The 113,673-nt window shown below is 72.6% G+C and carries 101 protein-coding genes, 1 tRNA gene and 1 pseudogene (2 of these 103 cut by a window edge); 60 read left to right on the top strand and 43 right to left on the bottom strand.

From position 1 onward, the window contains the following. Positions 1-1,235: the 3' portion of an alpha/beta hydrolase-fold protein gene (locus AB0H81_RS01225; protein WP_358367488.1), read on the top strand. Its footprint begins 892 nt before the window's first position; the window shows 1,235 of its 2,127 coding nt (coding positions 893-2,127); its start codon lies beyond the left edge, outside the window; the stop codon is at positions 1,233-1,235. An 11-nt stretch (positions 1,236-1,246) separates the two neighbouring features. Here AB0H81_RS01225 and AB0H81_RS01230 read toward each other — a convergent pair whose 3' ends face one another. Beyond that, entirely contained in the window at positions 1,247-2,452 is a 1,206-nt protein-coding gene (locus tag AB0H81_RS01230; protein WP_358367491.1) for an alpha/beta hydrolase, read from the bottom strand. A 244-nt stretch (positions 2,453-2,696) separates the two neighbouring features. After that, positions 2,697-2,978: pseudogene (locus tag AB0H81_RS01235) on the bottom strand (glycosyltransferase); the annotation flags it as partial. A 144-nt stretch (positions 2,979-3,122) separates the two neighbouring features. Between AB0H81_RS01235 and AB0H81_RS01240 the strand changes: the two are divergent. Continuing rightward, positions 3,123-3,962 carry a hypothetical protein gene (locus AB0H81_RS01240; RefSeq protein WP_358367494.1) on the top strand — a complete coding sequence of 280 codons (840 nt, stop codon included), beginning with the start codon at positions 3,123-3,125 and terminating at the stop codon, positions 3,960-3,962. Between the two features lie 146 nt (positions 3,963-4,108). On the opposite strand, the gene AB0H81_RS01245 is transcribed toward AB0H81_RS01240, so the two are convergent. The 3 genes from AB0H81_RS01245 to AB0H81_RS01255 all read right to left on the bottom strand — a co-directional run bounded on the left by AB0H81_RS01245 (position 4,109) and on the right by AB0H81_RS01255 (position 6,882). Further along, positions 4,109-4,903 carry an SDR family oxidoreductase gene (locus AB0H81_RS01245; protein ID WP_358367496.1) on the bottom strand — a complete coding sequence of 265 codons (795 nt, stop codon included), beginning with the start codon at positions 4,901-4,903 and terminating at the stop codon, positions 4,109-4,111. 412 nt (positions 4,904-5,315) lie between these two features. After that, on the bottom strand, positions 5,316-5,897 hold the full coding sequence (locus AB0H81_RS01250) for an HAD-IA family hydrolase (RefSeq protein WP_358367499.1): 582 nt from the start codon (positions 5,895-5,897) through the stop codon (positions 5,316-5,318). A gap of 427 nt (positions 5,898-6,324) precedes the next feature. Then, a complete protein-coding gene (locus AB0H81_RS01255) occupies positions 6,325-6,882 on the bottom strand; it encodes a dihydrofolate reductase family protein (RefSeq protein WP_358367501.1) in 558 nt (185 codons plus the stop codon). Between the two features lie 221 nt (positions 6,883-7,103). Here AB0H81_RS01255 and AB0H81_RS01260 point away from each other — a divergent pair, with 221 nt between their 5' ends. The 5 genes from AB0H81_RS01260 to AB0H81_RS01280 all read left to right on the top strand — a co-directional run bounded on the left by AB0H81_RS01260 (position 7,104) and on the right by AB0H81_RS01280 (position 10,859). After that, positions 7,104-7,955 carry a hypothetical protein gene (locus tag AB0H81_RS01260; RefSeq protein ID WP_358367504.1) on the top strand — a complete coding sequence of 284 codons (852 nt, stop codon included), beginning with the start codon at positions 7,104-7,106 and terminating at the stop codon, positions 7,953-7,955. After that, the gene (locus AB0H81_RS01265; protein ID WP_358367505.1) at positions 7,952-8,326 is read left to right on the top strand and encodes a GntR family transcriptional regulator; all 375 of its coding nucleotides are present in this window, start codon (positions 7,952-7,954) and stop codon (positions 8,324-8,326) included. The genes AB0H81_RS01260 and AB0H81_RS01265 overlap by 4 nt, the downstream gene beginning before the upstream one ends. Before the next feature lie 199 nt (positions 8,327-8,525). Beyond that, positions 8,526-9,005: an Rrf2 family transcriptional regulator gene (locus AB0H81_RS01270; protein ID WP_358367508.1), complete on the top strand. Its 480-nt coding sequence runs from the start codon at positions 8,526-8,528 to the stop codon at positions 9,003-9,005. A gap of 80 nt (positions 9,006-9,085) precedes the next feature. After that, entirely contained in the window at positions 9,086-9,541 is a 456-nt protein-coding gene (locus tag AB0H81_RS01275; protein WP_358367510.1) for a carboxymuconolactone decarboxylase family protein, read from the top strand. Between the two features lie 472 nt (positions 9,542-10,013). Beyond that, positions 10,014-10,859, top strand: a complete 846-nt coding sequence (locus AB0H81_RS01280) for an NAD(P)H-binding protein (protein WP_358367512.1) — start codon at positions 10,014-10,016, stop codon at positions 10,857-10,859. Positions 10,860-10,937: 78 nt separating this feature from the next. On the opposite strand, the gene AB0H81_RS01285 is transcribed toward AB0H81_RS01280, so the two are convergent. Both AB0H81_RS01285 and AB0H81_RS01290 read right to left on the bottom strand, forming a co-directional pair. Next, complete coding sequence (locus AB0H81_RS01285; RefSeq protein WP_358367513.1) at positions 10,938-11,900, bottom strand: ankyrin repeat domain-containing protein; 963 nt, start codon at positions 11,898-11,900, stop codon at positions 10,938-10,940. A 73-nt stretch (positions 11,901-11,973) separates the two neighbouring features. Beyond that, a complete protein-coding gene (locus tag AB0H81_RS01290; protein WP_358367516.1) occupies positions 11,974-13,089 on the bottom strand; it encodes a winged helix DNA-binding domain-containing protein in 1,116 nt (371 codons plus the stop codon). Between the two features lie 132 nt (positions 13,090-13,221). Between AB0H81_RS01290 and AB0H81_RS01295 the strand changes: the two genes are divergently transcribed. After that, entirely contained in the window at positions 13,222-14,397 is a 1,176-nt protein-coding gene (locus AB0H81_RS01295; RefSeq protein WP_358367518.1) for an MFS transporter, read from the top strand. Positions 14,398-14,516: 119 nt separating this feature from the next. Here AB0H81_RS01295 and AB0H81_RS01300 read toward each other — a convergent pair whose 3' ends face one another. Both AB0H81_RS01300 and AB0H81_RS01305 read right to left on the bottom strand, forming a co-directional pair. Beyond that, positions 14,517-15,722, bottom strand: coding sequence for an MFS transporter (locus tag AB0H81_RS01300; RefSeq protein WP_358367520.1), 1,206 nt, complete (start codon positions 15,720-15,722; stop codon positions 14,517-14,519). A 53-nt stretch (positions 15,723-15,775) separates the two neighbouring features. Beyond that, the gene (locus tag AB0H81_RS01305) at positions 15,776-17,443 is read right to left on the bottom strand and encodes an aldehyde dehydrogenase family protein (RefSeq protein ID WP_358367523.1); all 1,668 of its coding nucleotides are present in this window, start codon (positions 17,441-17,443) and stop codon (positions 15,776-15,778) included. A 270-nt stretch (positions 17,444-17,713) separates the two neighbouring features. On the opposite strand from AB0H81_RS01305, the gene AB0H81_RS01310 reads away from it, so the two are divergent. Further along, the gene (locus AB0H81_RS01310) at positions 17,714-18,457 is read left to right on the top strand and encodes a substrate-binding domain-containing protein (protein ID WP_358367526.1); all 744 of its coding nucleotides are present in this window, start codon (positions 17,714-17,716) and stop codon (positions 18,455-18,457) included. A gap of 48 nt (positions 18,458-18,505) precedes the next feature. Here AB0H81_RS01310 and AB0H81_RS01315 read toward each other — a convergent pair whose 3' ends face one another. From AB0H81_RS01315 to AB0H81_RS01325, 3 genes are all read right to left on the bottom strand, one after another. Further along, positions 18,506-19,255 (bottom strand): MBL fold metallo-hydrolase, encoded by a 750-nt coding sequence (locus AB0H81_RS01315; protein ID WP_358367529.1) that lies wholly within the window; start codon positions 19,253-19,255, stop codon positions 18,506-18,508. 77 nt (positions 19,256-19,332) lie between these two features. Next, positions 19,333-19,923 carry a DinB family protein gene (locus tag AB0H81_RS01320; RefSeq protein ID WP_358367530.1) on the bottom strand — a complete coding sequence of 197 codons (591 nt, stop codon included), beginning with the start codon at positions 19,921-19,923 and terminating at the stop codon, positions 19,333-19,335. Positions 19,924-19,936: 13 nt separating this feature from the next. Further along, a complete protein-coding gene (locus tag AB0H81_RS01325) occupies positions 19,937-21,019 on the bottom strand; it encodes a hypothetical protein (protein ID WP_358367533.1) in 1,083 nt (360 codons plus the stop codon). Between the two features lie 130 nt (positions 21,020-21,149). Here AB0H81_RS01325 and AB0H81_RS01330 point away from each other — a divergent pair, with 130 nt between their 5' ends. Further along, entirely contained in the window at positions 21,150-22,328 is a 1,179-nt protein-coding gene (locus AB0H81_RS01330) for a histidine kinase (protein WP_358367535.1), read from the top strand. A 5-nt stretch (positions 22,329-22,333) separates the two neighbouring features. Beyond that, positions 22,334-22,987 (top strand): response regulator transcription factor, encoded by a 654-nt coding sequence (locus tag AB0H81_RS01335; protein ID WP_358367538.1) that lies wholly within the window; start codon positions 22,334-22,336, stop codon positions 22,985-22,987. Positions 22,988-23,000: 13 nt separating this feature from the next. Here AB0H81_RS01335 and AB0H81_RS01340 read toward each other — a convergent pair whose 3' ends face one another. Then, a complete protein-coding gene (locus AB0H81_RS01340) occupies positions 23,001-23,711 on the bottom strand; it encodes a 2OG-Fe(II) oxygenase (RefSeq protein WP_358367541.1) in 711 nt (236 codons plus the stop codon). Positions 23,712-23,823: 112 nt separating this feature from the next. On the opposite strand from AB0H81_RS01340, the gene AB0H81_RS01345 reads away from it, so the two are divergent. Continuing rightward, the gene (locus tag AB0H81_RS01345; protein WP_358367544.1) at positions 23,824-24,024 is read left to right on the top strand and encodes a hypothetical protein; all 201 of its coding nucleotides are present in this window, start codon (positions 23,824-23,826) and stop codon (positions 24,022-24,024) included. 106 nt (positions 24,025-24,130) lie between these two features. On the opposite strand, the gene AB0H81_RS01350 is transcribed toward AB0H81_RS01345, so the two are convergent. From AB0H81_RS01350 to AB0H81_RS01365, 4 genes are read right to left on the bottom strand one after another with little or no spacing between them, the layout of a single operon-like run. Beyond that, positions 24,131-24,565 carry a hypothetical protein gene (locus AB0H81_RS01350; RefSeq protein ID WP_358367547.1) on the bottom strand — a complete coding sequence of 145 codons (435 nt, stop codon included), beginning with the start codon at positions 24,563-24,565 and terminating at the stop codon, positions 24,131-24,133. Between the two features lie 50 nt (positions 24,566-24,615). Continuing rightward, the gene (locus tag AB0H81_RS01355; RefSeq protein WP_358367549.1) at positions 24,616-26,307 is read right to left on the bottom strand and encodes an FAD-dependent oxidoreductase; all 1,692 of its coding nucleotides are present in this window, start codon (positions 26,305-26,307) and stop codon (positions 24,616-24,618) included. Continuing rightward, the gene (locus tag AB0H81_RS01360; protein ID WP_358367551.1) at positions 26,304-26,657 is read right to left on the bottom strand and encodes an EthD domain-containing protein; all 354 of its coding nucleotides are present in this window, start codon (positions 26,655-26,657) and stop codon (positions 26,304-26,306) included. Before AB0H81_RS01360 ends, AB0H81_RS01355 begins: the two co-directional genes overlap by 4 nt. A 16-nt stretch (positions 26,658-26,673) precedes the next feature. Then, a complete protein-coding gene (locus AB0H81_RS01365; RefSeq protein WP_358367554.1) occupies positions 26,674-27,396 on the bottom strand; it encodes an SDR family NAD(P)-dependent oxidoreductase in 723 nt (240 codons plus the stop codon). 93 nt (positions 27,397-27,489) lie between these two features. Here AB0H81_RS01365 and AB0H81_RS01370 point away from each other — a divergent pair, with 93 nt between their 5' ends. The 3 genes from AB0H81_RS01370 to AB0H81_RS01380 all read left to right on the top strand — a co-directional run bounded on the left by AB0H81_RS01370 (position 27,490) and on the right by AB0H81_RS01380 (position 29,989). Beyond that, entirely contained in the window at positions 27,490-28,194 is a 705-nt protein-coding gene (locus tag AB0H81_RS01370) for a GntR family transcriptional regulator (RefSeq protein ID WP_358367557.1), read from the top strand. Between the two features lie 14 nt (positions 28,195-28,208). Beyond that, positions 28,209-28,532, top strand: a complete 324-nt coding sequence (gene trxA, locus AB0H81_RS01375; protein ID WP_358367560.1) for a thioredoxin — start codon at positions 28,209-28,211, stop codon at positions 28,530-28,532. A gap of 182 nt (positions 28,533-28,714) precedes the next feature. After that, a complete protein-coding gene (locus tag AB0H81_RS01380) occupies positions 28,715-29,989 on the top strand; it encodes a hypothetical protein (RefSeq protein WP_358367563.1) in 1,275 nt (424 codons plus the stop codon). Between the two features lie 85 nt (positions 29,990-30,074). On the opposite strand, the gene AB0H81_RS01385 is transcribed toward AB0H81_RS01380, so the two are convergent. Continuing rightward, the gene (locus AB0H81_RS01385; RefSeq protein WP_358367566.1) at positions 30,075-30,776 is read right to left on the bottom strand and encodes an FCD domain-containing protein; all 702 of its coding nucleotides are present in this window, start codon (positions 30,774-30,776) and stop codon (positions 30,075-30,077) included. Between the two features lie 277 nt (positions 30,777-31,053). Here AB0H81_RS01385 and leuA point away from each other — a divergent pair, with 277 nt between their 5' ends. Continuing rightward, a complete protein-coding gene (leuA, locus tag AB0H81_RS01390; protein WP_358367772.1) occupies positions 31,054-32,775 on the top strand; it encodes a 2-isopropylmalate synthase in 1,722 nt (573 codons plus the stop codon). Positions 32,776-32,821: 46 nt separating this feature from the next. Here the strand turns inward: leuA and AB0H81_RS01395 are convergent, their stop codons facing one another. Further along, positions 32,822-33,775, bottom strand: coding sequence for an oxidoreductase (locus AB0H81_RS01395; protein ID WP_358367568.1), 954 nt, complete (start codon positions 33,773-33,775; stop codon positions 32,822-32,824). A gap of 64 nt (positions 33,776-33,839) precedes the next feature. Between AB0H81_RS01395 and AB0H81_RS01400 the strand changes: the two genes are divergently transcribed. After that, positions 33,840-34,250: a MerR family transcriptional regulator gene (locus AB0H81_RS01400; RefSeq protein ID WP_358367571.1), complete on the top strand. Its 411-nt coding sequence runs from the start codon at positions 33,840-33,842 to the stop codon at positions 34,248-34,250. A gap of 3 nt (positions 34,251-34,253) precedes the next feature. On the opposite strand, the gene AB0H81_RS01405 is transcribed toward AB0H81_RS01400, so the two are convergent. Continuing rightward, positions 34,254-34,844, bottom strand: a complete 591-nt coding sequence (locus AB0H81_RS01405; RefSeq protein ID WP_358367573.1) for a maleylpyruvate isomerase N-terminal domain-containing protein — start codon at positions 34,842-34,844, stop codon at positions 34,254-34,256. A gap of 116 nt (positions 34,845-34,960) precedes the next feature. Between AB0H81_RS01405 and AB0H81_RS01410 the strand changes: the two genes are divergently transcribed. After that, positions 34,961-36,088 carry a helix-turn-helix domain-containing protein gene (locus tag AB0H81_RS01410; protein ID WP_358367575.1) on the top strand — a complete coding sequence of 376 codons (1,128 nt, stop codon included), beginning with the start codon at positions 34,961-34,963 and terminating at the stop codon, positions 36,086-36,088. Here AB0H81_RS01410 and AB0H81_RS01415 read toward each other — a convergent pair. Continuing rightward, complete coding sequence (locus AB0H81_RS01415) at positions 35,969-38,254, bottom strand: polysaccharide lyase 8 family protein (protein WP_358367578.1); 2,286 nt, start codon at positions 38,252-38,254, stop codon at positions 35,969-35,971. The two genes, AB0H81_RS01410 and AB0H81_RS01415, sit on opposite strands and share 120 nt — an antisense overlap. A 285-nt stretch (positions 38,255-38,539) precedes the next feature. Then, complete coding sequence (locus tag AB0H81_RS01420) at positions 38,540-39,073, bottom strand: ATP-binding protein (RefSeq protein ID WP_358367581.1); 534 nt, start codon at positions 39,071-39,073, stop codon at positions 38,540-38,542. Positions 39,074-39,619: 546 nt separating this feature from the next. On the opposite strand from AB0H81_RS01420, the gene AB0H81_RS01425 reads away from it, so the two are divergent. The 5 genes from AB0H81_RS01425 to AB0H81_RS01445 all read left to right on the top strand — a co-directional run bounded on the left by AB0H81_RS01425 (position 39,620) and on the right by AB0H81_RS01445 (position 46,515). Continuing rightward, on the top strand, positions 39,620-41,677 hold the full coding sequence (locus tag AB0H81_RS01425) for a sensor histidine kinase (RefSeq protein WP_358367584.1): 2,058 nt from the start codon (positions 39,620-39,622) through the stop codon (positions 41,675-41,677). Positions 41,678-41,884: 207 nt separating this feature from the next. Further along, positions 41,885-42,721: an SAM-dependent methyltransferase gene (locus AB0H81_RS01430; protein ID WP_358367586.1), complete on the top strand. Its 837-nt coding sequence runs from the start codon at positions 41,885-41,887 to the stop codon at positions 42,719-42,721. A gap of 19 nt (positions 42,722-42,740) precedes the next feature. Continuing rightward, a complete protein-coding gene (locus AB0H81_RS01435; RefSeq protein ID WP_358367589.1) occupies positions 42,741-43,547 on the top strand; it encodes an SAM-dependent methyltransferase in 807 nt (268 codons plus the stop codon). Between the two features lie 106 nt (positions 43,548-43,653). After that, positions 43,654-43,857, top strand: coding sequence for a hypothetical protein (locus AB0H81_RS01440; RefSeq protein ID WP_358367591.1), 204 nt, complete (start codon positions 43,654-43,656; stop codon positions 43,855-43,857). A gap of 42 nt (positions 43,858-43,899) precedes the next feature. Then, positions 43,900-46,515, top strand: coding sequence for a DUF6493 family protein (locus AB0H81_RS01445; protein ID WP_358367594.1), 2,616 nt, complete (start codon positions 43,900-43,902; stop codon positions 46,513-46,515). On the opposite strand, the gene AB0H81_RS01450 is transcribed toward AB0H81_RS01445, so the two are convergent. Beyond that, complete coding sequence (locus AB0H81_RS01450; protein WP_358367596.1) at positions 46,505-47,302, bottom strand: MBL fold metallo-hydrolase; 798 nt, start codon at positions 47,300-47,302, stop codon at positions 46,505-46,507. The genes AB0H81_RS01445 and AB0H81_RS01450 overlap by 11 nt on opposite strands. A 56-nt stretch (positions 47,303-47,358) precedes the next feature. On the opposite strand from AB0H81_RS01450, the gene AB0H81_RS01455 reads away from it, so the two are divergent. After that, positions 47,359-47,769 carry a MerR family transcriptional regulator gene (locus AB0H81_RS01455; protein WP_358367599.1) on the top strand — a complete coding sequence of 137 codons (411 nt, stop codon included), beginning with the start codon at positions 47,359-47,361 and terminating at the stop codon, positions 47,767-47,769. On the opposite strand, the gene AB0H81_RS01460 is transcribed toward AB0H81_RS01455, so the two are convergent. After that, positions 47,756-48,943 (bottom strand): hypothetical protein, encoded by a 1,188-nt coding sequence (locus tag AB0H81_RS01460; RefSeq protein ID WP_358367602.1) that lies wholly within the window; start codon positions 48,941-48,943, stop codon positions 47,756-47,758. The two genes, AB0H81_RS01455 and AB0H81_RS01460, sit on opposite strands and share 14 nt — an antisense overlap. Before the next feature lie 110 nt (positions 48,944-49,053). Beyond that, positions 49,054-50,685, bottom strand: coding sequence for a phospholipid carrier-dependent glycosyltransferase (locus AB0H81_RS01465; protein ID WP_358367605.1), 1,632 nt, complete (start codon positions 50,683-50,685; stop codon positions 49,054-49,056). A gap of 77 nt (positions 50,686-50,762) precedes the next feature. Here AB0H81_RS01465 and rsmI point away from each other — a divergent pair, with 77 nt between their 5' ends. Further along, a complete protein-coding gene (gene rsmI, locus AB0H81_RS01470; RefSeq protein ID WP_358367608.1) occupies positions 50,763-51,596 on the top strand; it encodes a 16S rRNA (cytidine(1402)-2'-O)-methyltransferase in 834 nt (277 codons plus the stop codon). Positions 51,597-51,621: 25 nt separating this feature from the next. Further along, complete coding sequence (locus AB0H81_RS01475) at positions 51,622-53,202, top strand: phospholipid carrier-dependent glycosyltransferase (protein ID WP_358367611.1); 1,581 nt, start codon at positions 51,622-51,624, stop codon at positions 53,200-53,202. Here AB0H81_RS01475 and AB0H81_RS01480 read toward each other — a convergent pair. Further along, positions 53,138-54,583, bottom strand: coding sequence for a hypothetical protein (locus AB0H81_RS01480; protein WP_358367613.1), 1,446 nt, complete (start codon positions 54,581-54,583; stop codon positions 53,138-53,140). The genes AB0H81_RS01475 and AB0H81_RS01480 overlap by 65 nt on opposite strands. 195 nt (positions 54,584-54,778) lie before the next feature. On the opposite strand from AB0H81_RS01480, the gene AB0H81_RS01485 reads away from it, so the two are divergent. From AB0H81_RS01485 to AB0H81_RS01495, 3 genes are read left to right on the top strand one after another with little or no spacing between them, the layout of a single operon-like run. After that, positions 54,779-56,026, top strand: coding sequence for a glycosyltransferase family 2 protein (locus AB0H81_RS01485; RefSeq protein WP_358367616.1), 1,248 nt, complete (start codon positions 54,779-54,781; stop codon positions 56,024-56,026). 57 nt (positions 56,027-56,083) lie between these two features. Further along, a complete protein-coding gene (gene metG / locus AB0H81_RS01490; RefSeq protein ID WP_358367619.1) occupies positions 56,084-57,865 on the top strand; it encodes a methionine--tRNA ligase in 1,782 nt (593 codons plus the stop codon). Between the two features lie 2 nt (positions 57,866-57,867). Then, positions 57,868-58,734: a TatD family hydrolase gene (locus AB0H81_RS01495; protein ID WP_358367620.1), complete on the top strand. Its 867-nt coding sequence runs from the start codon at positions 57,868-57,870 to the stop codon at positions 58,732-58,734. Positions 58,735-58,741: 7 nt separating this feature from the next. Here the strand turns inward: AB0H81_RS01495 and AB0H81_RS01500 are convergent, their stop codons facing one another. Continuing rightward, entirely contained in the window at positions 58,742-59,947 is a 1,206-nt protein-coding gene (locus tag AB0H81_RS01500; RefSeq protein WP_358367623.1) for a hypothetical protein, read from the bottom strand. Beyond that, positions 59,947-61,917: a serine/threonine-protein kinase gene (locus tag AB0H81_RS01505; RefSeq protein WP_358367626.1), complete on the bottom strand. Its 1,971-nt coding sequence runs from the start codon at positions 61,915-61,917 to the stop codon at positions 59,947-59,949. The genes AB0H81_RS01500 and AB0H81_RS01505 overlap by 1 nt, the downstream gene beginning before the upstream one ends. Before the next feature lie 70 nt (positions 61,918-61,987). Here AB0H81_RS01505 and rsmA point away from each other — a divergent pair, with 70 nt between their 5' ends. The 3 genes from rsmA to AB0H81_RS01520 all read left to right on the top strand — a co-directional run bounded on the left by rsmA (position 61,988) and on the right by AB0H81_RS01520 (position 65,287). Then, positions 61,988-62,854 carry a 16S rRNA (adenine(1518)-N(6)/adenine(1519)-N(6))-dimethyltransferase RsmA gene (gene rsmA / locus AB0H81_RS01510; RefSeq protein ID WP_358367628.1) on the top strand — a complete coding sequence of 289 codons (867 nt, stop codon included), beginning with the start codon at positions 61,988-61,990 and terminating at the stop codon, positions 62,852-62,854. Between the two features lie 1,100 nt (positions 62,855-63,954). After that, the gene (locus tag AB0H81_RS01515; RefSeq protein WP_358367631.1) at positions 63,955-64,503 is read left to right on the top strand and encodes an NlpC/P60 family protein; all 549 of its coding nucleotides are present in this window, start codon (positions 63,955-63,957) and stop codon (positions 64,501-64,503) included. 211 nt (positions 64,504-64,714) lie between these two features. Then, positions 64,715-65,287 (top strand): GNAT family N-acetyltransferase, encoded by a 573-nt coding sequence (locus tag AB0H81_RS01520; RefSeq protein ID WP_358367634.1) that lies wholly within the window; start codon positions 64,715-64,717, stop codon positions 65,285-65,287. Positions 65,288-65,457: 170 nt separating this feature from the next. Here the strand turns inward: AB0H81_RS01520 and AB0H81_RS01525 are convergent, their stop codons facing one another. Continuing rightward, positions 65,458-66,630 carry an arginase family protein gene (locus AB0H81_RS01525; protein WP_358367637.1) on the bottom strand — a complete coding sequence of 391 codons (1,173 nt, stop codon included), beginning with the start codon at positions 66,628-66,630 and terminating at the stop codon, positions 65,458-65,460. Between the two features lie 425 nt (positions 66,631-67,055). On the opposite strand from AB0H81_RS01525, the gene AB0H81_RS01530 reads away from it, so the two are divergent. Continuing rightward, positions 67,056-67,958 carry a 4-(cytidine 5'-diphospho)-2-C-methyl-D-erythritol kinase gene (locus AB0H81_RS01530; protein WP_358367639.1) on the top strand — a complete coding sequence of 301 codons (903 nt, stop codon included), beginning with the start codon at positions 67,056-67,058 and terminating at the stop codon, positions 67,956-67,958. 230 nt (positions 67,959-68,188) lie between these two features. Beyond that, positions 68,189-70,036, top strand: a complete 1,848-nt coding sequence (locus AB0H81_RS01535) for an ABC-F family ATP-binding cassette domain-containing protein (RefSeq protein WP_358367642.1) — start codon at positions 68,189-68,191, stop codon at positions 70,034-70,036. A gap of 80 nt (positions 70,037-70,116) precedes the next feature. Here AB0H81_RS01535 and AB0H81_RS01540 read toward each other — a convergent pair whose 3' ends face one another. Then, positions 70,117-70,617, bottom strand: a complete 501-nt coding sequence (locus AB0H81_RS01540) for a MarR family transcriptional regulator (RefSeq protein ID WP_358367644.1) — start codon at positions 70,615-70,617, stop codon at positions 70,117-70,119. Positions 70,618-70,673: 56 nt separating this feature from the next. Between AB0H81_RS01540 and AB0H81_RS01545 the strand changes: the two genes are divergently transcribed. After that, the gene (locus tag AB0H81_RS01545) at positions 70,674-71,450 is read left to right on the top strand and encodes a trans-aconitate 2-methyltransferase (RefSeq protein WP_358367647.1); all 777 of its coding nucleotides are present in this window, start codon (positions 70,674-70,676) and stop codon (positions 71,448-71,450) included. Between the two features lie 58 nt (positions 71,451-71,508). Next, positions 71,509-72,999 (top strand): CYTH and CHAD domain-containing protein, encoded by a 1,491-nt coding sequence (locus AB0H81_RS01550; RefSeq protein WP_358367650.1) that lies wholly within the window; start codon positions 71,509-71,511, stop codon positions 72,997-72,999. Between the two features lie 9 nt (positions 73,000-73,008). Here AB0H81_RS01550 and AB0H81_RS01555 read toward each other — a convergent pair whose 3' ends face one another. The 4 genes from AB0H81_RS01555 to AB0H81_RS01570 all read right to left on the bottom strand — a co-directional run bounded on the left by AB0H81_RS01555 (position 73,009) and on the right by AB0H81_RS01570 (position 77,893). After that, positions 73,009-73,845: an NUDIX hydrolase gene (locus tag AB0H81_RS01555; protein ID WP_358367653.1), complete on the bottom strand. Its 837-nt coding sequence runs from the start codon at positions 73,843-73,845 to the stop codon at positions 73,009-73,011. Next, positions 73,835-75,895 carry an RNA degradosome polyphosphate kinase gene (locus AB0H81_RS01560; RefSeq protein ID WP_358367656.1) on the bottom strand — a complete coding sequence of 687 codons (2,061 nt, stop codon included), beginning with the start codon at positions 75,893-75,895 and terminating at the stop codon, positions 73,835-73,837. The genes AB0H81_RS01555 and AB0H81_RS01560 overlap by 11 nt, the downstream gene beginning before the upstream one ends. Before the next feature lie 53 nt (positions 75,896-75,948). Further along, positions 75,949-76,875, bottom strand: a complete 927-nt coding sequence (locus AB0H81_RS01565) for a TetR family transcriptional regulator (RefSeq protein WP_358367659.1) — start codon at positions 76,873-76,875, stop codon at positions 75,949-75,951. A 79-nt stretch (positions 76,876-76,954) separates the two neighbouring features. Next, positions 76,955-77,893: an acyl-CoA desaturase gene (locus AB0H81_RS01570; RefSeq protein ID WP_358367662.1), complete on the bottom strand. Its 939-nt coding sequence runs from the start codon at positions 77,891-77,893 to the stop codon at positions 76,955-76,957. Positions 77,894-78,186: 293 nt separating this feature from the next. Between AB0H81_RS01570 and AB0H81_RS01575 the strand changes: the two genes are divergently transcribed. The 12 genes from AB0H81_RS01575 to AB0H81_RS01630 all read left to right on the top strand — a co-directional run bounded on the left by AB0H81_RS01575 (position 78,187) and on the right by AB0H81_RS01630 (position 89,786). Then, a tRNA-Gln gene (locus AB0H81_RS01575) sits at positions 78,187-78,258 on the top strand. Between the two features lie 124 nt (positions 78,259-78,382). After that, entirely contained in the window at positions 78,383-79,867 is a 1,485-nt protein-coding gene (gene glmU, locus AB0H81_RS01580) for a bifunctional UDP-N-acetylglucosamine diphosphorylase/glucosamine-1-phosphate N-acetyltransferase GlmU (protein ID WP_358367664.1), read from the top strand. After that, positions 79,864-80,841, top strand: a complete 978-nt coding sequence (locus AB0H81_RS01585; RefSeq protein WP_358367667.1) for a ribose-phosphate diphosphokinase — start codon at positions 79,864-79,866, stop codon at positions 80,839-80,841. Before glmU ends, AB0H81_RS01585 begins: the two co-directional genes overlap by 4 nt. Positions 80,842-80,942: 101 nt before the next feature. Continuing rightward, complete coding sequence (locus AB0H81_RS01590; protein ID WP_358367669.1) at positions 80,943-81,560, top strand: 50S ribosomal protein L25/general stress protein Ctc; 618 nt, start codon at positions 80,943-80,945, stop codon at positions 81,558-81,560. A 144-nt stretch (positions 81,561-81,704) separates the two neighbouring features. After that, positions 81,705-82,289 (top strand): aminoacyl-tRNA hydrolase, encoded by a 585-nt coding sequence (gene pth / locus AB0H81_RS01595; RefSeq protein WP_358367672.1) that lies wholly within the window; start codon positions 81,705-81,707, stop codon positions 82,287-82,289. Positions 82,290-82,492: 203 nt separating this feature from the next. Continuing rightward, the gene (locus tag AB0H81_RS01600) at positions 82,493-83,842 is read left to right on the top strand and encodes a sugar transferase (RefSeq protein ID WP_358367775.1); all 1,350 of its coding nucleotides are present in this window, start codon (positions 82,493-82,495) and stop codon (positions 83,840-83,842) included. Then, a complete protein-coding gene (locus tag AB0H81_RS01605) occupies positions 83,842-84,606 on the top strand; it encodes a 3'(2'),5'-bisphosphate nucleotidase CysQ (protein ID WP_358367675.1) in 765 nt (254 codons plus the stop codon). The genes AB0H81_RS01600 and AB0H81_RS01605 overlap by 1 nt, the downstream gene beginning before the upstream one ends. A gap of 18 nt (positions 84,607-84,624) precedes the next feature. Then, the gene (gene cysD, locus AB0H81_RS01610; protein WP_175602983.1) at positions 84,625-85,539 is read left to right on the top strand and encodes a sulfate adenylyltransferase subunit CysD; all 915 of its coding nucleotides are present in this window, start codon (positions 84,625-84,627) and stop codon (positions 85,537-85,539) included. Between the two features lie 5 nt (positions 85,540-85,544). Next, complete coding sequence (gene cysN / locus AB0H81_RS01615) at positions 85,545-86,807, top strand: sulfate adenylyltransferase subunit CysN (protein WP_358367679.1); 1,263 nt, start codon at positions 85,545-85,547, stop codon at positions 86,805-86,807. Positions 86,808-86,963: 156 nt separating this feature from the next. After that, entirely contained in the window at positions 86,964-87,881 is a 918-nt protein-coding gene (locus AB0H81_RS01620; protein ID WP_358367681.1) for a sulfotransferase, read from the top strand. Then, positions 87,878-88,807: a glycosyltransferase family 2 protein gene (locus tag AB0H81_RS01625; protein WP_358367684.1), complete on the top strand. Its 930-nt coding sequence runs from the start codon at positions 87,878-87,880 to the stop codon at positions 88,805-88,807. The genes AB0H81_RS01620 and AB0H81_RS01625 overlap by 4 nt, the downstream gene beginning before the upstream one ends. Before the next feature lie 214 nt (positions 88,808-89,021). Then, entirely contained in the window at positions 89,022-89,786 is a 765-nt protein-coding gene (locus AB0H81_RS01630) for a WecB/TagA/CpsF family glycosyltransferase (protein ID WP_358367685.1), read from the top strand. 12 nt (positions 89,787-89,798) lie between these two features. On the opposite strand, the gene AB0H81_RS01635 is transcribed toward AB0H81_RS01630, so the two are convergent. From AB0H81_RS01635 to AB0H81_RS01660, 6 genes are all read right to left on the bottom strand, one after another. Further along, positions 89,799-90,704, bottom strand: coding sequence for a sulfotransferase (locus AB0H81_RS01635; RefSeq protein WP_358367688.1), 906 nt, complete (start codon positions 90,702-90,704; stop codon positions 89,799-89,801). A 61-nt stretch (positions 90,705-90,765) separates the two neighbouring features. Next, positions 90,766-92,070, bottom strand: coding sequence for a lipopolysaccharide biosynthesis protein (locus AB0H81_RS01640; RefSeq protein ID WP_358367691.1), 1,305 nt, complete (start codon positions 92,068-92,070; stop codon positions 90,766-90,768). Beyond that, positions 92,058-92,912, bottom strand: coding sequence for a sulfotransferase (locus tag AB0H81_RS01645; protein WP_358367693.1), 855 nt, complete (start codon positions 92,910-92,912; stop codon positions 92,058-92,060). Before AB0H81_RS01645 ends, AB0H81_RS01640 begins: the two co-directional genes overlap by 13 nt. Then, the gene (locus AB0H81_RS01650) at positions 92,909-93,832 is read right to left on the bottom strand and encodes a hypothetical protein (RefSeq protein WP_358367695.1); all 924 of its coding nucleotides are present in this window, start codon (positions 93,830-93,832) and stop codon (positions 92,909-92,911) included. The genes AB0H81_RS01645 and AB0H81_RS01650 overlap by 4 nt, the downstream gene beginning before the upstream one ends. After that, on the bottom strand, positions 93,829-95,097 hold the full coding sequence (locus AB0H81_RS01655) for a hypothetical protein (protein WP_358367698.1): 1,269 nt from the start codon (positions 95,095-95,097) through the stop codon (positions 93,829-93,831). Before AB0H81_RS01655 ends, AB0H81_RS01650 begins: the two co-directional genes overlap by 4 nt. Further along, the gene (locus tag AB0H81_RS01660) at positions 95,094-97,574 is read right to left on the bottom strand and encodes a Wzz/FepE/Etk N-terminal domain-containing protein (protein WP_358367701.1); all 2,481 of its coding nucleotides are present in this window, start codon (positions 97,572-97,574) and stop codon (positions 95,094-95,096) included. The genes AB0H81_RS01655 and AB0H81_RS01660 overlap by 4 nt, the downstream gene beginning before the upstream one ends. A 327-nt stretch (positions 97,575-97,901) precedes the next feature. On the opposite strand from AB0H81_RS01660, the gene AB0H81_RS01665 reads away from it, so the two are divergent. Continuing rightward, positions 97,902-99,041 carry a hypothetical protein gene (locus AB0H81_RS01665; protein ID WP_358367704.1) on the top strand — a complete coding sequence of 380 codons (1,140 nt, stop codon included), beginning with the start codon at positions 97,902-97,904 and terminating at the stop codon, positions 99,039-99,041. Here AB0H81_RS01665 and AB0H81_RS01670 read toward each other — a convergent pair. The 3 genes from AB0H81_RS01670 to AB0H81_RS01680 all read right to left on the bottom strand — a co-directional run bounded on the left by AB0H81_RS01670 (position 98,986) and on the right by AB0H81_RS01680 (position 101,868). Beyond that, positions 98,986-99,867: a sulfite exporter TauE/SafE family protein gene (locus tag AB0H81_RS01670; protein WP_358367707.1), complete on the bottom strand. Its 882-nt coding sequence runs from the start codon at positions 99,865-99,867 to the stop codon at positions 98,986-98,988. The two genes, AB0H81_RS01665 and AB0H81_RS01670, sit on opposite strands and share 56 nt — an antisense overlap. Then, positions 99,864-101,084 carry an adenylyl-sulfate kinase gene (gene cysC / locus AB0H81_RS01675; protein ID WP_358367710.1) on the bottom strand — a complete coding sequence of 407 codons (1,221 nt, stop codon included), beginning with the start codon at positions 101,082-101,084 and terminating at the stop codon, positions 99,864-99,866. Before cysC ends, AB0H81_RS01670 begins: the two co-directional genes overlap by 4 nt. A gap of 70 nt (positions 101,085-101,154) precedes the next feature. Next, positions 101,155-101,868: a methyltransferase domain-containing protein gene (locus AB0H81_RS01680; protein WP_358367712.1), complete on the bottom strand. Its 714-nt coding sequence runs from the start codon at positions 101,866-101,868 to the stop codon at positions 101,155-101,157. A gap of 75 nt (positions 101,869-101,943) precedes the next feature. On the opposite strand from AB0H81_RS01680, the gene AB0H81_RS01685 reads away from it, so the two are divergent. From AB0H81_RS01685 to AB0H81_RS01735, 11 genes are all read left to right on the top strand, one after another. After that, positions 101,944-102,336: a signal peptidase I gene (locus AB0H81_RS01685; protein WP_358367714.1), complete on the top strand. Its 393-nt coding sequence runs from the start codon at positions 101,944-101,946 to the stop codon at positions 102,334-102,336. Positions 102,337-102,401: 65 nt separating this feature from the next. Continuing rightward, positions 102,402-105,890 (top strand): transcription-repair coupling factor, encoded by a 3,489-nt coding sequence (gene mfd / locus AB0H81_RS01690; RefSeq protein ID WP_358367716.1) that lies wholly within the window; start codon positions 102,402-102,404, stop codon positions 105,888-105,890. Positions 105,891-105,919: 29 nt separating this feature from the next. After that, on the top strand, positions 105,920-106,558 hold the full coding sequence (locus tag AB0H81_RS01695; protein WP_358367718.1) for a SurA N-terminal domain-containing protein: 639 nt from the start codon (positions 105,920-105,922) through the stop codon (positions 106,556-106,558). Between the two features lie 3 nt (positions 106,559-106,561). Continuing rightward, entirely contained in the window at positions 106,562-107,506 is a 945-nt protein-coding gene (locus tag AB0H81_RS01700; protein WP_358367721.1) for a MazG family protein, read from the top strand. Between the two features lie 93 nt (positions 107,507-107,599). Next, on the top strand, positions 107,600-108,628 hold the full coding sequence (locus AB0H81_RS01705; RefSeq protein ID WP_358367724.1) for a serine/threonine-protein kinase: 1,029 nt from the start codon (positions 107,600-107,602) through the stop codon (positions 108,626-108,628). Positions 108,629-108,663: 35 nt separating this feature from the next. Next, positions 108,664-109,941, top strand: coding sequence for a phosphopyruvate hydratase (gene eno / locus AB0H81_RS01710; RefSeq protein ID WP_358367727.1), 1,278 nt, complete (start codon positions 108,664-108,666; stop codon positions 109,939-109,941). 86 nt (positions 109,942-110,027) lie between these two features. Beyond that, complete coding sequence (locus AB0H81_RS01715) at positions 110,028-110,450, top strand: septum formation initiator family protein (protein WP_175592812.1); 423 nt, start codon at positions 110,028-110,030, stop codon at positions 110,448-110,450. Next, the gene (locus AB0H81_RS01720) at positions 110,437-110,961 is read left to right on the top strand and encodes a DUF501 domain-containing protein (RefSeq protein ID WP_358367730.1); all 525 of its coding nucleotides are present in this window, start codon (positions 110,437-110,439) and stop codon (positions 110,959-110,961) included. Before AB0H81_RS01715 ends, AB0H81_RS01720 begins: the two co-directional genes overlap by 14 nt. Beyond that, a complete protein-coding gene (locus AB0H81_RS01725; RefSeq protein WP_358367732.1) occupies positions 110,952-111,896 on the top strand; it encodes a Ppx/GppA phosphatase family protein in 945 nt (314 codons plus the stop codon). The genes AB0H81_RS01720 and AB0H81_RS01725 overlap by 10 nt, the downstream gene beginning before the upstream one ends. A 174-nt stretch (positions 111,897-112,070) precedes the next feature. Beyond that, positions 112,071-113,534 (top strand): hypothetical protein, encoded by a 1,464-nt coding sequence (locus AB0H81_RS01730; RefSeq protein ID WP_358367735.1) that lies wholly within the window; start codon positions 112,071-112,073, stop codon positions 113,532-113,534. 103 nt (positions 113,535-113,637) lie between these two features. Beyond that, a protein-coding gene (locus AB0H81_RS01735) for a PadR family transcriptional regulator (RefSeq protein ID WP_358367737.1) crosses the window boundary here: on the top strand, positions 113,638-113,673 show its beginning. It continues 291 nt past the right edge of the window; the window shows 36 of its 327 coding nt (coding positions 1-36); it begins with the start codon at positions 113,638-113,640; its stop codon lies beyond the right edge, outside the window.

Consider the following 113,673-nt stretch of genomic DNA (forward strand, 5'->3'; position numbering starts at 1 on the left):
AACAGGCCATGGCCGAGCTGGGCCCGGCGCTGAGCGTCACGCCCCCGGCGGGCCTGCCCGCCCCGCTGCTCGGCACGGCCGCCGCCGACTGGGCCGGCGGGGTCGCGGCCCACGCCGACGGCACGCTCACCACCGGGTTCGCGGCCGGTGGGCCGGTGGCGGGCCAGCCGTACGGTGGCCGCCTCGACGCGGTGATCACCAGCACGGGGGCGCGGAGCTGGACGCGGCAGCTCGGCACCGCCGCCGACGAGCGCCTGTACGGCGTGGCGGCGCTGCCCGACGGCGGCGTGCTCGCCGCCGGGTACACCAAGGGCGACCTGGACGGCCGTCACCCCGGCAACGCCGCCGACGACGCGTTCGTGGCCCGGCTCGACGCGGGCGGGACCGTCCGGTGGATCACCCAGTTCGGCGATCCCGCCGTGGCCGACCGGCTCTACGGCCTGACCGCCGCGCCCGACGGCGGCGCGTACGTGGCCGGTTACACCAAGGGCGCGCTCGACGGTCCGAACAGCGGTGACAAGGACGCCCTGCTCGCCCGCCTCACCCCTGACGGCCGGCTCTCGTGGGTCCGCCAGTACGGCGGTACGGGCGAGGACAAGGCGTACGGCGTGGCCGCGGACCCCGCCGGCGTCTACGTCACCGGCAGCACCACCGCCTCCCTGCCGGGCACGAGCGCGCTGGGCGGCCTCGACGGCTGGATCGCCGGGTACGCGGCCGACGGGACCAGGCGGTGGGCCACCAGTGCGGGCGGGCCCGGTGACGACCGGTTGAACGCGGTGGCCGTCACGTCCGCGGGCCTGGCCGTCGCCACCGGCGCCGGCGGCGGTGACCTGCTGGCCACCGCGTACACCGGCGCGGGCAGGCAGCGCTGGACCGCCACCGTCGCCACCCGCGCCGCCGACGAGGGGGCCGCCGTGGCGCCCCTTCCGGGCGGCGAGGTCGAGATCGTCGGCTACACCAGGGGCCGGGTGGGCGTGATGGCGGGCGGCGCCGACGTCCTGACGGTCCGCCTGGACGGCAGGGGCGAGCGGCGGGCCGCCGCGCAGTTCGGCACGGCCAGGGACGAGGCCGTCGATCCGTTCTCCGAGCCCAACCTGTACGCCGCGACCACCCCCTCGGGGAAGGTGGCCGTCTCGGGCCTGACCTACGGCGCCCCGGCGGACGGCACCGCGCCCGGCAACGGCGACGTCTTCCTGGCCGTGGCCGAGCCGTCCACCGGTCTGCCCGTCCGCTGAGGGCGGGGTGGTCAGCCCTTGAGCGCGTGGTCCCGCAGGAACCGGCTGACCACCGGCCGCATGAGCTGGGAGCCCCAGCTGCCCCACTGGCCGGTGAAGTTGTGCTCGGCCCAGGGGATGGTCACGGCGGTGGCCGGCACGCCCGCGGTCCTGAGCCGGGAGGCCAGGTCGGCAGCCTGGGTCGCGGGGATCATGTGGTCGCGGTCGCCCTGGACGAGCAGGGTCGGCGGGAGGCCGGGCCGCACGTGGGCGACCGGGGACGACGCCTGGTAGCGGGCGCGCCGGGTCTCGATGCCGCCGCCGAGGTAGTCGCTCAGGGCGCTGGACGCAGCGCCGGGCAGTCCGGTCTCGTCGAGCAGCCGGGGCAGGTCGGTCGGCGCGTACCAGCCCATGACCGACTTCACCGGCGCCTCGGGCGCCTCGCAGGAGGGCGGGAAGCGGTGGTCGCCGACGGTGTACGCGGTGACGAGGGCGAGCTGGCCACCGGCCGAGTCGCCGGCGATCGACACGTTCGCCGGGTCGACGCCGTACGCGGCCGCTCCCGCGCGGATCCGGCCGAGCGCGCACTTGACGTCGCCCACGGCGTCCTGCCAGCGCGGCGACGGGGTCAGCCGGTAGTCGACGGAGAAGACGGTGACGCCCTGGTCGGCCATCCAGCGCAGCCACGGGGCGCTGTCGGCGCGCGTCCCGGAGTTCCACGAGCCGCCGTGGACGTAGAGGAGCGCGGGCCGGGCGGGTGCGGGAGTGCGCGGGCGGTAGACGTCCATCCTGAGGTCCTGTCCCTGGACCGTGGTGTAGGCCTCCGTGGAGGTGGGGGCCGCTGCGGGCGATGAGGCGAAATATCCGGACCAGGAGATCTCGCCGGACCGCGCGGCCGCCGCCCACGGTACGACGACCATGCCCGCGGCCAGCAGGGCGGCCACGACACCGGCGCCGCACAGGACGCGGCGGCCGGAGCGCCACGCCGTCACCGCGGTCACGGCGCCGCCGGCCAGGCCCGCCAGCAGGAACCCGGTCAGCCAGGGCACGAACAGCGCCGTCATGCCGATCGCGTCCTGCACCGGCCCGAACGGCACGCGGGGGGCGAAGAACGCGACCCCGAGGACGATGACCAGGACGCACAGGGCCCAGGCCAGCGCGCGGGCGGCGCGCCGCCACGGGCGCCGGGAACGGGCGGTGCGCGTGACGGCTGACGCCGGGGCGGCGGTCATGATCATGTCTCCTCCTTCGCGACCGGCCGCCCTTGAGGGCCGATACATGCGAACAGCGTACCCGTATGCGCACATCGTTCGCAACGAGGGGCGCCGTACGGACCGTCCGGGTGGAGCGGAGATCAGACCTGGGTGACCGGGCCGCCAAAAGTGCCCTCGCGGCGGACGGTGTGCCAGCGCAGCCGTACGCCACGGTCGCCATGCAGTCGAGCAGCTCGAAGGCCCTCCGGTCGAGGTTGAACCCGATGACGTCCTCCATGTGCTGCCAGCGCCCGACCATGCCGCGCCGGTTGCCGACCTTGGTGTTGCCGCTGACCGCCCCGACCGCCGGGTCGGCGAGCTGGCGGATCAGCCGCCCGATGGTGGCGGGCTCGAAGACGGTGTCGCCGTCCACCATGATGATCAGCTCGTGCCGGGCCCGCGTGATGCCGGTGTTGCGTGGCGGAGAGGGAGGAGTCGGGCACGGAGGTCCCGAGCTGCGTGGCGGAGGGGGAGGAGCCGGGCGCGGGGGCGGCTTCACGTTGAGCCGCATGTCAGCCCGGGGTATGTCAGCCCGGGGTCTGATGTGCGGGCCGAGAAATTGCGCGACAGTATCTCCGCGGACCGGCTCAGCGCGAGCCGGCCAGCCCCTGGGCGGCGGATCGCCGGTCGGAGGGTCGGATGGAGGAGGGCCGGAGTGGCCGAAGTGCACACCCCGAGCAAGAGGTCCCGCAGGTTGTGGGCGCGGGTCGCCGCGGCGCTGGCGACGCTGGTCGTCGCCGCCGTGGCCGGGGTCGCCCTGGCCTACCCCTCCGTGGCGGCGACCACCTGTCCCGGCTGCTACGGCCTCACCGAGCTGGAGCCCGGCGTGTACACGGAGAAGGGGCTGTCCGGCGAGCAGCGGGAGCGGATACACCGCACCGTGACGGCCGCCCGCGACCGGATCGAGGGCTTCTACGGCACACCGGTCAGCTCGCCCCGCCTGCTCGTCTGCGTGACCGACGCCTGCTACGCCCGCATAGGCGGCAAGAAGGAGCGCGGCATCGCGATTCTGAACCGGTCCGTCATGCTGTCCCCTCGCGGGCTGGACACGGTGATCGCGTCCCACGAGATGTCCCACGTCGAACTGCACGCCCGCCTCGCCTCCGGCGCGGAGGTACCGCAGTGGTTCGACGAGGGGCTGGCGGTGGTGGTGTCGGACGACCCCCGCTACCTGCGTCCGAAGACCACCGTCGACCGCTGCACGACTCCGCCGGACGGACCACTGCCCGTGACGCTTGAGCAGTGGCTGGCCGCGGCCGGCAAGGACGCCACCACGTACGCCAAGTCCGCCTGCCAGGTGCACCGCTGGCTGCGCTCCAACGGCGACCGGCAGGGGCTCCTGTCCTTGATCGAACGACTGAACGCGGGCAAGTCGTTCGCGTCGGAGGTCAGTCCGGCTTCCGTTCCGTCCGCCGGGTCATCCATGCCTGGCAAGTCCACCCCTCCTCCGTCCGCCGGGTCACCCATGCCCGGCAAGTCCGCCCCTCCTGCGTGACGCGCCTTCCCGCCTGCGCGCTTCTCGTGTCCATCACAGATCCACGGGCGTCCTCGCGAGACGAGGGCACGCTGTCAGCCTCTTTCGGCAGGCGTGGGGGATGCGACAGGGTGTCTTCGAGCGGCTGGGGGCACGCCGCCAGCCCCCTATGGGAGGATCGCGTCGACATAGCCGCCGTCGACGCGGATCGCGCCGCCCGTGGTGGCCGATGCGTGCGGCGAGCTGAGGTAGACGACCATGTTGGCGATCTCCTCGGGCTCGATCAGTCGCTGGAGCAGCGACTGCGGCCGGTGCAGGCGCATGAACTCGCGCTGCGCCTCCGGCCAGGGCAGGTCACGGTCGACCAGTTCGTACACGAAGTCCTCGACGCCGCCGGTGTGGGTCGGCCCGGCGATGACGGAGTTGACGGTGACGCCGCTACCGGCCGCCTCCTTCGCGAACCCACGCGACACGGCCAGCAGGGCCGTCTTCGACATGCCGTAGTGGATCATCTCGGCCGGTGTGACGATCGCGGAGTCGCTGGCGATGAACTGCACGCGCCCCCACGCCCGGCCCTTCATCCCGGGCAGATAGAGCCGGGTGAGACGAACGGCGGCCAGCACGTTGACCTCGAAGTAGCGCCGCCACTCCGCATCGGTGATCTCCAGCGCGGGCCGGGATTCGAAGACGCCCAGGTTGTTGACAAGGATGTCCAGTGCGGGAAGGACCTCGGCAACATGGGCGGCGCCGTCTTCGGTGGCCACGTCGGCGGCCAGCGGCACCACGTCCGCCTTCTGCACTTCGCTCCGGATCCGGCTGGCGGCCTCCTCGACGGTGGAGGACGTACGGCCGTTGACGGCCACACGGGCGCCCGCCCTGGCCAGGCCGATCGCGATGGCCGCCCCGATGCCTTGGGTGGACCCCGTCACCAGCGCCGTCTTTCCGGTGAGATCGATGAGCATACGGTGCTCCTTCCCGCTGCCTGCTGGAGCACCCATGGGGGCCGGCGGGCGGCTGTGCCGGCGATCGGTCGCCGCCGTTCTGGCTCACCTTCGGGTTGATCATCAGGCCGAGGCTGTGACGGAGGCGCTGCGCGGTCCGGATCCGCGCCTTCATCGCGTGCAGCTTCGCCTCGGGCCTTCTGCGGCTTTACCTGTGTCAGTCACGCCTGGGTCTTCACGCTGCGTCCATGAGACGAGTTCGCCTTGTTGATCACATCGTGCGTGGGGTCTCGTTGGCCCGCACTCACGAACCCGGTGAACCTTGAGGTCGCGGTAAGAGGTGTTGCTGTCGTTGCCGTTGCCGTTGCCGGCAACGACAGCGCAGGCGGGAAGGCGTATCCGTGACGAGTGAGATGTGCGGCCCGGTGGGGCGCTACCAGGCCAGAGCGACCGCGAGGTCGGCCGGGGTGCGGAAGTGGACGCCGGTCATGCCGAGCGATCTGGCGCCCTCCACGTTCTCCAGTCGGTCGTCGACGAACAGGCAGCGCTCAGGCGTGGCCCCAGCGAGTTCGGCCGCGATCTCGTAAATGCGGCGGTCCGGCTTGACGACTCCGACCCGCGCGCTGCTGACCAGGGCATCGGCGAAGTAGGTCAGCCCCAGCCGGTCGAGGTGCTCCTCCACGGTGTCCATGGCGTTCGTGACCAGCACCACCGGCACATGCTCCTGCGCCTTCGCCAGCAGTGCCCTGACCTCCTCATCCACCCAGAACGGCACCTCTATGAACTCGGCCACCGCCTGCCGCGCCCGCTCGTCGTCCCCCAGCGCCACGGCGATCGCGTCAGCCCACTCCCGTTCGGTCGTCTCACCGAGAATGGCCGGGCCGATGAGGGCGGGGTCGAAGGCGGTGCGCATCAGGGGCAGGCCGTAACGGGCCTCGATGTCGGCCTGTACGGTGTGGTCGAACTGGCGAAGCACGCCGTCGAGATCACAGAGCACTGCGTCGAAGGGGATCACAGCCGCCATTGTGCCGTGCGGGATCCGTTGACAGGGCAGTGCGGGGGCGGGCGATGGCGGCCCGAAGGCTCCGCACCGCCAGTCCGGACGCCGGCCTGAGCGATCGCACGTCGGCCCCAAGACGGTTACACGCCGGCCCGAGCGATCGCACGTCGGCCCCAAGACGGTCACACGCCGGCCCGAGCGATCGCAGGCCGGTCCGAACGAGGGGATTGCACGCTGGCATGAACGTTGCATGCCGGCCCGAGGGGCGCACGCTGACACACGGGGGGCGCGCGCCGGCCCGAGGGGTTGCACGCCAGCCGAAGGTGGGACACCAGTCCGACCATGGGGTTGCATACCGGGCTGCGAAAGGGCTGGGCGAGGCCGGTGATCGCGATGAGGTCGGCGAGGGGAGCGGCTCGGAGCGTTTCCGCGTTTGCGCGTTTCAGGGCTTCGGTTCGAAGTGGAGCATCGTGATGCCGCAGTCGAACGGCTTCGCGTCCGCGAGGCGCAGCCGGTGGTGAGCCCCACCGGGGAAGACGGGCATGCCGGAGCCGATCGCGACCGGATTGACGAACAGGTGCAGGTCGTCGATCAGGTTGTCGGCGATCAGGCTCGACACGAGGGTGCCGCCTCCGTAGACGATCATTTCGCCACCGGGCTGGGCCTTGAGCTTGGTGATGGTCTCGACGAGGTCGCCGCTCGCGACGACGGTGTTCTCCCAGGGTGACTCGGCGAGGCTGTTGGAGATCACGACCTTGGGGGTGTCGTTCATCCAGTCGATGGCCTCCTGGCTCTCGCCCGCCGGCCGCGACGCCCAAGCCGGGATGAATCCCTCGGCGAGCTTGCGGCCCAGCACGATGCAGTCGACCGGCCGGCTGAGGCTCGTGATGTAGGCGTTGATGTCGTCGGTCCAGGGGAACGTCAGCCAGTCCATCTCGCCGTTCGGGCCGGCCATGTAGCCGTCGGCGGTGGTCTGGACCTGGAGCTTGAGCCTGCGCATGGGGTGCTTCCTTCCGGTTTCGGGCTGTCGGTCGTGTTCGCTTCCGATGACTCCACAGTGGCGGAGGGCTCTTACGGTTTCCTTCTTCCATCCTTATGGCGTTCAGCATCCGATCTTCAGGGCTGGTTCTCCGGTATGGCGGGGGCGCTCTTTCGGCGTTGACTTTGTCGCAAGCAATGACTCATCCTATTGAGACAAAAGTTGCGACGTAAGGAGGGGGTATGGCGAGTTCATCGTCGCCGGGCGCCGGCCCGGCGGTCAGTCGGGGGCCGGCTGTGGGTCCGGCCGAGCTGCGGCAGGCCGGCGAGTGGCTGACCCGGCACGGCCTGCCCGACGCCTCGCCGACGCCGTTGCTGGCCATGCGTCTTGCGGTGCGGCGGCGGGCGCGGCTGGCCGATCACGTCACACTGGCCGCGCTCATCATGGGAGCGGCGCTCGCGCAGTCGTACGACCTGCTCGCCACCTCCGCCATCGGCGGGTTCCAGCCGCACCGGTCGGCGCCGTTACAGATCCTGGCGCTGTCGATGGCCGGGCTGCTGCTCGTCCGGTCGCTGCTCGACTGGTGGGTGCGGCGCGTCGACCGGCGTGCCGGCGCGGCGTTGTCGCGCCGGGCGGCCCACCCGGTCCAGCCTGGCTGGCGGACCGTGCTCGGCCGGCCCTTCGCGGCGCTCGCGCTCGCCGGCTTCGTCGGCGCGCTGGTGCTGGCGGGGAGCGCCCTGACGGTCCAGGACGCCACCGTGCGGTACGCGGCCTCCGTGCTGCTGGTCGGTCTGGCCGGTGTCGGCGCCGGTGTCGCCCTGCACCTGCGTGACCTGCTGAGGCGCCCGGTCGTGGCCGAGGACGAGGTCTCGCTGACGGCCGACGTCATCATGCGTGTCGAGGATGCGCGCGAGGTCGCCGTCCCGAGCGTGCTCTGGGCGCTGCCCGTGGTGCTGGTGTTCGGGTCCGCGCCCGGGTGGTGGAAGGTCGCCTCGCTCCTCTTCATGCTCGGGGGCCTGGCCGCATGTGTCGCCATCCATGCCAGGACGCCGTCGAGCGCGACGGTGGCCCGGCGGGCGATGGGCGTCCGATGATCGTCATCGACTCGGGCTCGCCCGTTCCGCCGTTCGAGCAGCTGCGAGCCCAGCTCGCCCGCCAGATCCAGGACGGCGTGCTGGCCGTGGGATCCCGGCTGCCGACGATCCGCCACCTGGCGGCCGACCTCGGCCTGGCCGTCAACACGGTCGGCCGGGCGTACCGGGAGCTGGAGGAGGCGGGGCTGATCGAGACGCGTGGGCGGGCGGGCTCGTTCGTGTCGGCCGCGGGGGAGGAGGGGCGCGAGCGGGCGCGGCAGGCCGCCGCCGAGTACGCGGCCGTGATCGCCAGCGTCGGCATCGACACGAGTGAGGCGATCCGCATCGTGCAGGCGGCGCTGGGGACGGGTGCGGCGGCGTCGGTCTCGTAGGCGCGGGTCTCGCGTGAGGCGCCTACGGCGCGGAAGGGTCGATCTCCTGGGCGGGGGTTGGTCTCGTAGGCATCGGTCTTGTAGTGGTGCGTCGCCCGAGCCGCCGCCGGAGGAGGTTCTCCTCGACGTCGGCGCCGCCTCGTCAGGGCCGGCTGACCCCCTGCGTGCCGGCGGGATTCTGGATGTGTAATATCCAGATATGCAGATGGGTGAGGGCGTGGAGTGGGCGCTGCACAGTTGCCTCAACCTGGCCTGGGCCGAGCCCGGCGAGGCGGTTCCGGCGGCCAAGCTGGCGGCCTTCTACGACCTCCCCGCGGCGTACCTGAACAAGCAGTTGCAGGCGCTGGCACGGGCCGGGATCGTGACGTCGGTCTCCGGGCCGCGCGGCGGGTTCCGGCTGGCACGGCCCCCGGGGGAGATCACCGTGCTGGACGTGGTGACGGCCATCGAGGGGCCTCAGGAGGCGTTCCGGTGCCAGGAGATCCTGCGGCGCGGGCCGGACGGCAGCGAGTCGGTCGACTATCGCAAGGTTTGTGTCGTGTCGCAGACCATGCGCGGCGCGGAGCTGGCTTGGCGCAAGGAACTGGCGGGGCGGACGCTGGCTGATCTCCAGGCGCAGGTGGAGGGGCGGTTGCCGCATACTCCCGCCGCGACCCGGCAGCGGTTCCGCGAGCTCTAGGGAACGCCGTGTATGACGGCTGCGCACATACGCGTGGCGATATTCTGGTTATTGCATATCCAAGTAGAGGAGATCCAACGATGCAGGCTCGCATGAAGGACGTGTACAAGCTCGCTTCCGGCGGCTACCAGGCGTTGCAGGCGATGGAGACGTTCGTGACGGGCAGCGGCGTGCCGCGCGAGACGCTGGAGCTGGTCCGGCTGCGGGTCAGTCAGATCAACGGCTGCGGTCTGTGCGTCGACATGCACGCGCGGGAAGCTCGCGAGGGCGGGGTCACGGACGAGCGGCTGTGGGCGGTGGCCGCCTGGCGGGAGGCGCCGTTCTACACGGACGCCGAACGTGCGGCGCTCGCGCTCGCCGAGTCGGTCACCCGCATCGCCGACAGGCCGGAGGGCGTGGAGGACGAGGTCTGGCAGGAGGCGGCGGCGCAGTTCGACGAGCCGACGCTGGCGGCGCTGCTGATGGCCATCGCCTCGATCAACGCCTGGAACCGGATCAACGTGGCCACCCGCCAGATCGCCGGCTCCTTCCGCTGATCCCGCCCTCCGCTGATCCCGCTCCCCGTTGATCCTGGCCGCGTTCTGGGCCCGTGCGTCTGGGTGCGCCTGTCTAGCGATCCCTGCTCCTGCGACCCCTGGTCCTGTGACTCTCGGTCTCGAGACCTCGCGTCCCGTGATGTCGGGCAAGAGCCCCTTGCTTCTGTGACTTCCGGTTCCGAGACCTCCGGTCCCATGACGTCGGCAAGGGGCCCCCGGTCGCGTGACGCCGCTCTCCGGAGATCAATCTCGTGCTGAGGTCGCGCGGGGCCGTTCCGGAGGGCGCGCCGGTGTTGTCGTGCTGAGGTCGCTCGTGACCTTTCCACGCGCGCGCCGGTGATCGTGTCCTGAGGACGCCAAGGATCTCTCCCCGGGGGCGCCGGTGATCGCGTCTGGGTGCGCACTGCCGCAGGTGGCCGGGATGTCCGGCTATGGCGGAATATCCTCGTTCGGTGGGCGGCTGGCCTGTGTCATGAGCAAGATTCTCGTGATCGGCGCTACGGGCAACGTCGGCCGCCACGTCGTCGCCCGGCTCCTGGACGCCGGAGCCTCCGTACGGGCCCTGGTGCGGGTCCCAGGTGAGGCCCGGCTCCCCGAGGGGGCCGAGGTGGTGCGAGGCGACCTGGCCGAACCCGGCACGCTGGAGCCGGCGTTGGCCGGGGTGGACACGGTGTTCCTGATCTGGCCGTTCCTCACCGCCGACGGCGCCCCGCCCGTTCTGGACGCCCTGCGGCGCCGCGTCCGGCGGGTCGTCTACCTCTCGTCTTCCGGGGTGGACGACCAGGCCGAGCGGCAGAGCGACCCGATCAACCAGCTCCACGCCGAGATGGAGAGCCTGATCGCCGGGTCGGGCCTGGAGTGGGCCGTGCTGCGGGCCGACACGATCGCCTCCAACGCGCGCGGGTGGGCCGCCCAGATCCGCGCCGCGGGCGTCGTACGTGGTCCCGAGATCGCCCCGACGGCGGTGGTGGATCCGCGTGACGTCGCGGCGGTGGCGGCGCGGGTCCTGGGTGGGGTCGGGCACGCGGGGGCGACGTACGTGCTGACCGGGCCCGAGGTGATCGGCAGGGCGGATCAGGTGCGCGCGATCGGGGAGGCGATCGGGCGCCCGGTGCGCTTCGAGAGCGTGCCTCTGGAGGAGGCGCGGGCCCGGATGCTCGCCGACGGCCGCCCGCCCGCGCTGGTGGAGGCGCTGCTGGCCGCCGCCGGGACCCGGCCGCGGTCCGGACTGGTCACCTCCACGATCGAGGAGCTCACGGGCGCCCCGGCGCGCACCTTCGGCCAGTGGGCCGCCGACCACGCCGACGACTTCCGCTGAAGCGTCAGCCGACCACGCCGATCGCCGACCGCCCAGCGCGCCGGCCATGCCGTCCTCGCCGACGACCCCGCTGAAGCGTCAGCCGACCAGGTCGTCGGGGAGGCGCAGCCACGCGTCCGGTGGGCCGATGATCGCGCGGGCGTCCGACAGGTGCAGGCCCGCGGCGGCGCACCGGTCGGCGATCGCGTGGCGGTGGTAGAGGAACGCGAAGAGGATCTCCTCCGGCGACTCCTCAGGCGACGCGCTGCCGCCGCCGGGATGTGTGTCCCACTCCTCGATGACGCCGTCGCGGGCGGAACTGCCCTGGTTGCCGCTCTTGGGGTTGTCGAACAGCCCGTAGCAGACCGTGCCGGCCGACAGGCGCTGGATGACGCCGGGGTCGGAAGGGGTGTAGCCCCAGGGCTGGGTGACCACGCAGCCGCCGGGCACGTCCGTCACGCCGACGATGGCGAGGCCGCCGTCGAGGTCGCAGAAGGGATCCTCCAGGAGTTCCTCCACTTTCTCCTCGTCGGCGGGCACGGCCCCCAGGCGGCGGGTGGCCTCGGCGGCGCTGATCCCGGCCACGCAGGCCAGGCCCAGGCCGTCGGAGTCGAACGCGCCCAGCGCGGCGACCAGGCGCCTGGCCTCCGCCGCGGCGGAGGCCTCGGTCTCGGACAGGCCCGGCTCACCCGGGGGTACGGGGAACAGATCCGGCGTCGGACCGGCCAGGGCGAGCCGCCCGGGTGACCAGCCGTTCATCATGGGCCGCCACGGGTCGGCGCCGGCGGCGACGAGGGCACGGGCGTTGTCGGCGCGGTGGTTGAAGACCGCCTCCCAGAGCGGGGTGCGGCCTTTGTGCTCGGCGTCCACGTCGTCCACGTGCCGGCACAGCTCGGTGATGACCTCGGGGGAGCCGATCTGCGCGGCGGCGATCAGCGGTGTCCCGTGGTAGTACACGCCCGAGTGCGGGTCCGCGCCCGCGGCGAGCCGGGCCCGGACGGCCTGGACGTCCTTCCAGTCGTCCCACCCGATGGCGTACCACTCGGTTCGCTGGTTGACCACGGCTCTCCTCACGATGACGGCGTCGACGGCGCGTGCGTTGCCATGATGGCGACCGCGGCCGACATTTCCGTGATCACCGCGCCGTCGTGATCCGGACGTCGTGGGCGAGGCCCGCCGCGGCGAAGTCCAGGAGGCGTTCCCCCTCCTCCGCCAGCTCCTCGATCGTCGCCCGGTCCGTCACCGGCTCGAACAGCTCCACCGCCAGCACAGCGGTGTCCCGGTCCTTCGTGACCTTCCAGGTGCCGCGGACGAAGCCGTCCACGAGCACCGTGGGCGCGACCATGGAGCCGACGCAGACCCGCCTGCGGTGCTCGTCCGTCATGATCCGCGTACGGTCGGCGTAGGCGACGACGAGGTTGTCGAACGCGGGAAGGAACCGGACCGGGACCGGCGTCCCCGGGTCGGGCAGCTCGGCGTCCGGCAGGTCGAACAGCTCGTTGCCCGACTCGTCGCGGTAGACCCGCAGCCGGGGCCGCAGCCGTTCCAGGCCGGCCTCCAGGCCGCGCAGCCCCGACCACATCTGCAGGTCCCGCACCCCGGCCGGCCCGAACGCCGCCAGGTAGCGCAGCGCCAGGTCGTCCACGCCCGGCTCGGCGGCCATCGGGACGCCGAGCCATTCCTCGGCCAGCGTGAACGGCGTCGCCCCGCCCTTGCCCCAGGTGCCGCTGGGCGGCCGGTGGACCACGGGCACGAGCGCCTGCACGGACCAGGCCAGCGCCTCGGGGTCGCGGTCCGGCCAGCGCTCGGCCAGCAGGTCGCGCAGCCGGGGCCGGGTCAGGGTGCGGCCCCGGAGCAGGTCGCGTCCGGCGGCGGCCAGCTCGTCGAGGTCCATGCCCGCCGTGGCCCGTCCGAACGCGGCCTGCCGGGCCCGGCCCAGCGGGGCCCGCATGAGGGGGCGCAGCCAGGGGAAGTCGGCCGCGGTGACGATGTGCTGGGTGCCGCGCAGCACCGACGACCGCACGACGGTCCTGTCGTACAGGAGCCTGGTCAGGTCGTCGTGGGTGAAGCCGGACAGCCGTGTCCAGAGGCCGATGTACGGCGGGTCGGCGGCCTGCGCCTGCAATCCGACGAGGTGCCGGATCATGTCGAGGGCGGGCAGGTCCGCCCGCTCCGTAAGCGACTGCCGCGCCAGCGCGGCCCGGTTGAGCGTCCGGCGATCCACCCGCGTCCCGTTCAACGTGTCGTCCATACCAAGAGCGTGACAGCCATCGCGGAAAAGTGCGTTCCGCGATCAGAACTGGTGAGGTCCGAAAGGCGCCGGTACCCGCCTCGGCGCCCCTGCTTGGCTGAACACACCAGCCAAGCGTCCGAACGGAAACCCATGTCCACGACTGTCCAGACCCGCACGCGCCCACCGCGCACCGGCCGGCTCGCGGTCGTCTCGATCACCCTCGGCATCTTCGCCATCGTGACCAGCGAGATCCTGCCCATCGGCCTGCTGACCACCATCGGCGGGGAGTTTCACGTGTCCGACGGCACCGCGGGCCTGACCATGACGCTGCCCGGCCTCGTCGCCGCGGTCGCCGCCCCGGTCGTCACCCTGGCCACCGCGCGCCTGGACCGCCGGGTGATGCTGTGCGTCCTCATGGGGGTCCTGGCCGTGGCCGACGTGCTGGCGGCGGTCGCCACCGCCTACGAGGTCATGCTGGTGTCGCGGGTGCTGGTGGGGCTCACGATCGGCGGGTTCTGGTCGATCGGGGCCGGGCTGGCCGCCCGCCTGGTGCCGCCGGCCTCGGTCGGCACGGCCACGGCCGTGATCTTCTCGGCCGTGCCGCTGGGATCGGTGCTCGGCGTGCCGGCCGGCACCCTCATCGGCCACGTCGCGGGGTGGCGGACGGCGTTCGTGGTGCTGGCCGTCCTGTCGGCGGCCGTCCTGGCAGCGCTGCTCGCGGTCGTGCCGCCGCTGCCCGCCCGGCAGGTCACCAGCGCCCGGGTGCTGCGCGACCTGCTGCGCGGCCGGGGCACGCGGGTGGCGCTCCTGGCCACGGTCCTGATCGTGCTGGCCCACTTCGGCACCTACACCTACGTGACGCCGTTCCTGCGGCACGTCACGGGGCTCGACCCCGCGGCCGTCAGCGCCGCGCTCCTCGCGTACGGGGTGGCGGGCATCGCGGGCAACTTCCTCGCGGGCCGCACAGTCGCGGCGGCCCCGCGCGGGACGTTCGCCGCCGCCGGTTGCCTGATCGCCGCCGCGACGCTGCTGCTGCCCGTGATCGGTACGGGTGCCGGTGGCGCGGTCGCGCTGCTCGTGGTGTGGGGGCTGGCGTACGGGGCCGTGCCGGTCTGCTCCCAGGCGTGGTTCGCCCGGGCCGCGCCGCACGCGCCGGAGGCCGCCACGGTGGTGTTCACCTCGTCGTTCCAGGCCACCTTCGCGCTCGGGGCGCTGCTCGGCGGGGTCGTCGTGGACACGGTCTCCGTCTCGGCGGCGATGGTGTGCGGAGGAGTGGCGGCGCTGCTCATGGCGGCGTCACTGGGCCGCCTGGGCCGCGCCGCCTGAGCGTTGCTCCGCGTCAGGCCGGCCTCCTGGCGAAGGCGGGTCACCCGAGCCCATGGCACAGGCGGTCACCCGGCAGGCGCGGCCGCGCACGCCGCCTCCCGGCCCGTCCCCGGGGTGGATCACGCCGCCTCTGAGGTCAGGACGCGCTCGCCGCGTACGCGCAGCAGGCGGAGCATGGCCACGATGCCCGCCAGCGGCCCCACCGCGAGCACGGCGAACGCCCACCGCCAGCCGACGCCCTGCTCGGCCGCCGGGACGAGCCAGATCGTCGCCCCGGTCAGCAGGAACCCGAACGCCATCTGCAGGGTCAGTGCCGTGCCCACGTAGCTCTGGTCGGCCAGCTCCGTGACCAGCGCGGAGAACTGCACCGAGTCGCCCACGACGGCGTACCCCCACACCAGGCTGACGACGATGAGCAGCCAGAGCGGCGCCCCCATGAGCAGGCCGATGAACGCGGCGCACGCGGCCGAGGCGCCCATCATGACGATCGCGGTGCGCTCACGGCCGAAGCGGTCGCCGAGCACCCCGCCGGTGTAGTTGGCCAGCCCGCCGACGGCGAAGACGGCGAAGGTGACGTAGACCCCGAGGAGTGACCCCTCCATGCCGTGGACGCGCAGCGCCGCGGAGAAGAACAGCAGGAACCACGTCCACATGGCGTACAGCTCCCACATGTGGCACAGGTATCCGACCATGGCCAGCCGGGTGCCGCGGTCGCGCAGGATGCGCCGGGCCTGGCGGGGGTCCAGCACCGCGGCGGGGAACGGGTACGGCCCCTCCTTGACGACGGTCAGCGTGATCAGTCCGCCGGCCAGGGTGAGCACCGAGGTGGCCACGATGACGGTGCGCCAGTTCAGCCCGCCGAGCCCGTTGATCAGGTGCGGGACGCCGGAGCTCACGGTCAGCGCGCCGACCAGCAGCCCCATCGCCGCCCCGCGGCCGTCGCGGTACCAGGTGGAGATGAGCTTCAGCGACGGCGGGTAGACGCCGGCGATGAACAGGCCGGTGGCGAAGCGGGCGAGGCTGCCGGTGAGCGCGTCGTGGGTCAGCAGCAGCGCCAGGTTGGCGACGGCGGCCCCGATCGAGCTCAGGAAGATCAGCCGGATCGGCGGCAGCGCGTCGGACACGACGAACACCGCCGACAGCACGGCGCCCGCCACGAACCCCCACTGGACGGAGATCGTGAGCCAGGCGGCGAGGTCGGGCGTGAGCTGCCACTCCTGCCGCACCTGGGGGATCACCGCGGTCGCGGAGAACCAGGTGGACTTCAGCAGCAGCAGCGTCCCCGCGAGGACGAGCAGGTTGCGGCGGGCGTCCGGACGGGTCACGGGACCGGTCCCTTCTCGGCGTGGCGTCCTGAGGGGACGCCGTCAAGAGCTGGTCAGGCGGGGGCCGACGCCCGGCGTGCCCGGTAGGCGGCGACCGTGTTGCGGTTGAGGCAGGTCTTGGAGCAGTAGCGCCGGCGCGGGCCGCGCGAGACGTCGGCGTAGACGCGCTCGCACGCGGCGTCGAGGCAGACGCCGAGCCGGCCGGCGCCGTGCTCGCAGATCACGAACGCCAGCCCGACCGCGGTGTTGGCCCGGACGCGGTCGACGAGCACGGCGCCGGGCGGGCCGTAGTGCAGGTGCGGGCCCTCGCCGTGGTCGGAGATGTGCGGATGCATGGGAACCTCGCCCATCACGCCGTTGAGCAGGTCGATGGCGAGCGCCTCGTCGGGTTCGGCGAAGACGGGCCGCAGCCGCCGCGCCCACCGGCGCAGGGCCTCGGCCTCGTCGCCGCTCACCGGGCCGTCGACCTTGAAGTTGTACGAGGCCAGCAGTGCGCCCAGGTCCTCGGGGGAGGGCTCACCGGGGGCGGCCGTGACCGCGTTGACCAGGGCCACGGCCGTGCCCACGCCGTCGTTGCGGTAGCCGGTCACCTCGGTGGGGCTGGTTCTCGCCATGAATCCATCGTAATCTAAATGCATCGGGAATGACATTACGCCCTTCTGTGAAGGTGGGTCATGGACCTGAAGGCGTGCGAAGTCTGCGGCTTCGCGACGGAGCAGGAGATCCTGTCCGGGCACTCGACCTCGCTCGGACGGGTCATCTACGTCCGTTGCGGGTGCGGCGGCATGGGCGTGCAGTTGATCACGTACGACGAGGCGGCGCGGGCCATCGTGGAGCTGGCCGGGCCGGCGGGTCACCGCTGACCCGCCGGCCCGGCGCCGGGAACCAGCCGGGAAGGGGAGGGGGAGCGTGATGGTCTTCGTCACGCTCATCTCCCTGATGGCGTAGCGGACGCCCTCCCGGCCGAGCCCGCTCGCCTTGACGCCCCCGAACGGGATGTGCGGCGAGTCGAACTGCGGCCCCGCGTTCAGGTTGACGGCCCCGACGCGCAGGCCCGCCGCGATCCGCATGAAGGCCGTCACGTCCGAGGTCACCACACCGGACTGCAGGCCGTACGGGGTGCCGTTGGCCACCGCGATCGCCTCGTCCACGTCGCCGACCCGGATCACCGGGGCCACGGGGCCGAAGGTCTCCTCGACCACCAGCTCCGCGCCGGGCGGCACGTGGTCGAGGACCGCGGGCGTGAGCAGCGCGCCGTCCCGTTCGCCGCCGCACAGCGGCTTGGCGCCCGCGGCGCCCGCGGCGCCCGCGTCGTGGATGCGCCGCTCGACCTCGGCCGCCGCCTCCTCGCTGACGAGCGGCCCGACCTCGGTCGCCGGGTCGAGCGGGTCGCTCGCCCGCCGGCGCCGGGCCGCCTCGGCCAGCCGCGCCACCAGAGGCTCCGCGATCTCGCCGACCGCGATCACCCGTTTGACGCCGCGGCACGACTGCCCGGCCGTGGCGAAGGCGCCGTCGGCCGCCAGCCGCGCCGCCAGGGCGAGGTCGGCGTCGGGCAGCACGATCAGCGGGTCGTTGCCGCCCAGCTCCAGCAGCAGTTTCCGGCCCGCCGCGGACGCCGCCACGACCCGGCCCGTACACACCGAGCCGGTGAACGTCACCATGTCCACCTCGGGATGACCGGTCAGCGCCGGGCCGATCTCACCCGGCGCCCCGGTCGTCACCACTGTCGGCGGGCACGGTGCCGACCGTCTCGCCGTCCCAGGAGCTGCCGGCCGCGATCCGCCGGTCCGCGGGCTGGAGGACGCCGTCACGAAACACGGCCGTCGTCCTCCTTGACCACGAAGCGCGCCTCCAGCTCGGAGATCCTGGAGTAGCCGAACACCTCGAACAGCTCGTCGAAGGTCATCTGGAGGTCGGCCCGCTTCCAGAAGGGCCAGCAGCGGCGCGTCGATCTCGTCCCGGACCCGCTTCATCTCGTCGACGTCGCCGCCATGCAGCAGGCGGCCGAGGAGGAGGACCGGCAGATCGTGCTGATGATCTCCGAGCTCTCCGCCGAGCGTGAGACGCGGATCGTCGAGCGGCTCCCCCGCGAGGTGGACGGGCTCATCGTGGCCACGTCCCTCTGCGAGGACGCGTTCCTGCGCGAGGTGGCCAAGGACATCCCGCTCGTCCTGGTGGACCGCAAGGTCGGCCGCCTGGCCTCGGTGCTGATCGACACGCCGAGCGGCGTGGCGGCCATCGCCGACCACCTCATCGGCATGGGGCACCCGCGGCTGTGCTACGTCAGCGGCCCTCCGGGGTCGTGGGCCGGCGCGCCCCGGATCGCCGCCTTGCGCGCCCGGGCTGAGGAGAGCGGCGCCGAGATCGTCGTGGCCGGGCCCATCCCGTCCACGGTGGACGCCGGCATCGAGATCGCGGAGACGGTCGCGGCCGCCGGGGTCACGGCGGTCATCGGCCACAACAGCGCGACCGTCCTCGGGCTCCTCCACGGTCTCGGCATCCGCGGTGTCCGGGTGCCGGAGGACGTCAGCGTGGCGAGCGCCGACGACTTCATCCTGTTCCAGTCGACGAAGCCGGCGGTGACGGTGCTCCACCTGCCGTTGGAGGAGGCGGGCCGGGCGGCGGTGCGCATGCTGGAACGCCTGCTGCGGGGAGAGCGGCCGGGCCGGCCGGTGGTCATCGGTCCCCGGCTGGTCATCCGCGAGTCCACCCTGCGGGCCCGGCCTCCTCTGTGAAACCGGCTCCGGATCTTCTGTGAAACCGGCTCCGGATCTTCGTCGGGGTCAGACCTCCAGGACCATGCCGTCCTCGGCCAGTTCGAGGCCCAGCTCCGCGCGCCGCGCCAGGACCTGCGGCCCGGCGTGGGTGAGCAGGAGCCGCCGGCAGCGCAGCCCGTCGAGCCGGGCGAGCAGCTTCGGCACGTGCAGGTGGTAGCGCACGGCCCGGTCGTACGTGTAGCCCTCGCACAGGAACAGGTCGGCCCCGTCGGCGACGTCGATCAGCGTGTCGGTCCAGGCGCTGTCGCCGCTGTAGGCGATCGTGCGGCCGGCCACCCCGACCCGCAGCGCCAGCGCGACCGCCCCGGCCGCGTGGTCGGCCTCGAACGCCCGCACCGCGACGCCCTCCACGTGCGCGGACGACCCGGGCGCCACCTCGTGGACCCGCACCGCGAACCGCCTGCTCACCGAGGACGAGCCGGGGAAGAACACCTCCATCGCCCGGCCCAGCCGCTCCTCCAGCCCGGGCGGCCCGACCAGGTGTAACGGCCGGACCCGCCGCGTGAACTGGCCGTCCAGGATCAGGAACGGCAGCCCGCCGAAGTGGTCGCCGTGCAGGTGCGACACCGCCACGACCGAGACGCCGCCGGGGTCCAGGCCGAACCGCTTGAGCCCGGTCAGCGCGGTGGCGCCGCAGTCGACGAGCAGCGCGCCGTCGCCTCCCGCCGCCTGGACGTGCACGCAGGTCTGCAGCATGCCCCCGTCGCCGAAGGCGTTGCCCGCCCCCGCCATCGTCACCCGTACAGGCGCGTCCATGGTCACGAGTCTAGGCGCGCCCCGCCCGGGAGGCCCGGGGATCGGTCTTCAGGCCTCCTGGGCGGGGCGCCCGGGGGTCAGTCCCCGGCGGCCTCCTTGGCCACGCGCTCCAGCCTGCTCCGGTACTCCTCCCACCACGCCTCGTCCGCCGACGGGATGTTGCTGACCTCGGCGCGCAGTCCAGCGGCGCCGTCGATCAGCTCGCGGACGATGTCGGCGTGGCCGGCGTGCCGGTTGGTCTCGGCGATCATGTGGACGAGCAGCGTGTGCAGCGTGGCCTCGGCCCGCTCCTCCGGCCACCACGGCACGCGCCCCGTCGCGTCCAGGTCGAGCGCCTCGATCGTGGCGTCCGCGTGCTCCCCAGCCCGGCGGTAGAGCCCCACGATGTCCTCGCGGGACTCTTCGGCGGTGGCCCACATGTCGGCGTTGGGCTCGGCGTCATCCTCGAACCAGGGCAGCGGCTCACCGGAGGGCCGGCCGAACGTCTCGCCGAAGTACCCGAACTCGATGCTCGCCAGGTGCTTGAGCAGGCCCAGCAGGTTGGTGCCGGTCGGGGTCAGGGGGCGGCGGACGTCGTACTCGGAGAGCCCGTCGAGCTTCCACAGCACGGCGTCGCGGGCGGTCTTGTAGTAGCGGTGCAGGGTCGCTTTGGGGTCCGGTCCGGTCATGCGGGGCATTGTCTCAGTCCGTACCGACACTCGTGGTGACGAGACGGACCGAGCCGCGCCCGCAGCGGCGGCAGGGCGGCCGCCTGCGCAGGTGGTAGGCGAGGGCGGCGGCGCCCAGGGCGGCTCCCCACACCGGCCAGAAGCACTCCGGGAGCCACGCGCCCCACTCCGACATCGCGAAGCGGCCGGCGATCGTCGCGCGGACGTACGTCAGACCGGCCACCACGATGATGATCGCCACGAACGACGCCGGGACGATGGCGAGCAGCGGCGGCACCCTCCTGCCGCGCAGGCCGGGGATCCAGCGCGGGAACACCTCGCCCCAGCGCTGGACCAGCCCCAGCGTCAGCAGGCCGCCGAGCGCGCCGAACGTGGCCAGGTACGCGCCGGCCAGCCACAGGCCAGGGGCGTCCCGGGAGCCCTCCTCCAGGAACTCCGGGCTCACCCCCAGCGGGATGCCGAGGGCCCACGCCCACCGGGTCATGCAGTACACCAGGGGCGTGGCGACGGCCACGGCGACCGCGCGGCGTCCCCAGCGGGCCGCCGACTCCCGTGAGGTCCATCCGCTCTCCTCCTCGCCCCGGCCGCAGGCCGCGCGGGCGCGCCGCCGGTAGGCCACGGCCGCCCGGGCCAGCAGGAGCCCGCCGAGCAGGCACAGCAACTGGTTGAGCACCGGCCACGGCCAGGCGTCCGCCAGTCCCACCTGGCCGAACGGCCCGTCGAAGAAGCCCGAGAACAGCAGCAGCGGCGTGTACGCGACGCCCATCATGAGCCGGGAGTCGGGGATCGCCAGCACCAGGAGCACGGCCAGCGCCCAGGCGGACGCCACGGCGGCCCGGCCGCCGAGCCCGCCCGGTCGCGGCGTCGTGGCGAGGGCGACGGAGACGACCAGCGCCAGGGCGGCGAAGGCGGCGACCCACCAGGCGCCGGGGCCGGGGTCGAGCCCGGCGAGCAGCGACAGCGCCCCGTCCGGGTCCGGGTCGCCGGCTCCCCACGGGAAGCCGGGCATGCCGAAAGCCCAGGCGGCGCCCAGCGCGGCGTACCCGGCCGACCAGACGGCGGCGGCGAGAGCCGGTTTACGGGTGATCGTTGTCATGTGCCCAGTCTGGGAGCGGCGCCGGGGCGGGCACGAGGTGCCGATCGGCAGGTCATGGCCGCTCGCGGAGACCGCGACCGTGCCGTTCGGCAGGGGTGCCGCGGTGCCGGGGATGCGTATCGTCGGGGTCGTGAGAGAGAGCATGCGGTGGTACGGGGTGGGCGCCGTGGTCCTGGCCGCGGCCTGCGGCGTGCCGCGCTACGGGGTGGCCGTGATGGCCCCGCTGGCGGCGGTCGTGGCCGCCCTGGTGTGGGCGGTCGGCACGCGGCCGGCGGGGGCGCGGCAGGGGCGCGGCCCCGTGAGATTGCCGGTGGTGACGGCGGGCGCGGCGGCGGTCTCCCTCGGGGCCACGCTCGTGCAGCTCACCGGCGGGGGAGCGGGCCCGGGCGCGGACGCCTGGGGGCTGGCCGAGGGACTCACGTTCATCGCCCTGGCCGGCCTGCTCGCCCGCCGGTCACCGGTACGGCAGGCAGTGGCCGCCGGAGTGCCGGCCGGGATCGCCGCCTCCACCTGGATGCTGCGCTTCTACCCGCCCGTCTCCGCGCTGGAGGCGGTGGGCATCTGCGCGTTCTGGTTCGCCGGAGTCCTGTGCGCCGCCGGCGTCGGCATCTACCTGCGTGCGCTGGACGAGCGCCGGGCCGCCGCCGTCGCCGCGGCCCGCGAGACGCAGCGCCGGAGACTGGCCCGCGATCTGCACGACTTCGTCGCCCACGACGTCAGCGAGATGCTGGCCCAGGCCCAGGCGGGACAGGTGGCCGGGGCCGCCGACCCGGCCCAGGCCATGCTGGCGCTGCGCCGGGTGGAGGAGGCGGGGCAGCGCGCCATGGCGACGCTCGACCGCACCGTCCTGCACCTGAACGACGAGGACGGCGACGCCTGGGACGAGACGGGACACGACGACCATGAGCCGGCGCTCGCAGCGCGCCTGTCCGACATGGCGACCCGCTACTCCTCAGCCGGGCCGGCCCGCGTCCACCTGAGCGTGGACGACGGCCTCGACGTGCCGGGCCGGGTGAGCGCGACGGCGTACCGGGTCGTCGCCGAGGCGCTGACGAACGTCCGCCGGCACGCGCCGGGCGCCGCCCGCGTGGAGATCTCCGCCGCGACCCGGGCCGGCGCCCTCCAGGTCACCGTGGAGAACGACGGCGTCACCGGCGGCGAGACCTCCGGCGGCCGGGGCGGGTTCGGCCTGCCGGGGCTGGCCGAGCACGTCGAGTCGCTCGGCGGCGACCTGAGCGCGGGCCCCGTGCCCGGAGGATGGCGCCTGTCGGCCCGGATCCCGCTGGCGCGAAAGGTGCTGACACCATGAGCGACATGCCGACACGCATCCTGATCGCCGACGACCAGGAAGGGATCCGCAGCGCCTTCCGGCTCATCCTGGACGCGCAACCGGACATGACCGTCGTCGCGGAGGCCGCCGACGGCCTCGCGGCCATCGAGGAGGCCCGCCGCCTGCGCCCCGACGTGGTGCTCGCCGACGTCAGGATGCCGCTCGCCGACGGCATCGAGGTCACGCGGGCGCTCGCGGACACGGGCATCCACGTCGTGGTGGTGACGACGTTCGGGCTGGAGGAGTACGTGCGGGCCGCGCTGCGGCACGGCGCGTCCGGGTTCGTGCTCAAGCGCTCCGGGCCCGCGCTGCTCGTCGAGGCGGTACGGGCGGCGATGAGCGGCGACGTGCTCATCAGCCCGCAGCTCACGGTCGGCCTGCTGCGCCGCGACGCCCCCGCCGCCGAGGAGCGCGGCGACCCGGACCCGGACCCGGGCCTGACCGCGCGCGAGGAGGAGGTCGTGCGGCTCGTCGCCCAGGCCAAGACGAACGCCGAGATCGCCGAGGAGCTGTTCCTGTCGCCCGGCACGGTCAAGAACCACATCGCGGTCGTCCAGCGCAAGCTCGGGGCCCGTAACCGGGTCGGCATCGCCGCGTGGGCCTGGAGCACCGGCCGCGCGGCCGCCTCCCCGCCGTAGCGCCTGACGGAGGTCAGGCGGCGTCGTGGAAGACCAGCCCGAGGGTGCGGCGCAGGCCGTGCCGTACCGTGCTCACGCCGTGCCGCACCGGGGCGGCCGACCAGCCGCGCGCCGAGGGCACCGGGCGGTCGCGGGTGGTGAACACCAGCCCGTGGCCCTGGCCGAGCAGCGTCACCGTGCCGCGCGACTGGGCCCGGGGCCGCTGCTCGACCAGCAGGAACTCCCCGCCGCCGTAGCCGGCGCCCGGCTCGTCCAGGCCGATCACCACCTGCATCGGGAAGACCAGGTCCCCGTACAGGTCGCGGTGCAGGGCGTTCCAGTCGCCCTCGCGGTACCGCAGCAGGATCTGCGTGGACTTGGTCTGGCCGGCCTGGTGGCACATGGCCAGCCACGCGTCGAGGGTGTCCGGCCAGGGCGCGGGCCGGCCGAGCCGGGCCGCCCAGTCCCGGGCGATCGGCAGCAGCCGGGGGTAGAGCGCCTGGCGCAGCTCCTCCACCAGGTCGGGGAACGGCCGGTCGAAGTAGCGGTACTGGCCGCGTCCGAAGCGATGCCGTTCCATGTCGACCGTCGAGCGGAACAGCGCGACCTCGTCGTACAGGCCGGCGATCCGGTGGCACTCCTCGGCGGTGAGCAGCGGGCCGGTCGGCGCGCAGCCGTGGGCGTCCATCTCCCCGGCGATGCCTTTCCAGTCGGCCCGGGCGACGCGTTCGTGTGGTTTCAGCATGGCGGTCTCTCCTCTTTCACCTCTCCTTCTTTCCAACACCGGGCGGGCCGCCGAATCGTGGCGGTTTTCGGACGTCACGCTGCGGTCACGGCACGCCGCCGATGATGAGGCCATGGAGAGAACATTCATCCGGAAGGCATGCGCCGTCCTGCTGGGCTCTCTGAGCCTGGCCGCCACGCTCGTCGTGTCGGCCGGCGCGGCCGGCGCGCAGACCACGACCACGACGCAACAGACGATCACCGCTGCCGGCCCTCGGTGCCCCAGCGGCTACTACTGGAGCAACCGCTGGGACAGGTGCGTGCGGCGCCGCTGACCGCCTCACCCTGATGCCTCGGCGTCCCCGCGTCCCCGTGCGCGGGGGCGCTGAGGCGCGTTTCGGGAATTGTCCTTCGGACGATCGGACGCGGACCGGCGAGGCGTCAACGGGCCGTTTGAGACTGCCCCGGTTCCGGCTTGAGCTGGAGGACGGCACCGATCGTCTGGCTGGCGGTGATGAAGGTGATCCAGGCGAGGAGTTCGCTGATCTCGGCATCGCTGAACTCGGAGCGCAGGACGTCGAACTGCGCGTCGGTGATGTCGCGTGGTCCCTGCAGCATGAGTTCGGCCAACGCCACCGCGAGCGATTCCTTGGGATCAGGATGCGCGTCAGCGGCGCGCCCCCAGGCCTGGCAGTACTCGCAGCCGTTGCCGAACGCGAGCACACGCCGCACCTGCTCCTTCAACTCCGGGGTGAGCGTCCCCTCGCTGATCAGAACTTCCTCCAGGTGCTCCCAGGCGGCGAGGATGGCGGCGTTGTGCCCGAGCAGCCGTTGAAATCCGGTGGTCCCATGCTGTCCGTCGTCGATGCGCGGCATGCTGTCTCCTTGTCCTCGTGACGGTGGTGAGGGAATCTCTGACGGGTCCGTCATCCTCGGCCGGCGGCGTGCCGCCCGGCCAGGTAGCCGAACGTGACGGCCAACCCGAGGGTGGCGCCGCCGCCCCAATAGCCCTGTCCAGCGATGGAGGCGACGCAGTTCCCGGCTCCGTACAGGCCGTCGATGACGCCTCCGTCGTGGGTACGGATCCGGCCGTACTTGTCGATCTTGGGTCCGCCCTTGGTGTCGAAGACGCCCGGTACGAGCACGACAGCGTGGTACGGCCCCGTCGCGGCAAGGGGATGCATGGTCGGGTTGGCGCCGGTGGGGTGGTGGCTCGGCCCGCTGCGTGCGCGTTGTACCCGGCTCGATCCCCGGCCGAAGTCGTGGTCCCGGCCTGCCGCGGCGTCGGCGTTGTAGGCGTCGATCGTACGGCGCAGCGCGACGGGGAAATCCGGCGCGAGGCGGGCGCCGGCGAGCAGCCCAGAGTACTGGTCGAGGTGACGGCCTATGTCGTCGGCGAGATCGTCGAGGGTTGCCGCGGACAATTCGTGCTTGTCGTCTCGGCCTCGAACGGGGATCGGGTTGCCGCCGCCTTCCGTGACGGGGGCGTCACCGGGCAGCCGCCGGCAGTGCCGTGCCACCCAATCGTCGTAGATCATGATGAGGGGGATGTTGGGGTATTCGGCCGTGGTGGCGTCCCAGTGGAAGAAGGCGCGGGTCATCTCGTTGTAGGTGGCCTTCTCGTTGACCACACGGTGCCCGCGACTGTTCACGACGAGCATGCTGTCGCCGGGCAGCCGGAACGCGCCGCTCGCCGGGTCGTGCGCGTGGTCGAGCACGACCGGAGTCAGCCAGCCCTCGTTCATGTTGCCCATGGCGGCGCCCAACCGGGACGCGATCGGCAGGAAATCGCCGACGTTGCCGGCGGAGGACAGGCTCGCGACGACGGGGCCGCGCAGGAACTCCCTGCGCAGATGCGGGCTGGAGCCGAAACCGCCGGTGGCGAAGACGACACCGCCTCGCGTGCGGATCAGTCTCGAGGTGGCGGCCCGGTCGCCGGCGAGCACGCCGGCGACTTCTCCGGTGTTGTCGTCGACGACCACGGCGCGCACGGCGCAGCCCAGCCGTAAGGTCACCCCGAGCTCCGACGCCTTGCCCTGCAGGGCCTGGACGAGTTCGGCGCCTATCCCCTCCTTGGCGTCCGCGACGCGAAAGCCGAGCGTGCGGCCATGGGGTGCCGCGTTCTCAGGAAGATCGCTGTAGTAGTCGAGGACGTCCGGGACGATGAGGAAGTCGAGGACGCCGTCGTCCGCCAGGGCGCGCACGACCTGCCGCCCATGGTCGTAGAACGCCTCCAGCAGTTCGTGGTCGGCCGCGTCCAGGCCGAGGTCGGGTGCTTCGGGCCGGTAGAGGGAGGGCTGGGCGAGGCGGGCCAGGTAGCGGATCGCGTCGTCGCGCGGGTCTTCGATCCCGCGGGCGGCCATGAGGTGGTTGTCGCAGATCCACAGCCACGTGCCGGCGCGCTCACCGTCACACACCCCACCCGCCTTCGCGGTGGTTCCACCGGCGACGTCCGCCTTCTCCAACACCACGACGGAGGCGCCGGCGGAGGCTGCGGCGATCGCCGCGCTCCAGCCCGCGGCCCCGCTCCCGGCCACGACCACGTCGGCCGTCTCGTCCCACGGCACGTCATCGGGATCGGCATGGAGCACGGCACTCGCCTGGTCCTGCCCGCTCATACCGCACCCGGCTCGACGTAGGCATGCTCGGTGACGAAGATCCGGGCGAGCTTGGACACATGCCTGTCGGTGTCATCCCGGGTCTCGTGCGCGCTATGGCGACCGTAGACCTGGTTGAACGCTTCCTCGCTGTCGAACCACTGCTCGGCGAATCCGTCCCAGTCGCAGTCAGCGGACGGTGCGCCGGCGAGCGTGTCGACGTCGCTGTCGCGCACGGATATGCGGTACTTGCGGAGTTGCGGCTGCTGCTTGCCGGCGACCAGAGGGGCGTGCTCCTCGATCCACCACTGCCGGAACTCCTCAAGCGTGAGATGAGGCGCTCGCTTGAGCAGCCAGACGACCTTGATCACGGTGTCTCCTCGGGTTTCAAAGGGACAGCCAGCCGCCGTCGACCGGCAGGAACGCTCCAGTGATGTACGAGGCGGCCTCGCTGAGCAGGAACCTCGCCACGGCGGCGACCTCCGCGGACTCGGCGAAGCGTCCGATCGGGACCCGCTCGAGAATGCGCGGCGCACGCTGCGGGTCGTCGATCGTCGCCTGGCTCATCGGAGTGGCGACGATGCCCGGGCCGATCACGTTGACGCGAATGCCGGCCCCGGCCAACTCGACGGCGAAACCGCGCCCCAACTGCAGGACGCCTCCTTTGCTGGCCGTATAGGCGAGGTTTCCGCCCCAGGCGACCTGGGACAGGATGCTTCCGATCAGCACGAGGGAGCCCGGTCGCCCGGTGGATCGCAGGTGGGCGGCGACCGCGCGGCAGACGAGAAAGCTGCCGTACAGGTTGACCTCGACGGTGCGCCGGAACACCTCGGCCGGCATGTCGATCGCGGGCATCACCGGCTCCTCGATCCCCGCGCAGTGGACGAGGCCGTCGACGCCGCCGAACTCCGCGACCGCCCTGTCCACGACGTCCTGGACCTGCTGCTCGTCGGTCACGTCAGCAGTGAGGACCTGTGCGGCGGGTGGAGCCGCGGCACGGAGTGCGGACGCGTCCGTGTCCACGGCGACGACGCGATGGTCGCTCGCAAGGTCCGCGGCGACCGCGCGGCCGATGCCCGACGCGGCGCCGGTGACGATGACGACTTTCACCACATCTCTCCAGTGTGCGACTCAAGGTGACGTCTAGCATATAAGCGTCATACTGCTGATACGTCAAGAAGAAATCAGTGATATACTAGCCTTATGCCGTCCATAGACGTCGCCGAGTTCGCCGACTCTCTCGTCGCCGCTGTCTACCACCAAGTGCGGGACGACATCCTTCTCGCCAGGCTCGCTCCTGGAGCGCTGGTGTTCGAAGCCGATGTCGCGCGCCGTTTCGAAGTCTCGAAGACACCCGCGCGCGAGGCGCTGCGCCTGCTCGTGGGAGACGGGCTCCTCCAGGTCATGCCCCGCCGCGGATACGTGGTCCGCCCGGTCGGCCTGGACGACCTGGTCGAGGTGTTCCGGCTGCGCCTGTCCCTGGAACCGGGACTGGCGGCCGATGCCGCCAATCGGGCCACGAATGACCAGGTGAATGCCCTGGAGGAACTCGTCGCACGATACGTCGCCGAGCAGGACTGGCAGCGCCAGGTCCGGTTCGCCATGCAGATCCACGTCGCCCTCGCCCTCGCCGCCGGCAACAAGCGAGCTGTGCCCATCGTCGACGGCCTCGTGTTCGAGGCACACCGCGTCTGGATGAGCCTCAGCACCAGCCCGCCGCGGGCCGCGTACGAACACGCGCGGGACCGCTACCAGGACATCGCGACCGCCGTGAGCGGTCGTGATCCGGACACCGCCTCCGCGGCGATGCGGGACATGCTCACGGCGGCGCAACGACACCTGATCTCCATCGTCGGTGGCATGCCACTCGACCACGCCGACCCGAGCCGGCCCGCCGGTGACCGATGATCGAGGAGCCTCCCATGACATCCGCCGAACACCTGACCGAGCAGGACTTCGCCGACGAGGTACTGGCCGGCCATCAGCCGGTCCTGGTCGACTTCTGGGCGCAGTGGTGTGGTCCCTGCCGGATGCTCGCCCCGATCCTCGACGAGATCGCCACCGAGTACGAGGGCAAGCTGAAAATCGTCAAGGTGAACCTCGACGAGAACCCGCACCTGGCCGCGCAGCACGACATCGTGTCAGTCCCCACGCTCAACCTGTACCGGCACGGACAGCTGATCAAGCAGATCACCGGCGCCCGCCCGAAGGCCGCGCTGCTGCGCGACCTGTCACCGTTCTTGTGACTCCGCCCTCTGGTGACGCCGCCGGTGTCGAGGCCGTGGAGAAGACATTCATTCGAGTGCTGAGGCGCTTTTCGAGAATTGCAGACCGTACAGAAGAATTGTGCTGACTTGACGTGATCGGAGCCGGCCGATACATGTGACGCTTTCGCATTGATCTTTTTCGGGAATGGGGAGGGCCGGCCGTGCTCCCGTTACGGTGGCGGGTGTCGCCGGCGCTGTGGGGCGCGGCGTTCGTCCTGACGGCGGTGCCGTGGGTCGCCTCTCTCTTCGCGAGCGAGACGTACGGCGTCGTCATGACTGAGGCGTTCGGCTCATGTCCGGGGTTCGAGCTCAACTCCATCCTGATGTCTCTGACGGTGGGCTTGTGGATGCCGCCGGCCCCGGCCGTCGTGGCGGTGGGGTTCGCCGTGTGGGCGCTCCTCGCGCGCAGGGGCCATCAGCGCCGGGCTCGCGCGGTGGGCTGGGCGACAGCGGTGGTCGCCGCGTGGACCACGGTGCTGTATCTGGCGCCGGTCGCGCTGGACGCCGCGATCGGCTGCCCTTCCGGATTGAACGGCCTGTACCAACCGGACATGCTCCGGTCGTACCTGTGCGACCTGCTCGTCGCGGTCCTGATCGTTCTCGCGGTACGGGTGCGGAGGGCGGGTCCCCCGCGCCGGAGCCCGCTCGTCCGGGTGCTCCTGGCGCTGACCGTCGTCCTCCTGGTGGCCCTCGTCGCCCGGGCGGACGCGGCGCGGGGCAGGGGCACTGAGGCGTCCTCGGACGCGTGCGAGCGATGGCAGACGGCCCGGTACCTTGGCATCAAGGTGCCGGACGACGCGCAACGTGAGGAGGCGTACCTCTGCGCGGCCCGGCGGTGGGACGTTCTGACGGAGCAGGACGCGGACCTCCCACGGCGCCAGGACGCGGACGCGGAGCAGGCCCGCCTGGAGAACGAGCGGTTCGTCTCCGCCGCGAAGCGGCGCTGCGACCGCCTGCCGCGCCACCGCCCGCGCATCCCCGCCGTCCGCACGGCCCGGGCCGCCCTGTGGTCGGAGGCCGGCGTCCTCGACGTGTACGAGGAGGCCCCCGGCGAGGACTTCCCCGCGCTCGACGACGCGTTCACCAACCACCTGGTGGGCAGCGCGCCCGGGCAGCTCGCGATCCTGACGGCCGACGAGGCGATGCACGTGTGCGTCACCGTGGAGGCGTACCGGCGGCGCCCGCCCGTCGAGGTCGAGGGCTGGGAGAAGGTCGTGGAGGTGGGCTACCGGAGCACCACCGGCGACCTGCGCCTGACCGACGACCGCGGCGACGCCCTGCCGAACCTGGCCGTCGGCGGCGAGGGCTCCTACCGGGTGCGCGTGCACATGCGCGGCGCCGAGGCGGCCGTGGCCAGGCGGGGCGACGCCCGGCAGGAGTTCGTCGTCATGGTCTATCCCGGGACGTCCGGGCGGCACGTGGTGCTGAGGAAGTGAGCCCGGGTGCGCTTCATCCTCGACCACCTCGACGACCCGGCGACCTACCGCGCAGCGGTGGCATCTCCTCCTGAGCCGCTGGGTCTCAGGAGGTCTCCCGCCGGAGGAGGCGAAGGGTGTCGTCCAGCTCGCGTTCGATGATGTGACCCGCCCGGTCGGGGTCGCCCGCGCGGACGGCCGCCACCAGCGCGGCGTGGGTGTCGTCGCCGAGCGCCGGGTCGTGGGCCCGCAGGTCCACCAGGGCCATCAGGTCGATCAGGCCCCGCCGCAGCACCGGGACGAAGTCCGCGAACAGGCCCGTGAGCAGCGGGTTGTGCCCCGCCGCCACGACCGCCGTGTGCAGCGCGATGTCGGCGTCCACGAACTCCGCGTCGCCCGCCTCCGCCGCCGCCCGCCGCCGCTCCGCCAGTGCCAGGTCCATCGCCTCCAGGTCCTCGTCGGTACGGCGGGCCGCCGCGATCCGCGCCGCCCGCACCTCGACCATGGTCCGCACCTCGTACAGGTCCACCACGGCGGCGCGGCGCAGACGCGTGGGCCAGTCCTCCGCCGGCTCGGTGGCGATCACGTACACGCCGGAGCCCTGACGGGCCGCGAGCAGGCCGGCTCCGCTGAGCGCGCGGATCGCCTCGCGGACCGTGGAGCGACCCACGCCCAGCTCCTGGGCCAGGGTGGTCTCCCCGGGGAGCCTGGTGCCGACCGGCCAGTGCCCGCCGGCGATCTGCTCGCGCAGCCGCTGGGTGGCCTGGTCCACGAGGGGGCTGCGGCTGAGGGGGCCGAGCGACGTCATCCGTACCTCTCAGGTTGTCTGAGGAGCTGAGGTGTGGTTAGTCTACCGTCCATGACGCTGCCCGGTCGCCTTCTCGGCCGCCGCGGCGGGGCCTGACGCGATCGGCACCCCGCCGCGGGATCCCGCCGTGCCGCCGGTCGCCTGCCCAGCCACGACGTCGGACCAGCACGTCAGAGAAGAGGGACCTCGCATGTCCACCCCGTTCCCCACCCTGCGCACGCCCGCCGGGGCGGTGCCCGCCGGCCGGCCGCACTGGAACCCCCAGCGGCCCGGCTCCATGCCCTCCCACCGCTACCGGCCCGTCCACGAGCGGGTCGACGTCCCGGCGCACCAGCGCCAGTGGCCCTCCCGCACCATCACCGCCGCCCCGCTGTGGGTGCCGGTCGACCTGCGCGACGGCAACCAGGCCCTGGCAGACCCCATGGACCCGGACCGCAAGCGCCGCATGTTCGAGCTGTTCCTCGCCATGGGGTTCAAGGAGATCGAGGTCGGCTACCCGTCGGCCAGCCAGACCGACTTCGACTTCGTCCGGCTGCTGGCCGAGCGCGACCTGGTGCCGGACGACGTCACCCCCGTCGTCTTCACCGCCGCGCGGCGCGACCTGATCGAGCGGACGTACGCCTCGATCGAGGGGCTGCCGCGTGCCGTCGTCCACATGTACACCTCGACCGCCCCCACCTGGCGGGACGTCGTCCTCGGCCAGGGCCGCGACGACCTGCGCGCGTTCATCACGGAGGCCGCCGGGCACGTGGCCCGGCTGGGCGAGGGCCGGCCCGGGGTGCGGTTCGAGTTCTCGCCGGAGGTGTTCAACCTCACCGAGCCCGACTACGTCCTGGAGATCTGCAACGGGCTGTCGGAGTTGTGGGACGCGAGCCCCGACCGGCCGGTGATCCACAACCTGCCGGCGACGGTCGAGGTCGCCACGCCCAACGTGTACGCCGACCAGATCGAGTACATGCACCGCCACCTCGACCGGCGCGACGGTGTCATCCTGTCGGTCCATCCGCACAACGACCGCGGCACCGGCGTGGCCTGCGCCGAGCTGGCCGTGCTGGCCGGGGCGCAGCGGGTGGAGGGCTGCCTGTTCGGCAACGGCGAGCGCACCGGCAACGTGGACCTGGTCACGCTCGCCCTCAACCTGCACGCCCAGGGCGTCGACCCGATGATCGACTTCTCGGACATCGACGTCATCCGCGCGACGGTCGAGCACTGCAACCGGATCCCGATCCACCCCCGGCACCCGTACGGGGGCGACCTGGTCTACACGGCCTTCTCCGGCACCCACCAGGACGCCATCAAGAAGGGCTTCGCCCACCACGAGCGGCGGGCCGCGGAGCTGGGCGTGACGCCGGACCGGGCGCCGTGGGCGGTGCCGTACCTGCCGATCGACCCCCGCGACGTGGGGCGGGACTACGAGGCCGTGATCCGGGTCAACAGCCAGTCGGGCAAGGGCGGGGTGGCGTACGTGCTGAGCGCCGAGCACGGGCTGGACCTGCCGCGCGGCCTGCAGATCGACTTCTCCCGGGCGGTGCAGGCCGAGGCCGAGCGGAGCGGCGGCGAGGTGACGGGGGAGCGGCTGTGGGAGCTGTTCCAGGCCATGTACCTCGGCCGGACGGGGCCGGTGGAGCTGCTGCGCTGGAAGGTGGACGACGCGGGTGGCGAGCACGCGTTCACCGGTGACTTCGCCTTCACCGGTGACGTCGCGGCCGGTGAGGGCGGGACGCGTGGCGAGGGGACGGGCGTGGGGCCGCTGGCCGCGCTCGCCGCGGCGCTGCGCGGGCTGGGCCACGACGTGGAGATCATCGGCTACACCGAGCACGCCGTCCCCGCCTCCGGTCGTGCGGCGGGCGGCGAGGAGAGCCTGGCGGCGGCCTACGTGGAATGCCGGGTGGCGGGCGTGACCGCGTGGGGGGCGGGCCTGGCCTCCTCGGTCCTGACCGCCGCCGTGGACGCCGTCGTCTCGGCCGTCAACCGCGCCCTCGCCGCCGGGAGCCGCTGAGCGAGGACCGCTGACGGGACCGGCCCTCGCCGGCGGGGGCCGCTGGTCAGGAGAACGCGTCCACCCCGGTGAGCTCGGCGGACAGCGCCCAGAGCCGGGCCGCCTCGGCCGGGTCGACCGCCCACGGCTTGACCCCGCCGACGAGCATGTCGTCGGTCGTGGCCGGCTCGGCGACGTCGCAGTCCTGGCAGTAGGCGCCGCCCAGGTCGTCGAGCAGGGGCGAGGTCGCCGCCCACGTGGCGGTGGCCGCGCCCTGCGCCGGGGTCTTGAATCCGGCGGGTGGCGTGCCGTCCTCCGTGATCCAGCCCAGCGCGGCCTGCCGCTCCAGGGGGACGTGCCGCTGCAGCGGCGTCAGGATGCTGCCGGGGTGCACAGCGTACGCGCGCACCCCGGCGGGGCCGCCCAGCCGGTCGAGGTGGACCGCGAACAGCGCGGCCGCGGTCTTGGCCTGCGCGTAGGCGAGCCACCCGTCGTAGCCGTCGCGGAAGTGGACGTCGTCCCACCGCATGCCGGACAGGAAGTGCCCGGACGAGGAGACCGCCACCACCCGCGCCCCGCCGGGGGCGAACGCGGGCCGCAGGTGGTTGACCATGGCGTGATGACCGAGGTGGAGCGCGAGGTGCGCCTCCCAGCCGGGGCCGACGCGCGTCTCGGGGCAGGCCATGACGCCCGCGTTGGCGACGATCACGTCGATCGCCGTGCCGTCCGCCACGACCTGCCCGGAGAAGCGGCGCACGTCCGCCTGGTCCGTGAGGTCGAGCGGGCGCACCTCCGCCCGGGGAACGTCGCGCAGCGCCGCGCGGGCCGCGTCCGGGCGGCGGGCGGGCACGAGCACCCGCGCGCCGGCCCCGGCGAACGCCCGGACGATCTCCAGGCCGAGCCCGGAGTAGCCGCCGGTGACCACGGCGGTCCGGCCCGTCAGGTCGATGCCGGTCAGCACCTCCTCGGCCGTGCTCCACGCCCCGAACCCGCTGCCGATCTTGTGTTGCCTGTTCGTCATGGGTCCGACCGTAGAATCTAGACTTCGCTCTAGGTCAAACGACGGGTCGTAGGGGGTGCGGGTGGTGGCGGAGAGCCTGTCCATCGGCGACGTGGCGGCGGCCACCGGCCTGAGCGTGCACGCGCTGCGCTTCTTCGAGCGGGAGGGCCTGTTCCTGCGCGGCATCCCGCGCTCGGCCGGCGGGCACCGGCTCTACGACGCGGCGGACGTGGAGTGGCTGCTGCTCTGCAACCGGCTGCGCGAGTCGGGCATGCCGATCGCGACGCTGAAGAGGTTCGCCGCCCTGGTGCGCTCCGGCCCGGGCAACGAGCTCGACCGCCTGGAGCTGCTGCGCGAGCACGAGCGGAGCGTCCGCGCCCGGATCGCCGAGCTGACCGCCTGCCTGGAGGTCATCCACGGCAAGGTGACCGTCTACGAGCGGCACGTCGAGGACGGCACCGCCGCCGGCCTCTGGGCCCCGGTCCCCTCCTCCTGAGGGTTACCGAACGGTGCCGTCCCACTGCCAGCCGGAGCGGCGGGGCAGGGCGGGGAGGGCGACGCGGCCCACGCACCACAGCAGCGTCTCGGCCGGCCCGTGCCCCGACGGCGCCTCCGGGAAGAGCCGGGCGACGGCCGCCGCGCTCGGGGCGTCCGGCGGCGTCCAGGGCAGGCCGAGCGTGCGGGTGATGTCGTACGTGTGGACGGCCAGCTCGACCATGCCCATGGCGGCGAACCCGGTGGCGTCGGAGTGCCCCCACGGGTGCCAGGCCCGCGCCTCGGCGGGCGTGGACCTGACGGTGGTGGCGAGGAGGGTGGCGGCGATGCCGACGCCCTCCAGGCAGGCCGCGACGGGCGCCTGCGGGTCGAGCGAGGCGAACAGCGTGATGTAGCGGTCGGCGGGCCGGGCGACGAGCAGCCCCGCGTACCCCACCAGACCGAGGGCGAGGTGGTCGAGCATCGTCCGGCAGGACCAGTCGATGTCGCCGGCGGGACGCGACCAGTCCTGGTCCGCCCCCTTGGCGAGGACCGCCAGGCACTCCTGCGCGGTGGCGGTCAGGAGCTCGTCGGGGGTGGTCGGTGCCGGGTTCATGCCTGCGTCTCCTCATGCGTGTGCCGGTGGGCGGAACCACGCTGACAGGATGAGAACCACCCGGACAGTGACAGCGGTGACGCTTTGCCACAAATATCTGCCATATCCTCGATCGGGTGAGCGCCGGCACCGTGGCCCTGGTCGTCCCCGAGGGCATCGGGATCCCCTCCTGGGACCTGTACGAGCTGAGCATCCCGTGCACGGTGTTCGGCAAGCCGCAGCCCGACCTCGCCGACCCCTGGTACGACCTGCGGTTGTGCGCCATGGACACGGGCGGCGCCGGCTCGCCGTACGAGCTGACCGTGCGGACCCGCTACGGCCTCGACGACCTGGCCGGCGCGGACACCGTCATCGTGACGTCCGTGCCCGACGCCTGCGTCGAGGACGGCGAGCCGCTGCCGCCCGGCCTCGTCGCCGCGCTGCGCCGCGCCCACGACGCGGGCGGCCGCATGGTCTCGCTGTGCACCGGCGCCTTCGCGCTCGCCGAGGCGGGCCTGCTCGACGGGCGGCGCGCCACCGCCCACTGGATGCACACGGCGCAGCTCGCCGCGCGTTACCCGAAGGTCGAGGTGGACGACTCGGTGCTGTACGTGGACGACGGCGACGTGCTGACCAGCGCCGGCGTGACCGCGGGCCTCGACCTGTGCCTGCATCTGGTGCGCCGCGACCTCGGCGCGCACGTCGCCAACCAGCTCGCCCGGCGCATGGTGGTGCCCGCGCACCGGCCGGGCGGTCAGGCGCAGTTCGTGGACCTTTCCGTGCCGGCCACGGACGACGCGGGCCTCGGGCCGGTGCTGGAGTGGGCGCGGGGCCGCCTGGACCAGCCGCTCACCATCGAGGACCTGGCCCGGCGGGCGGCGATGAGCCCGCGCACCTTCTACCGGCGGCTCAAGGCCGCGACGGGCACCACGCCGCTGCGGTGGCTGCTCAACCAGCGGCTCGGCCTGGCGCAGAGCCTCCTGGAGTCGACCGACCTGCCGATCGAGAAGGTGGGGGAGCTGAGCGGCCTCGGCACCGCCAACAACCTGCGCCACCACTTCCTCAAGCAGGTCGGCGTCTCGCCCGGCGACTACCGCCGCGCGTTCCCCCGCTCTCCGGGCCTCCGTTCTCCAGGCCCTCGCTTCTCAGGTCAGGCGGAGCGTGATCGTGCAGGAGCCGCCGAGCCGGTCGGCGAGGCGACCGAAGCGGGCCGTGAGCGACGGGCCCGTCGCGGCGCGGGACAGCAGCGGATGGCCGTGGGCTAAGGCCGCCACCGGCCGGTGCCAGGTGACGGTCAGCTCGTCCAGGTCGCAGCGCGGGTCGGCGACGGTGAGCGTCGCCGTCCCGTCCGGCAGTTCCCGGACGAGGACCGCGCAGGGCGCGGAGGCGGTGAGAGGGCCGGCCGTGCCGGGGTTCCAGAAGTTGACGGCGATCAGCCCGAGCGACGGGACGTGGACGCCCTGCCGGCGGGCGGTGTTGGCGAGGACGCGGGCCCAGCCCGGGTCGGCGGCGCGGGCCCGGGTGCGCTCCTCGGTGGCGCCGGGCAGGAGCAGGTAGACGTAGGAGGCCTCGCGCGGGTCGGTGCCGTGGTCCAGCCAGAGCGTCGTGTAGTCACGCGCGGTGGTGCTCGTGTAGTCACGCGTCGTGCCGCCCGGGCCGGTCCGGCGCTCCTGGAGGGTCCGCAGGGGCGGGCCGCCGGGCAGGACGTAGCCGCCGTGCCCCTCCAGGTGCGCCCAGGCGCCCTCGACCGTGAGGGGCGCGCCGGTGCGGCGGTTGTCGACGACGGTCTCGACCGGGACGCCGTCGCGGGCGGTGATGCCCGCCCCCAGGCACACGACGGCGTCGTCCAGGAAGAACCACGACTTGAACGCCTCCAGCGTGCTCTCCAGCCCGTTGAGGTGCTGCCCGACCGCCGCGTACGTGCCGTCGGTGGCGCCCCCCACCCACCGCCCCGGCGGACAGGTGTCGCCCCATCCCGGCCCGGCCCCGTCGGGCAGCCGCTTGGTGGAGACCGTGGTGCCCGGCAGCCGGTACGGGTCCACGGTCGCCCAGAAGCCGTCGGAGTAGTGGTCGCCGTGCCCCTCGGCCCACCAGTAGAGCATCCCGGAGCCGGTGTGCCACCCGCGCAGGTTCTCGCCGTTGCCGTGCTCGTAGTGGCCGATCCGGTACGACGCCATGCTGAGGCCCGCGCACCAGCCCGGCGCGCGGTGGACGGCGCGGGCGCTCATCGGCAGCAGCCGGTGCCCGGCCGGTTCGGGGGCCGCCGGGATCCGCTCGTCGGCCGCGACCGCCGCCAGCCGGGCATGGAAGCCGAGTTCGCCCGCGATCTCCGCCGCGCCGAGCATCGGCCGGGTCGTGTCGCGCGCAGCCCAGCCCTTGACCATCGCCTGCCAGCGCGTCCGGTCCGCCTCCGGCGCGGTCTCGGCGAGCAGCAGGATCGACGCCGCGATCAGGCGTCCCCTGCGGTGGTCGCCGAACGACATTCGCCCGATCCCGCGCCCGCCGGCCAGGTCCATGCAGAACCCGTCGTGGATGACCGGCGCGAACGAGCGGTCCACGCTGTCGTGGACCACCCGCCGCCGGTCCTCGGGGATCTCCCACGGCGTGCCGCGCAGGACCGTGAACAGCGCCGCGAGCCCCGCCAGGGTCACCACGCCGTACCCGCCCTGGTACGGCACGTACGTGTGCTGGATGAAGGAGCCGTCCCGGTAGAACCCGTCGCCCTCCTCGACGTACCGGAGGACGGGCGTCAGCGCGGAGGCGGCCAGCGCGGCCCGGCCGGGGTCGGCCCCGAGGATCGCGCGCAGCAGCATGACCGTGCACAGGTCCACCCGGTTGGCGCCGGTGCTGAGGCCGCTGTAGTCGTACAGGCGGCTCGGCGGCACGAAGTGGTCCACGGCGTCGCGCAGCCCGCCCGCCTGCTCGGCCGTCAGGTGCGGGGCGATCAGCGCAGCCGCGTCGAGCAGGGCCTGGGGCACGCCGATCCGCCAGTTCCACCAGTTGCCCGCCGGGTGCGCCCCGGCGGCGTACACGTGGCGGCGGTAGTGGTCGATGCCCTCGGCGACGGCCGAGGCGAGGCGCGGGTCGCCGGTCAGCCCGGTGCCGGGCAGCACGTACGCGCGGGCCATCGCGCGCAGCCGCTCCGGGGTGGCGGTGAAGGACGGGTAGGGCAGGCCGGGCCAGAGCGACGCGCGGTCCGGGGCCATGGTGTCGCGGTGCCGGGCCGCCGCGCGTCCCAGCTCGGCGAGCCTTTCCCGGTACGGCGGGAGCGTGGCGACCCCGGACACCGGGTCGGTGGTCAGCGCGGTCCACCGGCGGCGAAGGAGGTCGAACGCGTCGCCCCACAGCCCGGTGGCGGCCACCGGGACCACTGCTCCGGCCGCCGCCACCCCGCCCAGCAGCAGGAGGGATCGCCGGGTGTATCCACGCACGGGCAGATTATCCGGGAACGGGATGGGGGACGGGGCCGCGGCTCCAAGGGGAGGGGCGGGAGTGCCGCGGCCCCGGGGATGGGGGGCCGGAGGGGGCCAAGGGGGGCGAGGGGGGCCGCGGTCCACAGGAGAGGTGCGAGGACCGCGGCCCGAAGGGGGAGGGGAAGGGGGAGGGGGCCACGGGGGGAGGGGGAGGGGGACCGTGGCTGGTGGATCACTGAGAAGTAACGGGGACGCCGGGGCCGACCCTTACCCGGTGACCTGCTCGGCCCCGGCGTCCCTTTCTCAGGATGGCTTCGCGCTCATGGCGGCCAGTCCCCAGGAGTGACCGCGCTCAGCGTGCCTGACGGAGCCCGCGCCGTCGGGGCCTTCCGGCGCGGGCTCCGCGGCGGGGGTCGGCAGCTCGAACCAGACGACCTTCCCACGCGGCGTGTGGTCGCCGCCCCAGCAGCAGGCGAGCATGTCGACCAGTTGCAGGCCGCGTCCACGCTCGTCGTGGCGGCGCGACAGGTGGACCTGCGGGAGCTCCGGGTCGGAGTCCTCGACCTCGATGCGCAGCAGGCCTTCCTCCTCGGTGAGGCTGACGCCGACGGGCCCGTACGCGTGCTCCATCGCGTTGCTGACCAGCTCGCTGACGAGCAGTTCGGCGATGTCGCTCTGAGCGGAGTGCCCCCAGGCGGCCAGCTTCTTGCGGATCAGGCGGCGTGCCCTGCCGACCTGGTCCGGGCGGGACGGGAACCGCCAGGAGGCGACCCGGCATCCCGTCGTGGCGGTGCCGCTGATGGCGGCGATCAAAGAGAGCCAGGGACGCGCGTTCATGGCGTGCCTCCCTGTCGGATGTCGTCGCCGCCGTGGAGGTCCACTGACGGGCCTGCGGTCCGGTGGTGACTCATGTTGCGACCCTCGCTACTCGCTTCCCCCGAGCGGTTTGCTCAGGTCTTAAGCGTCCCTCACGCGTTCGGCCAGAGGGACGTGAGAAATCCCGATATAGGTACCTATTTCCTGAGTAGGGGTTGCGCCTACGTAGTGGGCCCGCCGCACCCCTCGGCGTGGCGCCGTAACGGCCTGGCCACGACGGGCGAAATGTCACCTTGTAGGGGCCATAATCCTGTCCAGCGGTGGCACGCCGGGCGAGGGAGCGGGGACAGGATGGCCGGACTGACCGGTGCGGACGACACGACCGGCGATCCTGAGAACACCCCCGAAACCCCCGGGAACGTGACCGGCACTGCGGCCGATACACCTGGAGCCCCCGGGAACGCCACCGGATCCCCGGCCGACACCCCCGGATCCCTCGGGAATGCGACCGGATCCCCGGCTGACACCACCGGAACCCCCGTAGACGTGCACCCCGACCCCCGGAGCGTGCGCGCGCAGGCCGGCGCCGCCGTGATGGCCGCCCTCGGGCCCGTCCTGGAGATCACCGCGCTGCTGATCTTCGCGGGCCTCCCGGCCGCCTGGCACCCCTCGCTCACGTCCACCCCCCAGTCCGCCGCCGCCCTCACGTTCCCCGTTGTCGGCGCGTTCATGATCCATCACCGGCCCGGGCTGAAGCTGGCCTGGCTGATGTGCGCGGGCGGGCTGGCGGCCGGGATCAGCGACTTCGCGCAGGCGCTGATGTTCCGGCTGGCCGCCGACGGCGACCTCGTCGCGGCCGGCCACCTGCGCATCGCCGGCGCCTTCGGCTGGGCGGTGTGCGGCGTGACCCTGACCACGCTGCTGCCCCTGTACTCGCCCGACGGCCGCCTGCCCTCGCCGCGCTGGCGCCCGGTCGTCGCGCTGGGCACGGCCGCCCTGGCGACGGAACTGCTGAGGTCCACGTTCCGCCCGGATCCGCCGCTGGAGCGGTACCCGTACCCGGCCGTGATCCCGAACCCGCTCCAGATCCCCGGGCTCGCCCCGTACAACGACACGATCTCCACGATCGCCTGGACCGCCATCTACACCTCGATGGCCCTGTCGGCCCTGTCGCTGCTGGTGCGGATGCGCCGCGCGGACCCCGTGGGCAGGCGGCAGATCGGCTGGCCGCTGTTCGCCTACGCCGGGTACATCGTCTTCCTCGTCGCCGGGGCGTTCGAGCCCGGCCTGGCCTGGCTGTCGATCACCTGGGCGGCGCTGATCCCAGTGGCGGTCGCCTTCGCGGTGACGCGTTACCGGCTGTACGGGATCGACACCGTGATCAGCCGGACGTTCGTGGCGGCGGGCCTGCTGGCCGTGGTCAGCGCGGTCTACTTCGGCGCCGGCGCGCTGGCCGGGCTGGTGGTCTCCGGGTACGACCAGATCGCGGGCCTGGCCGCGGCCCTGTTCGCCGGGGGGTTCTTCCAGCCGCTGCGGCGCGTGCTGCAACGCGCCGTGGACCGCATGCTCTACGGCGAGGTCGGCGACCCGCGGCTGCTCGCCGAGCGGCTCACCCAGGAGGTGCGGCGGGCCGACCCGGCCGAGGCGTTGAACTCGGTGGTGGGGGTGCTGCGCGACGGCCTCGCGGTCGAGGGGGCCGCGGTGGAGGTGGCCGACGGCGAGCCCCGCTACGTTGAGAGCGGCCGGGTCGGCGACCACCCCCGCGAGGTGCCGCTCGTCTGGCACGGTGAACGGGTCGGCCGGCTGCTCGTCGGGCCGCCCGGCCAGCGCCGCTTCCCCGCCGCGCACGACGAGCGGGTGCTGGCCACGCTCACGCCGTACGTGGCCGACGTGGCCCACGCCGTGCGCATGGCCGCCGACCTGCAACGATCGAGGGAGCGCATCCTCACCACCCGCGAGGAGGAGCGCCGCCGCCTGCGCCGGGACCTGCACGACGGCCTCGGCCAGACCCTGTCGGCCATGGCCATGACGATCAACATCGCCCGCAGCCGGCTCAAGAACTCCCCCGACTCCGCCGACGCGCTCCTCCAGACCCTGCGATCCGGCATGGACGCCGTCGCGGGCGACATCCGCGAGCTGGTGTACGGCCTGCGGCCCCCGGCGCTCGACGACCTCGGCCTGGCGCGGGCCGTACGGGAGCTGGCCGGCCAGTCCTCGGCCGAGACCGTGATCGAGGTGGAGGCGGACGGCGACCTGAGCGGCCTGCCGGCGGCCACGGAGGTGGCCGTCTACCGGATCGTCCAGGAGGCCCTGACGAACGTGCGCCGGCACGCCGACGCCCGCCACGCCCGCGTGGTGCTGCGGCGGGAGCCGGCGGCGCTGCGGGTGCGGGTCAGCGACGACGGCCGGGGCCTGCCCGACGGCCACCGGGCGGGCGTCGGCCTCGGCTCGATGCGGGAACGCGCGGCCGAGCTCGGCGGCGTCTGCGTCGTCGGCCCCGAGCCCGGCGGCGGCACCCGCGTGGAGGCCACGCTGCCCCTCCCGGCGGCGGCCCCGGACGCCGGCGGCGGCGCGGCCGGGCCGGAACCCGCGCGCGAGGACGGGCTCGGGTCCCCTCTACGGTGACCGCGATCCTCCGTACGGTGACCGGCATCCTCCGTAGGGTGACCGGCATCCTCCGTAGGGTGACCGAGCTCCTCCGTACGGTGACCTGGCCCTTCCGTACGGTGACCTGTGCCGAATCCCACTCTGATGTCCTTGGCAGATCTTGTGGCACGAGTCCGGAATTTTCCTAGAATCGGGCTCGAAATGATCACATCGAGAGGGGGCCGCGTGAGCGACCTGGAACGCGTGCCACCGCCCGGAGTCGACGTCCGTGTCCCGAGCGTCGCCCGCATGTACGACTACTACCTCGGCGGCAAGGACAACTTCGCGGCCGACCGCGAGGCGGCCGAGAAGATGATCGAGATCGGCCGCAGCATGGGCAACGACGCGCGCCGGATAGCCCAGGCCAACCGCGGCTTCCTCGGCCGGGCCGTGCGCCTGCTCGCCGAGAAGGGGATCACCCAGTTCGTCGACATCGGCGCGGGCCTGCCGACCCAGGACAACGTCCACCAGGTCGCCCACCGCCACGCGCCGGAATCGCGCGTCGTCTACGTGGACAACGACCCCATCGTGCTGACCCACGCCCGGGCCCTGCTCGCCCGCGACCCCGACGTCCTCGCCGTCGCGGGCGACCTCAAGGACCCGGACGCGATCTTCGACGACCCCCAGGTCACCGCGCACGTCGACTTCTCGCGTCCGTGCGCCGTCCTGCTCGTCGCCGTGCTGCACTTCATCACCGACGACGCCGAGGCCGCCGCGGTCGTCGCGCGGATCCGCGAGCGGCTGACCCCCGGCTCCTACCTCGTGCTGTCGCACCTGTACGAGGGCAACGCCACGGACGACGTGGCCCACGCCGGCCAGTCGGTCTACGCGAGCACCGCGTCGGGCGGCCTGGCCCGGCGCGGCTACGGCCAGATCGCCGCCTACTTCGAGGGACTGGAGCCGCTCCCGCCCGGCATCGTTCCGGTGGACGCCTGGGACCCCCACGTGGAGCCCGGCCCGGACCTCGACCTCGACCGCCCGGGCATCCTGGCCGGCGTCGGCCGCGTACCCACCGGCGACTGACCCCTCCGATCGGAGACCAATGGACGACCAGAGCCCTCGCTCCGCCTGGGAACGAGTCGACACCACCAAGCCGCACTCGGCCCGCGTGTGGGACTACCTGCTCGGCGGCAAGAACAACTACGCCGTCGACAAGGAGGCCGGCGACACGATCCTGAACCTGTTCCCGGCCTTCGCCGAGGTCGCCCGCCTCCAGCGGCGCTTCCTCATCCGCGCGGTGCGCTTCCTGGCCGGGGAGGTGGGCATCCGCCAGTTCCTGGACATCGGCACGGGCCTGCCCACGGCCGGCAACACCCACGAGGTGGCCCAGTCGGTCGCCCCCGACTCCCGCATCGTGTACGTCGACAACGACCCGCTGGTGCTGGTCCACGCGCGCGCCCTGCTCACCAGCACGCCGGAGGGCGTCACCGAGTACCTCGACGCCGACGTCCGCGACCCGGAGCGGATCCTGGAGGGCGCGGCCAAGGTGCTGGACCTCAGCCGCCCGGTCGGCCTGACCATGCTGAGCATCATGGGTCAGGTGAGCGACGCCGACGACCCCAACGGCATCATCGCCCGGCTGCTCGACCGGCTGCCCTCCGGCAGCCACGTCGCGCTCAGCGACGGCACCAGTGTCAACCCGGCACTCGTCGCGGCCGTCGAGAGCTACAACTCCCGGGCCGCCTACCCCTACAACCTGCGCGCCCCGGAGCGCATCGCCACGTTCTTCGAGGGCCTGGAGATGGTGGAGCCGGGCGTGGTGCCGACGCCGCAGTGGCGGCCCGGGCCCGAGGGCTGGAACCCGTCCGACCCGGTCAGCGCCATCTGCGGGGTCGGCCGCAAGCCCTGACTCACGTGTTTTCCCCTGGTGTTGCCTCATGTCCTGAGACTGTGGACATGTGCATACCTCGGGGGAGGAGCGCTGGTTTCAGGGGTTTCGCAGGCAGGCAGGCCGTATGGCCTTCCCGGACTGGAGTCCCCGGCCGGAGGAGTGGGTGAGCCTGCACACCTTCCTGGAGGCCGAGCGGGAGGGAGAGGGCGCCACGGTGACGACCGAGGTCACCCTCTACCACGGCCATGAGCGGGTCCGGGCCCGCCGCTACCGGGGCGAGGAGGCCAGGCGGTTCTGGCTGGAGCTCATGAACCGGGCGGCGGACTGAGCCTCCGGTCGTTGTCGGTGGCCGCCGCTAGGGTCCCCGATCATGAAGATGTTGGTGTCAGGAGACTCCGCCGCGCCGGGCGGGGCCTGGGAGGCGGTCCGCGCCGCCGTCCAGCAGGAGGACGCCGCCGCCACGGCCGCCGTGGTGACCCGGCTCACCCCCGAGGAGCGGCGCGAGGTGGCCCGCGAACTGCCCGGCCTCCTGGCCGAGCTCAGGGGCTTCGGCCACGGTCAGGCGGTCGCCCGGTCGATCTGGTCGGCCGATGAGGGCATGGGCTGGGCGGAGGCCATGCGGGTCGCCGGGGCGGGCACGATCGGCGGGGCCGCCGCCGTGGCCGCGTGGCTGAACGGCCGCGACTTCCGGCGCTTCTGGCAGGAGCCCGACGACGTTCCGTACCTCCTCCAGGTGCTCGCCGACCGCCCCGCGGAGTGGCAGGCCGACCTCGCCGCCCGCCTGGCCCTGCGGCTGCGCGGCACCGACAACGACTCCGCCCGGTCCGTACGGCTGGCGCTGGAGCTGCTGAGCCGCACCGGGGCCGAGCCGCCCGCGCACGACCCGCTCACCGTGGCCTGGGTCTCCGCCTGGCCCGCCGACCCGGGCGACGCGCCCCTGCTGGAGGTCATGCTGCCGCGCCTGTTCGCGTCCGAGGGGGTGGGCCGGCTGTTGCGCGGCGACGAGGAGCGACCGGCCCGGCTGGCGACCCTGGCGGCGAGCGGCCATGTCTCGCGCACGCTCCTCCTCGACGGCTGCGTCAGCCGGTTCCTGCGCGGCGGTACGGCCGCCGACCTGCGCTTCTTCGTCCGCCTGCACGAGGCCCTCGACCCGTCGGCCGCCGAGGTGGCCGGACGGCGGCGCGACTACGCGGCGCTGCTGCCCGCCGCCCCGCCCAACGTCGCCGAACTCGCCGTCAAGCGGCTGCGCGCGCTCGGCGGGCTGGAGCCCGAGGAGGCCGGTGAGGCCGTGGAGGGACTGCTGTTCCGCGCCGAGGGCAAGCTGGTGCGCGCCGGGCTGGTCTGGCTCGACCGGCTCGTCCGCGACCACCCGGGCGACCTCGACGGCTACGCCCCGGCCCTGGCCACGGCGCTGGTGTGCGAGGCGGGCGAGGCCCGTGACCGGGCCGCGCGGCTGGCGCTCAAGCACGCCGCCCGCTTCACCTTGGACGGAGCGGAGCCGATCCGCGACGCCGTCGCACTGATGCCGCCCGGGGAGGGTGTCGCGCTGGCCGAGGCGTTCGGCGGCGAGGCCGTGCCCGCCCCGCAGGAGAGCCGTTTCACCCCGCCTCCGCTGCCGCGGGCCCCCGAGCCCGCCCCGATGCCCGCGCCGGTCGCCACGCCCGCCGCGCTGCTCCGCCTGCGGCCGTCCGAGGTCGACTGGCTCTCCACCGAGCGCTGGCTGGACGGGTTCGTCCGGCTGGCCGCGAACGACCGGGAGGCCCTGACGGAGGCCCTGGCCCCCGCCGCCGACCGCTTCCGCGTGCGGCAGTACTGGGGGCGCCCGTGGTGGCACGCCGAGGAGTGGACCATGGCCATGGCCAAGGAACTCCGCGACCCCGGCACAGAGCGCAGGACCGCGGACTCGGTCCTGGCCCGCGACCGGCCCGCCACCGTCGAGGAGCGGATCCCTGAGGCGGCGCACGCGAAGCTGAGTCAGCGCATGCCGCTGCGCCGCTACGCCGAGGTCTACCAGGCGCTGACGGACGGCACGCTGCCGCCGTACCTGCTGGCCACGCCCACCCACGTGAGCGGCCGGCTCGACGCCGCCGAGCTGGTGGAGCGCCTGGAGGGCTACGAGCGCGACGGCGTCGAGCCGCTGCCCGTCGACCTGGAGCAGGCGCTGCTGCGGCTGTCCCGGACCGTGCTCGCCGGGGTGGCCGAGCGTGCCGCCCGGCTGACCGGCGAGGCGGGCCGCGCGGTCGCCCGCCTGCTGTCGGGCGACCGCGTCGAGCCTCGCGTGGAGCTGCGCTGGAAGGAGGATTCGAACGGTCCGCTGATCAGAACCGTCCTCTCCTGGGACGGCTCGGGCGTCACCGCGGTCGAAGGAGAGAAGACGCACGCCGGTTCCGACGAGGTGATCGACCGGCTTCTCCCGGTGCTGGCCGCCCACCGCGACGTCGCCGCGGCGCTCGCCGCCTTCGGCCTGCGCTCCTACGCTCCGTACAGCAAGCCCCGGCTCGACGCCCTGAGCGCGCTGGCGACCGCCGAGGGGCCCGCCGGTGCGGGGCTGGGCGTCCTCGCCGCCCACCATCTGTGCGAGAGCCCGGAGGAGGCGGTGCCGTACCTGCTGGAGCTGGCCGCCTCCGGCGGGCTCGGCGAGGAGACGGGCCGGCAGCTCGCGGCGCTGCTCCGTGACGACGAGACCCGGTGGGAGGAGCGCTACTACAGCCCCGCCGAGGTGCTGCGGGCGCTGGAGGAGCTGGCCCGGCGCGGCGCGCACCGGGAGGTGTGGGAGGTGATGGCGGGGCTGCTGGCCGGATACCTGCCGGGGCCCGGCGAACGGGCGACGAACACGCACACCCGGATGATGACGCTGGCCGCCGACGTGGCCGGCTGGGCGGGCGCCAGGGGAGCGCTGGCGCCGGTCGCCGAGCTGGCCGGCCGGAGCCGGGCGACCGGCCTGGTGCGCCAGGCCCGCCGCCTGCACGCCACCCTCACCTCCTGACTTCCTGACGCCGGGCGAACTCCCACGGGTCGTGGGCGGAGAACACCTCCACCCCGTGCTCGTGGGCCAGCTCCCCCAGCCGGGCCTGGTTGGCGATCCGGAGCTCGGCGTCCACCTGCGCCAGTTGCTGGACGAGGTTCATCAGCGGGTGCGCGACGGGCTCCGGTTCGAGCTCGCGGTGGTAGAAGTAGGCGTCGCCCGCGTGCAGCAGCCAGCGGTCGCCGTCCCTGACCGCCACGCCCGCGTGTCCCCGCGAGTGCCCGCCGAGCGGCACGAGCAGCAGGTCGTCCAGCCCCTCCAGGGGCCGCGCGCCCTCCATGCCGAACCAGGTCTCGCCGCCCTCGCCGTAGGTGACCCAGCGCGGGCCGTGCGCCCAGTGGCCGGGCCGGTAGCGCCGGCTCGGCGCCTCGGCCGCGGCGGCCTCCAGCTCGGCCGCCATGACGTGGACGGCGGCGCCGGGGAAGTCCGGCAACCCGCCCGTATGGTCCACGTCCAGGTGGGTGAGCACGATGTGCCGCACGTCGGCCGGGTCGAACCCGAGCGCGGGGAGCTGCCGGGCGGCGGTCTCGGCGGGGGCGAGCGCGGGCATCACCTGCTCCACCCACTCCGTGTCGAGCAGCTCGCCGGGACGCGCGACGTCGTCGAGGCCGAGACCCGCCTCGACGAGGACGAGGCCCGAGGACGGCGTCTCGATGAGCAGGGCGTGGCAGACCGCCGGCGCGGAGGGCAGGCCGGTGGTGGACTCGATCTCACGCATCGAGCCGAGGTTGAGGTGGTGAATCTTCATGCGCCTACAATGCGACTTGAAGCGCGGTTCAAGTCAAGTGCGCGAGGAGGACGTTCATGGCCGGGGAAACGGACGAGGCTCTGCTCGACATCGGCGAGGTGGCCCGGCGATCCGGGCTGGCCCCCTCGGCGCTGCGGTTCTACGAGCGCAAGGGCCTCATCGAGCCGGCCGCGCGCAACGGCCTGCGCCGCGCGTACCGGCCGGAGACCCTCGACCGGCTGGGGTTGATCGGCTGCGCCCGCGACGCGGGGTTCACGCTGGCGGAGATCAGCGCGTTCCTGGGGGCCCGGCCGTCCGACACGGCGCTGCGCGATCGCATGGCGGCCAAGGAGCGCGAGGTGGACGCGCGGGTGCGGCAGCTCACCCGGCTGCGCGACAGCCTGCGCCACGCGTCCGTCTGCGACCACGACCCGCTCGTGGAGTGCCCCGACTTCAAGCGCGCCATCCGCAACGTCAGCCCGCGCTGACGTACTGCCGGGGCCGCAGCGCGTGGGCGCGCAGCGCGGCCAGGGCCGCGAAGTGACCCACCCGCGACATGCGCACCGCCAGCTCGTCGCCGAACGCGAGCCCGAGCGCCGTGAGCCGCCCCACCAGGTCGTCCACCGGCTTGGCGACGTCGCCCGGCTCCGTGGCCGGATGCCAGCCCTCGTCACCGACCACCTCGGCGACGCGGCGGCGCAGCTCGGCCGGCGAGATGAGCGACCCGTCGGCCAGTAACATCAGCGCCGCCTCGCGGGCCGCCAGCTCGAACTCCTGCTCACCCTTGGGCAGCAGCAGCCGGGTCACCGCCTCCCACATCGCGTCGGGCGAGAGCAGCAGCCGCCTGCCCACGGCGGTGATGGACAGCCGGGCCCCGTCGCGGCGCAGCGCGCTCAGCTCCCGCTCGGCCAGGTCGCGCAGCCGCAGCGCCTCCGGCGAGGGCGCGAGCCGCAGCGGCAGGCTCTCCTCCGAGGCCGCCAGCGACAGCAGCCCGTGGAGCGGGGGGATCTGCTGGGCGGGCACCGGCGCGTGCAGCCGGACCTCGAACGGCTGGGCCAGCTCCCTGCGTGCGGGACCGCGGCCCAGCACCCAGCGGTTGAGCCGCTCGCCGTGGACGCGGTTGAGCCAGCTGTCGCCGCCCAGGTCGCCGCGGGGTTCGGTGAGCCAGCGCCGGGTCAGCGCGACCCGGTCGAGGTCGTCGTCACCCGCCAGGATGGCCAGCTCCAGGGCGGCGGAGCAGGCCACGTGCGCGCCCAGCTCCTCCGGCCCCATGATCGTGCTCCACTGAAGCTCCGGCACGTCGGGCGGCAGCACCCCCGTGGCCTCCAGGGCCTCCTGGTAGGCGGCGGTGCCCGCGTCCTCGCCCTCGCGGGCGTACGTCTGCAGGATCTGCTGGGTGGTGGGGGAGACGCACAGCGCGGCGTAACGACGCAGTCCGCCGAGGTGGAGCAGACGGCCGAGCGAGCGGGCCAGCCGCTCGTGGTCGCCGCCGACCTTCAGCGGGAGCGTGTACCAGAGGAACTCGCAGACGTCGAGCTGCGTCACCGTCTCCAGCGGGTCGCCGCCGGTCAGCCACTCGACGGCCGTCCTGGCCTCCTCGGCCAGGTCCGGCTCGGAGCGCTCCAGTTCGGCGAGGAGCGCGGTGACGTCTGGTGCACTCATGCCTCGAAGTTTGCCGTATCGACCCCGGGCCTGACGATGCCCGAAACCGGTGCGTATTGGGTCTTGCACGGATCTACCCTACGAAACAACTAATAAGTGGCCCGACACTGTCAGATCCACCGTTTGTCAAAGAGCATGCGGGCTTTCCATTCGGTGTAGGGGATGAGCTCGGCCGTGAGGATCGGATACAACCACCAGAAGTTGATCAGCGCCAGCAGCGCGAACGCCCCGACCACCGCCGCGCCGATCGTGCGCCGCATCGGCAGCGCCCCGCTCGCGGTGCGATTCGCCGGCCCGATCAGCCAGCCGGCGCACAACGTGATCGCCAGCACCATGAACGGCACCATGGGGATCGCGTAGAACAGGAACATCGTCCGGTTGTCGGTGATGGCGAAGTAGAACCAGGGCAGCCAGCCCACCGCGTACGAGAGCAGCACCGCCCCGGCCCGCCAGTCGCGCGAGGCGACGTACCAGGCGATGAGGGCCACCAGCGCGAGCAGTGACCCGAACCAGATCACCGGCGTGCCCACGCCGAGCACGGCCTCCGAGCAGTCGCGCGCGCCGCAGGCGTTCTGCTTGCCCTCGTAGTAGAACGCGACCGGGCGCAGCAGCAGCGGCCACTGCCACGGCTCCGACATGTACGGGTGGGACGTCTCCAGCCCGCTGTGGAAGGTGAAGACCTGCCACTGGTACTTCACCCACGACCGCATCGAGTCGAAGACGAAGTAGAACGGCCCCGACGAGGTGGCCTGCGCCCAGTTGCGGCCGTAGCCCGTCGCCGTGACGAACCAGCCGGTCCAGGTCGCCATGTACGCGAGGAACCACACCCCGCCGTAGGCCGCCACCGCGGGCGGCACGTCCTTGGTGAAGGCCCCCGCGTACGGCCGGCGCAGCCCCACGGCCCGCCGCGCCCCGAAGTCCCACAACACCGACATGACGGCGAACGCGGCCAGGAAGAAGATCCCGGACCACTTCACCGAGCAGGCCGCGGCCATGCACAGCGCGGCGCCGATCCGCCAGGGCCGCAGGCCCAGCGACGGGCCCTCGGGCGACAGCGGGCCGGTCTCGTACCACTCGACCAGCCGCCGCCGCGCCCAGTCACGGTCGGCCACCAGGCAGGCGAACCCGGCCAGCACCCAGAACATGAGGAAGATGTCGAGCAGCGCCGTCCGCGACAGGACGAAGTGCAGGCCGTCGAGCGCGAGCAGCAGACCGGCGAAGCAGCCGAGCAGGGTCGAGCGGGTCATCCGGCGGGCCACCCGGGCGATGATCAGGATCGACAGGGTGCCGGCGACCGCGGCGGCGAAGCGCCAGCCGAACGGGTTCATGCCGAACATCCACTCGCCGACGCCGATCATCCACTTGCCGAGCGGCGGGTGGACCACGTAGGAGGCGCACTTGTCGAGCTGGTCGGGCGCGCACTTCTGCCAGATGTTGAGGTTGCCGGCCAGGATGGCCTTGTCGGCGTCCTTGACGGTGACCCGCTCCACCAGCCAGGTGATCAGCGAGTAGGCGTCCTTGGCGTAGTACGTCTCGTCGAAGACCACGGCCCGGGGATGCGCCAGGCCGATGAAGCGCAGGACCCCGCCGAAGGCGGCGACGAGCAGCGGCCCGAGCCATCCCCACAGCGGGTTCGCGGGCATGGGCGGGACCATCCGCTCGCGCACGGAACGTGCCCGGGGACTGCTCTCGTCGGCCTTCGGCTCACCAAAGGCGTGGTACGCGAAATCGGTCACCGCCATTCGGACATCGTACGGGCCTGAAGCCGATGTTTACCCGTGAACACGGTCCGATCGGGAGGTCCTGCCACAATGGCCGGGTGAGAGAAGACGGCAGGCTGGTGCTGGCGGGAGCCCCGATAGGTCAGGCGGGAGACGTCTCGCCGCGGCTGCGCGAGGCGCTGCGGAGCGCCGACGTGGTGGCCGCGGAGGACACGCGGCGGCTGCGCAGGCTGGCCGCCGACCTCGGCGTGGAGATCGGCGGCCGGGTCGTCTCCTACTACGACGCCAATGAGGCCGGCCGCGCCCAGGAGCTCATCGAGACCCTCAAGGAGGGCCGCACGGTCGTCGTCATCACCGACGCCGGCATGCCGGGCGTGTCGGACCCCGGCTACCGGCTGACCCGGCTGGCGGTCGAGGAGGGCGTCACGGTCACCGCGCTGCCCGGCCCGAGCGCCGTCACCACCGCCCTGGCCGTGTCCGGGCTGCCCAGTGACCGCTTCTGCTTCGAGGGGTTCCCGCCGCGCAAGACGGGCGAGCGCGCCCGCCGCCTGTCGGCGCTGGCCGGCGAGGAGCGCACGATGGTGTTCTTCGAGGCGCCGCACCGGCTGGCCGAGTCGCTGGAGGCGATGGCGGAGGCGTTCGGAGCCGACCGGCCCGCGGCCGTCTGCCGGGAGCTGACCAAGACCTACGAGGAGGTGCGCCGCGGCGGCCTGGCCGAGCTGGCCGCGTGGGCGGCCGGCGGGGTCAAGGGCGAGATCACCGTCGTGGTGGCGGGCCACGTCCCCGACGAGGGGCCGCCCGACGTGGAGGCGCTGGTCGCGGAGGTGGAGCGCCGGGTGGCCGCCGGAGAGCAGCGCAAGGCCGCCGTCGCCGAGGTCGCGAAGGCCGCCGGGATGCCCAAGCGGGAGCTCTACGACGCCGTGCACAGATGATCTCTCTCCCTTTAGGGTGCAGTTCGTGAAGAACTGGGGGGATTCACCGCGCAGGCTCGTGCCGCCGATGCAGGGCACCCCCCGGTGGGGCTGGCTGGCCCCCGTCCTGGTCGCCGTCTTCGGCGGGATCCTGCGTTTCGTCCGCCTGGGTGAGCCCCGCGCCGTCGTCTTCGACGAGACCTTCTACATCAAGGACGCCTTCTCCCTGCTCACCTACGGCGTCGAGCGCCACACCCTCGGCACCGACAAGGACCCGATCGCGGACCGGCGCATCATGGCCGGCAACCTCGACATCTGGAAGCACTGCCCGGAGCCCGGCGACTGCGCCGCGTTCGTCTCGCACCCGCCGCTCGGCAAGTGGATGATCGGCGTCGGCGAGTGGATGTTCGGCATGAACCCGTTCGGCTGGCGCTTCGCCGCCGCGGTCGCCGGCACCCTGTCGATCCTGATCATCGCCCGGGTGGCCCGCCGGATGACCCGCTCGACCCTGCTCGGCTGCCTGGCCGGCCTGCTGCTCGCCCTCGACGGCCTGCACCTGGTGCTGTCACGGACGGCGCTGCTCGACATCTTCCTCATGTTCTGGGTGCTGGCCGGGTTCGCCTGCCTGGTGGCCGACCGCGACTGGGCGCGGGGCCGGCTCGCCGCCTGGTGCGAGACCCACCCGCTCACCTCGTACGGCCCCAGGCTGGGGTTACGGCCGTGGCGGATCGCCGCGGGCGTCTGCCTGGGCGCGGCCTGCGCGGTCAAGTGGTCCGGGATCTTCTTCCTCGTCGCGTTCGCCGTGCTCGGATTCGTGTGGGACATGGGGGCCAGGCGCGCCGCCGGGCTGCGCGAGCCGTACAAGGGGACCTTCGCGCTGGACCTGCCGCCGGCCGCCGCCGCGATGGTGCTCGCCCCCGGGCTCACCTTCGTCGCGTCGTGGGCGAGCTGGTTCGCCCGCGACGGCGGCTACGGGCGCGGCTGGGCGCAGGCCACCTCGTCCGGGCCGCTGTTCTTCGTCGTCGACTCGATGCGGTCGTGGCTGAAGTACCAGGTGCAGGTGCTCGGCTACCACACCGGGCTCGACCTCTACCACCCGTACATGTCGGAGCCGTGGACGTGGCCGGTGCTGTTCCGGCCCGTCCTGTTCGCCCACGAGACCGGCGGGACCGGCTGCGGCGCCCGCGACTGCACCGAGACCGTGATCGGCGCCGGCACGCCCGCCCTCTGGTTCGCCGCCTGGCTGGCCCTGCTCGGCTGTGTCGTCTGGTATTCGTCCGCCCGCGACTGGCGGGCCGGCTCGGTGCTGCTCGCCGTGGCCGTGGGGTGGCTGCCGTGGTTCTACTACGCCGTGGCCGACAACCGCACGATGTACCTGTTCTACATGATCCCCGTCGTGCCGTTCATGGTGCTGGGGGTCACCCTGGTCGCCGGGCTGGCGCTCGGCAGGCAGGATGCCCGGCCCGGACGGCGCGCGGCCGGGGCCGCCGCCGTGGGCGCGCTGGCGCTCATCGTGCTGATCAACTTCTGGTGGCTGTATCCCGTGCTGACCGGCGAGCTGATCACGCAGGCACAGTGGTGGGCTCGGATGCTGACGCGCTCGTGGGTCGAGGCCGCCCCCAAGTGATGCCGTGGCGCAGCGTGATCCCCGCCGCGATGCAGGCCAGCGGCACCGCGGGCAGCACGTACCGGTAGTCGAACTCCGCCGTCGCCGCCGGCGCCAGCAGCAGCCCGAACGCGCCGAGCCACGGCAGCGCCACCGGCCCGCCGAAGCTGCGCCAGCGCACCACGACGCCGTACAGGCCGACCAGCATGATGCCGCCCAGCATGATGCCGCGCAGGTAGAACACGTCCTGATAGCCGCTCATGATCTGCGCCCAGGGCGAGACGATGCGCGTCTCGGGCGGCCCCTGCTCGTAGGTGAACGCGTCGGTGTCGGTGCGCCCCTGGTAGGCGGGCCAGTTGGGCAGCCGCTTCGCGCGCCCGTTGGCGTCGAGGTCGTAGTACGGGCGGAACTCGTACATGAGGTACGTCGGCTCGTCCGGGAACTGCGGCCGGGTCCAGTTGAAGGAACGGAAGAAGTCGCGCGCCACCACCCGCAGGTAGTCGCCCGGCTGCGACAGGATCGCCCGCGTGGCGAAGGCGCTGGCCGCCTCGTTGGTGATCTCGGTGAACTTCTTGCCGGCGCCCCACCGGTGCAGCACCTCACCGGTGCCCGTGCCGCCGCCGCCCTGGCCCCACAGGTACCACTGGGCGTAGGGCTTGCGCTCGTCGACCGGGTCGTTGATGCACAGCAGGAGAAGCTGGATGTCCTTGTACTTGTCGATGTGCATCTTCGAGCAGTCGGCGAAGATGGCCGTGCGCATGTAGAGGATCAGCCCGTCGCTGTTGGTCATGGCGAACTTGCCCACACTGGCGGAGAACCAGCCCATGTAGCTGAGGATCGGCACCGCGCAGGCCACGACGACCGCCACGACCGCCTTCCAGCTCGTGCGCTTGACCACGAGGTACGCCACCACGAGCGCGAGGATCGGCAGCCCGATCGAGCGGGTCAGCCAGGTCAGGGCGAGCAGCATGCCCACCACCGCGCCGAGCTTCCACGACATCCGCTGGTGCCACAGCACCAGCGTGATCACGCCCACGACCAGCAGCATGAACATCGAGTCGGACATGATCAGCTGTTCGAGCTGGATCTGGTAGGCGTCGAACAGCACCGGCGCCGCCGCGAGCGTCGCCCCCCACTTCGGCAGCCCGAACCTGCGCCGCAGCAGCGCGTAGATCAGCGCCGCCGTGGCCAGCCCCATCAGGTGCTGGGTGAACACCACCAGGGTGAAGCTGTGGAACGGCTTCAGGATCATCATCCAGAACCCGTAGCCGCTGGGCCTGATCGGGTGCGGCCGGGGGTGGAGCGCCACCGAGACGTACTCGTAGGAGTCGTTGAACCACATCGCCGGCCCGTATCCGAGCATGGTGACGAGCCGCAGCACCCCGCCCAATGCGAAGGCCACGGCGAACACCCGATGACGGCGCAGAAAGGCCAGCGCACGCGCCGTCCGGCCAGGGGCGGAGTGGTCCACAGGGGTAATCTCCGCGACGCTCACCATGCTGTAAAGAATGCCAGCCGTTTCTAGGACTTGCCGCGACCAAGTCTGGGCAGAGGGCATGATGGTGTGCTGGAAGTGTCCTAACTGAAGGGTTGAGACGTGGAACTGACGGTGGTCATGCCCTGCCTCAACGAGGCCGAGACCGTGGAAGTCTGTGTGCGCAAGGCGCTGGCGTGCATGGAGGAGCACGGCATCGAGGGCGAGGTGCTGATCGCCGACAACGGCAGCACGGACGGCTCTCAGCAGATCGCTCGTGACGCCGGCGCCCGTGTGGTCCACGTCGACGAGAAGGGCTACGGCAACGCCCTCATGGGCGGCATCCGGGCCGCCCGCGGCAAGTACGTCATCATGGGAGACGCCGACGACTCCTACGACTTCACCGCGCTGCTGCCGTTCGTGGAGCAGTTGCGCGACGGCGCCGACCTGGTGATGGGCAACCGGTTCCGGGGCGGCATCGCGCCGGGCGCCATGCCCCCGCTCCACCGCTACCTCGGCAACCCGGTGCTGTCGTTCGTCGGCCGGCTGTTCTTCCCCTCGGCCATCGGCGACTTCCACTGCGGCCTGCGCGGCTTCCGGCGCGACTCGATCCTGCGCCTGCAGCTCCAGACCGGCGGCATGGAGTTCGCCTCCGAGATGGTGGTCCGCTCCACGCTGTCCGGCCTCGACGTGCGCGAGGTGCCGACCACGCTGTCGCCCGACGGCCGCTCCCGCCCGCCGCACCTGCGCTCCTGGCGCGACGGCTGGCGTCACCTGCGTTTCCTGCTGCTCTACAGCCCCAAGTGGCTGTTCTTCTACCCCGGCCTGGTCATGATGGCGCTCGGCCTCGTCGCCGGCACCGCGCTGACCTTCGGCCCGGTGGAGTTCGGCGAGCTGGCCTTCGACGTCGACACCCTGGTCGGCGCGTCGGCGGCGGTGGTGATCGGCTTCCAGGCGGTCCTGTTCGCGGTCTTCACCAAGGTCTACGCGGCCGAGGAGGGGTTCCTGCCGGAGTCGCCGCGCATCCGCAAGCTCATCGACATCGTCACCCTGGAGAAGGGGCTCGTGGTCGGCGGCCTGCTGGCGCTGGCCGGTCTCGTCGGCCTGGTGATGTCGCTGGTCCACTGGCAGGTCCGCAGCTTCGGCGAGCTCGACCCGCGCGAGTCGCTGCGCATCGTCGTGCCCTCCGCGACGGCGCTCATCATGAGCTTCCAGACCATCTTCGCCGCGCTGTTCGTCAGCATCCTCGGCATCCGCCGCACCCGCGAGACGCCCGCCGACGTGGCCGCCAAGGCCGCCGAGGAGGCCGCCGAGATCGTCTCCCGCGAGCAGGCCGAGCAGACGCCCCGCGAGGACACCACCACCCGTTGACCCGGCGGGGCGGCAACCGGTTCGAGGTGGCCGCCCCCGCCCCGTAGTCTTGGAACCATGTCCCAGCACATCTTGACCGCCGTCGCGTGGCCGTACGCCAACGGCCCTCGCCACATCGGGCACGTCTCCGGATTCGGCGTGCCGTCCGACGTCTTCAGCCGCTACCAGCGGATGGCGGGCAACAAGGTGCTGATGGTCTCCGGCACCGACGAGCACGGCACGCCCATCCAGGTCCAGGCCGACAAGGAGGGCGTGACCGCCAGGGAGCTCGCCGACCGCTACAACCGGGTCATCGCCGAGGACCTGACCGGCCTGGGGCTGTCCTACGACCTGTTCACACGCACGTCGACCCGCAACCACTACGCGATCGCGCAGGAGATCTTCAAGGGCCTGTACGACAACGGCTACATCTTCCCCAAGACCACGATGGGGGCGATCTCGCCGACCACCGGGCGCACCCTGCCCGACCGCTACATCGAGGGCACCTGCCCCATCTGCGGCTACGACGGCGCGCGCGGCGACCAGTGCGACAACTGCGGCAACCAGCTCGACCCGATCCAGCTCATCAACCCGAAGAGCCGGATCAACGGCGAGACCCCGGTCTTCACCGAGACCGAGCACTTCATGCTCGACCTGCCCGCCTTCGCCGAGGTGCTCGGCTCCTACCTGCAGTCCAAGCAGGGCGACTGGCGGCCCAACGTGCTGAAGTTCGCGCTCAACCTGCTCGGCGACCTCCAGCCGCGCGCCATCAGCCGCGACCTCGACTGGGGTGTGCCCATCCCGCTCGACGGCTGGCGCGACCAGCCCAACAAGCGGCTGTACGTGTGGTTCGACGCGGTCGTCGGCTACCTGTCGGCCTCGATCGAGTGGGCCAGGCGCTCCGGCGACCCCGAGGCGTGGCGCCAGTGGTGGCAGAACCCCGACGCCCGCGGCTACTACTTCATGGGCAAGGACAACATCGTCTTCCACGCCGAGATCTGGCCGGCGATGCTGTTCGGCTACAACGGCCAGGGCGCGCGCGACGGCCGGCCGGGTTCGCTGGGCAGGCTCGAGGTGCCGTCCGAGGTGGTCTCCAGCGAGTTCCTGACCATGGAGGGCCGCAAGTTCTCCTCCTCGCGCCAGGTCGTCATCTACGTGCGCGACTTCCTGGCGCGCTACGACGCCGACGCCCTGCGCTACTACATCGCCGTGGCCGGCCCGGAGACCCAGGACACCGACTTCACCTGGCAGGAGTTCGTCAACCGCAACAACGGCGAGCTGGTCGCCGCCTGGGGCAACCTGGTCAACCGGTCGATCTCGATGGCCGCCAAGAACTTCGGCCAGATCCCCGAGCCCGGCGACCTCACCGACGCCGACCGGCAGCTGCTCCAGCGCTCGCGTGAGGCGTTCGGCCCCGTGGGAGCCGAGCTGGGCCGCTCGCGGTTCAAGAACGCCATCACCGAGGCCTTCGACGTGGTCCGCGACGCCAACCGCTACCTCGCCGAGCAGGAGCCGTGGAAGCTCAAGGACGACCCGGAGCGGCAGAAGTCGATCCTGCACGTCGCCCTCCAGGTCGTCGACGACGCCAAGACCATGCTCACGCCGTTCCTGCCGGGCTCGTCCAACAAGGTCCACGCCATGCTGGGCGGCGAGGGCGTGTGGTCGGGCATGCCGGAGATCCGCGAGGTCGACGAGGACGGCGGCTCCTCCTACCCGGTGATCACGGGCGACTACGACGGCGCGGCCCGCTGGGAGCACCGGCGGATCCAGCCGGGCACCCCGCTCGCGCCGCCGGTGCCGCTGTTCAAGAAGCTCGACCCCAAGGTGGTCGACGAGGAGCTGGCCCGGCTGGGCGAGTGACCGTGAGCAAGCCCCCCGCCGCCCCTCCTGTCGCGCCGGAGCCGCTGCCGGCTCCGGTGTTCGACAGCCACTGCCATCTCGACATCATGGTGGGCGACCGGCAGGCGTCCTCGGGCGACCCGGTCGCCCAGGCGGCGCAGGCCGCGTCGGCCACCGTGCACGGCATCCTCGACGCCGCCCGCGCCGTCGGGGTGACCCGGCTCGTCACGATCGGCTACGACCTGCCGTCGTCCCGGTGGAACGCCGAGGTGGCGGCCGGGCACGCCGACGTGTACGCCGGGGTGGCGATCCACCCCAACGAGGCGCACGCCGCCACCCCCGAGACGCTGGCCGAGATCGAGGCGCTGGCCGGCCGGCCCGACGTGCGCGCGGTGGGCGAGACCGGCCTCGACTACTTCCGCGACTGGGCGAGCCGTGACGACCAGCACGCCTCCTTCCGGGCGCACATCGAGATCGCCAAGCGCACCGGCAAGGCGCTGGTCATCCACGACCGTGACGCCCACACCGACGTGCTCAAGGTGCTGGCCGAGGAGGGGGCGCCGCCGGTCGTGGTGTTCCACAGCTTCTCGGGTGACGCCGAGATGGCCGCCGAGTGCGCGGCGGCGGGCTACTACCTGTCGTTCTCCGGGCCCGTCACGTACAAGAACGCCGGCTACCTGCGCGAGGCGGCCAGGGTGGCGCCGGTGGAGCTCATGCTCGTCGAGACCGACGCCCCGTACCTCCCGCCGGTGCCCCACCGCGGCAAGCCCAACGCGCCCTACCTGATCCCGCTGACGCTGCGTTGCCTGGCGGAGGTCAAGGGAGTCGAGCCGGCCGCGCTGTGCGAGGCGATCGACGCCAACGGGGTGGCCGTCTTCGGCGCGTGGTGACCCGGGCTCAGCCTCCCAGGGACATCCCGAAGTCGGCCCCCTGGGCGGGCTGCACGTCCTGCGGCTCCTCGGCGTTGCGGCCGCCCACCGCGACCTTCCCGTACGGGGCGGCGTCCGGCCGTCCCACGTACAGCTTGTTGCCGCTGAAGGCCACGGCGTAGCCCGTGAGGCCGTCCGCGCCGGGGAGCACGCGCTCGTCGGCCGGGTCACGGAAGGACAGCACGCGGACGCCGCCGCCGTACGGGGCGCCGACGGCCAGCCTGCCGTCGGCCGAGGCGGTCAGGGAGAAGCCGAACGCCTGCTTGCCGCCCTGCCGGACGGTCCTGATGGGCGTGAGCTTGGGGTTCAGGAGCTGCACGTAGCCGGGGCCGGGGGCGCCCACCGCGAGGCCCGCGCCGTCGGCGTACGCCACCGCGTAGCCGTACCGGTCGCCGTCGGCGTCGGACGGGGAGTCGATCTTCACGCCCGAGAGCCTGGGCGCGAGCGCGTCGGCGATGACGACGACCGCGCCCGAGTCGATCCTGCCGGAGCCGACCTGGCGGCCCGCGCCGTCGTCGTTCTCGTACGGCACGCCGACGACGAGCTGGTTGCCCGCGCCGAAGGCCAGCGCCCAGCCGAACTGGTCGCCCACCTCGCCGTTGCCGGGCACCTCCTGCGACTCCTGGCTGATCCGGCGCGGCCGGCCCTCGCCCTTGGCCACGTAGACGGCGCCCGTGTCGGCCAGCCGCGCCTCGTCCTCGTACGGGGCGCCGATCGCCACCAGGTCGCCCTTGCCGGCCACGGACCAGCCGAAGTGGGCGTCGCGCTGCGGCTCGGCGGCGGTGAGCTGCCGGGGCGGCGCCGCGCCCCCGCCGTACACGACGTAGGCGGCGCCCGCGTCCTCGCTGCCGCGCACGTCCGTGAACGGCGCGCCGACGACCAGATCGGCGCAGGCGTCGGCGTTGACCTTGGCCAGCCGCACCGACCAGCCGAACCCGTCGCCCCGCGCCGGACCGGGCACCGGGACGGGCACGACCTTCTGCCCGGAGATCACGTGAACGGCGCCCTTGTCGTCGTCGGCGAACGGGTCGCCCACGGCCACGTCGTCCACGCCGTCACCGTCGAAGTCGTTCGGGCTGGTGCAGGCGGCGGTCGCGGCGGTCGTGGGGCCCGCGACGCCGGCGACCGCCGTGGACAGCATCACCGCGGTGAGGAGAGCCGCGCGCAGGGTCATCACAGCCTGACCTCCACCTGGCGGCCCCCCCTGAGCAGGGTCGCCGTGAGCTGGACGGGGATGCGGTAGAGGGGCAGGTCGAAGACGTAGGCCCGGTCGAGGCGGCCGCCCGGCGCGATGACGTCGGGAAGCCGGACCGGCGCGGGGTCGTGCCGGCCGCCCTGGTCGTCCACCAGCGACACCGCCGGGCTGCCGATCTCCCGCAGCGCGCCACCCGGGTTGATCATCGACCAGCGCACCACGCAGAGCTGCCCCTGGGTCTGCCGCGTGCCCTCGTACTCCTTCAGCCCGCACGTCGGCGCCGTCGGGACCACCAGCACAGGGTCGTCGAACGACGTTCCGAGCGCGAACCTGCGGCCGAGGTCGACCGGCTGCCGCTGCGCCGCCGGGGAGGCGGTGCGGGTGCGGGTGGGGGAGGTGACGTTGCGGGTGGAGGTGGCGATGAGGACGGCCGCGGTGACGGCGATGGCAAGGACGGCGGCGGCCGCGGCGATGAGCCAGCGGGTGCCGCGGGGACGCCGGGCCTGCTGGTCCTGAGGGGGGATGGTCTCGGAGGACTCGAGGGGGCGTGAGAGGGGTGCTGGGAGCTCGGCGTGAGACCGTACGTCATGAACCTGCCCAGCCGGCCCGTGACCACCTGAGCCGAGGCCGGCCTTCGGCTTCCCGGAATCGACGATCTTGACCGGGGCCTCGGCGTGGGCCTGTGCCTGGCTCTCGACCTGAGCCTTGGCCTGGGCGTCCCAGCGGGCCAGCTCTTCGCGGGCGGCCAGCTCCTCGCGCCGCGCCAGCTCCTTCTCGGACAGGGCGTCCGGCTTCTCCGCCGGGGTGGGGGCGTCCGGGGCGGGGCCGGGCGACGTCGAGCTGTCCGGTGTCGAGCTGTCCGGCGTCGGGCCTTTCCCGGCCGGAGCTGAGGGGGACGCGGAGTTCGGACCCGAGGGCGGGGACGAAGGGGGTGAAGAGGCTGGCCGCGACGGCACCGAACTCGGGGTGGCCAGGGTGTCGGCGGGTGGTGGAGTGGCGAAGGTCGCGGTGATGTCGGGCTCGTCCACCACGTTCTGCGGCGCCTGCCACTCGTTCAGCAGCTCGGTGGCCACCAGCGTGGGCGGGTCGGCCGCCGGGGCCGTGGCCGTCGCCCCGGCGCCGGGGAGCCCGCCGCCGACCAGGGCGATCACGAGTTCCTGCGCCGAGGGCCGCTGGGCGGGGTCCATCGACGTCGCCCGCCGTACGAGATCGTTGAGCGGGGCGGGAAGCGTGCCGAGGTCGGGGGCCGTGTGCAGCACCCGCGAGGCCAGCGTGATGACGTCACCCCGGCCGAACGGGTGGCGGCCGTTGCCCGCGTACGCGACCAGGCAGCCCCAGGCGAAGATGTCCACGGCCGGGGTGATCGCCTCGCCGCGCACTTGCTCGGGAGCCCACCAGCCCGGGCTGCCGAGCAGCTCGCCGGAGAGCGTGAACCCGGTCTCCCGGTCCAGGGCCCGCGCGATGCCGAAGTCGATCACGCGCGGCCCGGACAGGGAGAGGATGACGTTGGCCGGCTTGAGGTCGCGGTGGACCAGTCCCGACACGTGGATGGCGGCCAGCGCCGCCGCGACGCCGAGCGCCACGCCGTGCAGCGGGCCCGGGTCGAGCGCGCCGTACTGCGAGATCTGCGCCGACAGAGGGGTGCCCGCGATGTACTCGGTCACCATGTACGGCCGGCCGTCGCCGGTGTTGCCGTTGTCGAGGACCTGGGCGGTGCAGAACGAGGCCACCCTGCGCGCGTTCTCCACCTCGGCGTGGAAGCGGACCGCGAACCCCTCCTGGTTGGCGAACTCCGCCTTCACCACCTTGACCGCCACGAACCTCCCCGTGGGGGCGCGGGCCAGGAACACCGTGCCCATGCCGCCCTCGCCGAGGCGGCCGAGTAACCGGTACGGACCGATTTCTCGCAGATCCGTCGGGCGAAGCGGCGCGGCGCCCGTTGGCTCCATGAGGGATGTCCCTTCCTGTTCCACGCCATCCTCCCCTGTGGTCCCCCCGTACGCCATCTCACGTTCTTCGATGCGGGAGACTGGTTGGATGATGAGGCTGTTGGGCCCAACAGAAATACGTATTTTGGCGGACAAGCTAGATCTTCGTCCTACGAAAAAGCTAGGACAGAACTTCGTCATCGACGGGGGGACCGTCCGGCGCATCGTACGGGCAGCGGACCTGTCGCCGGAAGACGTGGTGATCGAAGTGGGACCCGGCCTCGGGTCGCTCACCCTGGCGTTGCTGCCGTCGGCCCGGCACGTGGTGGCCGTCGAGATCGACCCCGTGCTGGCGACCCAGTTGCCGGTCACTGTGGAGGAGCGCGGACTGGGCGACAAGCTGACCGTGGTGGCGGCCGACGCCATGCGCGTCTCGCTCGCCGACCTGGGCGGCCACACCCCCACGGCGCTGGTGGCCAACCTGCCGTACAACGTGGCGGTGCCGGTGGTGCTGCACCTGCTGGAGGCGCTGCCGTCGCTGGCGAAGGGCCTCGTCATGGTCCAGCTGGAGGTGGCCGACCGGCTCGCGGCGGGGCCTGGCTCCAAGGTGTACGGGGTGCCGTCGGTGAAGGCCGCCTGGTACGCGGACGTCCGCCGGGCGGGCCCGGTGGGCCGCACGGTCTTCTGGCCGGTGCCCAACGTGGACTCCGGTCTGGTCTCGCTGGTGCGACGCGACCCGCCGGCCACGAAGGCGTCGCGGCAGGAGGTGTTCGCGGTGATCGACGCCGCGTTCGCCCAGCGCCGCAAGACACTGCGGGCGGCGCTGTCGTCGTGGGCCGGGAGCCCGTCGGCGGCGGAGACGGCCCTGAGGGCAGCGGGTGTTGACCCGTCGGCACGCGGCGAACAACTCGACATCCACGCCTTCGCCCGCATCGCCGAACACAAGCCGGAGCCGTGACGTCTCGCACCCGGCGACCCGCCATCCCCGCGACCATCGAGCCGAACAGCACCCCGCCGTGACGCTCGCCCGCCGGGGAGCGTCCCACTTTGCTGGGCCGAGCCGCAACACCGTTCTCCTGGGCCGGCTGCAACACGTTCGCCCTGAGCCGCCGCGCATCCCCTCAACCTGAGCGCCAATGCCTCCCCACCCGGAGCCGCAGAGGCGCCGACCCGTGAGGCTCCGCTGACCAGTGCCGCGACTCATCCCCAGCCCAGCCCGACCCCCAATAACCAGCCCGAGCGCCAACCGAGCCTCAACCCCTCCCCTGACCCCGCCACTCATCACCTCGACCCAAGCCGCCGCAACACCCACCAGACCCCAAGCCGGAGTGCTTTTCCACAGACACGACCCACCGAGCCGCTTTTCCACAGAACCCCGTTCGGTCCCCCAGTCCCACCACCCCCGAGACGATCCTGAGGCCTCCACCCATCGACGGCACTGGAGGCCCCATGTCCCCCCGCCCCATTTCCCTGCTCTGCCGCGCCTCGCTCACGATCGGCGGCGGCGTGTTCGCCGGCCTCACCGTCCTGCCAGGACCGGCGTCCGCCACGCCCACGACCGCCGCCCCCTGCTTCGGCGCGGTCACGCTCTCCAAGACGTACGCCCGGCTCCTGAACGACCGGCACCTGACCCGCCTCGGCGCCCTGTCCAGGAGACCCCGCCACCCCAAGGGCGCCGGACAACCGATCCTCTTCGCAGCCCGCCCCGGCAGCCTCGCCAGGGGCGAGGTGCGCCTGGTGGTAACCCTCCCTCCACAGGCGTGTGAGGAAAGGCCGCCTCTGACTGCGGCACTCGCCCGCGCAGGCATCACCATCACCCACCCGACCCCGACCCCTGCGCCTCTCGCCCGGTGGCCCTTGTGGCCCCTCCTGGCCGCACGCCAGGAGGGCCTCACCACCTCCTGGAGGCCGTCGCCCCTCTCGCGGAGCCTCTCCGAGGAAGCTCCGGAGTACCCCCACTCCCCACAACGCCCTGAAACCCCCAAAGCCCAGCCACCCGCACCTCCCATCCACCCGACCTACGACCCGCCCTTTCCCGACCCCCTTCCCACCCCTGAAATGCCAAGCCCCCCACCGACCGAGAATCCCCGTAGGCATGCCCCGCCGGCCGCCAAGCCCGCAGACACCAAGACCGACAACCAAGACCACGGAGCCAAGTCCGACCACGGACCCAAGCCAGACCGCAGAGACCCCCACAACAGTGGTGAAATCGCCATAGCGGCCGCCCTCGACCAACTCGGCACCCCGTTCTCCTGGGGCGGCGGCTCCTCCGCAGGCCCGACCAGGGGCATCGGCAGGGGTTCCGGCACCACAGGCTTCGACTGCAGCGGACTCACCCTGTACGCCTGGTCCAAGGCAGGAGTGAAGCTGGGCCACTACACCGGCACACAATTCCGCCAGGGCCGCCGCGTGCCGGTGACCGCCCTGCGCAAGGGCGACCTGGTCTTCTTCGGCGGCGGCACGGGCGACCCCACCCACGTGGGCCTCTACCTCGGCGACGGCATCATGATCCACGCCCCGAAAACAGGAGACGTCGTACGCAAGACCAGCTTCCTGAACTCGCCCCACTACCGCCCCCGCTACCGAGGCGCCGTACGCCCCGGCTAATCCACGACGCTCAAAGCGAAGACCCTGGCCGGGATTCCGCGCGACACATACCCGCCGAAATCGTGATCGTCCTCACCTTTGCGTTCCTGCGCCCGCCTAGCGCCGAGGTCGCACTCGTCGTCAACCTTTGTGTGCCTGGAGGAGGCGGCAACCCGCTCACCGGCCGGAGGAAGTCGTACCGGGACAGGACGCTCGCCGTGATAATCGGCGCGTGCCCTTGCTCGTTCAACCTTCGTTGCCGGTCGGCAGGATGGCGACGCTCGCGCAGCCCACGATCGACGCCGCAGGCGTTCTGCTGCGGCCGTGGCAGCAGTCGGACCGGCCTGCTGTTCTGACGGGGTACGCCGATCCGGCCATCCAGCGCTGGCACTGCCGGTCCATGACCGACGGGGAGGCCCGGGACTGGATCCACTCCTGGCCAGGCCGCTGGCGCCAGGAGACCGGCGCCGGATGGGCCGTCGTGGACGCGGGGGAGGTCGTCGGCCAGGTGAGCCTGCGCCGGCTGGACTTTCGCGACGGGGTGGCCGAGGTGTCGTACTGGGTGTTACCGGCCGCGCGCGGCCGTCGTATCGCCCCGCGGGCGCTGTCAGCCGTGACCGCGTGGTCCTTCACCGCGCTCGGGCTTCACCGTATGGAGCTGAACCACTCCACGGCCAATCCGGCGTCGTGCCGGGTGGCGGAGGCGGCCGGCTTCCCCTTGGAGGGCGTCAAACGCCGTGAGGCGCTCCATGCCGACGGCTGGCACGACATGCACATGCACGCCCGCCTCGACACCGACGACTGACCGAGTACGTTCCCCCGGCGACTGGGCAAGCTCGCAGTGTGACTGGGCAGGCTCTCCCGATGACCGGGCGAGCTCTGCCCGGCTCGTGCCCGCACTCCCAGCCGACGCGGCCTCTCCAGTGGCTCAGAGGGGGCCTGTGGGTGTGGCCCCGATCGTTCCCCGGGGCGGTGTCACGTCCTCCGACTGGTGCACGCCTCCACCAACCTCTGGACCAGGGGCGTGAGGAGGGCCTGGTCCTCGGGCCGGGACGGCTCGTACTCGGTGATGCCGAGTCCGACGATCTCGAAGCGGTCCGCTGCCGCCTTGACCATGGCGAGAAGCTGGTCCGGCTCGAGTCCCCCGGGGGCGGGGGAGCCGACGCTGGTGAAGATCCGAGGATCCAGTACGTCCAGGTCGATGTGAATGTAGACGGCCGGCCCCTGCCCCCGACTGCCACGGCCGGGAACCGCCGAGGCACGGCCTGGAGGCGGGGATGTGCGGTCGGAGGAGGGGGAGGCGTGGTCGGGGGACGGGTGGGTGCTGGTGGGGGTCGCTGATGCGTGGTCGGGGGACGGGGAGTTGGGGGCGGGGGGCGCTGAGGTGCCGCCAGGGACCCCGGAGGCGTGGTCGGCGAAAGGCGAGACGATGCCGGGGACCGGGGAGGCGTGGTCGGCGAGAGACGAGACGATGTCGGGGGTCGCTGAGGTGATCGCCTCCGTAAGGGCGGCCGGGTCCGGGCCGGTGATTTGCTGGATGCCCGTGGCCTGGATGAACGCGGTCTCGCCCGGGTCCAGGTCGCGGACGGCGGCGAGCACGATCCGGCGCGGGTCCAGCGGCTCGTCCGCCACCAGGCCGGCGGGGCCCTCGCCCGTCAGCGCCCGCAGGACCATGCCGTGGAAGGCGCCGGACGGCGACGTGGCCGGGGTGTTGAGGTCTCCGTGCGCGTCGAACCACACCACCACCAGGCGGTCGCCGTGACGCCGGAGCGCCTCCGCCACGGGTTCCAGCTCGACCCCGCAGTCGCCTCCCGCCGTGACCACGAACCCGCCGGACGCCGAGGCCGCCGACACCGCCGACCGTACCCGCGCCGCCGTCTCCGGCAGCTCGTGATCATCCACCTCCACGCGTACGCGGTGAGTGGCGGGCACCATGTCGGCCAGCAGTTTCGCGCCCTCGCGCAGCCGCTCGGCCGTGGGCGCCCCGGAGCCGCGCCACTGCGGCACCTCCACGACCGTCACATCGAACCCGGCCGTGCCGGTCGCCGATGTCGGGATCGTGTCGGGGGAGGGGGAGGGGGCTTGTACGGCTGAGCGGGCGGCTGCTGCCTCGTGGTTCGGTCGTGTGGTGGCGTCAGGTGCCGGCACGGCCGCTGCTTCGCGGTTCGGTTGTGCGGTTGCGTCGGGTGCCGGCACGGCCGCTGCTTCGCGGTTCGGTCGTGTGGTCGCGTCGGGTGCCGGCATGGCCGCTGCCTTCTCGGGACTCGCCGCCGCGATCGTCTCTTCCATCCGTTCCTCCTCGACCACTTCGACCGGAGTGCCCCTGAGGGCCGCTCGGCGCTGAGCCGGGACCCGGGGCGCCGGGGCCGGGCGTCGCCATCAGCCCGGGGCGCCGGGGCGGCGTCTCGCGGTGGCCTCGGCTCACAAAACCCCAGTTCAGCACATAACCGTACAATGCAGCACAGTCCGCGGGGAGCGCCCCGGTCACTTCCCGGAGAACCGCGTGACCGGGCTACGCACCCGTATACCATCGGGTGTCCTTCCCGGCAGGCGATGAAAGTGGCAGAAGATTCATGAGTTCGGTGACCGTACGGGTGCCAGCGAAGGTCAACGTCCAGTTGTCCGTGGGGCCGCTGCGCGAGGACGGCTATCACGACCTGGTCAACGTCTTCCACGCCGTGTCCGTCTTCGACGAGGTCGTCGCCAAGGAGTCCGAGTCCATCACCGTGTCGGTGGCGGGCGACTGGGCCGACCAGGTGCCGGTCGACGACGGCAACCTCGCCATCCAGGCCGCCCGCGCCCTCGCCAAGCACGCCGGGCGCACCTACGGAGCCCAGCTCGTCATCCACAAGTCCATCCCGGTGGCCGGCGGCATGGCCGGGGGCAGCGCCGACGCGGCGGGCGCGCTGGTGGCGTGCAACGAGCTCTGGGGTCTCGGCCTGCCGGTGGAGGACCTCATGGAGATCGCCGCCGACCTGGGCAGCGACGTGCCGTTCTCGCTGCTGGGAGGGACGGCGGTCGGCACCGGCCGGGGCGAGCGGCTGAGCGACGCGCCGACGGGCGGCCAGTTCCACTGGGCGTTCGCCGTGGCCCATGGGGGCCTGTCCACCGCCAAGGTGTACGCGGAGTGCGACCGGCTGCGTGAGGCGGCCGGCACGGAGGTGCCGTGGCCGCAGCTGAGCGAGCCGCTGCTGGCGGCGCTGCGCACCGGTGACGCCGAGGCGCTGGGCGCCCAGCTCGGCAACGACCTCGAGCCCGCTGCGCTCTCCCTCCGCCCCGACCTGAGCGACACCCTGGCGGCGGGCCGCGCGGCCGGCGCCCTGGGCGCCCTCGTGTCCGGTTCTGGCCCTACCTGCGCCTTCCTCGCCGGCGACGCCGACCACGCCCAGCGCCTGGCCGACACGCTGTCGCAGCTCCCCACCTGCCGTACGGCCCTCGCCGCCCACGGCCCCGTCCCGGGCCCACGCCCCTCCTGAGGCCGCGCACGTCCACGCGAACAGCGCCCAGCGCCCGGCGTGAGGTCACGCGCGGGCACCGCCCAGCGTGAGGCCGCGTCCGCGCGAACACCGCCCAGCGTGAAGCCGCGTCCACGAGCGCACGAGTACGTCGGCTCGGTGGCATCTCAGGCAGGCGTCACCACCTGGCCGCCCCAAGTCACGGGCGCGCTGGATCGGTAGCCCGTATGGGCCGATACGCTGGTGTGGCCATGAATCTGGTCAATCTCGAGTCTGTCTCCCACGCCTACGGCCCCAAGCCGCTCCTCACCGACGTCTCCCTCGGCGTCGGCGCCGGCGAGCGCATCGGCGTCGTCGGCCGCAACGGCGGTGGCAAGACCACGCTGATGTCGGTCATCGCCGGTGCCCTGAAGCCCGACAGCGGCCGCGTCACCCACACGCGGGGCCTGCGTGTGGGCCATCTCTCCCAGCGCGACGACCTCGACCCGGGCATGCCGGTGCGCGAGATCGTGCTCGGCGGCCGCGCGGAGCACGAGTGGGCCGGTGACCAGGCCGTACGCGAGATCCTGGCCAACCTCATCGGCGACCTCGACCTCGACGCGAAGGCGGGCGAGCTGTCCGGCGGCGAGCGGCGGCGCACGGCGCTGGCCCGGCTGCTCATCGACGAGCACGACCTGATCATGCTGGACGAGCCCACCAACCACCTCGACATCGAGGCTATCGCCTGGCTGGCGGCGCATCTGTCCGGGCGCAGGAGCGCGCTCGTGGTGGTCACGCACGACCGGTGGTTCCTCGACGCGGTGTCCACCCGCACCTGGGAGGTCGTGGACGGCCGGGTCGAGCGTTACGAGGGTGGATACGCCGCGTACGTGCTGGCCAAGGCCGAGCGGGCGCGCATCGCCCAGGCCGCCGAGGAGCGCCGGCAGAATCTCATGCGCAAGGAGATCGCCTGGCTGCGGCGCGGCCCGCCCGCCCGCACGTCGAAGCCGAAGTTCCGCATCGAGGCCGCCCAGGCGCTCATCGCGAACGAGCCGCCGCCGCGCGAGAGCGTCGAGCTGGTGAAGTTCGCCACGGCGCGGCTCGGCAAGACCGTGTACGACCTTGAGGACGTCACCCTGCACGCCGGCGGGCCCGGCGCGGGGCCGCTGGTGCTCGACCGCACCACGTGGCAGTTCGGGCCGGGCGACCGCATCGGGCTGATCGGCGTGAACGGCTCCGGCAAGTCCTCGGTGCTGCGCCTGCTGGCCGGCACGGTGGAGGCCGACTCGGGCCGGGTCGTGCGGGGCAGGACGGTGCGGCTGGCGCACCTGTCCCAGGAACTGGCCGAGCTCGACCCGTCGCGGCGCGTGCTGGAGACGGTTGAGGAGATCCGCAAGTACATCCAGGTCGGCAAGAAGGAGTGGTCGGCCTCGCAGCTCCTCGAACGCCTCGGATTCAAGGGCGACGCCCAGTGGAAGGTCGTCGGTGACCTGTCGGGCGGCGAGCGGCGGCGGCTGCAGCTCCTGCGGCTGCTCATGGACGACCCGAACGTGCTGCTGCTCGACGAGCCGACCAACGACCTCGACATCGAGACGCTGAACGAGCTGGAGGACCTGCTCGACGGCTGGCCGGGCACGTTGATCCTGGTCAGCCACGACCGCTACTTCCTGGAGCGCGTCACCGACCGCGCGGTGGCACTGCTGGGCGACGGGCGGCTGTCGATGCTGCCGGGCGGGGTGGACGAGTATCTGGAACGGCGGGCGGCGGGTGCCGCGCTGACGGCCCGCACCGCTTCCGGCGCCACCGCCCCGGACGGGAAGGACACCGTCAACAGCCCGGCGAAGGACACCCTCAACAGCCCGGCGAAGGACGCGCCGACCCAGGACGAGACGGGGTTGTCGGCCAAGGAGGAGCGGGAGCTGCGCAAGGAGCTCAACCGCCTCGAACGGCAGCTCGACAAGCTGGGCGAGCAGGAGGCCAAGCTGCACGCGGCCATGGCCGAGGCGGCGGCCGACTACGCCCGGCTCGGCTCCCTGGACGCGGAGCTGCGCGACGTCCTGGCCCAGAAGGACACCGTCGAGGCCGCCTGGCTGGAGGTCGCCGACCGCCTCGGCGACTGACCCGCTCAAGCGAGGCGACCGGCCCGCTCAAGCGAGGCGCCTGAGCCGCTCACCCAGGGGCGGCCGGCCCGCGGGGCCGGTCAGGAGTCGAACGGGGCCAGGAGGGTGCGGAGCAGGCCGGCCAGCGCCCGCTGCTCCTCCGCCCCCAGCCCCGCCAGCAGTTCGTGCTCCCTGCGCAGCAACCCGGCGAACGCGGCGTCGACCCGGTCGAGCCCGGCCGGCGTGAGCGACACGAGCACCCCCCGCCGGTCCTCCGGGTCGGGCCGCCGGACGACGAGCCCGGCCTGCGCCAAGCGGTCGATGCGGTTGGTCATCGTGCCGGAGGTGACCAGCGTGGCGCGCAGCAGCGCCCCCGGGCTCAGCTCGTACGGCTTGCCGGCGCGGCGCAGCGCCGTCAGCACGTCGAACTCCCACGGTTCGAGGTCGTGCTCGGCGAACGCGGCACGTCTTGCCCGGTCAAGGTGTTTGGCCAGCCTCGATACGCGGGAGAGCACCTGGAGGGGCTCGACGTCGAGGTCGGGCCGTTCGGCCCGCCAGGCCGTGACGAGCCGGTCCACCTCGTCCTGCGCGTCCTGCGTCATGACACCGAGTGTACTGTCTTGACATCGAGATATGTGTCTCGATATCAATTATCTTTATGTCAAGAGATATCTGGGATCCCGCAACCTACGCCAGGTTCGCCGACGAGCGGTCACGCCCGTTCCGCGACCTGCTCGCCCGTGTGGGCGCCGAGCAGCCCGAGTACGTCGTGGACGCGGGGTGCGGCAGCGGCGAGCTCACCCTGGAGCTGGCCCGCCGCTGGCCCGGGGCCACCGTGGAGGGCTTCGACTCGTCCCCGGCGATGATCTCCAAGGCGCGGGAGCTGAACGGCGCGCCGAGGTTCGCCGTCGCGGACGTGACCATGTGGCGGCCCGACCGCCCGGTGGACGTCCTGCTGTCCAACGCCGTGCTCCAGTGGGTGCCCGAGCACCGTGACGTGCTCGAACACTGGGTGGACGCGCTCGACGAGGGCGGCTGGCTGGCCTTCCAGGTGCCGGGGAACTTCGAGGCGCCCAGCTACGCGGCGATCCGCGAGGTGTGCGCCTCGCCGCGCTGGGCGGAACGGCTCAGCGGCCTCGATCTCGCCGGCGGGGTGGGGGACCCGGTCGAGTACCTGGACCTGCTGACCCGGCTCGGCTGTCAGGTCGACGCCTGGGAGACCACGTACATCCACGTGCTCCAGGGCGAGAACGCGGTGCTCAACTGGATCTCCGGCACCGCCCTGCGGCCCGTCTTCGACCGGCTGGACCCGAGCGAGCACGCCGCCTTCGTCAACGACCTCGCGCCGCGGCTCATCGAGGCCTATCCGGCCAGGGAGTACGGGACGCCGTTCCCGTTCCGGAGAATCTTCGTGGTGGCCCACAGAGGCCAGTAGCCGATCCTCCACCTCACAGTGGCATGATTGTTACATACCAGGACCTTTGTGAGGTGCGGTGGGCATCGAGATCGAGGACAAGTTCGACGTTCCCCCCGACTACACGATTCCGGACCTGAGCCGGGTCGGCGAGGTGGTGGGGCCCAGGAGCCACACGCTCGTGGCGCTCTACTACGACACTCCCGACCTGCGGCTGGCCGCCCACGGCGTCACCCTCAGACGCCGCAGAGGCGGGGACGACGCCGGATGGCACCTCAAGCTGCCCAAGGCCAAGGGCGCCCGCCAGGAGATCCATCGCCCCCTCACCCGCAGCATCAGGGTCGTGCCGGACGAGCTGTGCGAGCTGGTCCGCGGCTACACGCGGGGAGCGTCGCTCCAGGCGGTGGCCGAGCTGGAGACCCGCAGGAGCGTCACGGTCGTCCGCGAGGGCGACAGACGCCTGGTGGAGGTCGCCGACGACCGCGTCAAGGGCACGGTGTTCGGCGAGCGGTCGCGGATCGTCCGCTGGCGCGAGGTCGAGGCGGAGCTGCTCGACGGCGACGCGCGGGTGCTCGCCAAGGTCGGCAAGCGGCTCCGCAGGGCGGGCGCGACCCCGGCCGGGGCGTCGAGCAAGCTCCTGAGGCTCCTCGACGTGCCCGCGCCGCGCCGGGCGGAGACCGAGCCGGGCAGCGCCGGCGAGGTGGTGGCCGGCTACTTGGCCTCCCAGGTCGGCGCGCTGCTCGCGCAGGACCCCCGGGTACGGCTCGCGGAGGAGGACGCCGTCCACCAGATGCGGGTCGCCTCCCGGCGCCTGCGCAGCGTGCTCAAGGCGTTCAAGAAGATCGTGGGCAACACCGCCCACATCCAGGACGAGCTGAGGTGGCTCGGCCTGGTCCTCGGCGAGGCCCGCGACCTGGAGGTGATCCGGGCGCGGTTCGCCGGGGAGCTCTCGGGGCTGGCGCCCGAACTGGTCACCGGCCCGGTCCAGGCCAGGCTCGGTGACGGCCTGCGCCAGCGCGAGGCGGAGGCGTACGGGCGGATCCGCGAGGCGCTGAGCGGCGAGCGCTACTACCTGCTGCTCGACGCCCTGGAGGAGCTGACGGCGGCGCCCGAGCTGGGCAGGCGCGCGGCCAGGCCGGCGGCGCGGGAACTGCCCGCCGTGGCCGCCGCGAACTGGGAGCGGGTGGTGCGCAGGTACGACGCGGCCCAGGAGATCGCCGAGCCGGAGCGCCACGAGACGGCCATGCACGACGTGCGCAAGGCGGCCAAGCGCGCCCGCTACACCGCCGAGGCGCTCCGGGACGTCCTCGGCCCCGGGGCGGCGCGGCTCGGCGAGCTGGCCGAGGGCGTCCAGGAGGCGCTGGGCGCCCACCAGGACGCGGTGGTGGCGCAGGAGACGCTGGCCAAGGAGGCGATGACCGCCCGCGAGGCGGGGGAGGACACCTTCACCTACGGCGTGTTGATCGGGATGGAGCGCACCGGTGCCGAACAGGCGTTGAAGGACTTCCCCGCGGTGTGGGGCCGCACGTCCAGGAAGGTCCGCAAGGCGGTCAAGAAGCTGGCCCCGTGACCGGGTGAATCAGGTGGTGTGGCGCTCCATGGCGACCACCTGTCCCTCCGCCCGGTGCAGCACGGCCAGCTCGCCCTTGTCGAGCTCGGCCTCCTCGCCGCTGAGCCGCCGGATCAGCTCGGGCAGCACCTTGCCGTGGCTGCACACGGCCGCCGGCCCGCGCAGCGCGGCCACCAGCGCGGACGTCTTCTCCGGGTCCTGGCCTTCCTCGCTCAGCAGCGGCTCCAGCCGCGCCGGGGCGCCGTACGGCTCGACCGTCTGCACACAGCGCAGGCTCGGCGAGCTGACCACCTCCGCGGGACGGTAGGCGGCCAGCACCCGGGCCAGCGTCACCGCCTGGGCGCGGCCGTCGGCGTCGAGCGGGCGCAGGGCGTCGTCGCCCTCCCATTCCCGCCGCGACCCGGCAGTGCCGTGCCGTATGAGAACGAGAGGCGTGGTGGCGAGCGGCGCGGCCGTGAGCGCGGCCGGCAGGCCGGTGTCCCACTCGTAGGTGAGCAGCGAGCGCGCCTCGTCCACCGGCAACCACCGCAGCTCGTCCACCTCGTCGCCCGGCTCGAACGCCCCCTGCTCCGCGACCCGGGCCGTCCAGTAGTCGACCCGCTTGACCCGGCCCCCGAGCAGGTAGTGGACCGGCGGCAGAGCGCGGCCGAGCACGACCGTCAGGCCGGTCTCCTCGCGCACCTCGCGCAGGGCGGCGGCGACGGGGTGCTCGCCGGACTTGAGCTTGCCCTTGGGGAACGTCCAGTCGTCGTAGCGGGGGCGGTGGACGACGGCGACCTCGGGCGCGGCCGGGTCGCCCCGCCAGACGACGGCGCCGGCCGCGCGGAGGCGGTCGTCAGTCGTCAACGGTCCTCCAGCGGCGTGAGGTGATGAGGTGGTTCTGCAGGTCCTCGCCGGGATGGTGGACCCACTTGCCGTCGCCGTCGAGCCACCAGGCGTTGGTGGTGTCGGCCATGGCCCGGTCCATGAGGTCGATCAGGTACGCCTTCTGCTGCGACGAGGTGACCTTGACCAGGGCCTCGACCCGGCGGTCCAGGTTGCGGCGCATCAGGTCGGCGCTGCCGATCCACACCTCGGGCCTCCTGCCCAGCCCGAACTCGTACACGCGCGAGTGCTCAAGGAACCTGCCCAGGATCGACCTGACCCGGATGTTCTCGGACAGGTCGGGGACACCGGGCCGCAGGATGCACACGCCGCGCACCCACAGGTCCACCGGCACGCCCTCGCGCGAGGCGCGGTAGAGGGCGTCGATGATCGGCTCGTCCACCAGGGAGTTGGTCTTGATCCTGATGCGCGCCGGGCGGCCGGCCCGCTGGTGGGCGATCTCCCGCTCGATCCTGGCCAGCAGCCCCCCGCGCAGGGAGTGCGGGGCGACCAGCAGCCGGCGGTAGGCCGAGTGGTTGGAGTAGCCGGTCAGGTGGATGAACAGGTCGGTGACGTCCTCACCGACCAGCGGGTCGGCCGTGAGCAGGCCGAAGTCCTCGTACTGCCGGGCGGTCTTGGGGTTGTAGTTGCCGGTGCCGATGTGGCAGTAGCGGCGCAGCTCCCCGGAGGGCTCCTGGCGGACGACGAGGGCGAGCTTGCAGTGGGTCTTGAGCCCGACGACGCCGTAGACGACGTGGCAGCCGGCCCGCTCCAGCTTGCGGGCCCAGGAGATGTTGGCGTGCTCGTCGAAACGGGCCTTGATCTCGACCACGACCACGACCTGCTTGCCGGCCTCGGCCGCGTCGATGAGGGCGTCCACGATGGGCGACTCGCCGCTGGTGCGGTAGAGGGTCTGCTTGATGGCCAGCACCCTCGGGTCGGCCGCTGCCATCTCGATGAAGCGCTGCACGCTGGTCGAGAACGAGTCGTACGGGTGGTGCAGCAGGATGTCACGCTCGCGCAGCACGCTGAAGATGTCGTCGTCGGCGCTGACGGCCTCTGCGGGCACGAACGGCCGGTAGCCGAGATCGCCCCGGTCGAGGTCGGCGATGGCGTGCATGCCGGTCAGGTCCAGCGGCCCGGCGATGCGGTAGATCTCGTGCGGCGCCACGCCCAGCTCGTCCACGAGGAGCTCCAGCACCTCGGGCGTGATCGTGTCCTCGACCTCCAGCCGCACGGGCGGGCCGAAGCGGCGCTTGAGCAGCTCCTTCTCCAGGGCCTGCATGAGGTTCTCGGTGACGTCCTCGTCGACGTCGAGGTCCTCGTTCCTGGTGACGCGGAAGACGTGGTGCTGGACGATCTCCATGCCCTTGAACAGCTGCCCGAGGTGGGCCGCGATCACGTCCTCCAGCGGCACGAACCGGCTCGGCGACGCCTGCACGAACCGGGGGAGCTGCGAGGGCACCTTGACCCGGGCGAAGACGGTGTGGTCGGTCGCCGGGTTGCGCACCACGACGGCCAGGTTGAGGCTGAGGCCCGAGATGTACGGGAAGGGGTGGGCGGGGTCCACGGCCAGCGGCGTGAGGACCGGCCTGATCCGCTCCCTGAACAGCTTGCGCAGCTCGGTGCGTTCCTCGCGGCCGAGGTCCTCCCAACGGGCGATCTCGATGCCCTCGGCCGCCAGGCGCGGCACGATCGTCTCGTGGAAGAGCGTCGCGTGCCGCTTGGCCAGGTCGCCGGCGATGGCGGCGATGCGGACCAGCTCGTCGCGGGGCTTGAGCCCGCTCCTGGTCCGCAGCAGCAGGCCGGTGGCCATGCGCCGTTTCAGCCCGGCCACCCGTACTCGGAAGAACTCGTCGAGGTTGCTCGCGAAGATGGCGAGGAAGCGCACCCGCTCGAGGAGCGGGATCGACGAGTCCTCGGCCAGCTCCAGCACCCGCTCGTTGAACTGCAGCCAGCTCTCCTCGCGGTTGAGGAACCTCTCGTGAGGCAGGGCTAGATCGCTTTCCGGGCGCAGCGGTTCCACGGACATACGTGAAATATGCCCCATTTATCTGAACAGAACGTTAACTACTCGGCAACGACCTATTCTTGCTGGTCAAGACTTCCAGGCCGAGTCTCCTCACCCTGCCCCAGCAGCGCGGCGCGCTCGGCGAGCTTGGCCTCCCGCAGGCGCAGCCTCTCCTCGCGCTCGCGGGCCTTCTCCGCCTCCTTCAGCAGCCGCTCCTGCTCCTTCTCGGCCTCCTTGAGCAGGCGCTCGCGCTCCTTCAGCTCGCGGGCGCGGGCCTTCTCGGCCTCGCGCAGCTCCCGCTGGCGCGCCTTCTCGGCCTCCTTGAGCTCCTTCTCGCGGGCCTTCTCCAGCTCGCGCAGCTCCTTGTCGCTGGGCCAGGGCGGCTTGGCCACGCTCGGGTTCGCGCGGGTCGTCATCGTGATCGCGGGGTTGGGGTTGAGCCCGGTCAGGCCGTTCCAGGCGAGGTTGACCAGGTGCGCCGCGACCTCCTCGCGGCCGGGCTTGCGCACGTCCAGCCACCACTGACCGGTCAGGGCCACCATGCCGACCAGCATCTGGGCGTACATGGGAGCGAGCTTCGGGTCGTAGCCGCGCGCGACGAACTCGTCGGCGAGCACGTCCTCGACCCGGCTCGCGATCTCGCTGATCAGGCTCGCGAACGAGCCCGTGCCGGACGCGGCGTGGGAGTCGCGCACGAGGATGCGGAACCCCTCGCTGCTCTCCTCGATGTACTGGAGCAGCGCCAGGGCGGCCCGCTCCAGCTTGATCAGCGAGTGGGAGGCGGACAGCGCCTCGGTCGTCATGGACAGCAGCTTCTGCATCTCGCGGTCCACGACGACCGCGTAGACGCCCTCCTTGCCGCCGAAGTGCTCGTACACGACCGGCTTGGAGACCTGGGCGGTCGCCGCGATCTCCTCGATGGAGGTCCCGTCGAACCCCTTCTCGGCGAACAGGGTGCGGCTGATCCGGATCAGCTGTTCGCGTCGCTCTCTTCCGGACATGCGCCTGCGAGATCGGGGTTCGGTCACGGTTTCCATAATGGCGGTGCCGGACGCGAGACCGGTCACCACGGTGTCGCTGTCAGGCAAGCCGTTTCGCCGCCAGCCGCTCCGGGGTCGGCCAGCGCACGTCGGAGGCCCAGCCCAGACGCTCGAAGCCGCGGATGACCTCGGCGCTCAGGTCGATCTGGCCCTTCAGGGCGCCGTGCCGCGCGCAGGTCGGGTCGGAGTGGTGCAGGTTGTGCCACGACTCGCCGAAGGACGGGATCGCCAGCCACCACACGTTGCGGGACTTGTCGCGGACCTGGAAGTCCTCCTCGCCGAACACGTGGCAGATGGAGTTGATCGACCAGGTGACGTGGTGCAGCAGGCCGATGCGGACCAGAGAGCCCCAGAACAGCGCGGTCAGCGCGCCCTGCCAGGACCAGGTGAGCAGCCCGCCGAGCACGCCCGGGAGCAGGAGCGAGGTGAGCGCCAGCGCGGGGAACCACTTGTGCAGCTTGACCACGTCCGGGTCCTTGCACAGGTCGGGGGCGTACTTCTCGCGGTTGACGCGCTCGGCGTCGAACATCCAGCCCATGTGCGCGTAGAGCAGGCCCTTGGCCATCGACTTGAAGCCGGGGCCGAAGCGCCACGGCGAGTGAGGGTCGCCCTCCTTGTCGGAGAACTTGTGGTGCTTGCGGTGGGTGGCCACCCAGTCGAGCACGGACATCTCCAGCGAGAGGCTGCCGGCGATGCCGAGGGCGATCTTCAGGGGCCGCTTGGCCTTGAACGAGCCGTGGGTGAAGTAGCGGTGCAGCCCGACGGTCACGCCGAGCCCCGAGACGACGTAGAAGACGAGCATGATCGCGACGTCCGTCCAGCCGAGCCCCCATCCCCAGGCGAGCGGCACGGCGGCCACGAACGCGATCAGGGGAAGGCCGACCACCAGTGCGAAGGTGACAAGCTCCGCCTTGGTCCGCGGCTCTTCCTCGAAGTCGGGCTTCGGTCCCGGTGTGGGGCGTTCGGCGACAACGGTCATGGGCTACCTCTCACGACGTGTATGAGGATGAATGTCCGGGCTACGCAACCGTAACCTACGCCATCGTAAGTAAGGAAGCCCTAAGCCGCGAATGTGGGATGGGCAACGGTTCATCGCCGGACCTGAGTGCATTCCGTACCTTGCGGGATTTAGGTAGGTCTGCTAGTGGCACGCCCTACCCGGGCGGGATGTCGTCAATCCTGTACGGCGCGGCCCGCGTTGCCGATGCGGGCGCGCGACGGGGTGCGGGCTCGGTATCGTAGGTGTGTCGGATGCCATGGGTGTCTGATTAATCCCGGATCGTCTAATCGGCAGGACAAGTGGTTTTGGTCCACTTTGTAGGGGTTCGAGTCCTCTTCCGGGAGCGTTGAGGCATGCCCCTGCGGGGAGAAGCAGGGGCAGGGCGGGTATCCTCGCGGTGTCGGGAGGGTGTCGGTGCGGTAGCCCGCGCCCAGCCCTGAACCGTCCAGCCACAGGGAGCCTCAGTCCGTGAGTGTGCCGCGCCCGGCAGCCGTCATCGTCCTCGCCGCAGGCGAGGGCACCCGGATGAAGAGCCAGACCCCCAAAGTCCTGCACGAGGTGTGCGGCCGAGCCCTGCTCGACCACATGCTCGCCGCCGCCCGCGACCTCGGTCCGCAGCGGCTGATCGTCGTCATCGGGCACGCGCGCGAACGCGTCGGCGCCCACCTCGCCGAGACCAGCCCCGACGCGCTGGCCGTCGTCCAGCGTGAGCAGCGAGGCACCGGCCACGCCGTCCGCACCGTCCTCGACGAGGCCGGCGCGATCGACGGCACGGTCCTCGTCACCTACGGCGACGTGCCGCTGCTGCGCGCCGAGACCCTCGCCGCGCTGCTCGCCCGCCACGCCGCCGACCGCAACGCCGTCACCGTCCTCACCGCCGAGGTGCCCGACCCGACCGGCTACGGCCGCATCGTCCGCGACGCCGCGGGCGGCGTCCTCGCCATCGTCGAGGAGAAGGACGCCACCGACGAGCAGCGCGCCATCAAGGAGATGAACTCCGGCATCTACGCCTTCGACGGCTCCCTGCTGGCCGACGCCGTCAAGCGGGTGTCCACCGACAACGCCCAGGGCGAGGAGTACCTCACCGACGTGCTGTCCATCCTGCGCCAGGACGGCCACCGGGTGGGCGCCCACACCGCCACCGACTTCGCCGAGGTCGAGGGCGTCAACGACCGGGTCCAGCTCGCCCAGGCCCGCCAGGTGCTCAACCGGCGGATCCTGGAGCGCCACATGCGCGCCGGCGTCACCGTCGTCGACCCGGCCAGCACCTGGATCGACGTCGACGTGGAGATCCAGCCCGACGCCGTCGTCCACCCCGGCACCCAGCTCCACGGCCGCACCGTCATCGAGTCCGGCGCCGAGGTCGGCCCCGCCACCACGCTGACCTCCACCCGGGTCGGCGCCGGGGCCGTGGTGCGCAACGCCGTCTGCGACTCCGCCGACGTCGGCCCCGGCGCGAGCGTCGGCCCGTACGCCTACCTGCGCCCCGGCACGGTCCTCGGCCGCGCCGCCAAGGCCGGCACGTTCGTCGAGATGAAGAACACCCAGGTCGGCGAGCGCTCCAAGGTGCCCCACCTGTCCTACGCGGGCGACGCCACGATCGGCGACGACGTCAACATCGGCGCCGCGGTGGTGTTCGTCAACTACGACGGCGTCAACAAGCACCGCAGCACCGTGCGCGACGGCGCGTTCGTCGGCTGCGACAGCATGCTCGTCGCCCCGGTGACCGTCGGCGACGGCGCCTACACGGCGGCGGGCTCGGTGATCGACGGCGACGTGCCGCCGGGCGCGATCGGCGTGGCCCGCGCCCGCCAGCGCAACATCGAGGGATGGGTGCTGCGCAGGCGCGCGGGCACCAAGTCGGCAGCGGCGGCCCAACGCGCCCTGGCCGAGCAGCAGGCGGCCGGCCAGGCTCCGGCCGAGCAGCAGGACCAGCAGGGGAGTGGGGCATGACGAGCATCAAGCAGCCTGGCGAGAAGAACCTCATGCTCTTCTCCGGCCGGGCCTACCCCGAGCTGGCCGAGGAGGTCGCCGAGCACGTCGGCGTCTCGCTCACCCCGACCAAGCTGGTCGACTTCGCCAACGGCGAGATCTACGCCCGCTACCTCGAATCCGTCCGCGGCTGCGACGCCTTCGTGATCCAGAGCCACACCTCGCCGATCAACCAGTGGATCATGGAGCAGCTGATCATGGTCGACGCGCTCAAGCGGGCCTCCGCCAAGCGCATCACCGTGGTCATGCCGTTCTTCGGCTACGCCCGCCAGGACAAGAAGGGGCGCGGACGTGAGCCCATCACCGCCCGGCTGATGGCCGACCTGTTCAAGACCGCGGGCGCCGACCGGCTCATGTCCATCGACCTGCACACCTCGCAGATCCAGGGCTTCTTCGACGGCCCGGTGGACCACCTGTTCGCCATGCCGGTCCTGGAGAGCTACCTGAAGAACAAGCTCGACCTGGCCACCACCACGGTCGTCTCGCCCGACACCGGCCGCGTCCGGCTGTCGGAGCGCTGGGCCGACACGCTCGGCACGCCCCTCGCGTTCATCCACAAGCGGCGCGACCTCGACGTGGCCAACCAGGTGAAGGTCAACGAGGTCGTCGGCAAGGTCCGGGGCCGTACCTGCGTGCTCATCGACGACATGATCGACACGGCCGGCACGATCTGCAAGGCGGCCGACGCCCTGTACGAGCAGGGCGCGACCAACGTGATCGTCGCCGCCACCCACGCGGTCTTCTCCGACCCGGCCGTCGACCGGCTGAAGAACTCCCGCATCAGCGAGGTCATCGTGACCAACACGCTTCCGCTGTCGCAGGAGTCCCGCTTCGACAAGCTCACCGTGCTGTCCATCGCGCCGCTCATCGCCCGGGCCATCACCGAGGTCTTCACCGACGGCTCCGTCACGAGTCTGTTCGAGGGTGACACTTAAGCCGGTAGCATTGGTTGGTCGCGCTCGTAACGCCTTCCGCTAGGGCGGGTGAGGGAGAGCGCCGCACCCAGACGATCCTCGAAGCATCCCTAGGAGATGTCATGTCCGAAGTACGTATCGCCGCCGAGTCCCGCACCACGTTCGGCAAGGGCGCCGCCCGCAAGATCCGCCGCGCCGACAAGGTCCCGGCCGTCCTCTACGGGCACGGCATCGAGCCCAAGCACCTGACCCTGCCGGGTCACGAGGTCCTCCTCGCCCTGCGTACGCCCAACGTGCTGATCCGCCTCCAGGGCGACGGCGTCGACGAGCTGGCCCTGCCCAAGGGCGTCCAGCGCGACCCGATCAAGGGCTTCGTCGAGCACGTCGACCTGCTCCTGGTCAAGCGGGGCGAGAAGGTCACCGTCGAGATCCCGGTCACCACGGTCGGCGACGTCAACTCCGAGGGCATCCTCGACCTTCAGATGACCTCTGTCGCCGTCGAGGCCGAGGCCACCCACATCCCGACCGGCGTCGAGGTCGACGTCGAGGGCCTGGAGGTCGGCACCGCCATCACCGCCGGCGAGCTGAAGCTGCCGCAGGGCGCCACGCTGACCGCCGACCCGGAGGCCGTCATCCTCCAGGTCAGCGCCAAGCCGACCGAGGCTCCGGAGGAGGAGGCCGCCGAGGGCGAGGTGGCCGAGGCCGCCACCGAGGGCGAGAGCGCCGAGGCCGCCGAGTAGTCACCGGACCACGGGGCGGCTGGTGGGCTGTGACGGATCCGCAGCGCAGCGAGGACATCCGTCACAGCACGCCGAGCGGCAGCTCGGCCAATCAGACCGCTGCCCCGTTCCCGCGTCTTGGCCACTGGAGCCCGAGGAGACTTCATGGACCGCTGGCTCATCGCCGGGCTGGGCAACCCCGGCGCCGAATACGCCGGCAACCGGCACAACGCCGGCTTCATGGTGCTCGACGAGCTGGCCGCGCGGGCCGGCGGGCGGTTCAAGGCGCACAAGAGCAGGGCCGAGGTGCTGGAGACGCGGGCCGCGATCCTCGCCAAGCCGCTCACGTACATGAACCTGTCGGGCGGCCCGGTCAAGGCCCTGGCCGACTTCTACAAGATCGGCCCCGAGCGCCTGATCGTCGTCCACGACGAGCTGGACGTGCCCTACGGCGCGCTGCGCGCCAAGCTCGGCGGCGGCGACAACGGCCACAACGGCCTCAAGTCGATCACCAAGTCGCTGGGCACCCGCGACTACCTCCGCGTCCGCTTCGGCATCGGACGCCCGCCGGGCCGCATGGACCCGGCCGCCTTCGTGCTGCGCGACTTCGCCACCGCCGAGCGCAAGGACCTGCCCTTCCTCGTGGACCGCGCCGCCGACGTGGTCGAGTCGCTCATGGAGCACGGGCTGGAAGTCACCCAGAACGAGTTCCACCGGGCAGATCTCAAGATTTCCGGCCCTCCACGCTGATCCCCGCATAGGTCCGTTCGCGACTACGCCGAGGTGGCTGACGCTACTATCTGGTGACTGTCGGTTACGGACTCATCACGGGGGGCGTTGCGGTGAGCGACGGCGAGGGCCTGCTGACCGTCGTCGGCTTCGGGCCCGGCTCCTCATGGACGGCACGGCCACGGCAGCCCGGATGGGTGCGGACCTACCGGGCGCGCGCCTTCATGTCCGACCTGCTCGGCGCCGCGGCCGGCTCCGCCGGGGCCTTCTTCCTGCGCTTCGGCGAGCTGACGCCCTACGCCGCGCCGTACCTCCTGGTCAGCGCCCTGCTGCCCGCGGTGTGGATCATCGCGGTCGCGCTCAACCGCGCCTACGAGCCGCGCATGATCGGCATCGGCTCCGACGAGTTCCGCCGCGTCGTGCAGTGCGGCGTCGCGCTGACCGCCGCCACCGCCATCGGCTCCTACCTGACCAAGACCGACGTCGCACGCGGTTACGTCGTCCTCGCGCTGCCGCTGGTCACCCTTCTCACGCTGCTGCTCAGGTACGCCCTGCGCCGCTCGCTGCACCGGCGCCGGGCCCGCGGCGCCTGCATGCGCAGGGTCGTCGCCGTGGGCCACGCCGCCTCGGTGGCCGAGCTGGTGCAGCTCTTCCGGCGCGAGCGCCACCACGGCATGGAGATCGTCGCCGCCTGCCTGCCCGCCGAGGGCGCCGGGGGATGCGTGGCCGGTGTGCCCGTCGCCGGCGACTTCAGCGACGTTCCCATCGTCGTCGACCAGGCCCGCGCCGACACCGTGGCCGTGCTGGCCTGCCCCGAGATGGACGGCGTGGCGTTGCGCCGGCTCGCCTGGCGGCTGGAGCGCACCCACACCGAGCTGGTGGTCGCGCCCGCGTTGATGGAGGTGGCCGGGCCGCGCACGACGATCAGGCCCGCCGCGGGTCTCCCGCTGCTGCACGTCGAGCACCCAGAGCTCACCGGCGCCCGCCAGCTCGTCAAGAACGCCTTCGACCGCGTCGTGGCCGCCGCCCTGCTGGTCCTGCTGGCCCCGCTGCTGCTCACGCTGGCCGTCGCGGTGCGCGTGACCAGCCCCGGCCCCGCCCTGTTCCGGCAGACCCGGGTCGGCAGGGACGGCGCATCGTTCACGATCCTGAAGTTCCGCACGATGCGGCGCGGCTCCGAGCGCCAGAAGATCACCCTGGTCAGCGACGCCGACGGAGTACTGTTCAAGATCCGCAACGACCCGCGGGTCACCCCGCTCGGCTCTCTCATGCGCCGCCACTCCCTCGACGAGCTGCCCCAGCTCGTCAACGTGGTCCTCGGGCACATGTCGCTCGTGGGCCCCCGTCCGCCCCTGCCCGAAGAGGTCGACCGGTACGGCGACGACGTGCGCCGCCGCCTGCTCGTCCGCCCCGGCCTGACCGGTCTGTGGCAGGTGAGCGGCAGATCCGACCTGTCGTGGGAGGAATCCGTCCGCCTCGACCTGCGTTACGTGGAGAACTGGTCCCTCATGCTCGACCTGCAGATCCTGTGGAAGACTTGGTCGGCCGTCGCCCGCGGGCAAGGAGCTTACTGATGACGATTCGCGACGACCATGCCCTCGCTGCCGACCTGGCCACGGAGGCAGGCGAGCGGCTGCTCGCGCTTCGCGACCGCGAGGGTTTCGCCGACCCGGCCGGGCTGCGCGCCCTCGGCGACCGGGCCTCCCACGTGTTTCTCATGGAGTCGCTGTCGCGCCTGCGCCCGAGCGACTGCGTGCTGTCGGAGGAGTCCAGCCGCGAGGACCGGCTCGACCCGCGCCGGCTGAGCGCTCCCCGCGTATGGATCGTCGACCCGCTCGACGGCACCCGGGAGTTCGCCGAGGAGGGCAGGTCCGACTGGGCCGTCCACGTCGCGCTGTGGGAGGGCGACCGGCTCACGGCCGGAGCCGTGGCGCTGCCCGCCCAGGGCCGCACGCTCAGCACCGCCGAGCCGCCCAAGCTGCCCGCCCTGGAGCGGGGCCGGTTCCGCGTCGCGGTCAGCCGCACCAGGCCGCCGGAGTTCGTCCAGAACCTCGCCTACCTCGTCGGCGCCGACCTCGTGCCCATCGGCTCGGCCGGAGCGAAGATCTCTGCGGTGCTCACCGGCGACGTCGAGGCGTACGTCCACGCCGGCGGCCAGTACGAGTGGGACTCCGCCGCCCCGGTGGCCGTCGCACAGGCCGCCGGAGCCCACACCAGTCGCATCGACGGCACGCCGCTCACCTACAACAGGCCGGACCCCTCGCTACCGGATATCCTTGTTTCCCTACCGGACTTGGCGTCTACCCTGCTCGCCGGGATCCGGGACCTGCACCGCTAACCGCCGGAGGAAGCTCCCATGCTCCAGCGCGACTACACGACGTCGCAGCTCGACGTGCTCGAGGCCGAAGCCATTCACATCATGCGCGAAGTCGCGGCGGAGTTCGAGCGTCCCTGTCTGCTTTTCTCCGGCGGCAAGGACTCCATCGTCATGCTACGCATCGCCGAGAAGGCGTTCTGGCCCGCGGCGATCCCCTTCCCGCTCATGCACGTCGACACCGGCCACAACTTCGACGAGGTCATCGAGTTCCGCGACCGCCGCTCCCAGGAGCTCGGCGCGCGGCTCATCGTGGCCAGCGTCCAGGACTCGATCGACCAGGGCCGCGTGGTCGAGGACACCGGCCGGCGCGCCTCGCGCAACCGCCTGCAGACCACCACGCTGCTCGACGCCATCGAGGAGCACGAGTTCGACGCGGTCTTCGGCGGCGCCCGGCGCGACGAGGAGAAGGCCCGGGCCAAGGAGCGGGTGTTCTCCTTCCGCGACGACTTCGGCCAGTGGGACCCGAAGAACCAGCGTCCCGAGCTGTGGAACCTCTACAACTCCCGCATCCGCAAGGGCGAGCACATCCGCGTCTTCCCGCTGTCCAACTGGACCGAGCTCGACGTCTGGGACTACATCCGGCGCGAGGGCATCGAGATCCCGTCGATCTACTTCGCCCACACCCGCAAGGTGTTCGAGCGCGACGGCATGCTGCTGCCCGACTCCGAGGTCGTCCAGCGCGGCGATGACGAGCCGCTGTTCGAGGCCGTGGTGCGCTACCGCACCGTCGGCGACATGACCTGCACCGGGGCCGTGCAGTCCACGGCCGTCACGGTCGAGGAGATCATCGAGGAGATCGCGGCCACCCGGATCACCGAGCGCGGGGCCACCAGGGCCGACGACCGCGCCTCGGAGGCCGCCATGGAGGACCGCAAGCGGGAAGGCTACTTCTAAAACCGATGGACATTCTGCGTTTCGCCACGGCGGGAAGCGTCGACGACGGCAAGTCCACCCTGATCGGACGCCTGCTCTTCGACTCCAAGGCCATCTTCGAGGACCAGCTGGAGGCGGTCGAGCGCACCTCGCGCGACCGCGGCACCGAGTACACCGACCTGTCGCTGCTCACCGACGGCCTGCGGGCCGAGCGTGAGCAGGGCATCACGATCGACGTGGCCTACCGGTACTTCGCCACGCCGCGCCGCAAGTTCATCATCGCCGACACCCCCGGGCACATCCAGTACACCCGGAACATGGTCACCGGCGCCTCCACCGCCGACCTGGCGATCATCCTCATCGACGCCCGCAAGGGCGTGCTGGAGCAGTCGCGCCGCCACGCGTTCCTGACCTCGCTGCTGCGGGTGCCGCACCTGGTGCTCGCCGTCAACAAGATGGACCTGGTCGACTACGCGCAGGAGCGCTTCGAGGAGATCCGCGAGGAGTTCACGGCGTTCGCCTCCAAGCTCAACGTGGGCGACCTGACGTTCATCCCGATCTCCGCGCTCAACGGCGACAACGTCGTCTCCCGCTCGGAGAACATGCCGTGGTACAACGGCTCGTCGCTGCTGCACCACCTGGAGAACGTGCACATCGCCTCCGACCGCAACCTCGTCGACGTGCGCTTCCCCGTCCAGTACGTGATCCGCCCGCAGCGGGCCAACGACCACGCCTTCCACGACTACCGCGGCTACGCCGGGCAGGTCGCGGGCGGCGTGCTCAAGCCGGGCGACGAGGTCGTCCACCTGCCCTCGGGCCTGAACACCCGGATCGCCTCCATCGACACCTTCGACGGCCCCGTCGAGGAGGCGTTCCCCCCGATGTCGGTCACCCTCCGCTTCGAGGACGACCTCGACATCTCCCGCGGCGACATGATCGCCCGGCCCAACAACCGGCCGCACGTGGCCCAGGACCTCGAAGCCATGGTCTGCTGGATGGCCGACACCGCCAAGCTGGCGCCGCGGACCAAGCTCACCATCAAGCACACCACCCGAACGGCCAGGGCACTCGTGCGCGACCTCCACTACCGGCTCGACGTCAACACGCTGCACCGCGACGAGGAGGCCACCTCGCTCGGCCTCAACGAGATCGGGCGCGTGTCACTTCGGGTCACGCAGCCGCTGTTCGTCGACGACTACGCCCGCAACCGGCTCACGGGCGGCTTCATCCTCGTGGACGAGGCCACCAACGGCACCGTCGCCGCGGGCATGATCCTCGAAGCCCGCTGACCCGCGCCGCGTCCCACCGGCCCCCGCCCCCTTCCGGGGCGGGGGCCGGTGGCGTTTTCGGTTAGATCTTTTGGGGATTCACCGACGATCCCATTACGCACAGCGCTAGTCTCGTCACGTTCCGTGTAACGACTAGCCCAGGAAAGCCCATCCCCCGTGACTCACCCTTCGACTGCCACCCGGGTGGTCTTCCTGGGCGGCCTCGGCCGTAGCGGCACCACGCTGCTGGAGAGGCTGCTGGGGGAGCTGCCCGGCGTGGCGCCCCTCGGTGAGGTCGTGCACCTCTGGGCCCGCGGCGTCCTGGCCGGTGAGCCGTGCGGCTGCGGCCGGCCGTTCGGCGCCTGCCCGTTCTGGACGGCCGTCGGCGAGCAAGCCTTCGGCGGATGGACCCGGCCGCTCGCCGAGCGGGTCCTCGCGCTGCGCCGCCGGGTCGACCGCACCCGCCGAGTCCTGCGCATCCGCCACCCCGACCTGGACGAGTACGTCCGTGCCTACCGCCGCGTCCACGACGCCGCCGCGCGGGTCGCGGGCGCCTCCGTCGTCATCGACTCCAGCAAGCACGCCTCCCTGGCCCACTGCCTGGCCGAGGGCGGGGCGAGCATCCACGTCGTCCATGTGGTGCGCGACCCGCGGGCCGTCGCCCACTCCTGGCGCAAGGCCGTACGCCGGCCCGAGGACGGGCGGCCGATGACCCGCTGGGGCCCCGCCCGCACCGCGCTCCACTGGAGCGCCCAGAACGTCGCCCTCGACCTCCTCGCCCGCCGCGACCGGCGGGGCGGAGCGGACGTCCAGGTCACCCGGCTGCGGTACGAGGACCTCGTCGCCGCGCCGGAGGCCACGCTGACGGGCCTCGCGCACCGGCTCGGCCTGCGCGCCGAGTTCCCGTTCGTCACCGGATCGACGGCGCACATCACCACGGCCCACACGGTGTCGGGCAACCCCATGCGGTTCGCGGTGGGGCCGGTCGGGCTGGCGCTCGACGAGTCGTGGCGCTCCGGCGCCCATCGCGGGCTGGTCGCCGCCCTCACCTGGCCGCTGCGGTCCCGGTACGGCTACCACGGAGTGACGGCGTGACCCGGCCGGCCGGGGAGGCGGCGCCGTCGGTCGGCGTCGTGATCCCCACGCGTGGGGACCGGCCCGGCCACCTCGGCGTCGCCGTACGCGCTGCGCTGGCGCAGGAGCACCCGGGCAGGATCTCCGTGGTCGTGGTGGCCGACGGCACGCCGCACGAGACCGTGGCCGACCGGCTCGCCGGGGTTCCGGCACAGGCCGGCCGCGACGTCCGCGTGCTGCCCAACTGCCTCACCCCGGGTCTGCCCGGGGCGCGCAACACCGGGATCGCCGCCTCCGACACCGACCTTGTCGCGTTCTGCGACGACGACGACCAGTGGCTTCCCGGCAAGATCGCCGCCCAGGTCGCCGCGCTGGCCGAGACGGGCGCCGAGTTCGCGAGCTGCGGCATCGAGGTCGAGCACGGCCGGCGGCTGGTGCCGCGGCTGGCCGGAGCCACCACCGTGACCGAGGCCGACCTGCTGCGCTCGCGCATGGTGATGGTCCACTCCTCGACGTTCCTGTTCCGGCGGGGCACGCTGTGGGTGGACGAGAGCGCCCCCGGCGGCCAGAACGAGGACTGGGACCTCGCCCTGCGCGCCGCCCGCCGCCATCCCCTCGCGAACGTCGACCGTCCCCTGGTGCGCGTCCGCTGGGGCTCGTCCCACTACGCGGCGCGATGGGGCGAGCGCATCGCCGGGCTGGAGTGGATGCTGGCCCGGCACGCCGGCCTGTCCGCCGACCCGCGCGGCGCGGCCCGCGTCTACGGCCAGCTCGCCTTCCACCACGCCGCCCTAGGCCACCGGCGCGAGGCGGGACGCTGGGCGCTGCGCGCGTTCGCCGCCCGGCGGTCGGAGCCGCGCGCGCCCATCGCGCTCGCGGTGGCGGCCGGGCTGATCCCGGCGGCCAGGGTCCTGGCGCTGCTCCACGACCGGGGACACGGCATTTGACCCGGCCTGATCGTGTCTCACCGGGCGGGCATGGGCGATCCGGCCCGGTCCTGTCGCGTCCGGCGAGGCGCGCGTGACCGGGTCTGGTCCTGTCTCACGGGGCGAGGCGCGCGGCGCGGTGGAGCCACTCCGGCCTGCCGAGTCCGGGAGTCACGCGAGACAGGGATCCGCGGAGGCGGAGCCGCTGGCGGGAGGGGTCGGTCAGGTGCTTCAGGTGCCGCGCCGCGTGGTCGTCGGAGGGGTCACCGTCGACGCGTTGAGCGAGGCGCAGGTGGTGGCGCGCGTCGTGACCGGGCTGGCGGCCGGTCGCGGCGGACGCATCGTCACGCCCAACGTCGACATCTGCCGCTCCGCCGCCGCCGACCCCGCCCTGAGGGAACTGGTCAACACCGCCGACCTGGTCGTGGCCGACGGGATGCCGCTGGTGTGGGCCTCCCGCCTCCTGGGCGTGCCGCTGCCCGAACGCGTCACCGGGGCCGACCTGATCTGGTCGCTGAGCGGGCCGGCGGCCGAGCGCGGGTGGCCGGTGTACCTGCTCGGAGGGCCGCCCGGGGTGGCCGTGTCGGCGGCCCGGGCTCTCGTCCGCCGCCTTCCCGGGCTGCGGGTCTGCGGGGTCGAGTCCCCGCCGTACGCCTTCGACCGCACCGCCGAGGGGGTGGCCCGGGTGCTGCGCCGGGTGGTGGCGGCCCGGCCCCGGATCGTGTTCGTGGGGCTCGGGTTCCCGCGCCAGGACCGGCTCGTGGCCGCGCTGCGCGAGCGGCTCCCGGACGCCTGGTTCGTGGGCTGCGGGGCGGCCCTCGCGTTCGCGGCGGGCACGGCGCCCCGGGCGCCCCGGTGGATGCGGCGGGCCGGGCTGGAGTGGGCGTTCCGCCTGGTGACGGAGCCGGGACGGCTGGCGCGCCGTTACCTCGTCGACGACCTGCCCTTCGCCGCCCGCCTCCTCACCACCAGCCTCCTGACCCGCCACCCCGCCCCCTGACCGGTCCCGAGGTCAGGGAGCGGCGGTGAGGAGGCGGACGCGGGTGACGTCCTCGGCCGTCAGGCCGCGGGCGGCCCTGGACAGGGCCTGACGGGAGTCCATCCGCCGGTACGCCGTCCGCGACAGCCCCGACCAGGCGAACCCCCCACGCCCCTCGCCACCGCCGCCCGTGCACGCCCTCCGCACCCGGCGCTCCGCGGCCCGCGACCACGTCAGTCCCGCGTGCCCGTACAGCTGCCGGAAACCCGCCACCGGATCGGCCGCCAGCCACTCGTATCCCACCACCAGGATCCCCGGCGTGCGGGCCAGGATCCGGTGCGTCACCCGCCACAGCGCGGCCGCCTTGGCGACCCGGTCGGGCGAGTCGGCGAGCGGACGCAGCTCCAGCAGCTCCGGATGGTCGCGGACCAGCAGCGGCTGACCGAGGAGCTCATGGAAGGAGACCGTCCAGCCGAGCCGCTGCCAGCTCGCCACGAAGGAGACCGGGTCGCGTTCGAGCGCGATCACCGTGCAGCCGAGCCGGTGGGCGAACCAGCCGGCCGACAGCACCGCGAACGGGTCGTCGAGCAGTGCCCGCCGCCCCGCCAGGCGGCCCAGCGTGAACGACGTGCCGTACTTGAGCATCCGCGCCAGGTCGTGCGGCGAGCGGTTGGCGCGCAGTTCGGCGCCGAACCGGTAGCGCAGGGCGACCGTGTCGCGGAAGGCGGGCAGCCAGTCGCCGGTGTTGTCGTCGCAGATGTACTGGAAGCGGTGCGTGACCGTGGCCCGCAGGACGCCGGGGGAGCGGCCGGGCGGGCGCTGGGGGTTGAGCGGCTCGTTGACGTAGACGGCCTCGCGGCCGGCGGTGAGCATCTTGCCGGTCCAGCTCGTACCGCTCCTGGGCAGACCCGTGACGAGAACGGGTGGACCGGCGGTCATGCGGTGGCCCAGGCTGGGGCGCAGGCGTTCGTGCGGCGGTACGGGCGCGCCCGGCAGGCGGTCATGCGGTGGCCCAGGCGCGGACGCGGAAGGCGGTCAGCGTGTGGCGGCCGAACGGGCGGAGGCCGTAGCGGCGGTGCAACCGCCACAGCGGCAGGAGGTTCTTCACCAGCGTGCCGCCCGACCAGCCGAGCGCGGCCCCTAGCGCCCCATGGCCGGGGATCAGCGCCACGTCGAGCGCGATCGTCACGGCTGTGGCGGCGAGGAGGTTGGCCAGGCTGGCCGTGGTGTGCCCGGCGGCGGTCAGGACCACGTCCACCAGGCCGCACGCCGTCGCCACCATCATCGTGGCGGCCAGCACGAGCGCCACGGGGACCGCCGCCGAGTACGCGGGCCCGAACAGGCCGAGCGCCCACGGCGCGAGCGCGGCGTACCCCAGCCAGACGGGCCATGTCACCAGCACCAGCCACGCCGTCGTCACCTGGTACAGCTCGCGGGCGCGCGCGTGCTCGCCGTCCGCCAGCGCCCGTACGAGCCGAGCCTGTACGGCCTGCGTCATGCCCTGGCCGGCGAGCTGGCCGACGACCTTGAACCGGGTGGCCGCCGTGTAGACGGCCGCCTGGGCGGGACCGCCGAGCAGGGCGACGACGACGATGTCGAGCCGCTGGAACACCGCCTGGACCGCCCCCGCCACCGATCTGGGGGCCGTGTGCCGCCACAGGTCGCGGGCCGTGCCCGGCAGGTAGGGAGTGCGCGGCGCCCGGCCCCGCAGGCCGTACGCGGCGAGGACGAGCACGGGCAGGTACGGCAGCGCCCAGGCGAACGGCAGCCACGCGGGGACCGCGGCGAGGGCGGCGGCGGTCACCAGGACGAGCTGGGCCACCGGCAGCAGCAGGCCGTCGAGCAGCACGGTGGGCCGCATCGCGCCGAAACCGCGGGTGGCGGCCAGCAGCACGTCGCTCGCGACGATGACCGGGAGCGCCAGCGACAGGAACCCCAGCCGGGGGAACAGCAGCGCGGCGGCGGTCGCGGAGACCACCGCGCACGGCACCAGCGCCGCCCGGATATATCCGGATATGCCGCGGTAGTCGTAGGTGGCGGCCCGGGCGATGAAGAACACCAGCCCGTTGCCCGCGTCCAGCTTGGCCACCCCGGCGGCCATGAGCGCCAGCGCGGTGGCGGTGAAGAACGCCCCGGCCTGCTCGGCGGTGAACGCCCTGGTGACGATCACCACGAGGAGGAACTGGGCCAGCGCCCCGGCGGCGGCCCCGGCCAGCCCGGCGGCACCCGCCCGCGCCACCTGCCCCAGCGGCGACGCCCCGCCGGGAAGGGGACGCCGGAGCAGGTGCTGCGTCAGCGACGCCACGACGGTTCGCCTCCGAGCCAGCGCGAGAGCCGCGAGTCGTACACCTCGAAGTGGTCGCTCAGCCGCCGCCGCACCGACTCGGGCAGCGCCTTGGGCCGCGACCGGCCGTTGTGCCGCTCGAAGACCGGGTAGCCCAGGTGCGGCACGCCCAGGAACTCCAGGACCCGGTCGTAGACGCCCTCCGGCTCGGCGAAGAACACGTGGCTGTCGAGCACCAGGAGCCGCTCGCGTCCGAACAGCGGCTCCAGCCGGTCGAGCTGCTCGGCGTAACGGCCGCGGGCCAGATAGGCGTGGTGGCGATGGGAGTGGTGCTGGGAGTACGGGTCCGCCCGCAGGCTCTCCTCCGCCCCGGCCAGCCGCGCGGCCTCCAGCTCCACGGCGTACTCGAAGTGCGACTCCGTCTCGAACCCCCGCGCCAGCTCGTGCGCGTGGGCCGAGCAGGCCCGCTCGACCGGGTCGCGCACCAGGACCAGCAGCTTCACTCCGGGCAGGTCGGCGGCGATGCGCTCACCGGCCGGCGGATGGAACAGGTAGTACGGCGACGACTCGAACGCCCGCGGCCGGGCGCCGTGCCGGCCCGCCAGCAGCGACGCGGCGGACCGCAGCGGGAAGTGCGCCTGGTACCACGGCAGCCCGCGTTCGTAGCCGACGTCGAAGTAGTGGACGCCCTTGTGCAGCACCGGCTTGAACAGCACCGGGTGCTGGGCCAGCGCCCGGTAGAGCGACGTGGTGCCGCACCGCTGCGCGCCCACGATGAGGAACGACGGCAGCAGCCGCGCCCCGGACGTCAGCCTGCCGGCGGTGCGCGACATGGCCAGCACCGCGTGCTTCCCGGCCTTCACGGCAGCAGCTCCTGATGGTCGACGAGGGGACTGAGCCACACGTCCGGCGGGCCCAGCGGACTGTGGCCGTCGGCGGCGTGCCGGTCGGCCAGCTTGATGAGGTACAGCAGCGCCGTCCGCCGTGCCTGCGCGCCCGACACGCCGTACGGCGCCAGCAGCCGTACGGCCTGCGCCAGGCACGCCCGCGCGGCCGTCGCCGGGTCCATCCGGCGCAGCGCCCGCTGGAAGAAGTGGTGGACCGCGTCGAACCCGTAGGGCACGCCCACCTCGTACCGCTCCCAGTCCCAGACCAGGAGCCGGCCGTCGGAGGACGGCGCGATGTTCCACGGCGACAGGTCGCCGTGCCAGGCGGCTCTGCCGGGGTCGCCGGTGCCGGCGATCTCGCGCACGGCGGCCGTCAGCAGCTCGGCCGGCACCCGGGGCCGGCCGGGACGCAGCGTCCGGCCCCGGCGTACGGGCAGGGGCGAGACCGCGAGGAGCTCCAGGCTGCGCCAGCGGCCGTGATGCAGCACGGTGGGCGCGATCACGGTCGTGAGCGTCAGGGCGGCCAGCTTCCGCAGCGCCGCTGCCTCGTTGGCGACCAGCGCGGCGGTCCGCTCGGTGTCGCCCACCTTCACGTACGCGAGGAGCTCCCCGCCGGAGCGGGCCTCGAGGACGGGCTTGCGGTTGGCCCGCCGGGCGGGCCGCACATGCAGGACGGTCTCCACGGGAACGCCGAACAGCTCGCCCAGATGGGCCGAGATGGACCCCTCGACGGGAACCACGAGCCGACGGCCGACGTGCCACCAGCGGCGCGGCGCCAGGCGGCGCGGCAGCAGCGGATGCGGCAGCAGGCTGTGGGCACGGGGCGAGCCCGAACCGGGGTAGAGCAGGCGGACCGTGTCGTCGAGGTAGCCCAGGCGGATCTTGGCGTCGTTCACGAGCTGTTCCTCCACAGCAGGGCGAAGGAGATGAGATAGAGGATGAGGGGGGTGACCAGGCCGTCGTAGACGAGCATGTAGAGCAGCACGAGAGCCATCACCAGCACCCCGGCCAGCCCCACGGGGCTGCGGTCGGACCAGTGGCGGCGGATCGCGCCGACGAAGAACGCGACGTACAGGGCCGCGCCGGTGAAGCCCTGCGTGATGACGAGCAGCCAGAGCTGGCCGTCGCTGCCCAGCGGCGGATGGCCGCAGCCGGAGCACCAGGCGGTCTTGCCGGTGGTGATCGTGCGGTGGTTGCCCAGGGCGTTGCGGGTGTTGCCGTAGCCGATCACGGGGGAGTGGGCGGCGGCCTTGATCGTCGCCGTCACCGTGAACGCCCGGATGTCGTTGGAGTGCGGATTGTCCAGGCGCTGGCCGACCAGCCCCGCCAGCGGGCTCAGCGCGAACACCAGAGCCCCGGCCACCGCCGCCCCGCACAGCGCCAGACGGGCCCGGCCGCCCACCCGCAGGACCACGTACAGGGCGCTCAGGCCGAGCCCGATCCACAGGCCCCGGTTGAGCGAGTACACGACGGGGACGGCCGCCAGCGCCGCCAGCGCCACGGCCGCCGCCCTGCGGGCCCGCCCGCCGTACACCCACCAGCCGACCACGAACCAGACCAGCAGCACCGACACGTTGCTGCCCCAGGCGTTGGCCCACTCGAACGGCGCCTCCGGCCGGGGCGAGGCGTAGCCGAGGACCTTCTGGGTCTGGGCGGCGGTGGGGTGGACGAGGTTCTGGACGAACGGGTTGCCGCCGATCCAGTCGGGCAGCAGCAGCTCCACGGGCGAGGTGAACGAGAAACCCGGGGCGAACACGCCGAGCAGCCCGCCCGCCACGGTCACCACGAACAGCGCGCCGAGCATCCGCACCAGCGTGAGCTGCGGCAGCTCCCGCTCGGTCAGGTTGCCCAGGTAGAGCACGAGGATCAGCACGGAGACGTACAGGGCCAGCCGCATCGCGTAGCCGACGACCCGGCCCGCGCCCAGCTCGCCGTAGGTGCCGGGGGGCGACTCCGACAGCATGAGCGCGCTCAGGCCGTAGCCGGCGAGCAGCAGCAGCCACAACCCGAACCCGCGCGGCACCCGGACCGGCCTGCGCCGCCACAGGATGACCGCCATCGGCACGGCCAGCACGACCACCGCCAGCCCGCCGAACCCGAGCGCCCACCACACGGGGTAGCCGAGGAGCAGCGCGCCGACGGGCCACGCGGGTCCTCTCACGAGGGGAGACCGGGAGGGCGGGGCGACGCCCGCATGGGCCCGGTGTCGTCCCCGCTCCCACGCTTCACCCGGCGATCCGCACCCCGCCCACCCGTCGGCCCGCCCGCCCGCCGGGCCCAGCCGTCGGCCCCCGTCTCTGTCGGCTGCCGGGCCCCGCGATCCGCCCAGAGGGCGGCGCCGTGCTCGGTGTCCTGGTCCGCTCGGTGCACCGACGCGTGCCCGGATCCGGGAGGCAGGTCGGTCTCGGGGGAGGCCGTGTGCGCCCACCGGCGTGCGGTCGTGTCCTCTTCTGCCGGGTCAGCCCGCCGGAGGGATGTCGCGTCCGGGGCGGCCGACGGTGGACACCCGAAGCCGGTCGTGCTCGACCCGGGCGAGGCGGGGTGTCCGAGGTCGGTCGCGGTCGGCCGGTTCGTGTCCGTGTAGCCGAAACCGGTCGCGCTCGGCGCGGTCAGGTCGGCGTGCACGGAGCCGTTCGCACTCGGCCCGTTCGCGTCCCGGTGTCCGAAGCCGGTCGTTTCAGAACTGGTCGGGCTGAGGTGTCCGAAGCCGGTCGGGACGGTGGTGGTCGTTCCTCGGTTCTGGGGGGTGGGCGGGGACGCGTCGGTCGTCCCTCGTCGGGGTCCGCCGGTCGTGTCGGAGGTGGTCGTGGGCTGACGGAGAGTCGTGGGCTGCCGGAGGAGGGTCGCGTCGGGGTCGGTCGGGGGGCCGCCGTCGGTGAGGGCTGCGGGGTCGCGCCTGGAGCCGGCCACCAGCTTGCCGAGCGCCGTCTGCGAGCGCGCCTGGGCGAGGGCCGGCGACACGGGCTCGCCGTACGTCGTCACCACGCCGATGACGGGCACCCGGTGCCTGCTCAGGTGGCGTGCGGCGGCCAGCACCTCCGTGGACGTCGCCCGGCCGAGCCCCACCAGCAGCAGCGCGGCGTCGGCGCGGGCCAGGTCGCCCGTTTCGGAGCCGTCGAGGACCGACAGCAGGGTGCCCGCCGACAGGGAGGACGTCACCGTCGTCGTGGCGAGGTCGGCGGGTACGGCGCGGACCAGGAGCCGCTTGCCTGGACACGCCGCGACCGCCGCGCTGGCCAGCTCGTGCAGCGCCTCGGCGAGCGCCGCACCGGCCTGCCCGCCGCCCGGCCTGTCGCCCCGAGTGCTCTCCACGCCCGCGCGCCCGGCACTCGCGCGTCGCCGGCCTTCCCTGTCGCCTCCCTGGGCCGCGCCCGCACGCCGCGTACCCTCTCCGCCCTCTCCACCGGCCGTGCCCGTGCGCCGTCCGCCCACTCCGCCCGCGCCAAGCGCCGTCCCCGCGCGTCGTCCGCCGAGCGGAGCCCCCACTCCCTCCGCATCCGCGACCGAGAAGCCCGCGCCCGGAGAGCCCGCGCCGTCCGTACTCGCGACCGGGGATCCTGGGGCTGAGAAGCCCGCGCCCGGAGAGCCCGCGCCGTCCGTACTCGCGACCGGGGATCCTGGGGCTGAGAAGCCCACGGCCGGAGAGCCGGCGCCGTCCGTACCTGCGATCGAGAAGTCCGTGTCCTCCCCTCCCGCGATCGCGAACGCCGTGCCCCCCGCGCGTGCCCCCCGGGCGACACCCGGCTCCCTCCGCCCCGTGCCGCGGTCGCCGCGGGGCAGGGCGGCGACGACCGGGAGGCCTGTCAGGCGCTCGACGTCGGCGGGGGTGCGTAGCCGCGTGTCGAGGCGGTCGCGGGCCATGGCGGCCCCCGCGCCCACCAGGAGCCCGAGCATGAGTCCCGTCCCCAGGAACAGCGGGAGGCTGGGCGACGCCGGGTCCGTGGGCGGGACGGCGTCACTGATCACCGAGCCGGGCGTCACGGTCGTCGTCTTCAGCGTGTCGTACTTGAGCGTCAGGCTGTAGGCCTGCCGGTTGAGCACGCTCTGCCGGTGGCTCGCCAGGGTGTGCTCGGCGGTGCCTTTGCGCAGCGTCTCCAGTTGCCTCGTGACGGCGGTGAGCGTGGCGTTGACCTGCTTGAGCTTGGCCAGCATGGCCTTCTGCTGGAGCGCCAGCGCGGCCTGCGCGGTGGCGGCGCGGTTGGCGAGGTACGCCTCGGCGTAGGCGCGGGACTGGGCCGCCGCCGTGTCGGGGGTGGCGGCGGTGACGGACAGCGACAGCACGGCGGAGTTGGGCGGCACGGCCACCTCGACCGGCTCCGGCGCGGTGGTCTTCAGCAGCCGGGCGGCCCGGGCGGCGACGACGGCGGAGGCGGCGACCTGCGCCTCGGTGTCGAGGTTGAGCGGCTCGCGCTGCCGGTTGGTCACCTGGTTGCCCTGCTCCTGGACGCCCACGGCGGCGACGAGCACCTGCGTGGTGGCGGTGTAGGCGGGCGGCGTCAGCCGCATGAGCCCCAGCCCGGCCGCGCCGCCGGCCAGCACGCACCCGGTGAAGATCAGCCGGCGTCGGCTCAGCAGTGACAGGTGGTCCCCCAGGTCGGTGCCGGACCGGCGGGCCGGGAGATCCGGCGGCAGGCTCATGAGGCTCCCTGGGGGTGTGTGCGGTCCGTCGCCGAACGGCGACGGTGCGTCACGGACGGAGGGTGTGTCCACTATAGGCGGGACGGATATCACCCAAGCCGAATACGCGAGATTTTCTGCGCTAAGGCCAGGGGATTGCCCTTCCATAAACCGAAATTTCGGTGCGAAATAGCGGGCTCGCACCTGGGGTCACCAGCGGGAACACCGGCACCGGCTGACGTTCATGAGAATCACATGGCATGGTTCAGGTTTGATGTGTCGGGGGTCTTCCGGTGAGAGGGGCGGGCTGTCGTGCTGCCATCTGACAATTCACGCCATTCATATGTGATGCGAAGAAAGAAGTTGGGGGCGGGCGAGGGAACGGAGCGCCGCCGCGCCTCCGCGGCCGTGGCGTTCCTGCTCGTGTCCGCGCTGACGGCCTGCGCGGGCGCCGGGGAGGCGGGGGGTCCTCGGGCGGGCGTGGGCACTCCGGCCGGCGGCGAGCGTACGCCCGGAGAAGAGAACACCGGGGCGACGGCGCCCGCGGGCCCCGCCGCCTGTGCCGTGACCGACAAGCTCATCCCGTCCTGCGGCGCCTGGTGGGGCGTGGCGCCCGAGATCTTCACCGGCGCGCCCGTCGACAAGGCGCTGCGCGGCGCGGAGACCCGCATGGACGCGAGGGCCGACGTGGTCCACGTCTACCACCGGGGCAAGGAGCTGTTCCCGACCGGCCGGGAGATATCGCTGGCCCGCGACCCGGCCCATCCCCGCCTGCTGCTGGTCAACTGGAAGCCCTCGGTGGACCGTACGTGGGCGGAGATCGCCGACGGCGCCGTCGACGGCCGGATCGACCGCCTGGCGGCGCACGTCCGGCGCGCGTTCCCCGACCGGTTCTTCCTGACGATCCACCACGAGCCCGAGGACGACGTGCGCCCGGGCCCCGGTTCGGGCATGGAGGCGGCCGACTACGCGGCGATGTACCGCCACGTGGTGCTGCGGCTGCGCGAGAAGGGCGTGCGCAACGCGGTCACGGTCATGACGTACATGGGGGCGCCGAACTGGGCGTCGAAGCCGTGGTTCGAGAAGCTGTACCCGGGGGACGACGTGGTCGACTGGGTCGCCATGGACCCGTACGCCGACGACCGGGTGCGCGACTTCGACGGCCTGGTCAACAAGACCCGGCCGGACTACCCCCGCTGGCCGGGCTTCTACCGGTGGACACAGCTCCGCTTCCCCGGCAAGCCGGTCATGGTGGCCGAGTGGGGGGCGTTCCTGCGGGGCGAGGACCGGGCGTTCCAGCGGGCGTTCTTCGAGTCCGTACGCGCCCAGATGCGGCGCTACCCGCAGATCAAGGCGCTGGTGTACTTCGACTCGCCGCGGGCGCCGCGCGGCGACACCCGCTTCGACGCCGAGCCCGCGGCCGGGCGGGCCTTCAGCGAGCTCGCACGAGATCCGCACTTCCGCTCGACGCCCGTGCCGCTGCCCTGACCTGCCACACCCGTCCGGCGACGATGACGGCGACGGCCCCGGCCAACGCCCAGAGGGTGGGCGTGTTGCCGACGTTCAGCAGCTTGAGCGCGGAGGCGAGCAGCACGACCGCGAGCATGGCCCTGATGAGGCCGCCGGGCGCCCGGGAGGAGATCCGGGCGCCGAGGTAGACGCCGGGGATCGACCCGATGAGCAGCGACACGGTGAGGTGGAGCTGGAAGTCGCCGAAGAGGAGGTGGCCGAGGGCGGCCGAGGTGACCAGGGGCACGGCCTGCACGAGGTCGGTGCCGACGAGCTGGTTGGCCTTGAGCATCGGATAGAGCGCGATGAGCGCCACGATGATGAGCGACCCGGACCCGACCGACGACACGCCGACGATCAAGCCACCTACCGTACCGACCAGTAGGGTCGGGATCGGGCGTACGACGATCTCGGTCGCCTCCGCCATGCCGCCCCGCCCGCCCAGCAGGGTCTTCGCGGCCAGGCCCGCCACGGCGAGCAGCAGCGCGACGCCGAGGGCGTACTTCACGCCGTCGCCCACCGCGAACGCCCGCGCCACGAACACCCCGCAGAACGCCGCCGGCACCGACCCCGCGCACAGCCAGCCCACCAGCCGCAGGTTGACCGTGCCGCGGCGCAGGTGGACGAAGCTGCCGACCGGCTTCATGACCGCCGAGGCCACCAGGTCGCTGGAGACCGCGGCGAGCGGCGGCACGTTGAAGAACAGCAACATCATCGGGGTCATGAGGGCGCCGCCGCCCATGCCGGTCAGGCCGACGACGACGGCGACGAGAAAGGAACCGGCGATCAGGGGGAGATCAATCAACGGACCCATCCTCCGCTCCGCAGCGTCCCCAGCACCTGGGAGACGGCCGCCTCGATCGAGATGTGCGTGGTGTCGATGACCAGGTCGGCGTCGTCGGGCTCCTCGTACGGGTCGGAGACGCCGGTGAACTCGGGGATCAGCCCCGCGCGGGCCTTGGCGTACAGGCCCTTGCGGTCACGCCGCTCGCACTCCTCCAGCGGGGTGGCGACGTGGACCAGGAGGAAGTCGGCGCCCACCGACTCGACCATCTCCCGCACCTCCTCGCGGGTGGCCGCGTAGGGCGCGATGGGCGCGCAGATGGCCAGGCCGCCGTGGCGGGCGGCCTCGGCGGCGACGAAGCCGATGCGCCGGATGTTGAGGTCGCGGTCGGCCTTGGAGAACGTCAGGCCCTTCGACAGCAGGGCGCGCACCACGTCGCCGTCGAGATGGGTGACGGTGCGGCTGCCCAGCTCCAGCAGCGCGTCGCGCAGGCCGCGCGCGATCGTGGACTTGCCGGAGCCGGACAGGCCGGTGAAGAACACCACGAGCCCGCGCCGGTGCGGCGGGCCGGGGATGCTCACCGGCTCGGGCCCGGCCAGGTGCTCGGCCGCGCCGTAGGCCGTGGCGACGTGCTCGCGCAGCTCCAGGTCGAGCTCGGGCTCCTCGCGCGGCGCCAGCGGCACGGGCACGACCAGGGTGTCCTCGGGGAGCTTGCCCTTGGCCTTCAGCGCGGCGCGGACCACGGCGGGGCCGGGCTCGCCGTACGACAGGGGCAGGAGCACGATCACCGCGTCGAGCTCCTTGGCGGTGGCGGTCACCTCGGTGAGGGTGAGGTCGTCGAGCGGCCCGCGCATCGTGACGGCGAGGGCCGCGCGGCCCGCGAGCAGTTCGCGGACCTCCGCGGGCGCGCGCCGCAGCCGGGCGAACGGCCCGTGCTCGGCCGCGCCGAGACCGCGGAGGGGGCCGGCGGCCAGGCCGCCGTGCCCGCGCTCGGTCACAGTGAGTACGGCGAGCGGGACGCCCTCCGGGTCGAGCAGCGTGACCTCGTCACCCGGGGCGGCATCCTCGGGCAGGTGCAGGGTGACGGGCGCCGGCCAGGGGGTGCCGTCGGCCAGGGTGCCGCGCTCATGGACCGCGTGCAGGTCGTCGTGGCCGAGGAAGCCCGTCAGCGGCTCGAACGCCCCGGACAGCAGCAGCTCGAGGTCGGCCAGCTCCCGCGCCTCGGGGGTCCACTCCACGTCTGCGCCATCCCAACTATTCCGATTGAATTGGTAGGAAAGGAGTCTAGCGGGTGTCTCGCGCGTGTCGCTAGATGAGGCGGGCGAAGTGGTTCTGCGGCTTCTTGATGACCATGGTGATCTCGTCGTGCGTCGAGGGGCAGCGGCCCCGGGTCAGCCTGGCGGCCAGCGTCACGGCGGCGTGCCCGAGCGGGCTGAGCGGCGGCGCGCTCGCCGCGATCTCGTCATCGGTGATCATGAGCCCGCGGCTCAGGCAGAAGGCGTGAATCCCGTCGCGCGAGGTCAGCGGCTCGTACACGGCGGGCAGGGGGCCGGGCGCGCCGCCGGCCGACAGATGGCGGCGCAGCCACCACGGGGCCAGCCGCTCGCACAGCCCGTACGCGGAGCGGCGGTCGCGCATGCGCAGCAGGACCAGCCCGCCCGGCCGCAGCGCCTGGAGCAGCCGGTCGAGCACCAGCTCGGCGTGGTGGATGCGCTCCAGCAGGAACGACAGCTGGATGACGTCGAACGACCTCGGCCGGATCGGCGCCGAGCGCAGGTCGCCCAGCAGGCACCTGGCCAGGTCGGTCCGCCCCGCGGTCACGCTCCTGATCACCGGCAGGTCCTCGTCGACGCCGGTGAGGCGCGCCTCGATCCGGTCGAGGGTCGCCGGCTCGTCGTGCAGGCAGCCGGCGACCAGCACGTCGAGGCGGCGGCCGAGCTGCTCGGCCCACTGCTCGCGCAGGCGCTGGACGAAGAGGTCGCGCGGCGCCGCGACCGGTCGCAGATCAGACGTGCTACTCACAGTGGCCATCATATGACGCACCGTGCACACCCTCGCCGACGTGCCCGTCGCGGGGGTCGGCTAGCCTCCCCCCACATGGGTGACTCCGTGTACGTGGGGAACGCCGGCGACGACGGCGCGGCCGACGACGGCTGGCTGCTCGGGCACTTCAAGCCGTACGGCGACCCGCGCCACAGCGAGGACGTCGAGATCAAGTGGGGTGTCCACCCGGCCGGACAGGAACGGGCCGCCTGGGTGACCGGCGAGCGCCGCACGGCGCTGCTCGTCCTGGTCAGCGGCCGCTTCCGGGTCGAGCTGCCCGGCCGCAGCGTCCTGCTGGAGCGGCGCGGCGACTACGTGGTGTGGGGGCCGGGGGTGGATCATTCGTGGCTGGCCGAGGAGGAGTCGGTGGTCCTGACCGTACGCTGGCCGTCCGTGCCCGGGTACGCGGTCACCGGGGCCCCGCCGCCAAGTACCCTTGATGGCTGAGACCCCCGCGACCTGACCCGGCCGGGGGTAGTCGTGTTGCCGTCGTGGGGCTGTGGGCGTATCTGATGAGTCTTTCCGGACTGCTTGACCTTGTTGCCGCCGACCCTAAGCTGGCCGCCGCCCTCGATGAGGGCGGCGACGTCGCGCTGGTCGCTCCCGCGGCGCTGCGCCCGTTCGCCGTGGCCGCGCTCTCCGGCCACGACCAGCGCACCGTGCTCGCCGTCACCGCGACCGGCCGCGAGGCCGAGGACCTCGCCGCCGCGCTGACCAGCCTCATCGACCCCTCGGCCGTCGCCGTCTTCCCCGGCTGGGAGACGCTGCCGCACGAGCGCCTCTCACCGCGCAGCGACACGGTGGGCCAGCGGCTCGCGGTGCTCAGGCGGCTGGCGCACCCGGTCAAGGACGACCCGGCGGCCGGGCCGCTCAGCGTGGTCGTGGCGCCCGTGCGCGCCCTGCTCCAGCCGATCATGAAGGGGCTCGGCGACCTCCAGCCCATCCGGCTGCGGGCCGGCGACGACGCCGATCTCGAGGACGTCGTGGCGCGGCTGGTCGACAACGGATACCACCGCGTCGACATGGTGGAGCGGCGCGGCGAGGTCGCGGTGCGCGGCGGCCTGCTCGACGTCTTCCCGCCGACCGAGGAGCACCCGCTGCGCCTGGAGTTCTGGGGCGACACGGTCGAGGAGGTCCGCTGGTTCAAGGTGGCCGACCAGCGCTCGCTGGAGGCGGCCGAGGGCGGCCTGTTCGCGCCGCCCTGCCGTGAGCTGCTGCTGACCGGCGAGGTCCGGGCGCGGGCCAGGGAGCTGGCCGCGCAGCACCCCGCGCTGGCCGAGGTGCTCGACCAGCTCGCCGAGGGCATGCCGGTCGAGGGCATGGAGGCGTTCGCGCCCGTCCTCGCCGGGGAGATGGACCTGCTGATCGACCACCTGCCCGCGCGGTCCGCGGTGTTCGTGTGCGACCCCGAGCGCATCAGGGGCCGCGCCGAGGAGCTCGTGCACACCTCGCAGGAGTTCCTGGAGGCGTCCTGGATCAACGCGGCGGCCGGTGGCGAGGCGCCGATCGACCTCGGCGCGGCGGCGTTCCGCACGCTGGAGGAGATCCGCCTGCGCGCCGACGTGCTCGGGCAGCCGTGGTGGTCGCTGGCGCCGTTCGGCGAGGGCGTCGAGCTCGACGCCCACGACTCCGAGGCGTACCGCGGAGACACCGCGCGGGCGCTGGCCGACGTGAAGGGCTGGCTCGCCGAGGACAAGGCGGTCGTGCTCATCAGCGAGGGCCACGGCCCGGCCGAGCGCCTGGTCGAGGTGCTCAAGGGCGTGGACGTGCCGGCCAGGCTCCGCACCCACCTCGACCAGCCGCCGGAGCCCAAGGTCGTGCACGTCACCACCGGGCTCGTCGAGCACGGCTTCGTCACGCCCGGCCTGGCCGTGCTCACCCACCTCGACCTGGTGGGGCAGAAGGCGTCCACCAAGGACATGCGGCGCCTGCCGTCCCGGCGGCGCAACATGGTCGACCCGCTCCAGCTCAAGGTCGGCGACCACGTGGTCCACGAGCAGCACGGCGTGGGCCGCTACGTCGAGATGGTCCAGCGCACCGTCCAGGGCGCCACCCGCGAGTACCTCGTCATCGAGTACGCCAAGGGCGACCGCCTGTACGTGCCCACCGACCAGCTCGACGAGGTCACCCGCTACGTCGGCGGCGAGGCGCCCACCCTCAACCGGATGGGCGGCGCCGACTGGGCCAAGGCCAAGTCCCGGGCGAAGAAGGCCGTCAAGGAGATCGCCGGCGAGCTGATCCGCCTCTACTCCGCGCGCATGGCCTCGCCCGGCCACGCCTTCGGCGCCGACACGCCCTGGCAGCGCGAGATGGAGGACGCCTTCCCCTACGCCGAGACGGGCGACCAGCTCGAAGCCATCGACGAGGTCAAGCGCGACATGGAGCGCGGTGTCCCGATGGACCGGCTGATCTGCGGCGACGTCGGCTACGGCAAGACCGAGATCGCCGTGCGCGCAGCGTTCAAGGCGGTGCAGGACGGCAAGCAGGTGGCGGTGCTCGTGCCGACCACGCTGCTGGTCCAGCAGCACCTGTCGACGTTCACCGAGCGCTTCTCCGGCTTCCCCATGAGCGTCAAGCCGGTCTCCCGCTTCCAGACCGACGGCGAGGTCAAGGGCACCCTCGAAGGGCTCCGTTCGGGGGCCGTGGACGTCGTCATCGGCACCCACCGGCTGCTCAGCCCCGAGGTGCGCTTCAAGGACCTCGGCCTCATCATCATCGACGAGGAGCAGCGCTTCGGCGTCGAGCACAAGGAGGCCATGAAGCACCTGCGCACCCAGGTCGACGTGCTGGCGATGTCCGCCACGCCGATCCCGCGCACGCTGGAGATGGGCCTGACCGGCATCCGCGAGATGTCGACGATCCTCACGCCGCCGGAGGAGCGGCACCCGATCCTCACCTTCGTCGGGCCGTACGACGAGAAGCAGATCACGGCGGCGATCCGGCGCGAGCTGATGCGCGACGGCCAGATCTTCTTCGTGCACAACCGCGTGGCCTCCATCAACAAGGTCGCCGCGCGGCTGCGCGAGCTCGTGCCCGAGGCGCGCGTCGCCGTGGCCCACGGGCAGATGAACGAGCACCAGCTAGAAAAGATCATGGTGGGGTTCTGGGAGCGGGAGTACGACCTGCTCGTCTCCACCACGATCGTGGAGTCCGGGCTCGACGTGCCCAACGCCAACACGCTGATCGTGGACCGGGCCGACAACTACGGCCTGTCGCAGCTCCACCAGATCCGCGGCCGGGTCGGGCGGGGCCGGGAGCGCGGTTACGCGTACTTCCTGTACCCGCCGGAGAAGCCGCTCACCGAGACCGCCCACGAGCGCCTGGCGACCATCGCCCAGCACACCGAGATGGGCGCCGGCATGTACGTCGCGATGAAGGACCTGGAGATCCGCGGCGCCGGCAATGTGCTGGGGGCCGAGCAGTCCGGCTTCATCGCGGGCGTCGGCTTCGACCTGTACGTCCGCCTGATGGCCGAGGCGGTCGAGGAGCAGAAGGCCAAGCTCTCCGGCGGCGAGCCGCAGCAGGAGGTCCACGACGTCAAGGTCGAGCTGCCGATCAACGCGCACATCCCGCACGACTACGTCACCTCCGAACGGCTGCGGCTGGAGGCGTACAAGCGGATCGCCGCGATCGCCTCGGAGATCCACATCCACGAGGTGCGCGAGGAGCTCACGGACCGTTACGGCCGGCCGCCCGTCGAGGTGGACAACCTGCTGGAGGTCGCCCGCTTCCGGCTCAAGGCACGCCAGGCCGGGCTCACCGACGTCACCCTGCAGGGGCAGAACATCAAGTTCGGCCCGGTCAGCCTGCGCGAGTCGCAGCAGGTGCGGCTCGACCGGCTCTACAAGAAGGCCGTCTACAAGCACGCGGCCGAGACGCTGCTCGTGCCCGTGCCCAAGACGAAGCCGCTGGGCGGGCAGCCGCTGCGTGACCTGGACCTGCTCAAGTGGTGTGGTGATCTCGTCGAGGCGCTGTTCCTGGAGCCCATGCGGGTAAGCTAGCGCCGGGTTTTTGTCGGAAAGGGACGTAAGTGAAGTCGATTCGAATGGCTGTGGCCGCCGCAGCGGCAGGGGCGAGCCTCTTCGCGCTGACCGCCTGCTCCGCGCCCATGGAGGCCGGCGCCGCGGCCGTCGTCGGGAACGAGCGCATCTCGGCCGGCGACCTCAAGCGCAACGTCAAGGAGTACGACGCCGCGCTGGCGAAGAGCGGGCTCACCACCCAGTCGCTCGGCATCCCCGGCTCCACGGCCGAGGTGGTGCTCTACCAGCTCGCCAACATCGAGCAGGCCGAGCAGCTCGTCGAGAAGGCCAAGGTCAACGTCACCGACGCCGAGGTCGACCAGGCCATCAACGGCGCCACCCAGCAGGGCGGCAGCTTCGAGCAGTACATGGTCTCCCAGGGCATGGCGCCCAGCAACGGCCGCCGCTTCATGCGCATCTCGGTGGGCCTGCAGAAGCTGCTCGCCCAGTACGGCGGCGGCACCGACCAGGCGGCGCAGCAGCGGGGGAGCGAGCGGATCCAGAAGGAGGCCGCGACCATCCCGATCACCTACAGCCCGCGCTACGGAGTGCTCAACGCGCAGCGGTCGCAGACGAACCCCGGCCTGTTCGCCGACGCCGGCCGCTTCGGCAAGGCCTCGACGCAGGGCGCCGCGCAGCAGCAGGGCTAGCCCATGCCGCTGATCGTCGTCACCAGCTCGCCCCGGGTCGCCCCGGGGCTGCTCAGCCACCAGGCGTGGCAGGCGCTGCGCTCCGGCCGCGTGCTCGCCGGCTCCGCGTCCCACCCCCAGCTCCCGTACCTCGCCGAGGCCGGGATCGAGGTGACGGTCGTCGAGCCCGACGCCGCCCGGCTGGCCCGCGAGGCGGTCGAGCAGACCGTGGTGTGGCTGGCCGAGGACGACGAGGACTTCATGCGCGCGGTCGGTCACGCCGCGATCGCCCTGGACGAGCCGCCGCTGATCGAGGTCGTGCCCGGCTCGTACGACCTGCCGGGCGCCCGGGTGCTCGACCTCGTCGCGGTCATGGACCGGCTGCGGACCGAGTGCCCCTGGGACCGCAAGCAGACCCACGAGTCGCTGGTGCCGTACCTGCTCGAAGAGGCGTACGAGGTGCTGGAGACCATCGAGCAGGGCGACCACGGGGCGCTGCGCGAGGAACTGGGCGATCTGCTGCTCCAGGTGGTGTTCCACGCGCGGGTGGCCGAGGGCTTCGACGTGGACGACGTGGCGGCCGGGATCGTCGAGAAGCTCGTGCGGCGGCACCCGCACGTGTTCGGCTCGGTGCGGGCCGACAGCGCCGACCAGGTCAACGACAACTGGGAGGCCATCAAGGCCGCCGAGCGGGCCGCCAGGAACGAGGAGCCGTCCGTGCTGGACGGGGTGCCGCTGGGCCAGCCGGCCCTGTCGCTCGCGGCCCAGCTCCTGCGGCGCGCCGGGCGCGGGGGCGCTCCGGACGCGCTGGCCGCGGGGATCGGTCAGGGGCTCGGGCGGGAGCTGTTCGATCTGGTACGCCGGGCGCAGGAGGCCGGGGTGGACCCCGAGGCGGAGCTGCGCGCGGCGGCCCGCGCCTACCGCGACCGGGTGCTCGCCTGGGAGTCCCAGCCGCCCTCCCCGTCCTGACCGCGTCCCCTCCCCACCCCTCCTCGTACCGCGTCCCCTCCCCACCCCTCCTCGTGCTGCCCGCCCGGCCGCTCGCCGGGATCACGTGATCCGGTGGCGCCGGGCGGTGGTGGCCAGGGATCCGTCTACCTGGGGGAGGACGACGCCGGCCGGCGGGTCGCGGTCAAGGTGCTGCACGCCCGGCTCATGGGCCACGACCGGGCCACGCGGCGGTTCCTCCAGGAATGCGTCATCGCGGGCAGGGTCGCCGCGTTCTGCACCGCCAGGGTGATCGACTCGGGCCTGGTCGACGGCCGGCCGTACATCGTGAGCGAGTACGTGCCCGGGCCGTCGCTGCGCGAGCTGGTGGCGGACGAGGGACCTCGGATGGGCGGGGCGCTGGACCGGCTGGCCGTCGGCACGGTGGCCGCCCTGGCCGCCATCCACCGGGCCGGGATCGTCCACCGCGACTTCAAGCCGGCCAACGTCCTGTGCGGGCCCGACGGGCCCCGGGTGATCGACTTCGGCATCGCCAGGGCCATGGAGACGATCACCTCCGCGAGCACGGTGGTCGGCACGCCGGGGTACATGTCGCCCGAGCAGATCGCGGGCGAGCCGGCCACGCCCGCCTCGGACATGTTCGGCTGGGCCGCCACGATGGCGTACGCCGCCACGGGCCGGTCGCTGTTCGCGGGGGAGTCCATCCCGGCGGTGATGCACCGCATCCTCACCGAGGAGCCCGACCTTTCGGAGGTGGACGAGCCGCTGCGCTCGCTGCTGGCCGCTTGCCTGGACAAGCGGCCCGAAGCCCGGCCCTCGGCCGCCGAGGAGGAGAGGGCCCCCTTGGACCCGCCGGGACGCGCGGAGGGGACGGAACGTCCGGCACCGCCGGGGCGTCGGCCGGCGCCGGAGAGCCGGCCGGCGGCGGGCTGCGCGTGTGGGACGCGCGCACGTGCGAGCGGGTCGCCACGCTCCTGCCCCAAGAAGCCGGTGGGTCCGCCGGGACCAGCGGAGGCGCCGCCCCGGTCACGGCCCTGGCCGCGGGCCCGATCGACGGGCGTCCGGGCCTGGTCGCGGCGGTCGGCGGCGCCATGCGCGCGTGGACCCTGCGGGCCGGTCGGTAGGGCTACCGATAGGCTCTGAAGGCATATTGCCTTTTCGACTTAGGAGCGCATCCCGTGGCTACCATCGAGGTCGTTTACGCCCGCGAGATCCTCGACTCCCGGGGCAACCCCACGGTTGAGGTCGAGGTCGTCCTCGACGACGGCAGCAGCGGCCGGGCGGCCGTGCCGAGCGGCGCCTCCACCGGTCAGTTCGAGGCCGTGGAGCTGCGCGACGGCGACGAGCGCTACGGCGGCAAGGGCGTGGAGAAGGCCGTGCTCGCCGTCACCGACGAGATCTTCGATGAGATCCACGGCGTCGAGGCCGAGGACCAGCGCATCATCGACCAGATCATGATCGACCTGGACGCGACGCCGAACAAGTCCAAGCTGGGCGCCAACGCCATCCTGGGCGTTTCGCTGGCCGTGGCCAAGGCCGCCGCCGACAGCGCCGAGCTGCCGCTGTTCCGCTACCTCGGCGGCCCCAACGCGCACGTGCTGCCCGTGCCGATGATGAACATCCTGAACGGCGGCGCCCACGCCGACACCAACGTGGACATCCAGGAGTTCATGATCGCGCCGATCGGGGCCGGGACGTTCCGCGAGGCGGTGCGCATGGGCACCGAGGTCTACCACGCGCTCAAGAAGGTGCTGAAGGAGAAGGGCTACGCGACGGGCCTCGGCGACGAGGGCGGTTTCGCGCCCAACCTGCCGTCCAACCGCGACGCGCTCGACCTCATCCTGGTCGCCATCGAGAAGGCCGGCTACACCCCGGGCGAGGACGTCGCGCTGGCCCTGGACGTGGCCGCCTCCGAGTTCCACAAGGACGGCGTCTACACGATCGACGGCAAGGGCATGTCGGCCCAGGAGCTGATCGCCTTCTACACCGAGCTGGTCGACAACTACCCGCTCGTCTCCATCGAGGACCCGCTGAACGAGGAGGACTGGGAGGGCTGGAAGGCCATCACCGAGGCCCTCGGCGACAAGGTCCAGCTCGTCGGCGACGACCTGTTCGTGACCAACCCCGAGCGGCTGGAGCGCGGGATCGGCAGCGGCACCGCCAACGCGCTGCTGGTCAAGGTCAACCAGATCGGCACCCTGTCGGAGACGCTCGACGCCGTCGACCTGGCCCACCGCAACGGCTACCGCTGCATGATGAGCCACCGCTCGGGCGAGACCGAGGACACGACGATCGCCGACCTCGCGGTCGCGGTCAACTGCGGCCAGATCAAGACCGGCGCCCCGGCCCGCTCCGACCGCGTGGCCAAGTACAACCAGCTGCTGCGCATCGAGGAGCTGCTGGACGACGCCGCTCGCTACGCGGGTCGCGCGGCGTTCCCGCGTTTCCGCCGCTAGTTTCGGGTACGGTCCCCGCGGCCGCCGATCGACCGCGGGCCCGTGCCCGGGCCCGCCACGCGGGCTCGATGTGAGGGGGGTGCAGCATGGCCAGGAGACCGCAGCTGACCGGCCGGGCCGCCATTCTCGCGGTCGTGGTGTGCGCGATCGCGATGAGCCTCGCCTACCCCGTGCGCGAGTACATCGCCCAGCGCCGCGCCATCGCGGCGCTGCAGGCGGAGAAGGCGCGGGTCGAGGCGGACCGGCGGACGCTGGAGGCGCGGGTGCAGCAGATCCGCGACCCCAACTGGATCAAGCGCACGGCCAAGGAGCGGCTGCACTACTGCGGCGCCGGCGAGAAGTGCTACGTGGTGATGGACGCCGACGAGGGCAGGACGCCCGCCACGGTGAAGCAGCCCGCCGCGCCGCCGCCGTGGTACCAGACGCTCTGGCGGTCCGTCGAGGCCGCCGACTCGGGCAAGGGCCACCAGGTGGGCACAGGGGAGAAGGAGAGCGTTGGAAAGCCCTGAGAACGAGGCCGGCGAGGGCCGGGTCGCCGAGCGGGACGTGGAGGCGGTGCGCCGGCAGCTCGGCCGGCCGCCGCGGGGGCTGCGCGCGGTGGCGCACCGCTGCCCGTGCGGCAACCCCGACGTGGTCGAGACCGCGCCGCGCCTGCCGGACGGTGAACCGTTCCCGACCCTGTACTACCTGACCTGCCCGCGGGCGGCCTCGGCGATCGGCACGCTGGAGGGCTCGGGCCTGATGAGGGAGATGCAGGCCAGGCTGGCCGGCGACCCGGAGCTGGCCGCCGCCTACCAGGCCGCGCACGACGACTACGTCGCCAGGCGCGACAAGGCGGCCGAGGAGGAGGGCATGGAACCGCTTCCTCGTGGCATGCAGAGCACGGGGGGCATGCCGTTGCGGGTCAAGTGCCTGCACGCGCTCGTCGCGCACGAGCTGGCGGTCCCCGGGACCAACCCGTTCGGCAGGGAGGCGCTCGATGCCCTCCCCGATTGGTGGAGTGACGGACCATGCGTGTAGCCGCCGTCGACTGCGGCACCAACTCCGTACGTCTGCTCATCGCGGACGTCTCCGACGACACGCTCACCGAGGTGGAGCGGCGGATGGAGATCGTGCGTCTGGGACAGGGCGTCGACCGGACCGGCCGGCTGGCCGCCGACGCGCTGGAGCGCACGTTCGGCGCGATGCGCGGATATCGCAAGCTGATCGACCAGCATGGGGCCGAGCGCACGAGGGTCGTGGCGACGAGCGCGACGCGTGACGCGGCCAACCGCGACGAGTTCGTGGCCGGCGTGCGCGAGATCTTCGGCGTGGACCCGGAGGTGGTGACCGGCTCGGAGGAGGCGGAGCTGTCGTTCACGGGCGCGACCAGGGGGCTGGTCCGTCTGTCGCCCGAGACCGAGCATCCTCAGGGGCCGATGCCGCCGTACCTCGTGGTGGACATCGGCGGCGGCTCGACCGAGTTCGTGCTCGGCTCCGCGCACGCGGAGGCCGCCCTGTCGGTCGACATCGGCTGCGTGCGGCTCACGGAGCGGCACCTGCGCGACGCCGGCGACCCGCCGTCCGCGACCGCGCTGGAGTCCGTGGTGGCCGACATCGAGGACGCGCTCGACAAGGTGACCGAGGCGGTGCCGGTCGAGCGGGCGCACACGCTGGTGGGTCTGGCCGGCTCGGTCACGACGGTCGCGGGCATCGCCCTGGACCTCCCGGAGTACGACCCGGCGCGCATCCACCACGCGCGGATCGACGCCGAGACGGTGCACGAGGTGACGCGGCGGCTGCTGGCGATGACCCATGGTGAGCGGGCCGCGATTCCGGTCATGCATCCCGGCCGGGTGGACGTCATCGGCGTGGGGGCGCTCATCCTGGACCGCGTCGTGCGGCGTTTCGCGTTTTCCCAGGTCGTGGTCAGTGAACACGACATCTTGGATGGAATTGCCTGGTCTCTGATCTGAAAACCCGGTAAATCTGGACATTTCATCTTCGCGTTCGTGTTGAGCGTGCAATCAGTTTTGTGCTTAGGTAAAGGGGCAAAACGGGGGCTTTGCCATATTGCCGTGCACAGGTAGTGCCGGCGTGGCGACCGTTCCCGAGCGCATCTTTTCCCTCACGGAATGGAGCACTCTCACATGAAGTCCTCTCCCTTAGCGCGTAAGGCTGCGGCGTTCGGCGCCTCCGCCACCGTGCTGGCGGGCATGGTCGCGGCGCTGGTCGCCAGCCCGGCCCAGGCCGCCACCCCCGTCGCGGCCCCGGCGCCCGCCGCCGGCAAGGCGGCCCTGGCCGCCGCCGCGACCGCCTCGAAGTCCCCCAAGGTCTCGATCTCCACGCCGAAGGCCTCGACGGGCGACTACGAGGGGTCCTGCCCGGTCAACGTGACCGTGTCCTCCAAGATCAAGGTCACCGTCGACGGCAAGACCACCCTGGCCTACCGCTGGCTCCACGGGGACGGCTCCAAGGGCAAGGTCAAGACGGTCAAGCTCAAGGGCCACGGCGCCAAGTACGTCAAGGTGTCCGAGAAGCTGAAGTTCGAGGAGAACGTCAAGGGCTGGGAGGCCGTCCAGGTCCTCGGCCCGCGCAAGGCGACCTCCAAGAAGGGCTACTTCTCGGTCAGCTGCCAGAAGCCGATCGTCATCGAGGAGGAGCAGGGCCCCGAGGTCTCGGCGCGCGTCTGGGCGAGCCCGAGCACCTACGTCGGCTCCTGCAACACCTCCAGTGACAAGGTCGACTTCAACGGCGTCATCCGGGTCAGCGACCCCACCTGGGTCAAGTACCGCTGGGTCCTGAACGGCCGGGTCGTCGACTACGGCAAGACCAAGGTCTACGACACCAAGCGGGTCGGCTTCGGCATCTCCCCGCGGGAGAGCCAGCGCGGCTACGCGCAGCTGGAGATCCTCGGTCCGGACCGCGAGTCCTCCAACCGGGCCTACTACAAGGTCCTGTGCAAGGACGAGGCCCCGGACACCCGCGTCTCGGTCTCGAACCTGGTGACCGCGACCAACAACGACGGCTGCAAGGTCGGCGCCCACGCCACCGTCAGCTCGACCGGCCGCGGCCGCGTCGAGTACACGTGGTGGGTGAACGGCAAGGCCGTGGACAGCGGTTCCGAGTACTTCTCCGCCAACGGCGGTTCGCGGACCGTCACGCTCGCGGACCGGGTGCTCGCGGGTGACGCCACCAAGGGCGGCAAGGTCACGCTGACGGTGTCCGGTGCGGGCAGCCACGACTCGATCACGCAGTCGTACGCCGCCTGCCAGGCTCCCAAGCCCACCGTCTCGGTGTCGGCCGTCTCCCAGACCGGCCAGCGCAACGACATGTGCGCTGACAAGCGCGGCCCCGGCGTGGACTTCAAGGCCACCCTCACCACCACCGGTGCGACCACCGTCAAGTACTACTGGCTGGTCAACGGCCAGAAGGACGGCGGCGAGCTCACCCGTGAGGTGAACGGCAGCCTTGACGTGACCTGGGGCGTCGGCGGCACGCACAAGGCCACCGAGACCAAGGGCAACATCGAGCTCGTGGTCGTGAGCCCCAACTCCGCCACCTCGGGCAACGCCGCCTTCTCGGCGGTCTGCCCGAAGCCGGTGGCCGGCTGAACGGCTCGGCACACCGGATGATCTGAACCGGATGGCGTCCCCGTGACGCCATCCGGTTTTCTTTTGTTGGCAGTACTGCGCAAACCACAGTAGTGTGCGTCGCGTGGATAGCACCCAGCTCCTCAAGGGCGTGCTCGAC

The organism is Nonomuraea sp. NPDC050691 (assembly GCF_040654455.1).
Taxonomy (GTDB): domain Bacteria; phylum Actinomycetota; class Actinomycetes; order Streptosporangiales; family Streptosporangiaceae; genus Nonomuraea.

What these genes read in the sequence shown, in the direction of transcription:
- AB0H81_RS01230 (WP_358367491.1), bottom strand. Translation starts at nt 2,452, where the DNA reads ATGATCATGACCGCCGCCCCGGCGTCAGCCGTCACGCGCACCGCCCGT.
- AB0H81_RS01245 (WP_358367496.1), bottom strand. Translation starts at nt 4,903, where the DNA reads ATGCTCATCGATCTCACCGGAAAGACGGCGCTGGTGACGGGGTCCACC.
- AB0H81_RS01255 (WP_358367501.1), bottom strand. Translation starts at nt 6,882, where the DNA reads ATGCGCAGGCTCAAGCTCCAGGTCCAGACCACCGCCGACGGCTACATG.
- AB0H81_RS01260 (WP_358367504.1), top strand. Translation starts at nt 7,104, where the DNA reads ATGGCGAGTTCATCGTCGCCGGGCGCCGGCCCGGCGGTCAGTCGGGGG.
- AB0H81_RS01265 (WP_358367505.1), top strand. Translation starts at nt 7,952, where the DNA reads ATGATCGTCATCGACTCGGGCTCGCCCGTTCCGCCGTTCGAGCAGCTG.
- AB0H81_RS01270 (WP_358367508.1), top strand. Translation starts at nt 8,526, where the DNA reads ATGCAGATGGGTGAGGGCGTGGAGTGGGCGCTGCACAGTTGCCTCAAC.
- AB0H81_RS01275 (WP_358367510.1), top strand. Translation starts at nt 9,086, where the DNA reads ATGCAGGCTCGCATGAAGGACGTGTACAAGCTCGCTTCCGGCGGCTAC.
- AB0H81_RS01280 (WP_358367512.1), top strand. Translation starts at nt 10,014, where the DNA reads ATGAGCAAGATTCTCGTGATCGGCGCTACGGGCAACGTCGGCCGCCAC.
- AB0H81_RS01290 (WP_358367516.1), bottom strand. Translation starts at nt 13,089, where the DNA reads ATGGACGACACGTTGAACGGGACGCGGGTGGATCGCCGGACGCTCAAC.
- AB0H81_RS01295 (WP_358367518.1), top strand. Translation starts at nt 13,222, where the DNA reads ATGTCCACGACTGTCCAGACCCGCACGCGCCCACCGCGCACCGGCCGG.
- AB0H81_RS01310 (WP_358367526.1), top strand. Translation starts at nt 17,714, where the DNA reads ATGCAGCAGGCGGCCGAGGAGGAGGACCGGCAGATCGTGCTGATGATC.
- AB0H81_RS01315 (WP_358367529.1), bottom strand. Translation starts at nt 19,255, where the DNA reads ATGGACGCGCCTGTACGGGTGACGATGGCGGGGGCGGGCAACGCCTTC.
- AB0H81_RS01320 (WP_358367530.1), bottom strand. Translation starts at nt 19,923, where the DNA reads ATGACCGGACCGGACCCCAAAGCGACCCTGCACCGCTACTACAAGACC.
- AB0H81_RS01325 (WP_358367533.1), bottom strand. Translation starts at nt 21,019, where the DNA reads ATGACAACGATCACCCGTAAACCGGCTCTCGCCGCCGCCGTCTGGTCG.
- AB0H81_RS01335 (WP_358367538.1), top strand. Translation starts at nt 22,334, where the DNA reads ATGCCGACACGCATCCTGATCGCCGACGACCAGGAAGGGATCCGCAGC.
- AB0H81_RS01340 (WP_358367541.1), bottom strand. Translation starts at nt 23,711, where the DNA reads ATGCTGAAACCACACGAACGCGTCGCCCGGGCCGACTGGAAAGGCATC.
- AB0H81_RS01345 (WP_358367544.1), top strand. Translation starts at nt 23,824, where the DNA reads ATGGAGAGAACATTCATCCGGAAGGCATGCGCCGTCCTGCTGGGCTCT.
- AB0H81_RS01350 (WP_358367547.1), bottom strand. Translation starts at nt 24,565, where the DNA reads ATGCCGCGCATCGACGACGGACAGCATGGGACCACCGGATTTCAACGG.
- AB0H81_RS01355 (WP_358367549.1), bottom strand. Translation starts at nt 26,307, where the DNA reads ATGAGCGGGCAGGACCAGGCGAGTGCCGTGCTCCATGCCGATCCCGAT.
- AB0H81_RS01370 (WP_358367557.1), top strand. Translation starts at nt 27,490, where the DNA reads ATGCCGTCCATAGACGTCGCCGAGTTCGCCGACTCTCTCGTCGCCGCT.
- trxA (WP_358367560.1), top strand. Translation starts at nt 28,209, where the DNA reads ATGACATCCGCCGAACACCTGACCGAGCAGGACTTCGCCGACGAGGTA.
- AB0H81_RS01385 (WP_358367566.1), bottom strand. Translation starts at nt 30,776, where the DNA reads ATGACGTCGCTCGGCCCCCTCAGCCGCAGCCCCCTCGTGGACCAGGCC.
- leuA (WP_358367772.1), top strand. Translation starts at nt 31,054, where the DNA reads ATGCCCTCCCACCGCTACCGGCCCGTCCACGAGCGGGTCGACGTCCCG.
- AB0H81_RS01395 (WP_358367568.1), bottom strand. Translation starts at nt 33,775, where the DNA reads ATGACGAACAGGCAACACAAGATCGGCAGCGGGTTCGGGGCGTGGAGC.
- AB0H81_RS01405 (WP_358367573.1), bottom strand. Translation starts at nt 34,844, where the DNA reads ATGAACCCGGCACCGACCACCCCCGACGAGCTCCTGACCGCCACCGCG.
- AB0H81_RS01420 (WP_358367581.1), bottom strand. Translation starts at nt 39,073, where the DNA reads ATGAACGCGCGTCCCTGGCTCTCTTTGATCGCCGCCATCAGCGGCACC.
- AB0H81_RS01435 (WP_358367589.1), top strand. Translation starts at nt 42,741, where the DNA reads ATGGACGACCAGAGCCCTCGCTCCGCCTGGGAACGAGTCGACACCACC.
- AB0H81_RS01440 (WP_358367591.1), top strand. Translation starts at nt 43,654, where the DNA reads ATGGCCTTCCCGGACTGGAGTCCCCGGCCGGAGGAGTGGGTGAGCCTG.
- AB0H81_RS01445 (WP_358367594.1), top strand. Translation starts at nt 43,900, where the DNA reads ATGAAGATGTTGGTGTCAGGAGACTCCGCCGCGCCGGGCGGGGCCTGG.
- AB0H81_RS01450 (WP_358367596.1), bottom strand. Translation starts at nt 47,302, where the DNA reads ATGAAGATTCACCACCTCAACCTCGGCTCGATGCGTGAGATCGAGTCC.
- AB0H81_RS01455 (WP_358367599.1), top strand. Translation starts at nt 47,359, where the DNA reads ATGGCCGGGGAAACGGACGAGGCTCTGCTCGACATCGGCGAGGTGGCC.
- AB0H81_RS01460 (WP_358367602.1), bottom strand. Translation starts at nt 48,943, where the DNA reads ATGAGTGCACCAGACGTCACCGCGCTCCTCGCCGAACTGGAGCGCTCC.
- AB0H81_RS01465 (WP_358367605.1), bottom strand. Translation starts at nt 50,685, where the DNA reads ATGGCGGTGACCGATTTCGCGTACCACGCCTTTGGTGAGCCGAAGGCC.
- metG (WP_358367619.1), top strand. Translation starts at nt 56,084, where the DNA reads ATGTCCCAGCACATCTTGACCGCCGTCGCGTGGCCGTACGCCAACGGC.
- AB0H81_RS01500 (WP_358367623.1), bottom strand. Translation starts at nt 59,947, where the DNA reads ATGACCCTGCGCGCGGCTCTCCTCACCGCGGTGATGCTGTCCACGGCG.
- AB0H81_RS01505 (WP_358367626.1), bottom strand. Translation starts at nt 61,917, where the DNA reads ATGGAGCCAACGGGCGCCGCGCCGCTTCGCCCGACGGATCTGCGAGAA.
- rsmA (WP_358367628.1), top strand. Translation starts at nt 61,988, where the DNA reads ATGCGGGAGACTGGTTGGATGATGAGGCTGTTGGGCCCAACAGAAATA.
- AB0H81_RS01515 (WP_358367631.1), top strand. Translation starts at nt 63,955, where the DNA reads ATGCCAAGCCCCCCACCGACCGAGAATCCCCGTAGGCATGCCCCGCCG.
- AB0H81_RS01530 (WP_358367639.1), top strand. Translation starts at nt 67,056, where the DNA reads ATGAGTTCGGTGACCGTACGGGTGCCAGCGAAGGTCAACGTCCAGTTG.
- AB0H81_RS01535 (WP_358367642.1), top strand. Translation starts at nt 68,189, where the DNA reads ATGAATCTGGTCAATCTCGAGTCTGTCTCCCACGCCTACGGCCCCAAG.
- AB0H81_RS01540 (WP_358367644.1), bottom strand. Translation starts at nt 70,617, where the DNA reads ATGACGCAGGACGCGCAGGACGAGGTGGACCGGCTCGTCACGGCCTGG.
- AB0H81_RS01545 (WP_358367647.1), top strand. Translation starts at nt 70,674, where the DNA reads ATGTCAAGAGATATCTGGGATCCCGCAACCTACGCCAGGTTCGCCGAC.
- AB0H81_RS01560 (WP_358367656.1), bottom strand. Translation starts at nt 75,895, where the DNA reads ATGTCCGTGGAACCGCTGCGCCCGGAAAGCGATCTAGCCCTGCCTCAC.
- AB0H81_RS01565 (WP_358367659.1), bottom strand. Translation starts at nt 76,875, where the DNA reads ATGTCCGGAAGAGAGCGACGCGAACAGCTGATCCGGATCAGCCGCACC.
- AB0H81_RS01570 (WP_358367662.1), bottom strand. Translation starts at nt 77,893, where the DNA reads ATGACCGTTGTCGCCGAACGCCCCACACCGGGACCGAAGCCCGACTTC.
- AB0H81_RS01585 (WP_358367667.1), top strand. Translation starts at nt 79,864, where the DNA reads ATGACGAGCATCAAGCAGCCTGGCGAGAAGAACCTCATGCTCTTCTCC.
- AB0H81_RS01590 (WP_358367669.1), top strand. Translation starts at nt 80,943, where the DNA reads ATGTCCGAAGTACGTATCGCCGCCGAGTCCCGCACCACGTTCGGCAAG.
- pth (WP_358367672.1), top strand. Translation starts at nt 81,705, where the DNA reads ATGGACCGCTGGCTCATCGCCGGGCTGGGCAACCCCGGCGCCGAATAC.
- AB0H81_RS01600 (WP_358367775.1), top strand. Translation starts at nt 82,493, where the DNA reads ATGTCCGACCTGCTCGGCGCCGCGGCCGGCTCCGCCGGGGCCTTCTTC.
- AB0H81_RS01605 (WP_358367675.1), top strand. Translation starts at nt 83,842, where the DNA reads ATGACGATTCGCGACGACCATGCCCTCGCTGCCGACCTGGCCACGGAG.
- cysD (WP_175602983.1), top strand. Translation starts at nt 84,625, where the DNA reads ATGCTCCAGCGCGACTACACGACGTCGCAGCTCGACGTGCTCGAGGCC.
- cysN (WP_358367679.1), top strand. Translation starts at nt 85,545, where the DNA reads ATGGACATTCTGCGTTTCGCCACGGCGGGAAGCGTCGACGACGGCAAG.
- AB0H81_RS01635 (WP_358367688.1), bottom strand. Translation starts at nt 90,704, where the DNA reads ATGACCGCCGGTCCACCCGTTCTCGTCACGGGTCTGCCCAGGAGCGGT.
- AB0H81_RS01660 (WP_358367701.1), bottom strand. Translation starts at nt 97,574, where the DNA reads ATGAGCCTGCCGCCGGATCTCCCGGCCCGCCGGTCCGGCACCGACCTG.
- AB0H81_RS01665 (WP_358367704.1), top strand. Translation starts at nt 97,902, where the DNA reads ATGCGAAGAAAGAAGTTGGGGGCGGGCGAGGGAACGGAGCGCCGCCGC.
- AB0H81_RS01685 (WP_358367714.1), top strand. Translation starts at nt 101,944, where the DNA reads ATGGGTGACTCCGTGTACGTGGGGAACGCCGGCGACGACGGCGCGGCC.
- mfd (WP_358367716.1), top strand. Translation starts at nt 102,402, where the DNA reads ATGAGTCTTTCCGGACTGCTTGACCTTGTTGCCGCCGACCCTAAGCTG.
- AB0H81_RS01700 (WP_358367721.1), top strand. Translation starts at nt 106,562, where the DNA reads ATGCCGCTGATCGTCGTCACCAGCTCGCCCCGGGTCGCCCCGGGGCTG.
- AB0H81_RS01715 (WP_175592812.1), top strand. Translation starts at nt 110,028, where the DNA reads ATGGCCAGGAGACCGCAGCTGACCGGCCGGGCCGCCATTCTCGCGGTC.
- AB0H81_RS01725 (WP_358367732.1), top strand. Translation starts at nt 110,952, where the DNA reads ATGCGTGTAGCCGCCGTCGACTGCGGCACCAACTCCGTACGTCTGCTC.
- AB0H81_RS01730 (WP_358367735.1), top strand. Translation starts at nt 112,071, where the DNA reads ATGAAGTCCTCTCCCTTAGCGCGTAAGGCTGCGGCGTTCGGCGCCTCC.